This is a genomic window from Vibrio sp. 070316B, from assembly GCF_013114115.1.
Classification (GTDB): Bacteria; Pseudomonadota; Gammaproteobacteria; order Enterobacterales; family Vibrionaceae; genus Vibrio; species Vibrio chagasii_B.
In genome coordinates, this window is record NZ_VTYC01000005.1 from 115,343 (window position 1) to 229,081 (window position 113,739).

General features: G+C 43.7%; 109 protein-coding genes, 2 tRNA genes and 1 pseudogene (1 of these 112 running past the window's edge). 75 read left to right on the forward strand and 37 right to left on the reverse strand.

Annotated features, from left to right (window positions below; translation table 11 throughout):
- Nucleotides 1–1,205, reverse strand: the 5' portion of a protein-coding gene (locus F0251_RS06520) for a sphingomyelin phosphodiesterase (protein ID WP_105057005.1). 130 nt of this gene lie to the left of the window's left edge; only the first 1,205 of its 1,335 coding nucleotides appear in the window; its start codon is at nt 1,203–1,205; its stop codon lies beyond the left edge, outside the window.
- A 345-nt stretch (nt 1,206–1,550) separates the two neighbouring features.
- Here F0251_RS06520 and F0251_RS06525 point away from each other — a divergent pair, with 345 nt between their 5' ends.
- Nucleotides 1,551–2,072, forward strand: coding sequence for a DUF2058 domain-containing protein (locus tag F0251_RS06525; RefSeq protein WP_008217508.1), 522 nt, complete (start codon nt 1,551–1,553; stop codon nt 2,070–2,072).
- Nucleotides 2,073–2,233: 161 nt separating this feature from the next.
- Here F0251_RS06525 and F0251_RS06530 read toward each other — a convergent pair whose 3' ends face one another.
- From F0251_RS06530 to F0251_RS06555, 6 genes are all read right to left on the reverse strand, one after another.
- Nucleotides 2,234–2,416 (reverse strand): hypothetical protein, encoded by a 183-nt coding sequence (locus F0251_RS06530; protein ID WP_061031499.1) that lies wholly within the window; start codon nt 2,414–2,416, stop codon nt 2,234–2,236.
- A gap of 196 nt (nt 2,417–2,612) precedes the next feature.
- Nucleotides 2,613–4,232 carry a M91 family zinc metallopeptidase gene (locus F0251_RS06535; protein ID WP_171730615.1) on the reverse strand — a complete coding sequence of 540 codons (1,620 nt, stop codon included), beginning with the start codon at nt 4,230–4,232 and terminating at the stop codon, nt 2,613–2,615.
- Nucleotides 4,233–4,236: 4 nt separating this feature from the next.
- Nucleotides 4,237–6,516, reverse strand: coding sequence for a hypothetical protein (locus F0251_RS06540; protein WP_171730616.1), 2,280 nt, complete (start codon nt 6,514–6,516; stop codon nt 4,237–4,239).
- Between the two features lie 185 nt (nt 6,517–6,701).
- On the reverse strand, nt 6,702–8,174 hold the full coding sequence (locus F0251_RS06545) for an aerolysin family beta-barrel pore-forming toxin (RefSeq protein ID WP_061031496.1): 1,473 nt from the start codon (nt 8,172–8,174) through the stop codon (nt 6,702–6,704).
- 461 nt (nt 8,175–8,635) lie between these two features.
- Nucleotides 8,636–9,397 carry a YdcF family protein gene (locus F0251_RS06550; RefSeq protein WP_061031495.1) on the reverse strand — a complete coding sequence of 254 codons (762 nt, stop codon included), beginning with the start codon at nt 9,395–9,397 and terminating at the stop codon, nt 8,636–8,638.
- Between the two features lie 328 nt (nt 9,398–9,725).
- Complete coding sequence (locus F0251_RS06555; protein WP_171730617.1) at nt 9,726–10,610, reverse strand: LysR family transcriptional regulator; 885 nt, start codon at nt 10,608–10,610, stop codon at nt 9,726–9,728.
- A gap of 142 nt (nt 10,611–10,752) precedes the next feature.
- On the opposite strand from F0251_RS06555, the gene F0251_RS06560 reads away from it, so the two are divergent.
- Together F0251_RS06560 and F0251_RS06565 are read left to right on the forward strand one after the other, a co-directional pair.
- Nucleotides 10,753–11,763: an aldo/keto reductase family oxidoreductase gene (locus F0251_RS06560; RefSeq protein ID WP_171730618.1), complete on the forward strand. Its 1,011-nt coding sequence runs from the start codon at nt 10,753–10,755 to the stop codon at nt 11,761–11,763.
- A gap of 9 nt (nt 11,764–11,772) precedes the next feature.
- Nucleotides 11,773–12,164 (forward strand): annotated as a pseudogene (locus F0251_RS06565) (heme-binding protein).
- Between the two features lie 97 nt (nt 12,165–12,261).
- Here the strand turns inward: F0251_RS06565 and F0251_RS06570 are convergent.
- From F0251_RS06570 to F0251_RS06585, 4 genes are all read right to left on the reverse strand, one after another.
- Nucleotides 12,262–13,635, reverse strand: coding sequence for an L-cystine transporter (locus F0251_RS06570; protein WP_061031491.1), 1,374 nt, complete (start codon nt 13,633–13,635; stop codon nt 12,262–12,264).
- 185 nt (nt 13,636–13,820) lie between these two features.
- A complete protein-coding gene (locus F0251_RS06575; protein WP_061031490.1) occupies nt 13,821–14,516 on the reverse strand; it encodes an NAD-dependent epimerase/dehydratase family protein in 696 nt (231 codons plus the stop codon).
- A 220-nt stretch (nt 14,517–14,736) separates the two neighbouring features.
- Nucleotides 14,737–15,222 carry a type II secretion system protein gene (locus tag F0251_RS06580; protein ID WP_061031489.1) on the reverse strand — a complete coding sequence of 162 codons (486 nt, stop codon included), beginning with the start codon at nt 15,220–15,222 and terminating at the stop codon, nt 14,737–14,739.
- A 279-nt stretch (nt 15,223–15,501) separates the two neighbouring features.
- Complete coding sequence (locus F0251_RS06585; RefSeq protein WP_155647289.1) at nt 15,502–15,657, reverse strand: hypothetical protein; 156 nt, start codon at nt 15,655–15,657, stop codon at nt 15,502–15,504.
- Nucleotides 15,658–15,944: 287 nt separating this feature from the next.
- On the opposite strand from F0251_RS06585, the gene F0251_RS06590 reads away from it, so the two are divergent.
- From F0251_RS06590 to F0251_RS06640, 11 genes are all read left to right on the forward strand, one after another.
- Nucleotides 15,945–16,556 (forward strand): flavin reductase family protein, encoded by a 612-nt coding sequence (locus F0251_RS06590; protein ID WP_105057011.1) that lies wholly within the window; start codon nt 15,945–15,947, stop codon nt 16,554–16,556.
- 71 nt (nt 16,557–16,627) lie between these two features.
- Nucleotides 16,628–17,656, forward strand: a complete 1,029-nt coding sequence (gene cobT / locus F0251_RS06595; protein ID WP_171730619.1) for a nicotinate-nucleotide--dimethylbenzimidazole phosphoribosyltransferase — start codon at nt 16,628–16,630, stop codon at nt 17,654–17,656.
- Nucleotides 17,656–18,462 (forward strand): adenosylcobinamide-GDP ribazoletransferase, encoded by an 807-nt coding sequence (locus tag F0251_RS06600; RefSeq protein WP_171730620.1) that lies wholly within the window; start codon nt 17,656–17,658, stop codon nt 18,460–18,462. The genes cobT and F0251_RS06600 overlap by 1 nt, the downstream gene beginning before the upstream one ends.
- 26 nt (nt 18,463–18,488) lie before the next feature.
- The gene (gene cobU, locus F0251_RS06605) at nt 18,489–19,082 is read left to right on the forward strand and encodes a bifunctional adenosylcobinamide kinase/adenosylcobinamide-phosphate guanylyltransferase (RefSeq protein WP_105057014.1); all 594 of its coding nucleotides are present in this window, start codon (nt 18,489–18,491) and stop codon (nt 19,080–19,082) included.
- A 9-nt stretch (nt 19,083–19,091) separates the two neighbouring features.
- Nucleotides 19,092–19,709, forward strand: a complete 618-nt coding sequence (cobC, locus tag F0251_RS06610) for an alpha-ribazole phosphatase family protein (RefSeq protein WP_105057015.1) — start codon at nt 19,092–19,094, stop codon at nt 19,707–19,709.
- A gap of 125 nt (nt 19,710–19,834) precedes the next feature.
- Nucleotides 19,835–21,631: a M3 family oligoendopeptidase gene (locus F0251_RS06615; protein WP_171730621.1), complete on the forward strand. Its 1,797-nt coding sequence runs from the start codon at nt 19,835–19,837 to the stop codon at nt 21,629–21,631.
- A gap of 266 nt (nt 21,632–21,897) precedes the next feature.
- Nucleotides 21,898–22,926, forward strand: coding sequence for a succinylglutamate desuccinylase (locus tag F0251_RS06620; RefSeq protein WP_105057017.1), 1,029 nt, complete (start codon nt 21,898–21,900; stop codon nt 22,924–22,926).
- Nucleotides 22,927–23,060: 134 nt separating this feature from the next.
- Nucleotides 23,061–24,056 carry a vitamin B12 ABC transporter permease BtuC gene (gene btuC, locus F0251_RS06625; RefSeq protein ID WP_171730622.1) on the forward strand — a complete coding sequence of 332 codons (996 nt, stop codon included), beginning with the start codon at nt 23,061–23,063 and terminating at the stop codon, nt 24,054–24,056.
- Complete coding sequence (btuD, locus tag F0251_RS06630) at nt 24,043–24,801, forward strand: vitamin B12 ABC transporter ATP-binding protein BtuD (RefSeq protein ID WP_171730623.1); 759 nt, start codon at nt 24,043–24,045, stop codon at nt 24,799–24,801. The genes btuC and btuD overlap by 14 nt, the downstream gene beginning before the upstream one ends.
- Nucleotides 24,802–24,859: 58 nt before the next feature.
- Nucleotides 24,860–25,219 carry a DUF6559 family protein gene (locus tag F0251_RS06635; RefSeq protein ID WP_050650046.1) on the forward strand — a complete coding sequence of 120 codons (360 nt, stop codon included), beginning with the start codon at nt 24,860–24,862 and terminating at the stop codon, nt 25,217–25,219.
- A gap of 375 nt (nt 25,220–25,594) precedes the next feature.
- A complete protein-coding gene (locus F0251_RS06640) occupies nt 25,595–27,049 on the forward strand; it encodes a lytic polysaccharide monooxygenase (protein ID WP_171730669.1) in 1,455 nt (484 codons plus the stop codon).
- A gap of 289 nt (nt 27,050–27,338) precedes the next feature.
- Here F0251_RS06640 and F0251_RS06645 read toward each other — a convergent pair whose 3' ends face one another.
- The 3 genes from F0251_RS06645 to F0251_RS06660 all read right to left on the reverse strand — a co-directional run bounded on the left by F0251_RS06645 (nt 27,339) and on the right by F0251_RS06660 (nt 29,289).
- On the reverse strand, nt 27,339–27,572 hold the full coding sequence (locus F0251_RS06645; protein ID WP_171730624.1) for a hypothetical protein: 234 nt from the start codon (nt 27,570–27,572) through the stop codon (nt 27,339–27,341).
- A gap of 59 nt (nt 27,573–27,631) precedes the next feature.
- On the reverse strand, nt 27,632–28,351 hold the full coding sequence (locus F0251_RS06655) for a hypothetical protein (RefSeq protein ID WP_171730625.1): 720 nt from the start codon (nt 28,349–28,351) through the stop codon (nt 27,632–27,634).
- 98 nt (nt 28,352–28,449) lie between these two features.
- Nucleotides 28,450–29,289 (reverse strand): LysR family transcriptional regulator, encoded by an 840-nt coding sequence (locus F0251_RS06660; protein WP_017078016.1) that lies wholly within the window; start codon nt 29,287–29,289, stop codon nt 28,450–28,452.
- Nucleotides 29,290–29,482: 193 nt separating this feature from the next.
- Here F0251_RS06660 and gntH point away from each other — a divergent pair, with 193 nt between their 5' ends.
- From gntH to F0251_RS06680, 4 genes are all read left to right on the forward strand, one after another.
- The gene (gene gntH, locus F0251_RS06665; RefSeq protein WP_171730626.1) at nt 29,483–31,108 is read left to right on the forward strand and encodes a guanitoxin biosynthesis MBL fold metallo-hydrolase GntH; all 1,626 of its coding nucleotides are present in this window, start codon (nt 29,483–29,485) and stop codon (nt 31,106–31,108) included.
- A gap of 125 nt (nt 31,109–31,233) precedes the next feature.
- Nucleotides 31,234–31,749 carry a hypothetical protein gene (locus tag F0251_RS06670; protein WP_048611397.1) on the forward strand — a complete coding sequence of 172 codons (516 nt, stop codon included), beginning with the start codon at nt 31,234–31,236 and terminating at the stop codon, nt 31,747–31,749.
- A 178-nt stretch (nt 31,750–31,927) separates the two neighbouring features.
- The gene (locus F0251_RS06675; RefSeq protein ID WP_171730627.1) at nt 31,928–32,437 is read left to right on the forward strand and encodes a hypothetical protein; all 510 of its coding nucleotides are present in this window, start codon (nt 31,928–31,930) and stop codon (nt 32,435–32,437) included.
- Nucleotides 32,438–32,551: 114 nt separating this feature from the next.
- Nucleotides 32,552–33,040 (forward strand): GNAT family N-acetyltransferase, encoded by a 489-nt coding sequence (locus F0251_RS06680; protein WP_061031465.1) that lies wholly within the window; start codon nt 32,552–32,554, stop codon nt 33,038–33,040.
- 135 nt (nt 33,041–33,175) lie between these two features.
- Here the strand turns inward: F0251_RS06680 and F0251_RS06685 are convergent, their stop codons facing one another.
- A complete protein-coding gene (locus F0251_RS06685; RefSeq protein WP_171730628.1) occupies nt 33,176–33,751 on the reverse strand; it encodes a nucleoside triphosphate pyrophosphohydrolase family protein in 576 nt (191 codons plus the stop codon).
- 212 nt (nt 33,752–33,963) lie between these two features.
- On the opposite strand from F0251_RS06685, the gene F0251_RS06690 reads away from it, so the two are divergent.
- Entirely contained in the window at nt 33,964–35,031 is a 1,068-nt protein-coding gene (locus tag F0251_RS06690; protein WP_061031464.1) for a sensor domain-containing diguanylate cyclase, read from the forward strand.
- Between the two features lie 27 nt (nt 35,032–35,058).
- Here the strand turns inward: F0251_RS06690 and F0251_RS06695 are convergent, their stop codons facing one another.
- Nucleotides 35,059–35,625, reverse strand: coding sequence for a DUF1415 domain-containing protein (locus F0251_RS06695; RefSeq protein WP_061031463.1), 567 nt, complete (start codon nt 35,623–35,625; stop codon nt 35,059–35,061).
- 85 nt (nt 35,626–35,710) lie between these two features.
- Nucleotides 35,711–36,910: an MFS transporter gene (locus F0251_RS06700; RefSeq protein WP_061031462.1), complete on the reverse strand. Its 1,200-nt coding sequence runs from the start codon at nt 36,908–36,910 to the stop codon at nt 35,711–35,713.
- Nucleotides 36,911–37,021: 111 nt separating this feature from the next.
- Between F0251_RS06700 and F0251_RS06705 the strand changes: the two genes are divergently transcribed.
- On the forward strand, nt 37,022–37,894 hold the full coding sequence (locus F0251_RS06705; protein WP_116870454.1) for a LysR family transcriptional regulator: 873 nt from the start codon (nt 37,022–37,024) through the stop codon (nt 37,892–37,894).
- Nucleotides 37,895–38,576: 682 nt separating this feature from the next.
- Here F0251_RS06705 and F0251_RS06710 read toward each other — a convergent pair.
- Nucleotides 38,577–38,813, reverse strand: a complete 237-nt coding sequence (locus F0251_RS06710) for a glutaredoxin family protein (RefSeq protein WP_004741645.1) — start codon at nt 38,811–38,813, stop codon at nt 38,577–38,579.
- 153 nt (nt 38,814–38,966) lie between these two features.
- Between F0251_RS06710 and F0251_RS06715 the strand changes: the two genes are divergently transcribed.
- Both F0251_RS06715 and rlmF read left to right on the forward strand, forming a co-directional pair.
- Entirely contained in the window at nt 38,967–39,464 is a 498-nt protein-coding gene (locus tag F0251_RS06715; protein ID WP_105057025.1) for a M48 family metallopeptidase, read from the forward strand.
- A gap of 4 nt (nt 39,465–39,468) precedes the next feature.
- Nucleotides 39,469–40,716, forward strand: a complete 1,248-nt coding sequence (gene rlmF / locus F0251_RS06720) for a 23S rRNA (adenine(1618)-N(6))-methyltransferase RlmF (RefSeq protein ID WP_105057026.1) — start codon at nt 39,469–39,471, stop codon at nt 40,714–40,716.
- A 96-nt stretch (nt 40,717–40,812) separates the two neighbouring features.
- Here rlmF and pilW read toward each other — a convergent pair whose 3' ends face one another.
- Together pilW and metA are read right to left on the reverse strand one after the other, a co-directional pair.
- Nucleotides 40,813–41,553, reverse strand: coding sequence for a type IV pilus biogenesis/stability protein PilW (gene pilW / locus F0251_RS06725; protein ID WP_061031458.1), 741 nt, complete (start codon nt 41,551–41,553; stop codon nt 40,813–40,815).
- A gap of 181 nt (nt 41,554–41,734) precedes the next feature.
- Nucleotides 41,735–42,676, reverse strand: a complete 942-nt coding sequence (gene metA / locus F0251_RS06730; RefSeq protein WP_061031457.1) for a homoserine O-succinyltransferase — start codon at nt 42,674–42,676, stop codon at nt 41,735–41,737.
- A 265-nt stretch (nt 42,677–42,941) separates the two neighbouring features.
- Here metA and F0251_RS06735 point away from each other — a divergent pair, with 265 nt between their 5' ends.
- Nucleotides 42,942–43,310: an AAA family ATPase gene (locus tag F0251_RS06735; protein WP_171730629.1), complete on the forward strand. Its 369-nt coding sequence runs from the start codon at nt 42,942–42,944 to the stop codon at nt 43,308–43,310.
- Nucleotides 43,311–43,388: 78 nt separating this feature from the next.
- Nucleotides 43,389–43,811 (forward strand): DUF3859 domain-containing protein, encoded by a 423-nt coding sequence (locus F0251_RS06740; protein WP_105057028.1) that lies wholly within the window; start codon nt 43,389–43,391, stop codon nt 43,809–43,811.
- A gap of 105 nt (nt 43,812–43,916) precedes the next feature.
- Here F0251_RS06740 and F0251_RS06745 read toward each other — a convergent pair whose 3' ends face one another.
- On the reverse strand, nt 43,917–45,023 hold the full coding sequence (locus F0251_RS06745) for a M20/M25/M40 family metallo-hydrolase (protein WP_116870455.1): 1,107 nt from the start codon (nt 45,021–45,023) through the stop codon (nt 43,917–43,919).
- Nucleotides 45,024–45,303: 280 nt separating this feature from the next.
- On the opposite strand from F0251_RS06745, the gene F0251_RS06750 reads away from it, so the two are divergent.
- Nucleotides 45,304–47,274 carry a GGDEF domain-containing protein gene (locus F0251_RS06750; RefSeq protein WP_171730630.1) on the forward strand — a complete coding sequence of 657 codons (1,971 nt, stop codon included), beginning with the start codon at nt 45,304–45,306 and terminating at the stop codon, nt 47,272–47,274.
- An 11-nt stretch (nt 47,275–47,285) separates the two neighbouring features.
- On the opposite strand, the gene F0251_RS06755 is transcribed toward F0251_RS06750, so the two are convergent.
- Together F0251_RS06755 and F0251_RS06760 are read right to left on the reverse strand one after the other, a co-directional pair.
- Nucleotides 47,286–47,759, reverse strand: a complete 474-nt coding sequence (locus F0251_RS06755; protein ID WP_116870457.1) for a TetR family transcriptional regulator — start codon at nt 47,757–47,759, stop codon at nt 47,286–47,288.
- A gap of 331 nt (nt 47,760–48,090) precedes the next feature.
- Nucleotides 48,091–48,276, reverse strand: a complete 186-nt coding sequence (locus tag F0251_RS06760) for a hypothetical protein (RefSeq protein ID WP_171730631.1) — start codon at nt 48,274–48,276, stop codon at nt 48,091–48,093.
- A gap of 283 nt (nt 48,277–48,559) precedes the next feature.
- Here F0251_RS06760 and F0251_RS06765 point away from each other — a divergent pair, with 283 nt between their 5' ends.
- The 3 genes from F0251_RS06765 (at nt 48,560) to F0251_RS06775 (ending at nt 49,620) form a co-directional block, all read left to right on the forward strand.
- Entirely contained in the window at nt 48,560–49,222 is a 663-nt protein-coding gene (locus tag F0251_RS06765) for a DUF2726 domain-containing protein (protein WP_061031453.1), read from the forward strand.
- 167 nt (nt 49,223–49,389) lie between these two features.
- Nucleotides 49,390–49,466: transfer RNA gene (locus F0251_RS06770), tRNA-Val, on the forward strand.
- Between the two features lie 77 nt (nt 49,467–49,543).
- Nucleotides 49,544–49,620: transfer RNA gene (locus tag F0251_RS06775), tRNA-Val, on the forward strand.
- Between the two features lie 597 nt (nt 49,621–50,217).
- Here the strand turns inward: F0251_RS06775 and F0251_RS06780 are convergent.
- A complete protein-coding gene (locus tag F0251_RS06780) occupies nt 50,218–51,111 on the reverse strand; it encodes a LysR family transcriptional regulator (RefSeq protein WP_116870458.1) in 894 nt (297 codons plus the stop codon).
- 416 nt (nt 51,112–51,527) lie between these two features.
- Between F0251_RS06780 and F0251_RS06785 the strand changes: the two genes are divergently transcribed.
- From F0251_RS06785 to F0251_RS06855, 15 genes are all read left to right on the forward strand, one after another.
- On the forward strand, nt 51,528–51,734 hold the full coding sequence (locus tag F0251_RS06785) for a Flp family type IVb pilin (protein WP_061031451.1): 207 nt from the start codon (nt 51,528–51,530) through the stop codon (nt 51,732–51,734).
- Between the two features lie 149 nt (nt 51,735–51,883).
- Nucleotides 51,884–52,309, forward strand: a complete 426-nt coding sequence (locus tag F0251_RS06790; protein ID WP_171730632.1) for a prepilin peptidase — start codon at nt 51,884–51,886, stop codon at nt 52,307–52,309.
- Nucleotides 52,310–52,330: 21 nt separating this feature from the next.
- Nucleotides 52,331–53,155, forward strand: a complete 825-nt coding sequence (locus tag F0251_RS06795; protein ID WP_008217605.1) for a Flp pilus assembly protein CpaB — start codon at nt 52,331–52,333, stop codon at nt 53,153–53,155.
- The gene (locus F0251_RS06800; RefSeq protein WP_061031450.1) at nt 53,155–54,525 is read left to right on the forward strand and encodes a type II and III secretion system protein family protein; all 1,371 of its coding nucleotides are present in this window, start codon (nt 53,155–53,157) and stop codon (nt 54,523–54,525) included. Before F0251_RS06795 ends, F0251_RS06800 begins: the two co-directional genes overlap by 1 nt.
- On the forward strand, nt 54,522–55,001 hold the full coding sequence (locus tag F0251_RS06805; protein ID WP_116870460.1) for a hypothetical protein: 480 nt from the start codon (nt 54,522–54,524) through the stop codon (nt 54,999–55,001). Before F0251_RS06800 ends, F0251_RS06805 begins: the two co-directional genes overlap by 4 nt.
- Nucleotides 55,001–56,242: a chromosome partitioning protein ParA gene (locus tag F0251_RS06810; protein ID WP_171730633.1), complete on the forward strand. Its 1,242-nt coding sequence runs from the start codon at nt 55,001–55,003 to the stop codon at nt 56,240–56,242. The genes F0251_RS06805 and F0251_RS06810 overlap by 1 nt, the downstream gene beginning before the upstream one ends.
- Nucleotides 56,239–57,510, forward strand: a complete 1,272-nt coding sequence (locus F0251_RS06815; protein ID WP_061031447.1) for a CpaF family protein — start codon at nt 56,239–56,241, stop codon at nt 57,508–57,510. Before F0251_RS06810 ends, F0251_RS06815 begins: the two co-directional genes overlap by 4 nt.
- Before the next feature lies 1 nt (nt 57,511).
- Complete coding sequence (locus tag F0251_RS06820) at nt 57,512–58,414, forward strand: type II secretion system F family protein (protein ID WP_116870463.1); 903 nt, start codon at nt 57,512–57,514, stop codon at nt 58,412–58,414.
- Nucleotides 58,411–59,253, forward strand: a complete 843-nt coding sequence (locus F0251_RS06825; protein ID WP_116870464.1) for a type II secretion system F family protein — start codon at nt 58,411–58,413, stop codon at nt 59,251–59,253. Before F0251_RS06820 ends, F0251_RS06825 begins: the two co-directional genes overlap by 4 nt.
- An 11-nt stretch (nt 59,254–59,264) precedes the next feature.
- Entirely contained in the window at nt 59,265–60,002 is a 738-nt protein-coding gene (locus tag F0251_RS06830) for a lipopolysaccharide assembly protein LapB (RefSeq protein ID WP_171730634.1), read from the forward strand.
- Nucleotides 59,989–60,471, forward strand: coding sequence for a TadE/TadG family type IV pilus assembly protein (locus F0251_RS06835; RefSeq protein ID WP_171730635.1), 483 nt, complete (start codon nt 59,989–59,991; stop codon nt 60,469–60,471). The genes F0251_RS06830 and F0251_RS06835 overlap by 14 nt, the downstream gene beginning before the upstream one ends.
- Nucleotides 60,461–61,018, forward strand: coding sequence for a tight adherence pilus pseudopilin TadF (gene tadF / locus F0251_RS06840; RefSeq protein WP_171730670.1), 558 nt, complete (start codon nt 60,461–60,463; stop codon nt 61,016–61,018). Before F0251_RS06835 ends, tadF begins: the two co-directional genes overlap by 11 nt.
- A 4-nt stretch (nt 61,019–61,022) precedes the next feature.
- Nucleotides 61,023–62,585, forward strand: coding sequence for a TadE/TadG family type IV pilus assembly protein (locus F0251_RS06845; protein ID WP_171730636.1), 1,563 nt, complete (start codon nt 61,023–61,025; stop codon nt 62,583–62,585).
- Nucleotides 62,586–62,593: 8 nt separating this feature from the next.
- Entirely contained in the window at nt 62,594–63,229 is a 636-nt protein-coding gene (locus F0251_RS06850) for an OmpA family protein (protein WP_171730637.1), read from the forward strand.
- Nucleotides 63,230–63,435: 206 nt separating this feature from the next.
- The gene (locus F0251_RS06855; RefSeq protein WP_171730638.1) at nt 63,436–64,377 is read left to right on the forward strand and encodes a sensor domain-containing diguanylate cyclase; all 942 of its coding nucleotides are present in this window, start codon (nt 63,436–63,438) and stop codon (nt 64,375–64,377) included.
- A 75-nt stretch (nt 64,378–64,452) separates the two neighbouring features.
- Here the strand turns inward: F0251_RS06855 and F0251_RS06860 are convergent, their stop codons facing one another.
- Nucleotides 64,453–65,712: an adenylosuccinate synthase gene (locus F0251_RS06860; RefSeq protein ID WP_061031439.1), complete on the reverse strand. Its 1,260-nt coding sequence runs from the start codon at nt 65,710–65,712 to the stop codon at nt 64,453–64,455.
- A 592-nt stretch (nt 65,713–66,304) separates the two neighbouring features.
- Between F0251_RS06860 and F0251_RS06865 the strand changes: the two genes are divergently transcribed.
- The 4 genes from F0251_RS06865 to F0251_RS06880 all read left to right on the forward strand — a co-directional run bounded on the left by F0251_RS06865 (nt 66,305) and on the right by F0251_RS06880 (nt 71,087).
- Nucleotides 66,305–67,222: a LysR family transcriptional regulator gene (locus F0251_RS06865; RefSeq protein ID WP_116870470.1), complete on the forward strand. Its 918-nt coding sequence runs from the start codon at nt 66,305–66,307 to the stop codon at nt 67,220–67,222.
- A 222-nt stretch (nt 67,223–67,444) separates the two neighbouring features.
- The gene (gene dmeF / locus F0251_RS06870) at nt 67,445–68,419 is read left to right on the forward strand and encodes a CDF family Co(II)/Ni(II) efflux transporter DmeF (RefSeq protein WP_171730639.1); all 975 of its coding nucleotides are present in this window, start codon (nt 67,445–67,447) and stop codon (nt 68,417–68,419) included.
- Nucleotides 68,397–68,813: a MarR family winged helix-turn-helix transcriptional regulator gene (locus F0251_RS06875; protein ID WP_061031436.1), complete on the forward strand. Its 417-nt coding sequence runs from the start codon at nt 68,397–68,399 to the stop codon at nt 68,811–68,813. Before dmeF ends, F0251_RS06875 begins: the two co-directional genes overlap by 23 nt.
- 564 nt (nt 68,814–69,377) lie before the next feature.
- Nucleotides 69,378–71,087 carry a methyl-accepting chemotaxis protein gene (locus F0251_RS06880; RefSeq protein WP_171730671.1) on the forward strand — a complete coding sequence of 570 codons (1,710 nt, stop codon included), beginning with the start codon at nt 69,378–69,380 and terminating at the stop codon, nt 71,085–71,087.
- A gap of 224 nt (nt 71,088–71,311) precedes the next feature.
- On the opposite strand, the gene F0251_RS06885 is transcribed toward F0251_RS06880, so the two are convergent.
- A complete protein-coding gene (locus F0251_RS06885) occupies nt 71,312–71,551 on the reverse strand; it encodes a PAS factor family protein (protein WP_008217643.1) in 240 nt (79 codons plus the stop codon).
- Between the two features lie 278 nt (nt 71,552–71,829).
- Here F0251_RS06885 and F0251_RS06890 point away from each other — a divergent pair, with 278 nt between their 5' ends.
- From F0251_RS06890 to F0251_RS06905, 4 genes are all read left to right on the forward strand, one after another.
- Complete coding sequence (locus F0251_RS06890) at nt 71,830–72,825, forward strand: hypothetical protein (RefSeq protein ID WP_061031435.1); 996 nt, start codon at nt 71,830–71,832, stop codon at nt 72,823–72,825.
- Between the two features lie 467 nt (nt 72,826–73,292).
- Nucleotides 73,293–75,482 (forward strand): immunoglobulin-like domain-containing protein, encoded by a 2,190-nt coding sequence (locus tag F0251_RS06895; protein ID WP_171730640.1) that lies wholly within the window; start codon nt 73,293–73,295, stop codon nt 75,480–75,482.
- A 262-nt stretch (nt 75,483–75,744) separates the two neighbouring features.
- Nucleotides 75,745–76,665 (forward strand): LysR family transcriptional regulator, encoded by a 921-nt coding sequence (locus F0251_RS06900; protein ID WP_061031433.1) that lies wholly within the window; start codon nt 75,745–75,747, stop codon nt 76,663–76,665.
- Between the two features lie 181 nt (nt 76,666–76,846).
- Complete coding sequence (locus F0251_RS06905) at nt 76,847–78,874, forward strand: TonB-dependent receptor (RefSeq protein WP_171730641.1); 2,028 nt, start codon at nt 76,847–76,849, stop codon at nt 78,872–78,874.
- A 121-nt stretch (nt 78,875–78,995) separates the two neighbouring features.
- On the opposite strand, the gene F0251_RS06910 is transcribed toward F0251_RS06905, so the two are convergent.
- Nucleotides 78,996–79,739 carry a class I SAM-dependent methyltransferase gene (locus tag F0251_RS06910; protein WP_171730642.1) on the reverse strand — a complete coding sequence of 248 codons (744 nt, stop codon included), beginning with the start codon at nt 79,737–79,739 and terminating at the stop codon, nt 78,996–78,998.
- Nucleotides 79,740–79,864: 125 nt separating this feature from the next.
- Complete coding sequence (locus F0251_RS06915; RefSeq protein ID WP_171730643.1) at nt 79,865–81,190, reverse strand: sensor domain-containing diguanylate cyclase; 1,326 nt, start codon at nt 81,188–81,190, stop codon at nt 79,865–79,867.
- Between the two features lie 187 nt (nt 81,191–81,377).
- On the opposite strand from F0251_RS06915, the gene F0251_RS06920 reads away from it, so the two are divergent.
- Complete coding sequence (locus tag F0251_RS06920; RefSeq protein ID WP_171730644.1) at nt 81,378–81,836, forward strand: GNAT family N-acetyltransferase; 459 nt, start codon at nt 81,378–81,380, stop codon at nt 81,834–81,836.
- A gap of 800 nt (nt 81,837–82,636) precedes the next feature.
- On the opposite strand, the gene F0251_RS06925 is transcribed toward F0251_RS06920, so the two are convergent.
- Nucleotides 82,637–84,355: a S8 family peptidase gene (locus F0251_RS06925; protein WP_171730645.1), complete on the reverse strand. Its 1,719-nt coding sequence runs from the start codon at nt 84,353–84,355 to the stop codon at nt 82,637–82,639.
- Nucleotides 84,356–84,774: 419 nt separating this feature from the next.
- Nucleotides 84,775–86,127, reverse strand: a complete 1,353-nt coding sequence (locus F0251_RS06930) for a sphingomyelin phosphodiesterase (protein ID WP_171730646.1) — start codon at nt 86,125–86,127, stop codon at nt 84,775–84,777.
- Nucleotides 86,128–86,313: 186 nt separating this feature from the next.
- Here F0251_RS06930 and F0251_RS06935 point away from each other — a divergent pair, with 186 nt between their 5' ends.
- From F0251_RS06935 to F0251_RS06960, 6 genes are all read left to right on the forward strand, one after another.
- Nucleotides 86,314–86,910, forward strand: a complete 597-nt coding sequence (locus tag F0251_RS06935; RefSeq protein ID WP_061031425.1) for a LysE/ArgO family amino acid transporter — start codon at nt 86,314–86,316, stop codon at nt 86,908–86,910.
- A gap of 110 nt (nt 86,911–87,020) precedes the next feature.
- Nucleotides 87,021–87,677, forward strand: coding sequence for a glutathione S-transferase family protein (locus F0251_RS06940; RefSeq protein WP_171730647.1), 657 nt, complete (start codon nt 87,021–87,023; stop codon nt 87,675–87,677).
- 485 nt (nt 87,678–88,162) lie between these two features.
- Complete coding sequence (locus tag F0251_RS06945) at nt 88,163–88,741, forward strand: porin family protein (protein WP_171730648.1); 579 nt, start codon at nt 88,163–88,165, stop codon at nt 88,739–88,741.
- A gap of 187 nt (nt 88,742–88,928) precedes the next feature.
- The gene (sbcD, locus tag F0251_RS06950; RefSeq protein WP_171730649.1) at nt 88,929–90,182 is read left to right on the forward strand and encodes an exonuclease subunit SbcD; all 1,254 of its coding nucleotides are present in this window, start codon (nt 88,929–88,931) and stop codon (nt 90,180–90,182) included.
- 5 nt (nt 90,183–90,187) lie between these two features.
- Nucleotides 90,188–93,904 carry an SbcC/MukB-like Walker B domain-containing protein gene (locus tag F0251_RS06955; protein ID WP_171730650.1) on the forward strand — a complete coding sequence of 1,239 codons (3,717 nt, stop codon included), beginning with the start codon at nt 90,188–90,190 and terminating at the stop codon, nt 93,902–93,904.
- 245 nt (nt 93,905–94,149) lie between these two features.
- Entirely contained in the window at nt 94,150–94,293 is a 144-nt protein-coding gene (locus F0251_RS06960) for a DUF2256 domain-containing protein (RefSeq protein ID WP_171730651.1), read from the forward strand.
- 632 nt (nt 94,294–94,925) lie between these two features.
- Here F0251_RS06960 and F0251_RS06965 read toward each other — a convergent pair.
- The 4 genes from F0251_RS06965 to F0251_RS06980 form a co-directional block, all read right to left on the reverse strand.
- Nucleotides 94,926–95,666, reverse strand: coding sequence for an SDR family oxidoreductase (locus tag F0251_RS06965; RefSeq protein WP_171730652.1), 741 nt, complete (start codon nt 95,664–95,666; stop codon nt 94,926–94,928).
- The gene (locus tag F0251_RS06970) at nt 95,666–97,225 is read right to left on the reverse strand and encodes a cryptochrome/photolyase family protein (protein ID WP_171730653.1); all 1,560 of its coding nucleotides are present in this window, start codon (nt 97,223–97,225) and stop codon (nt 95,666–95,668) included. Before F0251_RS06970 ends, F0251_RS06965 begins: the two co-directional genes overlap by 1 nt.
- The gene (locus F0251_RS06975) at nt 97,222–98,580 is read right to left on the reverse strand and encodes a DASH family cryptochrome (RefSeq protein ID WP_171730654.1); all 1,359 of its coding nucleotides are present in this window, start codon (nt 98,578–98,580) and stop codon (nt 97,222–97,224) included. The genes F0251_RS06970 and F0251_RS06975 overlap by 4 nt, the downstream gene beginning before the upstream one ends.
- A gap of 203 nt (nt 98,581–98,783) precedes the next feature.
- Nucleotides 98,784–99,206, reverse strand: a complete 423-nt coding sequence (locus F0251_RS06980; RefSeq protein ID WP_061031418.1) for a universal stress protein — start codon at nt 99,204–99,206, stop codon at nt 98,784–98,786.
- Between the two features lie 234 nt (nt 99,207–99,440).
- Between F0251_RS06980 and F0251_RS06985 the strand changes: the two genes are divergently transcribed.
- The 4 genes from F0251_RS06985 to F0251_RS07000 all read left to right on the forward strand — a co-directional run bounded on the left by F0251_RS06985 (nt 99,441) and on the right by F0251_RS07000 (nt 101,739).
- Nucleotides 99,441–100,583: a PcfJ domain-containing protein gene (locus F0251_RS06985; protein ID WP_171730655.1), complete on the forward strand. Its 1,143-nt coding sequence runs from the start codon at nt 99,441–99,443 to the stop codon at nt 100,581–100,583.
- Nucleotides 100,584–100,609: 26 nt separating this feature from the next.
- A complete protein-coding gene (locus F0251_RS06990) occupies nt 100,610–100,747 on the forward strand; it encodes a hypothetical protein (RefSeq protein WP_171730656.1) in 138 nt (45 codons plus the stop codon).
- A gap of 76 nt (nt 100,748–100,823) precedes the next feature.
- Entirely contained in the window at nt 100,824–101,291 is a 468-nt protein-coding gene (locus F0251_RS06995) for a GNAT family N-acetyltransferase (RefSeq protein WP_171730657.1), read from the forward strand.
- A 193-nt stretch (nt 101,292–101,484) separates the two neighbouring features.
- Nucleotides 101,485–101,739, forward strand: a complete 255-nt coding sequence (locus F0251_RS07000) for a DUF3297 family protein (protein ID WP_004739610.1) — start codon at nt 101,485–101,487, stop codon at nt 101,737–101,739.
- A gap of 97 nt (nt 101,740–101,836) precedes the next feature.
- Here F0251_RS07000 and F0251_RS07005 read toward each other — a convergent pair whose 3' ends face one another.
- Together F0251_RS07005 and F0251_RS07010 are read right to left on the reverse strand one after the other, a co-directional pair.
- The gene (locus F0251_RS07005) at nt 101,837–102,337 is read right to left on the reverse strand and encodes a hypothetical protein (protein ID WP_171730658.1); all 501 of its coding nucleotides are present in this window, start codon (nt 102,335–102,337) and stop codon (nt 101,837–101,839) included.
- Nucleotides 102,338–102,533: 196 nt separating this feature from the next.
- A complete protein-coding gene (locus F0251_RS07010; protein WP_171730659.1) occupies nt 102,534–103,244 on the reverse strand; it encodes a membrane lipoprotein lipid attachment site-containing protein in 711 nt (236 codons plus the stop codon).
- Between the two features lie 572 nt (nt 103,245–103,816).
- Between F0251_RS07010 and glpT the strand changes: the two genes are divergently transcribed.
- The 9 genes from glpT to F0251_RS07055 all read left to right on the forward strand — a co-directional run bounded on the left by glpT (nt 103,817) and on the right by F0251_RS07055 (nt 110,845).
- A complete protein-coding gene (glpT, locus tag F0251_RS07015) occupies nt 103,817–105,187 on the forward strand; it encodes a glycerol-3-phosphate transporter (RefSeq protein ID WP_171730660.1) in 1,371 nt (456 codons plus the stop codon).
- 82 nt (nt 105,188–105,269) lie between these two features.
- Nucleotides 105,270–106,325 carry a glycerophosphodiester phosphodiesterase gene (gene glpQ / locus F0251_RS07020; RefSeq protein ID WP_004739607.1) on the forward strand — a complete coding sequence of 352 codons (1,056 nt, stop codon included), beginning with the start codon at nt 105,270–105,272 and terminating at the stop codon, nt 106,323–106,325.
- Between the two features lie 223 nt (nt 106,326–106,548).
- Nucleotides 106,549–107,013, forward strand: coding sequence for an ASCH domain-containing protein (locus F0251_RS07025; protein WP_061031892.1), 465 nt, complete (start codon nt 106,549–106,551; stop codon nt 107,011–107,013).
- Nucleotides 107,014–107,110: 97 nt separating this feature from the next.
- Nucleotides 107,111–108,061, forward strand: coding sequence for a D-2-hydroxyacid dehydrogenase family protein (locus F0251_RS07030; RefSeq protein WP_171730661.1), 951 nt, complete (start codon nt 107,111–107,113; stop codon nt 108,059–108,061).
- A gap of 32 nt (nt 108,062–108,093) precedes the next feature.
- The gene (locus F0251_RS07035; RefSeq protein ID WP_171730662.1) at nt 108,094–108,594 is read left to right on the forward strand and encodes a GNAT family N-acetyltransferase; all 501 of its coding nucleotides are present in this window, start codon (nt 108,094–108,096) and stop codon (nt 108,592–108,594) included.
- Nucleotides 108,595–108,636: 42 nt separating this feature from the next.
- Entirely contained in the window at nt 108,637–109,158 is a 522-nt protein-coding gene (locus tag F0251_RS07040; protein WP_171730672.1) for an HAD family hydrolase, read from the forward strand.
- Nucleotides 109,151–109,753: a class I SAM-dependent methyltransferase gene (locus tag F0251_RS07045; RefSeq protein WP_171730663.1), complete on the forward strand. Its 603-nt coding sequence runs from the start codon at nt 109,151–109,153 to the stop codon at nt 109,751–109,753. The genes F0251_RS07040 and F0251_RS07045 overlap by 8 nt, the downstream gene beginning before the upstream one ends.
- Before the next feature lie 107 nt (nt 109,754–109,860).
- Nucleotides 109,861–110,241: an STAS/SEC14 domain-containing protein gene (locus tag F0251_RS07050; protein ID WP_171730664.1), complete on the forward strand. Its 381-nt coding sequence runs from the start codon at nt 109,861–109,863 to the stop codon at nt 110,239–110,241.
- Between the two features lie 202 nt (nt 110,242–110,443).
- The gene (locus tag F0251_RS07055) at nt 110,444–110,845 is read left to right on the forward strand and encodes an NUDIX domain-containing protein (RefSeq protein ID WP_061031406.1); all 402 of its coding nucleotides are present in this window, start codon (nt 110,444–110,446) and stop codon (nt 110,843–110,845) included.
- Between the two features lie 30 nt (nt 110,846–110,875).
- On the opposite strand, the gene F0251_RS07060 is transcribed toward F0251_RS07055, so the two are convergent.
- A complete protein-coding gene (locus F0251_RS07060) occupies nt 110,876–111,277 on the reverse strand; it encodes a YkgJ family cysteine cluster protein (RefSeq protein ID WP_171730665.1) in 402 nt (133 codons plus the stop codon).
- Between the two features lie 182 nt (nt 111,278–111,459).
- Between F0251_RS07060 and F0251_RS07065 the strand changes: the two genes are divergently transcribed.
- The 4 genes from F0251_RS07065 to F0251_RS07080 all read left to right on the forward strand — a co-directional run bounded on the left by F0251_RS07065 (nt 111,460) and on the right by F0251_RS07080 (nt 113,463).
- A complete protein-coding gene (locus tag F0251_RS07065) occupies nt 111,460–111,621 on the forward strand; it encodes a hypothetical protein (RefSeq protein ID WP_008224207.1) in 162 nt (53 codons plus the stop codon).
- Nucleotides 111,603–112,310, forward strand: coding sequence for a pseudouridine synthase (locus tag F0251_RS07070; RefSeq protein ID WP_239962421.1), 708 nt, complete (start codon nt 111,603–111,605; stop codon nt 112,308–112,310). The genes F0251_RS07065 and F0251_RS07070 overlap by 19 nt, the downstream gene beginning before the upstream one ends.
- Nucleotides 112,311–112,385: 75 nt before the next feature.
- Nucleotides 112,386–112,766: a VOC family protein gene (locus F0251_RS07075; RefSeq protein WP_116870495.1), complete on the forward strand. Its 381-nt coding sequence runs from the start codon at nt 112,386–112,388 to the stop codon at nt 112,764–112,766.
- An 88-nt stretch (nt 112,767–112,854) separates the two neighbouring features.
- Nucleotides 112,855–113,463: a sugar O-acetyltransferase gene (locus F0251_RS07080; RefSeq protein ID WP_116870496.1), complete on the forward strand. Its 609-nt coding sequence runs from the start codon at nt 112,855–112,857 to the stop codon at nt 113,461–113,463.
- The last annotated feature ends 276 nt before the right edge of the window (nt 113,464–113,739 follow it).

Genomic DNA, 113,739 nt, shown 5'->3' on the forward strand with positions numbered 1-113,739 from the left:
ACGACATAGTCTAGGTATTCGACGTTTTCCCCACCGGACATTGGCTCGCCAGCGAAGTTATTAATACGTGGGTCGAATGTCGACGCCGTATAGCCTGAATACTCGGGTTCAATCGCTTGAAGGTTAGCAAACATCTCTTGGTAATCACTTGGGAACTTAAGCTTATTAACGTTGAAGTCGCCGCTATAAATCACAGTTTCTGATGCAGGGATATCGAGCGATACGGCTAACTCACGCATTTGTCTGAATTGACGTTGTCGGTAGTTACGTGCCGTTGTGGTGTCGAACGATGCGGTGTGAGTACCAAACACGTGATATGCCTGTCCATTTTTGATGATCTCTGCGTAGTTCACGCCCTTGTCAGCAAAACAGTCAGTACCAGTGCAGTCGGGAAACACATACTGAGCTTCGTTAACAATAGGATAGCGGCTGACAATGATGACGCCGCCGTCGTAGATGTTGATGCCATCTTTATCGAGCATTTTAGTTTGGTAAGGGTATTCTTTGGCCAGCTCACGTAAGAATTCATCTCGACCGTTGGCAAACACCTCTTGAAGTGCGAGTACGTCGTAGCCTTCGACATACTGAGGGATCAGGTCGTAGCGGTCGCCAATGTGGGAGGCGATCGCAGGAAGAGCCCAAATGTTATACGTCATGACCTTCAACGTATTCGCATCAGGGTTCGGTTGCTCGTCTACTTTTTCTGGAGTGATGGTGTAGTGAATGTCATCGTAACGTGCTGTGTTATCAGCTTTGAGTGCGAGCTCGGTATTCAGGTCAAAGGCATCGGTCGTACTGCGATGAATATTACGGTCATCGTAGAGTCTCAAATTAACATCAGCAGCACTTAAGCCATGTTGTAGAGTAGAGTTGTACCAGTGTCCATTCATGGTTTGATTAAGAGTGATACTTTCACCCACAGTATTCGAAACCACAGTATTGAATTGATAAGTTTCCCCTGATTTGACACCCGTCCAACGATTAAAGCTGATCAGTTTTTTGGTTTCCCAAGGGCCAATTTGTTCAACGTGTTGTTGCCATTCGTCTCCATATTTAAGGAGGTCAGTACCACTGTGACTGGCTTGAATCGTCATTACTTGATTGGTGTTATTGGTCAGATACACGTCGGTATCGGCGATAGCCGGGGTAGATAAGAATGAAGCTGATGCGAGTAATGCACTTAAGCTAGTCCATTGATTTTTCATTGGTTACGTTATCCTTACTAATGGGTGTAATGAATAACGTAGTCAATAGATATTGCGCTTGAGTTATAACTCTATAAGCAATATTAAATTATGAGATATATGCCAAGGTTTTATAAATTTGACCATCTATTGAAGATGAAAATATTGTTCTGATGGAATGAGAAGTGTTACGCGCGCGCAATAAAGTTGGAAGGTGAATTGGTATCGGTTAAGAGAATGAACAATAAGTCGTTTTCAGAGGATGTGTTAATTTTGGAATTGTTGAGTAATTTACTCTTGTCTGGTAAACAGAAACTCGAAAAACAGGTATGATAGTGCCGTTTTTAATCCTGAACTGGGAAAGTCATGGCAAAGTTAACACTCCAAGAGCAGATGCTTAAAGCTGGCTTGGTAAATGAGAAAAAATTAAAGAAGGCGAAGAAAGGCTCTAAAAAGTCTCGCGTTCAAGCTCGTGAAGCAAAAGCAGCGGCAGAAGAAAACAAACTGGCGCAGCAAGCAAAAGACAAAGAATTAAACCAGCAGCTGAAAGAGAAACAGTTGAGCAAAGAGATCAAAGCTCAAGTGAAACAGCTGATTGATATGAATAAGATTGACCAGAAAAATGGTGAGATCAAATATAACTTCACCGACGGTACTTTGGTTAAATACCTATACGTAGAAGAGCTGACTCAAAAGCAATTGAGTAAAGGCATCTTGAGTATTGCGCGTCAGGGCGAAAGCTATGTGGTTATTCCAACTGCGGTAGCAAACAAAATCGCTATGCGTGATGAAGAATCAATCGTTGATACTCAAACGGCAAGCAGCGATGAAGTTGATGAAGATGACCCGTACAAAGACTTCGTTATCCCAGATGATCTTATGTGGTAATGGTTAGCTAATTACTTCTAGATTCGCTGTATGTTTATGGCGCTGAAAGACAAAAAAGCCCTGATGATATTAACATCAGGGCTTTTTAATTTTGGTGAATATAAACGTAAGCCGAAACGATTTGCTAGCGAGACAAACTCCGTTTTTCAACTCTATTAGAGCTAGTCAGCGATGCCCTCTGCGATATCGAACGCTGAATCTTGTGGGTAGTCTTTGAGCTGATGATATTCAATATGAGATTGCTCATACCCGTCAAAATAGCAGTCACCGATTTCGTTACGTGGACAAATGTGTACATCATCTCGTGAGATGAGCTCTGTTGAGCAACATGGACAGTATTTCATAGCTCCTCCTGTTAGGGATCTCTGTCTTTAGCCGGCTTCATTAACTCAAACTTTTGTGTCGTTGTGATTGCATTTTTAAGTCACGCAACGAGTTTATTTGTCATAAACCGGCCCTTTGCTATTGCGGTTAATCACTAATAAAGGGCTGGTTGTATATGACGTTTTACTGATGGCAAACTGTCTTTTTGAGCCTCATTTATTGGATGCTACATATATTGAAGCGAGAGCGGCTGCCACCTCCAAGCATTCTTACATTGTCTTTCCTTCTTAGCGATTTCCAGGCTGTGCTCTCTTCTGCACTGAGGTTTGATGGTTGGTAATCCAAGTTAGCGTATCGCGATACCACTACTTGTTTTTGCATGTTCTCTGAAAGGTTGTCGATAATATTGGTTGTCACTTTGCCGTCAGAGTAGGCCATCACTAACACTTCGTCGTTGTCTTCCAGTGCTGAGGTTAGGGCTGTTTGGTTACCTTCGTTGTACTGAACATCCCGGTAACCTTGAGTCTCTTCTGTTTTTTGACCGGAAATCGCTCGGTATAGCAGGTTCTTTTTCCTTTTTTTAAGCGAGCTCAGTGGCGTTTCGTTCGCGGCACTGTATAGGTTGACCACTTTGATGTCGTTCTGTGCTGCGTATTTCAAAATGGAACTTTGGTTACTAAGGCCTCTTCGTGTAAGTGCTGGCGAGTTTTGCAGGCTTTGAGAAAGACGCTGTTCGGTAGCGTCAACGATAACAATCGCTGGCTTGTTCCCTTCACTTAATGACTTTTGGAGTGCTTGTTTAACTTCTATATGAGCTTGCTTTCCTTCTACGGTATCCCATTTAGGGGCATGCTGAGGTGTTGCAGATGGTCTAGTTTCAAGGGGGTAGGGTTGATAGTCGTAATGCTCTTTTGGCCAATAAGTATTGCGCTTCTCTTTTCCTAGATCATCAGCTAAATGAAACTCGCTCACCACTTTTTCATTTTTTAAATACGCCTTGGCCTTTTCTTGTCCGAGTGCTTTCCAATGGAAATACATCTCTTCGCGAAGGTTGATCATTGATTGTCTTGCACTACTGATTTCCGTTACAGGATCCCGCCCATTTTCAGCATTGTTGTAGTGTGTAATTCCTGTCGCTTGGTACTCATAATTCGGAATGACATATTCGGTGATTTGGTTGGTGTCGGGATGTCGATGAGACAGAGGTGTACTGCCTTGTGGAACAGCGCCAGAAGAAAAATCTCGAGCGTGGATGAGCTCATGTCCTAAAGCGACGGTTTGATCAAATGGTGTGTTCTTTCCTGGAATGTTAACCATCTCTGTGGTGGAGAAGAGAATCGTATTCGATACACCTTTGCCATTGAATTGTCGTTGCCATGCCAGTGAAGCCTTTTGCTGGTCTTCGAACAACGAAGGTACTGTCTCGAATAGTCGGCCTGGGCCTTCAGGTTCCCTGATCACCGTGACAACAGTGGCCTTTGATTGATCGACTCCGATCGTATGTTCTATTAGTGGTTCAACAGCATCATCGGGTGCATTTACTGGTTCGTAGGTCGCGATTTGTCGCAAAATCTCACGTCCTGTTGGCGATAGTTGCAGGTTGCGAATCAATACGCTCATGTCTGCAAGGTAGGCGTCACTCTTGGTTTGCACGTATAGATTTTTGGACATGCGATAAAGGTTTCCATAAGCCCCGGAATTGTATCCTTCGATGACTCTTACGCCGTCTGGATCATCATAAAAGAGTCCAAATTCAGATCCTTTTCCAGCAAATGTATGGCTTGAATTGATGAGCAGCATCAAGGTCAAAAGGGTTAGTGTAATTTTATGTTTCATAGACTTATTCCTCTAATGCCAATTGAATTTCAATCCAATCTTCTAGCTCTCTAAGCAGCATATGGTTGATGTGTGGAAGCATGGTAAAGTCATCCTCTTTAACGATGGCTCCTAATTGTGTTACTGCCGTTTGAATATCCCCTTGGCTTAACGCGCTCTTGATATCAACTAGGTCCGACCAAAGCTGGTGGGTAGAGATTTCCCCAATTTGAAACGCAATGGTGTCTTGATGGTCTTGTGATAGGTAGCTCAGATGAAGAGGTGATAGCGTGCTGTTGAACAGTTGATGTTTACTGTTGGTTGATATATTTGATTCTGACTGTTGATGCTGTGCGATTTGAAGATAGAGAGAAAGATCGCCCAATAAATAATGAAGTTGGTTGGCACTTGTCGCTTTCATCGCCTTTTCCGTTATGCTGTCAATGGCGTTTTGAAAGTTTCGCTCAAAGTGAGCGCCAGGTTGCGACATCACGTTATCGAGTATGTCTGCCATTTGAGGGGCATAAAACCTAAGGTTTGCTGCAGAGTATACGCTTGGGTAGGGTACTGAGTAATTGAGAGAGCGTATGTAAGAAAGGGTAATAGCGATCTTGAATTGAGGCTGAATAAAGTGTTTAAAAATTTCATATTGTTTGATTAGATCTAATACCCCACCACTTGGTTGTTCTGTTAGCAGCAGCTCGTACCAACGGCTAACCTGATACCAACTGTTGCGATTATTGGGGTCTGAGCTGTCAACTCCTTTGCTCTCCAAGTAATCATTGAAAGACGTTTGGTAGGGGAGAGCTTCTATGTTTGCTAACTTGGACAGGAGATCTTCAAATAGTTTGTTCGACGACTGGCCAGATATATAGGCGTTAGCAGTACTGATTAATTGAGTTTTAAATAAGCCAACTGGCCAACCAGCAATAACTCTCGATGCAACATGCTCTTCGACATTAAGTTCAACCTTTTTTAGCAACACTTCTGATAACTCTGGGTCCTTTATAGGGTGGTAAGTATCGTATAATGCACCAGAATCTTTACATGCATCGACAGAGGATTGAATGCCTCCGGGTACAATGGCAGGAACTCCCCAACACTCTCTGGCTGGGCGTATCAGTAAGGTAGCCGTTTTAAGTTGCTCTTCACTGAGATAATCAAGCCCCCAAACTTCGTTTGCATACTCTCTCAATCCACTTTGCCTGACTTGAAATTCCAATGTACTTCGGTTGATTTTGCTGTGTGTTATGATCGATGCGACGTGAGGTTTTGCCCTTTCTATTAGCCTTTTAACTATGTTCATTCTGTGCGTGGATAGTCGGCGTAAAGCGATTTCAACGAGCTCTCTTTTCTTGCTATGTAATTTTAAAGCGAGCGCGTGGTAGTCATCTTTGCTTAGGTTATTAACTAAATTGTCAATGCGTGAGGCCCCTTCAGTGCGAATACAGCGTTCTAGTTCTGTTAAAGAAGAGTGAACGTTGTGGCATAGCGGCTGGTGCAGATTTGATTCAGGCGATACATGCGCGATAGATTTCAACATTTCTAAATCAATGCGTGCCATTTGTTTAGAAAGTTGCCTATCGTATGCAGCGGTCAGTCGGCGATATTCTGTGTCAGCTTCAAGAAGTAAGTGGTCGACATACATTTCGGCACTCTGTAATACGTGATTGTCGTATTTGTTAAGTAGAGCAATTGCGTCCTTTTTTTTGTGATGGAAGCGATAAAAATCTGGCGAGTGGTCACTAAACACGTAATGTGATTGGTTTTCAAACTCTTCAATTTTTTCTTTCGCTGCGAAGTACTTAATATCATTCGACAATAGGTTTAACTCATCACCAACGAGAGGAACGATGGAAAAAACAGAAGCGGCTTCATCAAGACGAGTAGAGGATTCCTGAGAGAATGTACTTACCACGTTGTCTAGCCAAAAGCCCACGGCGACCGCATCTCCAACTGGCCCTAAAACTTCGAGCGTAGAAGAGCCCGCTTTACCGAGGCGGTTGAATAGACTTTGTTCGCTTAGTGTACTTTCAAAAGTTTGCGGGACGCTCGCCAGTGCTTGCTCTGTCTGTGGCCAAGCTGCCGAGAAAGAGTTTGTATGAGCATCGTGCTCAAGTTCGCCTAGTGCAATGCCAAACTGTGGCTCTGAATAAACTTCGTTTCGAGCCCAGGACGTAATACGATTCTGGGTAATCGCATCTAATGATTGAGTATCTTGGACGTCGTCACTAAGACAAAATGCGACGGATAAGGGGCTATAGACAATGGCTGCGAACCGCCATAAATGGATTTTCTTGGTCATATTTAGATAGTGCCTTTCTTTGGTGGTTGGGAGGAAAAGCACTTCTCAAACAGTGTTTACTGACGACAGAGGGAACCTGCCCAGAACAGTTGTTGAATAAGTGCTTTGGTTTACTTTTGGATACGGAGGTAACAAAAAGCTCACCACCGGAGTGATGAGCTTAGTGTTTGAGTACAGGCGTGTTTTTAGTGTTGTATTGGAGTAATCATTAGCTGAGCATCGTGATAACCGAGTCGATTTAGTGCTTCAGGATCGAAATCGGTCACAACAGTTATATCGCCCGCATAGTAGGTTTTGTTGTTGGTTAATATGTTCACGGCATCAAATGAATCGACAGAGTGCTCAGCACCGATATCGATCATCCCAGAATATTGTGACTCGGCATTAAACTGACCAGAAACATAAGAGTAGAAGGGGCGAACACTCGCGCCAGCGGCGTATTGCATGCTGCTCAGACCATATTCGTTGATTGCCCAACTCCAGTCCCACCATTCCATCTCACCGGGAATATAACGGTGGTCCCATTGGTAGCGGATATTCGCTTGCTCTTCGCTGTTGGTGCCCATGGTAAATGTGTGAGAGAGAGTAGGGCGGTTAGTCGGGTGTGAAACTAACGCATTACCACTGTAACGAAGAAAGCCTGTGAAGTTTACGTCGTAACTCATATTAGCTTTGATGCGATAAGGGTAAGAGATGGTAGAGCGCAAGAACTCAACTCTAAATGGTAATACTGAACGAGCAGGTACCGTTAAGATGGCTTGAAGGTCACTCGCCTTAGAGCGCTGCCCACTATTGGTATCAGCGAAATGCTGGCCTTTTTCTAACACTACTCGAACATCGGTTTTTCCAGCTTGAGGCCAGTTAAAGTCTTCGTTCATCAAGACAACATCTGCAAGGTCAAAACGATTGGTCTTATTCCACTGCGTTGATTGTAAGAAATGAAGATCGACGATGATCTGTTTAGGCTGCTCGGTCTTATTGATGGCGTAAGCTGAAAGGGTGTTAATTAGCTCTTGGTCTGTTTCTTCAACGGTACCGTATGAGAAGCCTTTCGTATCGAGCGTGTAAGCGAAGTTATCGACGGTGATTGTCGTTTTCTCATTACAACGGTCGCCTGTACAACTGCCATTACTCTTTCCCTTGATTTCCCAGCCATCGTTAAGCTGATTTATCGCCATGTCTTGACCAACATAGCGTCCGTCATCGCCACCTACCCATGCATAACCAAGGTTGTGTGCGAGATATGCTAATGGCCTGATGAAGTATGCATTGTCATTGACCAAGCTTCTCTGAACCCCAAGGTTACTGCTTTCTTGGATTGCTTGCGCTGGGTAGTATGGTAAACCCGCTTCTGGTTTATTGGGGTAACACCAGGTTTTGTCACTTAACTCTCCATGCTTAATAAGCCCGTGGTAACCAGAGCCCATGATCACCCAATCATCTTTAAGACCAAAGATATCCCAAACGTTCATGCGAGAAACAAGCGCAGCTTTGTGTTCCTGCGCTTCAGTATGAGTCAGTGGGCGATAGTCGGAGCGACAAACATCCTCACCGAGGTTATCCAACACGACTTGGTCTGAATAGATTTTGGCATTAACAGAATAAGACGTTAATGATGTGGCAGCGATAAAGAGCACAGTTTTACTGACGTTGAACATTAATGAGTTCCTAATTGCCATTGTTTGGCTTTTTTATTAGATATTATTTATATGTGTTATTTGAAGCCGAGGGCTCCTAGCGGCGTGTACTCTGTCATATAAAACGATCGCAAAAATACTGAATTGAATTGAAAAGAAATTCTCTTTAATTTCAGGTGCTTTTAGTGATTGAAGTGTTATTTGATAAAGATTTTTCTCTTTATTCTCTGTCTTTTTTATTGAGCGGTGCGTACTCAGGTACGGGATACCTTTTGAGGTGTGTGTAAGGCTTTCGATGAAATGATGAAAGGTGGCGAGTTCAACAAACAGGTTGATACTGATTGTCTTGCATAGATGGTAAAGAACATAGACAAAACAGATACAAAAATGCAGCGATAACCCAAGGGTTGTCGCTGCATTTTCATTTATAGTGATTTGACTACCTTACTCAGAGCAGCCTTCGGTAATCGGCGAGTGTCTTATTACGCGTCGCCTGGTTTTTCGCGTTTGCTGTTCCAACCCATAAAGTTGTAGATGTTGTATCGCGCAAACCCGATTTGTTCATGCAGAGCAAAGTCTGTTACCGCAAAGTTATACCATAATGGCAGCCATGAAGTTTGAGCTGCCATGTAGTCAGCTCTCACTGGAATCACGTTCAATCCAAAGTGGTTGAAGTAGAGTTCACTACGGCGAATGTGCAGGCCAGATGAAACCAGCACAATGTTGTCGAATTGGTGATGTTTCATCAGATCGCTGGTCAGCTGCGCATTTTTCCAAGTGTTGACGCTGTTCGGCTCCTGGATAAGGTCGGCGATTGGAACACCCAGTCTAAGCAGTTGTTGCTCGTAAATTTCAGCCTCTGTGACACCGTTATTCTGAGCATCACCACCACTGATGATTACTTTGCATGAAGTTTGCGTTTTAGCACACTCTTTGTATTGGCTTGCCGTTTCACTAATTCGGCCATAAGAGAAAAAGGCGGGCTCGAACTCTTGTGTGCTTTTAATTAGCTGCGTGCCTGCACCAAGAAGAACAATCGCATTATTATCCGACCATTGGATCTCAGGCTTGCTTTCGTAATTCGCTTGCAGGTCGTCTAGTAAATAACGAGGAATTAAACCCGTACCAATCAGCACAAATGACGATATAAGAACAAGAGATAAAAAAGTGGAAGTTGCTCGCCATTGAAGTAAGCGAGTTATGAAAACCAATAGTAGAAGAAGTAAAAGTATAATAAAGCTCATGGTGATCCCGTTATCGAACTGGTGTCAATTTAATGCAGCATATTGAGGTGTTGAATCATATATCAATCACGGTGATACTTCATAGCTAACTCATTGTATTATTGAACAAATGCACGATTTCCTGTAATTAAATAAGATATCTAATAGGAGGACGAGTAAAAGTGCTTTATTATTGTTCAATAACCCCGAACAAAATATAGGTATATAAACGAAGGGATCATTTAAACCCTATTTCGTGTTATTTAAACTCTGTTTCGTGTTATTTAAACCCTATTTCGTGTTATCTAAATCAGTTACTTTCGCTTGCCTTAAATCACTAGCCCATCATTTATCGACTCAAACTTTCAAAGTAATTCTGAACAAACTTAATAAACACTTGGTGCTTTTTAGCAGGGTAGATGACTTGCGGATAGAACAGGTAAATACTGTTCCCTTGTTGTAAGCACTCGCCGGGTAATACTCGCTCTAACTCGCCACGTTCAACTTCTTTGTCAACGTAATAACTCGCGATACGAATAATCCCGTTTCCTATCATGGCTTGTTGCTTGAGTAAGTGATTGTCATTGCTTGAAAGCCAACCTGACACATCGATATTTGCCGATTTTAAAGGCCACTCAGTTTGATGAAGCGTTGCTAAGCATTGGTGATTGCTTAAATCGCTCACGTTGGTGGGGCGACCAAATTGGTTAAGATAGCTGGGCGTTGCAACCAAATCGTGTTGATAGGTAATCAATTGTTTCGCGATCATGTTATCTGGCGGGGTATTGGTGGCACGAAAGGCGATATCGATATCATCGTGGTTGAGATTAAAGTTGGTGTAACTGCTGTTAATCTCAAAGCGAATCTCGGGGTATTGCTGTCTAAACTGCTGGCAGATATCGAACAGGAACACCTCTGTAAACATCTTTGGTGCCGTAAGGCGTAACGTGCCTTTTACGATGTCGTGTTGCTCGGAAACGCTGCGCTCGAGCTGCAACACTTGAGAGCGTATCGTTAAACCTTGTTGCAGTGCGCGTTCGCCTTCTTGGGTTAGTCGTACACTGCGCGTGGTTCTTACAAGCAATGGACACTGTAAGTCCCTTTCTAGTCGTTTGATTTGCTCTGAAAGGTAGCTCTTGGATATACCAAGCTTTTCCGCTGCCTTGGTAAAGTTAAGTTGCTGAGCAAGTTCTACAAATAGGATCAGACGTTCTATTCTTTTGTGCTCGTTCATTCGCGTATTCCTTCAAAGCTACCCATCTTTATTGTTCGCTATACCAAACAATCATTTCGTTACTAGCATATTCTGTTCTTTAAAAAGAACAATATGATAGAGGCATATTTATTGGCATCAAACCTTCTAAGCGAGATCAAGTATGACGAACAGCATTGATTCAACGAACAAAAATGATAATCAAAAGAACATCCCACTATCAAAACATCTAGACGGTGTTGGGCAAATCGCCTACGGATGCATGGGGCTTGGAGGTGGCTGGAACGACAACCCGGTAACGAGTGCTGATGTAGCTCAAACACGTAGCGTAATTGACACAGCACTAGAGTCGGGAATTAACTTGTTTGACCATGCTGATATTTATACTTTCAGTAAGGCAGAGCAAGCCTTTGGTCAAGCGTTACAACAAGCCCCTGAACTGCGTGATCAGATGTTCATTCAATCCAAGTGTGGTATTCGATTTGAAGGTGAAGGCAACGTTGGTCGTTATGATTTCTCGGCAGATTGGGTAAGCCAATCGGTAGAAGGTATTTTGAAGCGATTGAATACTGAAAAGCTAGATGTGCTGCTTTTGCATCGCCCTGATCCGTTGATGGATTTGGATGAACTGGCAAGAACGCTGGAGAATCTGAAAGTACAGGGCAAGGTAGATTTCTTTGGTGTGTCTAACATGAACAGTCACCAAATCCAGTACCTGCAATCTGCGCTCGGGCAACCTATCGTCGCGAATCAAGTTGAGATGAGCTTAGCCAAATTGGATTGGTTGAATGATGGGGTGATGATTAACTCGCAAGGGCACCATCAATCAGACTTCGCTGCAGGTACTCTTGAACATTGCCAGATGAATAATATCCAATTGCAAGCTTGGGGCTGTTTGGCACAAGGTCGATTTGCTGAGCAAGGCTTATATTCAGAACATGAGAATGTGAAGAAGACCGCGCACTATGTCACCCAGTTAGCCAATCAATATGGCGTAGAAAGCGAAGCGATTGTGTTGGCGTTTTTACTTCGTCACCCTGCTGGTATTCAGCCTGTCATCGGTACCACCAATCTAGAGCGAATCAAGGCGTCTGCGGTTGCGACTCAGATTAATCTCACTCGTGAAGAGTGGTACAACTTATACGTGTACTCACGTGGTCAAGCATTGCCATAGGGGATGAACATGTTGAATCAAAAAATAGTACAGCAACTTGTGTACAGTGCACTCGACATTGCAGGGCACAACAACCAATCCATCGCTGTGAGTGTATGTGATACACATGGTGAACTGCTGGCGTTCTCCCGAATGGACAATGTTAGCGTGCAAGCAGGCTTGTTGGCTCAAAACAAAGCTTATACCTCGGCTAGAGATAGACAACCGAGTGGTAATTTAGGCGCTTGGGCGAGAGAAACTGGCAAAGATCTTAGCTATTGGACGGACTCAAAAATCCCGGATTCAAAGGTGGGGTTCCGATTAAGTATCAAGGGCAGGTGATTGGTGCTATTGGTATTAGCGGATTAAGTGAAGATGACGATGAAGCATTAGCTGAGAATGTGATTCGATTAGTGCTTTAAGTTCTAACGTTTACAACGCAGTTCTGACATAAGACAGATAATAAAAAACCGATGCATGGGCATCGGTTTTTTGTTGATCGAGCTGTTTGATTCAGAATTAAGCGTTCGCCTGTTCCAGATCTTGTTGCTTGTCTTTCTTACCTAATAGGCGACTTGTAATCGTACCGGCTGTCATCGCACCAGATACGTTAAGCGCTGTACGAGCCATATCGATAAGTGGCTCGATAGAGATAAGCAGTGCTGCAATCGTTACAGGAAGGCCCATAGCTGGAAGTACGATAAGTGCTGCGAACGTTGCACCGCCACCCACACCAGCGATACCGAAAGAGCTCACCGTGATGATTGCAATCAGAGACAGAATGAAGTTGATGTCCATTGGGTCAATACCAACTGTAGGTGCAACCATAACTGCAAGCATTGCAGGGTAGATACCCGCACAACCGTTCTGACCAATTGTTGCGCCGAAAGAGGCCGAAAGGTTAGCAATTGCTGGTGGCACGTTTAGCTTGGTGATCTGAGCTTCAACATTCAGTGGAATCGTTGCAGCAGAGCTACGCGAAGTAAAAGCGAACGTTAGAACAGGCCAGATTTTTTGGAAGTATTCTTTCGGGTTTACGCCAACAAAAGAAACCAACACACCGTGAACTACAAACATCAATAGAATTGCAACGTAAGACGCTACGATGAAACCTAGTAGGCTTAAGATGTCAGAAGCACTTGATGTTGCTACTACTTTCGCCATTAACGCTGCGATGCCGTATGGCGTTAATGCCATGATCATCTTAACTAAGCGCATCACGATAGATTGAGCTGCTTCAACGAACGTACGAATTGGTGATTCTAGCTCTTCTTTCTCTGCCATTACTTTACGAGCAGCAATACCCGTTAGCACACCAAAGATAACAACTGCGATGATAGATGTTGAGCGAGCGCCCGTTAGGTCTGCAAATGGGTTGGTTGGAATGAAGCTAACCAGCATTTGTGGAATTGTTAGGTCTGAAACGCTGCCAATGCGGCTTTCTAGCGTTGCGATACGTGCTGTTTCACGTGCACCTTCTGTCAAACCTTCAGCAGATAGACCAAATGCCTGAGTTACTACAATACCAACAATCGCAGAAATCGCTGTGGTGGCTAACAACACAGAGATCGTGATGCCAGAGATTTTGCCCAGTGAACCGCCTTTCTCAAGCTTAACTACCGCCGCAATCATCGAAACTAGTACTAATGGCATGATGACCATTTTCAGTAAGCCAACGTAACCACGACCAACAATGTTTACCCAGTCTAGCGTTTCGTTAATAACAAGGTTGCCTTCACCAAATAGCAGCTGAAGACCAAGGCCGAAAGCACTACCAAAAACTAAACCTAACAGAACTAAGCGCGATAACGTGTTTTCTTTTTTCTGCTGTCCGTAGAGAAAGAAGAGGATACCAGTGAATACCGCTAAGGCAGCGATAGCTGAAAGTGACATTTGTTTTCCTTATGAATTTCTTTAAATCGATAGGGCGCTTAGATATATGGGCGCAAATACTGTTAGCTACAGTAGCGACCTGTAACAAAACGTAAAATAAGGAAAAGTAATTAAATAGAACGATAGGTAATATCCACCGAATGGTATGAGTGGATATACAACATTATGGTGAATAGATGAGCTTTTTAGCGATATTTTGCCAATAAATTGAGCATGTCATTGGATGAGTAAATTTCGATATTTTGGAAATTATTTTCGAACAATCGGAACAACATGGCCTGAGCGACATCTTTTGATTGGATAGGGCGTAGGTTTTTGAATTTCCCAAACATAAAAGGCGACAGAAGAGGAAATACGCTTTGTAGCAGCTTTTCATCGGCTCTTGGTTCTTCTCGCTCGCCAACCAATGGCCCAGGGCGTGCAATGAACAGTTGCTTGAAGCCGATACGCTTTAAGTTCTGCTCCATTTGCCCTTTACACTTGAGGTAGTGCGAATAGGAATCAGCGGACGCGCCATAACTGGACACAACCGCAAGGCGTTGAACTCCAAGAAACTTCATCGACTGAGCTACGTGGCTGACCAACTCTACATCGACTTTACGCAATGCTTCTTTCGAACCTGCCTTTTTCTTGGTGGTGCCTAAGCAGATGATCCCAAGGTTGGGTGTGGTTTTGGTATCGTCCCAACTGGTGACTTGCAGATCACTATGAATCAGCGTGTGGAGTTTTTCTGAGTGGAACTGTGAATCGAGTGCCCTTCGGGACAAAGCGTAAATGTGCTGTATCGCAGGCTCGTTGATGAGCAGGTTCATCACATGATGACCAATCAGTCCGGTAGCACCAGCCACTATGATTGATGTCTTATCTCCAGAAATACTCATAACTATCCCTAACGTTTACGTAAGTCACTGTTTCAATTTAAACCTTCTTGTTCAATGACGAAAACTTGTTCGCTTTTAATGTGAAGGCACGTGCAAATTAAAGACGAGCCATCGGCATTAGCTACAAGAAAATAGTGTTGTGGAAACAAGAAAGCCCGCGTATACGGGCTTAAAGAGATCAGGCAACATAATGAACGTAATAGATTTTTAAGTTAAGAGGTTAACACCCATCATAGAATTTATTGATTGTTAGATCGCCAATATTGATGAGTTGAGTTTGATCTAATGTGTAAGATCGCGTGAATTGAACAAAACAGTTATAGCCCTTTAATTCTCTAAATTGCCTTTCTCTGCCCGTGTAGACTATAAGGGTTGGGTTGAATTTCGGTCCATAGCTGAGCAACTGATAGTCATCAGTTTGCATCGCGTTTTTAATATTGTCTGAATCTAATGCAATAGCGCCCCATCTAATCCATACATCTTGGTCTGGCAATTGAATGAGTTTTTCTTTCTCTAAGCCTTCGATGGCTGCTTTGCCCATGACTATTTCATTGGTTGCGTTAAAAGCGCCGATGAAGCCATCGAGCGTTGCTTTTGTTGCATCCGATTTGATGTTTAAAAATCGAGGTGCAGCCGTGACAGCGACAATACCTAAAATAGCGATAACCGAAACCAACTCAATTAACGTAAAGCCTTTGTTTTTCATAAATACCCTTAACTATTGATGGGGTAAGTCTATCAATAAGGGGGAGGGAGTAAATAAATGAAAGTTTGTTATAACTTTATGAAATGTAAGGGTAAGTTTACGAAGTTTAACAAGTGAACTAATGCTTGAAATCTAATTGGTTTATTGGTTTTAAAGTGTACGGATTGTCTAACTTATGAGATCTGATGATGGCGCGATGAAGTGATGCATTAATCTATTTTTAGCCTCAAAAATAACAAAGCCCGTTGGGCGACGGGCTTGTTACTTTCTTCGCAAAATTTAGGTGAAGGACAGTGGGATTTTCCTTACCTTTTTGCTTGCTTTCTTACCTGATTTATTTGGTTTTCTTTTGCTTGAGTTTGGAATCATCGCACCTCCTAAATCATTTTTCTGAGCTTTACTTTTTTCAACCGGTTGTGTTGCTTGGTGTTGCATTTTGTAGCTAACAGCGTGGGTGTTCACTGTATGGGTACTTATCAATGGAGAGATTAACAAGTACATTACATAAAGCATAAAGGGTGCCAAAACGTAAGTTATTGATTTTTCGTTGTGATGGCAAACGAAGCACAATCTGTTAGTCTTTTTGATTCTCAATTTGAGAAAAAGTGGTTTTGAATTGCTTAAATTAAGAACACTCTCTGCGGTTTCTGTTACTTAGGCATAGATACAGCTTTGCTTAACACGTAAACTGGGTCGTAATTCACATAGACCAAGGATGTGCTATGAACCTCAAGCTTGATACTCTCGCTCCTACTCAGATTTACCACCTGATGACGCAAACCGTTGTGCCTCGTCCTATCGCGTGGGCATTAACGGAATCTGCTGCCCAAGAATACAATTTAGCGCCTTTCTCTTATTTCACGCCTGTTTCAAGTAACCCGCCGCTACTGATGTTATCGGTCGGGAAGAAGCCATCGGGCGAAATCAAAGACACCACTCGTAATGCCCTTGAAACGGGTCAGTTGGTTATTCACATCGCGTCAGCCAGTTCTGCCGAGGTGATGACAGCGACAGCAGCCTCGCTCGATCATGGTGACTCTGAAGTCACCGCGAATAATATCGAGTTGGTTGAGTTTGAAGGTTTTTCTTTACCTAGAGTGAAGGAGTGCGCTGTGGCTTTTGGCTGCACCTTGTATGAAGTTAAAGAAGTCGGTGAAGTACCGCAAAGCCTTATCTTTGCGCAAATTGAGCAGGTGTATATAGCTGAAGAGGTGATCGATAAAGAGAGCGACCGCCTGAAGATAGATGCGCTCGCACTGGATCCTTTATCTCGACTAGGTGGAGGCGAATACGCCACGCTATCCAATGTGTTCTCGGTGGCTCGTCCTAAGTAAGCGTTAACTATTTAGCTTTAGCGAATAAGATCGTTAAACCCCGTTCCTCAATGTAAGTGCCACATAATTTTATGTTAGATACAAAATACTCGCAGTACATCCAACATCGCATTGACCAAAAAACTAAGCCGCTAGGCGCGCTTGGTTTACTGGAAAAAGTTGCTCATCAATTGGCTCTGATTCAAAGCCAAGGAAAAGAAGCTGCGGTTGAACATATTGAATTAAATAAACCGCGCATCATCATTTTTGCAGGTGATCATGGTGTTGCTGATGAAGGCGTGAGTATTGCCCCGAGTGCCGTCACACAGCAGATGGTATTGAACTTCTTAAACGGCGGCGCAGCGATTAACTGTTTTTGTGCGGTGAATAACATCGATATTACGGTGGTCGACACAGGAATATTGTTACCAATCGAATCTGATAACCCAATGCTGATCTCCCAGCGTTTGGGTACACGAACCAATAACTTTGCCAATGAAGCCGCGATGAGTTTAGAAACGGTAGAACGTGGGATTGAATTGGGCGCAGATCTTGTATCTAGAACCATTTCGAATGGCACCAATATCATCATGTTTGGTGAGATGGGTATCGGCAATACCAGCAGCGCGTCAGCGATTTTAAGCGCACTAGCAAAGCGAACTGCGGCAGAGTGTGTTGGTTTAGGTACAGGCATCAATAACGAACAACTAGCTCATAAAGTGGCTGTGGTTGAACAAGGTGTTGCACGCTGCAAAGGACTCGATCCTAAATCGATTCTAGCTCAAGTTGGTGGTTACGAAATAGTGCAAATGGTGGGTGCCTTCCTTGGTGCATACCACAACAGAACACCAGTATTGGTCGATGGTTTTATTGTGTCAGTTGCGGCGTATGTTGCGACCTTGATTGAGCCGAACTGTCGCGATTACATGATCTTTGCGCATCGCTCTGAAGAGTCAGGGCACAAAATCCTACTAGAACTTTTAGACGCGGAACCGTTGCTTGACCTTGGCTTGAGATTAGGCGAGGGCACGGGCGCAGCTTTGGCTATGCCAATCACCCGAGCGGCAGCGGAGTTCTATAACAGCATGGCGAGCTTCGAGAGCGCTGGAGTCACAGTTTAATGAGTGATACGCCACAAAGATCTTTGAAAGATCGCGCAGCTTATCAGTGGGAGCTGTTTTCGTTGGCAATGGGCTTTTTTTCTCGCTTGCCGATGCCGAAGAGTACGCCTTATTCAGACGAGCGTATGAACCGTTCTGGTCGCTACTTTTCAACAGTTGGTTTGTTGCTGGGTGTCTTGTGCGGCGGTTTGTTTCTGTTGCTTGATACTGTGTTACCAAGCTCGATTGCCATCTTTTTGATGATGAGTTTTAGCTTAATGCTCACTGGCGCTTTCCATGAGGATGGTTTGACCGACATGGCGGATGGCATCGGTGGTGGTATGACATTGGAACGTCGTTTGACCATCATGAAAGACAGCCGCATCGGTACATACGGTGCGTCTGCGCTGATCATGGCTTTGCTTGGTAAGTGGGTTCTGCTCAATGAACTCGTCAGCATGGCTGAATTGTTTATGGTCATCGTGACGAGCTACACCTTTAGCCGAGCGATTGCGGCCTCCCTTATTTATGACATGCCTTATGTTAGCGACTTGGATACGAGCAAGAGTAAGCCTTTAGCCAACAAACAAACCAAGGGGGAGCTTCTCTTCCTTATGTTGGTTGGTCTGTTGCCAAGCTTGTGGTTTGGGTTAGCGTTTACGTGTGTTTTAGCTGTGATTGCTTATCTGTTTAGAGTGGGCTTCAAAAAGTGGTTAATTGCACGCATTGGTGGCTTTACTGGTGACTGTTTGGGCGCGGTTCAACAGTTGATGGAACTGCTGATTTACGTTGTGTTTACCGCTGCGTTTTATAACGGCTTTATGTAACTCATTCAGGATTTTAGAGGCAACACATGACAACCAATAATCAAGCGTATCAGAGTTATCGCCATCTTGTTTTAGGTGGTGCGCGCTCAGGTAAGTCGAGTTTTGCAGAACAACAAGCATTATGTGCAATTGAAGCATGTTCAAATGGGCGTCTACATTACATAGCGACAGCTACCTATTTAGACGATGAAATGCGCGAGCGAATCGCTCATCACAAAGATCGTCGTGGTGAAGAGTGGATTGAGCATGAAGTACCCGTCGAATTAGCCGAAAAATTGCAGTCTTTTGAGAAAGAAGATGTGGTGCTGATTGACTGCCTAACATTGTGGTTGAACAACATCATCTTTGAACTGGGTGACGACGCAACCAATGAACAGGTTGAAGCCGTGGTTGAAGTATTGGTCAAAAGCGTCGAGCAAAGCCAAGCGCAAATTATCATGGTCTCTAACGAAGTGGGTTTAGGTGTTGTTCCTCTGGGTAAAGTGTCGCGCTTATTTGTAGACAATGCTGGGCGAATGAACCAAGCGCTCGCAAGCGTTGTCGAACGAGTCACGTTGATCGCCGCAGGATTACCGTTGAATTTAAAACCCTCAAATCATTCGTTTGATGCTCAAGGCTAGGTCTCATACATGGTCAATGGAACAACCAAAAATATCTATTTGCTAAGACACGGCAAGGTTGAAGGAAAAGCTGCACTAAACGGTGTATCTGACGTGCTGGTTAACCCTGAGCTTCAACAGCAAATATGTGAAGCCTTGGTGCAACACGGTGTGGCTCTTGATGGTGTTATTACCTCGCCATTAAGGCGCTGCAGCGACCTAGCAAATTTATATGCAGAGCGCATGTCGGTGCCTTTGTCGATTGCACCAGAATTTCAAGAAATGAACTTTGGTGAGGTGGACGGCATCGCGTTTGATGAGCTTGAAGATAAGTGGGCGATGCTAGACACCTTTTGGCAAGACCCGGCAAATCATCAACTGACTGGAGCGGAAAGTTTACAGAGCTTCCACGACAGAGTAACTCAAGCTTGGTCGCAACTTTTGAATAACTCAAGTGACAATCTATTGATGGTTACTCATGGTGGCGTAATTCGAATGCTATTGGCGCATTGCCTTGATATTGATTGGAAAAATCCGAGCTTGTACTCGAAGCTATTGATTGAGAATGCCTCGATAACCCATATTCAAGTCACTCAGTTTGCGCAGAGCTTTATCAGCGTCAAAGCGATAGGCCTGCCTGTTCTCTGAGTGTCCAAAAACACAGTTTAAGAATTAACAATCTTAGAAGTATTAAAAGTAATTAGAAGTATAAAGTGGCGTTAACAGTCGCTATACCAGATTGGTATTACTACCTACGTGAAAGGAATTTAGTCATGACAACACCGAGTTGGGATCTAAGCATTGCTTATCGCGATCTTGATGATGCAAAAATTGAACAGGATATTGAACTCATTCAACAGTGTATCGAACTCTTGTACCTGCATGTTGAAAAGCGTCACATCATTCTGGCAATGCAAAACGCAATCCAGACCTCAGAAGCAGCAGGCACGCTACTAAGCACAATTAACACCTTTGCTAACTGTCACGCTTCAGTGGATGCGACTCATACAGAAGCCAAAGCGCTGCTTGGCCGTGTAGCAAAGCTGAACTCTGAAATGTCACAAGCGTTTAGCCCTTATGAAGATACGCTGATTCACGCAGAACCAGAGTTTATTGATGCCGTTTTAGAACACGAGAGTGCAGATGTTGCAGGCCAACGCTTTGCGATTGAAAGCTCACGTAAGCTATCAAGCAGCCGTCTCAGTGTGGCTGAAGAACAGCTTTTAGCAGCCATGAAAGTCGATGGCCGTGATGCATGGGGTCGTTTATACGATAACCTTACCGGCTCTTTGAAACTGTCTTTGAAACTTGATGGTGAAGAAGAAGCACTTGGTTTCTCGCAAGCGGCGAGCTTGTTATACGGTAGCGAATTCGACAAACAAGAGCCAGCATGGCGCGCGGTTCAAGGTGCAATGAAGACTCACCAAGAGTCATTTGCTTCGATCCTAAATGCGCTTGCAGGTTGGCGTCTGACTGAAAACAAAAAGCGCTCGAAAATCGCAGATGTGCATTTCTTAGATCCAAGCTTGCACGGCAGCCGAATTGTGCATGAAACGCTAGACACAATGATGTCTGTGGCGAAAGCTAATCGCGCAGTAGGTCAGAAAGCGGGTCTATTGATGGCAAGAGTTCACGGCTTAGATGAAATGAAGCCATGGAATCACTTAGCTGCAATGCCGCCACTTGGTGATGCGGAATCTAAGGTTTACCCATTTGATGAAGCGATCGAAGTGATCAAAACCGCTTTCGCAGAAGTAAATCCAGAGATGGCTGATTTTGTCGCTTTAATGGTTGAGAATGGTTGGATTGATGCCGCACCAGCAGCCAACAAACGTTTAGGTGCTTACTGCACTAAGTTTGCCGCGACACGCACACCGCTTGTGTTCATGACTTGGAGTGGCAGCCGCTCTGACTTAATGACATTGGCACACGAGCTAGGCCACGCGTTCCACAACTGGGTAATGAAAGACATGCCGTTGTGCAAGACACGCTACCCAATGACGCTCGCAGAAACAGCTTCTATCTTTGCTGAAAACATCGTTCGTGACCACTTGTTAACGCAAGCCCAAACACGAAACGAGAAACTTGAAATGCTGTGGGAAGAGTTGTCTTCTTCATTGGCTTTAATGGTCAACATTCCAGTGCGCTTCGAATTCGAAAAAGCATTTTACGAGCAGCGTGAAAAAGGCGAGCTGACGGCGCAACAATTGTGTGACCTGATGGAAAGCACTTGGAAAGAGTGGTACGGCGATGCAATGACCGAAGCAGACCCTTACTTTTGGGCGAGCAAGTTACACTTCAGCATCTCTCAAGTGAGTTTCTACAACTATCCATACCTATTCGGTTATCTGTTCAGTAAAGGTGTTTACGCTCAGCGTGACGCGAAAGGTGAGCAGTTCTACGATGATTATGTCTCATTGCTTCGTGACACGGGTAGCATGATGGCGGAAGAAGTGGTTCAAAAACACTTAGGAATGGACCTGACTCAAGCCGATTTCTGGCAACAAAGCATCGACATGGTCAAAGTTCAGATCGATGAATTTGAAAGATTGCTCGATCAGGAAGATTAATTGATCTCAATCTGTTCATAGCAGGTAAGAGCTGTGTTAGCTTACGTGGCTCTTATCTTGCTGAAAGAACTTGATATAACCAAAAGTTGCTTTAAATAGAGAAAGTTATTTAGCACAGGCCTCGGTTTGTTGATAAGCAGGAAATATAAAATTTATGGGTAGTATTTGTGAGTGATAACGGAGTTTCTGTTGATAAGTGCGATCCTAGCAACACAATTTCTATGTACAATTTATTAACATACGGCCGTGCAATTAAGGAGTAACGCATGACGAAGACCCTCTTTCGCCAATCATTTCTTTTTGACAGCCTAGATCTTGAGCAAGAAGTGTTTGCAGGACAGACCGTACTGAGTAACGGTGTTCAAATTAAGCTTCATCAACGTGGCGTGTTGGAAGTGATTCCCGCTGATTACAGTTCTGAAACCAAGAACATTATCTTTTCAAGCGGTGTACACGGCGACGAAACCTCACCAATGGAGCTGATTGATAAGCTCGTTGAGGATATTGAAACAGGCTTTCAGGCAGTGAACGCTAGATGCTTGTTTATCATAGCTCACCCAGAAGCAACCAACGCGCATACCCGTTTTCTTGATGTGAATATGAACCGTCTGTTTGATGAAAAGCAGTACGAGAGCAATCGAGAAGTGGATATCGCCCAGAACTTAAAGTATCTGGTGACAGAGTTTTATAAAGAAACCAAGCCAGAAACGCGCTGGCACTTAGATCTGCACTGTGCAATCCGTTTATCTAAGCATTATTCATTTGCTGTGAGCCCTAAGGTTCGCCACGAAGTACGTAGCAAAGAGTTATTCGACTTCATCAACAGTGCTCACGTTGAAGCCGTGTTGCTGTCGAATGCACCTACCAGCACGTTCAGCTGGTACAGCGCTGAAAACTTCGGAGCGCAGGCTCTGACAATGGAACTCGGGCAGGTCGCGAGAATTGGTCAGAACCAACTTGATAGACTAACGGCTTTTGATCTCGCCATGCGTAACTTAATCGCGGAAGCTGAGCCAGAGCATCTGCCTAAGCGAACCATTACTTATCGTGTGAGCCGCACCATTGTTCGTTTACATGATGATTTCGATTTCATGTTCTCAGATTCTGTAGAGAACTTTACTGCATTCAAGCACGGTGAAGTCTTTGGCCATGATGGTGATAAACCATTAATGGCGAAGAATGAAAACGAAGCAGTGGTGTTCCCAAACCGTAATGTTGCTATCGGTCAACGAGCAGCCTTAATGGTGTGTGAAGTGGAAACACGATTTGACCACGGGCAGTTGGTTTACGATTAATCTGTAGCAGCGACGACGGTTCGTTGAATAACCGCTCAACTGGTTGAAATATCAAGGTTCACATTACGGTGTGAACCTTGAGTTTATTTGGGTATACAGGTAAGGTTACGCGAACAATCTCAAAGTAGCTTGATATGGATTTCCAACAACTTCTTCACCAAAAACAGCGCAAATGGACGCGAGCCATTTATCTGATGGCATCACTGCTTATCGCGCTGAGTGCTATTTACCTAATGGTTGGCGATCTCTTCATTTCCCCTCTGGGCACCTTGTCCACATTAGAACAAAAACTACTGATTGATTTACGCTTACCTCGATTATTAGCAGCTATTGCCATCGGGGCAGGGCTAGCGGTTTCTGGCGCAAGCTTACAAGTGTTATTAGGCAACGTATTAGCAGAACCAGGTGTGCTCGGCATTTCTGGTGGTGCAAGCCTCGCCATGGTGATTGTGCTGTTCTTCTTGCCGTTTGCGCCGACTCCAGAACTCTTTATGATTGCAGCCGTATTAGGGTCACTCTGTTTCACCGTGATTCTGGTAAGCATGGTAAAAGCGATGCGACTGACCACAGCTAAACTGCTGTTGGTGGGTGTTGCGTTAGGCATTCTTTCTGGCGCGATGGTGACATGGGCGTTCTATTTTAGTGACGACCTTAGCCTTCGCTTATTGATGTACTGGCTAATGGGCAGCCTAGGTGGTGTGACTTGGTATCAGCATTCGCTAACGTTAGTGATGATCCCTGTGATTATTTGGTTGTGTTTACAAGGCAGTAAGCTAGACAAAATGATGATAGGGGAGACACACGCTGCGCAACTGGGTGTGAATGTACCCAAGTTACGTTGGCGCTTAATCTTCGCTGTGTCTATTTTGGTCGGCTGTGCAGTGGCATTAGGCGGCGTAATCAGCTTTGTGGGCTTGGTTGTGCCACACTTACTTCGTTTAGCGATTGGTACTGACAACAAATACCTGCTTCCTTTGTCTGCTGTTGCGGGGGCTGCATTGTTGGTGTTTGCTGATATTTGCGCGCGTACCTTATTGGATTCTGCAGAATTACCTTTGGGTGTGATGACCACAAGTATCGGTGCGCCTATCTTCATTTGGATGTTAATTAAAAATCATGATTCAAATTAAGAGCCTGAGCGTCGGCGCTCGTTTATTACCGCTATCATTCGAGCTTAACCAAGGGCAGGTGACTCACGTTATCGGCCCCAATGGCAGTGGTAAAAGTACCTTACTTGAGGCCATTTCGGGTATCGGTGATGGTTACAAGGGCAATATCAAGCTCGATGAACAAGACTTATCAAAGTTGTCGCTGCAAGACTTGTCACTGCATCGCGCTTATTTGTGTCAAAGCGCAAGACCTGCTTTCAACTTAGAAGTGTTCCAATACCTTGCGTTGTCTCTGCCAAGCTCTTCACAAGGATTTGATACTAAAATCAATGCTGCTTTGGAAGAGATAACCCAGATGCTCGATATTGCAGACAAGCTTCATCGCTCTATTCAAGCTTTGTCTGGTGGTGAGTGGCAACGCGTTCGCTTGGCGGGCATGTGTTTGCAAATTTGGCCGACACTTAACCCATACGCGAAGTTGTTGATTCTCGATGAGCCTGCTGCGCCATTGGATATTGCTCAAGAAGCCTTACTCTACAAGCTCATTGAACGAGTGGCAGAGAAGGGCATTGCGGTGATCGTGGCAAACCACGATTTAAATCGTACCCTAAGACACGCTGACCAGGTGTTGTTGCTTGATAAAGGTGTACTTCAAGCATCAGGTAGTGCAGAACAAGTTCTTACGCCAGAACAACTAGAGTCTGTGTTCAACACTGAAGTCAAAAGTATCTCAGTCGATAATCAAACCTATCTGTTGTTTGGTTAAAAAACTAATTGGTTAAGCCGGTTACTGAGTTCAAGGCGAGTTAGTAAAGGAAGCAAACATGTTTAGATACATCCAAAGAAGAAGAATCAAAAAGGTGATTAAGTCATTGTCTGCAAAGATGGTGAAGAGCTACGGAAGCCGTGATTTCTTCTCTATTGGGCAGGTTGAAACAAGTTCTCGTGAGTTGAGTAAACGCCAACAACAGATTGCTTTAGCCTTGTTTGCGGATCCACAAGATCTTGCTGTTGAATTAGCTCCAACTATTCAGTTGCTGCGTAATTATGTGTCTAATGACTTCTTTGACGGAGAAGACTACACCGCGCGAGATGTACTTAATCTATTGGGTGGCGGCGGTTGGAAGGGCGGTCGTATGGACGACGACATGTCACATCGCATGGGCATGCATAGCCGCTATTAAATCTTTTCTCACCATTTAACATCCTGTATATCCCCTAAGCGGCTTAATCATCAAGCCGCTTTTTTATTCACTTTGAATAATGTTGCGCCAATCAAGACGGAATACTGAGATCCAATAATTAGAAGCAACATCATCTATCGACAACGCATTTCTATGAGTTGTGTGACTCTGATTCCTATCAATATAAAACCCGCTGTTATTGATAAAATTGACGTATATATTTTTCGTTGTTCTTTAAACAAAAACTATAAACCCTCGAACTGCAATATTGATTGGTTGTTGACCAATTGGTCTTGTGTGCAGGGTAAAATAATAGAGAGTGGGAAAGTGACAACAATAAATAATAATCTTCTAAAAGTAGCAGTAGGTATGGCTATGCTATCGAGTGTGCCGTCAGTGGCAAACGCTCATGGATGGTCTGAATTTCCAAGCGCACGTCAGAACACGTGTTACGAGCAAGGCGGGATTTGGTCGGGTACACCACCGAATGCGGCATGTGCTCAAGCGAAAGATATTTCTGGCTCGTACCCGTTTGTTCAACGTAACGAATACGCAAAAAACATTCAGGATTTCAACAACATCAACGCAGTGAAAGCAGCGATTCCTGATGGCACGCTCTGTTATGCCAACGATTCGCAAAAGCGCGGTATGGGGGCGCCTCATACTGGTTGGACTCGTACCGAGCTAAGTACAGGCACGTTTGAATATGTATTCAACGCGACTGCACCACACAATCCTTCATTTTGGGAGTTCTACCTAACGAAACCTAATGCAGACTTGAGCAAAGGCCTAGCGTGGGGTGACTTAGATCTTATCCAAGAAGTGGGCAATGTTCCTGTAAGTGGAGGCAAATACCGTATCAACGTGACGATTCCATCTGACCGTTCTGGTGACGCGATCCTATATGTACGCTGGCAGCGTAACGATGCAGCGGGTGAAGGCTTCTACAACTGTTCAGACATCACTATTACAGGTGGTACAACACCTCCGCCTGAGCCTACACCACAACCTGATCTAGTACGTGGCGGCTTGTTTGTATCTGACCAGTTTGGTACACCAGAAATTGGCGACACCGTTAAGTACGACATCATCAACAAGTATGGTGAAATCGCACGTAGCTTCGATATCGTGATTGATGCGAGCAACGTGAACGATTGGGCTCGCTTGTTAGCGTCGGAAATTAATGGTTGGCACGAAGAGTTTAAAGACGGTGCGATCTTCATTGGTGACTGGCACGCTGAAATGCAGCACTACATGTACTTCCAAAACGATCCGTCACGTAACTTCTTTAACTCAAAAGATAGCCGTGCTTCTGGTCAGTTAACGCTGATTGAAGGTGGCGACGGCGGTGTTGAGCCATTAAAAGGCGACATCTACGAACTAGTGAAGAGTGACAATGTCGTTAATGCTGGCGACAAAGTTGTAATTGCGACGAGCGAAGCAGCAAACCTAACTCAGACTCAAGGTTCTGCCGTTAGCATTCAAAACAACGGAACGGCTTCAATTGTTGTCGATACGACTGCGATTACAGCGAACGAAACTTTGTCGTTCATTGCTAGCTCAATTGAAAGCGAAAGTGTAGAAACCTTCACGTTCGAAGTGATTGCTGAAGATGGTGGTGTAACTCCTGACCCAGATCCAACGCCGGATCCAGATCCGACACCTGACCCAGATCTAGGCACGTGGGACTCGTCTAAGGTTTACCTTGGTGGTGAAATCGTGACTTACTCGAACCAGTCATGGAAAGCACAATGGTGGATTCAAGGTGGTACAAACCCTCAAGCAACCTACGAAAATGATAAATGGGGCGTTTGGCGTCCAGCTAACTAGTCTTTGTTTTAAAGATACTAATTAGCTTAGTCAAAACTACACAGTAACATCAGCACCATGCTTTATAAGTGTGGTGCTTTTTTGTGGGGTATAAGTAAAGCATGATGCGATATCGCCATGAAAATAATAGTACTGGGTCGACTGTGAAGTGAATTGTGTTTATCTTTATTAGTTCAAGTCTGACTAAAGAGTACATTGGGTTAACGGCTGGATTTTTCGATGTTCCCATTTACTACTCCATCGAGTGTATCCAAGCCTCAGCTTTTGCGTTTTGTAATGTGTTAGCGAATTATTCCAGAATAAGGTTTTCTTTAATCTCATCGTTAAGATACCCCTGACCAAAATCTGGTGTCATGAATTCGAAGAAGGAGGAGTCTAGAAATCTGGTTTCTAGATAACTCGATTCTAGATAATGGACATCTAAGTGATCAGCACTCGCGTAGGTGGGAATCGCGGAAAACAAAACGATACTGATCGCTGCAGCGATATTAATGACTTTGTTACGTTGAGGAGTCATTTTCATAGTAGTGCCCTCGAAAGGTGGGCAAATCCATCTGCCTATGAGAATTGAATCTGAGATGTTTAGAAGTCGTAAGACAAACCAAGTGTGATGATGCTGTCGTTGTCGATCGGGCCCATCGATTGGCCGTTCAAGTAAAGGTCACCTTCGTTGGTGTTGAAATAGGTGTATTTCACGTAGGGTGTCCAGTCGTCGATGCTCTTAGAGAGAACGACTTCGTGTTCATTGGTACGGTAGTCACCTTGATGAAAATAGACATTGTCACCGTCATGGGTAAATCCGCCGTTGGAGCCATCACTGTTTGCGTGAGTGTATTGGTAAGCTAAATCCCAACCGGCGAGTGAGTACCCCGCACCGGCGATGAACTTATTGGTATTAATCGTGGTGTCGCTTACATTCTCGAGTACTTGGCCTGACTGGTTATATCCCAATCCACTGAATACATTGAAATTATCGTTCACTTGGTAATCGATAATACCTTCGATTAATAACTCTTCACCTTTGTCCCATTTACCAAGCTCACCGTATAGGTTGAACGTGAAGGATTCGCTGATGTGAAAGTCGTGGCCGTAACCCGCTGCCAACCAACCCTGGTCATCAAAACCTATATAGACTTGTCCATTTTCTGAGGTGTCGATTAATGCGCCAGCTTCCGTGGTATAGACACCGTTATCAGCAGCATTAGAGGCAACGTTTTGTTCGATGTAAACTTGAGTCGAAGTCGCAAACGATGCACTGCTGAGTAATGTAAGTGGTAGTGCAATAAGGTTAAGTTTGTTCATGTATTCTCCAGTGTTGTTCTATTGAATTAACTTGCTGGAGAGTATGTGATGAAACCAAATTTATATTAATAGGGTTAACTTTAGTTAAAACCTCAGTTTCATTTATGTTTTCTTAATGCCGATTTGATTGCTTCACGGGTTTTGATGTGCTGTTCGTCGTTAGCATAACGGCGGTGATAGAGCATTCGAAACGTGAGCGGTTTTAATTTGATGGGGATAGGGTGAACGCGTAAGCCAAGCGCTGGTGCGAGCATTTCTGCAAAAGAACGAGTAGAAGCGGCGATGTAATCTGTCGTGCTTGCCAAAATCAGCATGCTTGAAATTGAGCTGGTTTCAATTCTGACTTTTCTCGGCTCGATATCGCTCTCTGATAAAAACTCGACCGTGTTCATGTTGGCGCGTTTGATCTTGAGTGCAATATGTTCCTCTTGGAAATACTCCTCTTTACTCAGTGTCTCACCAATTCGAGGGTGGTTGATTCGAGTCAGACACACGGGCTCCTCATCGACGATGGTTTCTTCAATCAATGAGTGTTTCTTACTCGAAAGTACATCAATGACGATATCCACTTTTTGTGCAGTAAGCGCATCAAACAGTTCTTCCTCTTCGAGCGGCGCTTCCGTAAAGCTTACGCCTTCAACCTGGCTAACGAAATGAAGCAAGCTCTCTGTGCAATAGACTTTAAGGTCATTCTTTTGCTGCTCAACCGTTCCAATGATGTTCAATGGGTCTTCTATCTTGTTAGCGAGTGATACCGCAGCTCCAGTGGGCGCGATACCTCGTCCTTCTCTCACAAATAAAGCTTTGCCCACGACCCCTTCGAGTCTCTTAATAGCCGCGCTTACCGCGGGTTGAGAAATATCGAGCTGCTCTGATGCCACGGTGATAGAGCTGTGTTTGTAAACGGCCAAAAATGTCGTCAGTAGATTAAGGTCCAAATTCAGTTCCCTCTATTCTTATTGCCACTCATCCAAATCATGGTGGAATCGTTATTAACTCATAAATGAAATGGAGGTTTTAAGTAAAGTTTACACTATATATCAAGGTTATGTTTATTAATAAACTTGTTTGCATCGGAGTGAGGAAGGAACTTCATTCATTTACTAAATACTCAGACCGATAGGTGAAACTATGAGAACTTTCGCAAAATTATCAATCATCTCGACAGCAATGATCATCACGACAACCGCTTTTGCTGCTGACCCAATGATGCAATACAACACCAAGCAGACCAACTCTGATATTCAAAAACTCGAGAAATTTGAATATCACGAGGGTGAAACCCTTGAAGAGTATCTGAGCAACCAACCTAAGGGGAACTTGTACTCTTCAGAAGAAGAGGTGCTTTCTGTGTTAATGGGCGGTGTAAATAATGGTGACTATCGCAAAGAAACCAATTCAGGTTGGAAAGAAGGCCTAATGTTTGAGGGCATTGCACCTTATGGCGATCACATGGTGTCGGGCGCAAACTGGTTCCCACGCACTGAAGAAGTTCAACCGGATGAAATGCGTGTCACGTTCATGGGAACATCACCAATGATTCGCCCGGGGCAGGCAAACACCTCGATATACGTAGAATTGGGTAACGGCGCTAACTTTGTCTTTGATTTAGGTGAAGGCTCTATTGCGAACTACGTAGCGGCGGGTGTCGCGATGAATGAGCTCGACCATATCTTCATTACTCACTTACACGTAGACCATTACGGCTCGCTACCTTACCTGTATCAATTTGGCGGCTGGAATGGTCGCTGGGAAAAACCGCTTAACATTTATGGCCCGAGTGGTGCGACTCCAGAGTATGGCACTCGTCATATGATTGAAGGCATGCAGCAAATGTTGAACTGGCACACCGATGCATTTGATGTGTTTCCATCAGGCAACGACATTGTGGTTCACGAGTTTGATTTCCGTGATGACGGAGGCGTCATCTATGACCAAGACAATGTGGAAGTGATTCACTGGCGACGCAGCCACGCAAAAGACGGCGCGTCTGGTTACCGCTTGAATTGGACTCAAGATGACGGTCGAGTGCTTTCATTTGTTTGGACAGGAGACGGTCGCCCAACAGAGTTGGATTTGAAATACGCAAAAGGCGCAGACTTGTTCATTACTGAGCTGCAAACTGAAACGTTTGGTGTGTCTTCGATTATTCAAGGTGTGCCGCCATTCTTAGCACGTTACACCGTTGATACTCACCACACGCCAGCGTACGCGGCGGGCTATGTGGCGAATGAAGTACAACCGCGCTTGTTCATGACAACGCACATGACATTCGACCCATATCTTAATGAGGAAACCGTTGCAGAGGTTCGCCACCATTGGCAAGGACCTTACCACTTCGGTGCGCCAGATGGCATTGTCGTTAACATGACTAAAGATAATGCGTGGGTTCGTGAAGGTATTTTACCTGATTTCCCGAATGCGCGAGCGCCACAATTTGATATGGCAGATGGGTCTGACTTTAGAATTCCGTTGCCGAAAAACAGCCGTGAAGACATACAAGAACAAGAGATTCGTGATTTAGAGTTGGATCCGAAACTGTACTACCCAGAAGGCTATCATCCAGAGCTGTTAACTGAGTGGCCAGTCGACCGTGACATCGTGATCCCAGCTGAACAAGTACCAGAAGCAATGAAGCAAGGTATGAACACCAAGCAAGAATACATGGATAGAGTGCGTGCTCACCACAATCTTGAGCGCAAGTCGGTAAGTCGTCCAACTGAGCCTGGTGAAGGAGCAGGAACCGACAACAAATAGGGTATTTGTAGTGAGGGCTGATGTGCCCTCACATCCTAAAAACTTAGGTAAACAAACCCATTCTATTACTCAACCATAAAAATCATTGCTAGCAACATCTTTGCTTAGAATATCTGGAGTTCATTATGAAAAAATCAATTTTAGCGGTCGTCATTCTATCTTTAGTGGCCGGGTCTGTTTTCGCGAACGGACAATCAAATGCGCACAACTATCAACCTGGTGCGACGAATAACTCAGAACGTTTAGCGGATATTGATCCTAACTACGAACTGACCTTACCTTCAGAAAAAGAAGGCTACACCATGTATGACAACCAATACATGTCAGATGGCGGCACCTACACAACGTATGTCAAACCGAACCCTTCCGATGCAATGCATGTTGCCGATGAAGGCTCGCTAAAAATAACGCACGGTGAAGGTGGAGGCATTATGACGGAATACACAATAAAGGATGGCCAACACGCTTTTTCTGTTATGTGTGGATACACCTCGGGTCCTTCATTCTGGGCTGATGGAAAACCAGCGAAGGTATGTGAAGAGGCGCAAGCATTAGCGGTTGCCTTAGAAGCAAAAGGGCAATGGGAAATGAAGCAGATGGCTTACACCATCGCTCCAGCAAGAATCGTGGTTGATAAGTGATTTTTGTTTTCAGAATGCTCGTTATATCGAGCCTCGTTATCTAATCATATTGATTATTTGTCGTGAGATGAAGAGGCGCTCAGGCTGAAATATTCCTGATGTTCCCATCCGCTCATCTCACCAGAAGTTAAGCCAAGCAACTAATCAAATTGTTCTCTCAAATTTAGAAGGTCTATCCATGAATAACACTATTAAACTACTGGCTATTGCATGTGTTTTACTTACTCCAATGCTTGTAGCCGCTGCTGAACATAATCACAGTCACAATCATTTCAACCCTGCACTAGAACAACTTGGTGATGACATTATTGGTCTAACTGTGTGTTACAAAAATGGTCATCTCTCTGATGAAAACCAAGAACCTGCTTTCATGAACCTTATCAACCACGCCAATGTGGAAGGAGAGGAGTTAGGGATGTTCTACATGGACAAGTTGGGCCCTAAAGCCGAGCAAATCATGAGTGATGATGAGGCTCGCCGTTTATGGACCGAAGATTATTGTGCTGATTTGACTGATACCTATTTGGACTCAGACAAGTTAGCTCAGAGAGTAAATGAACATCAAGGTCATTCCCAAGGCCACGATCATGGGCATCACCATAATCATGACCACCATGGACATGGCGATTTGACACCAGAGGTGCTTGAGCAAGATATTGAAAGAGGGCGTTTACTCAGTATCAACTAAGCCCAATAAAATAAGTCCATCTAATCTATTGTTAAATATTTACTATTTGTTAGTGTGTTTAGGTGCACATTGATGATGTGTTTCATATTTAGCGAAGAAATATTAGGAGTTGCGATGAGTATTATAGTGAGACGGTCTGAGCCGTCAGATGCAAAGGGAATCAAAGAAATTTACGAATGCACTAATGCTTATACCGGTACGCTGCAACTCCCAAACCCATCTCTGGAAAGCTGGCAAAAACGAATCTCTAATATGCCTGACAACGTGTACTCGTATGTCGCGATGATCGACGATGAGATTGTTGGCAACTTGGGAATGGAAGTGTGTGTGAATCCAAGAAGACGACATGTGGCTTCATTTGGTATGGGTGTTAAAGACGATGTGCTAGGCAAAGGCGTTGGTAGTCAACTGCTCGCAACAGCAATCGACTTGTGTGATAACTGGATTAACATCAAACGACTGGAACTGACCGTTTATACCGATAACGAACGAGCGATCAGCCTGTATAAGAAGTTTGGCTTCGTGATTGAGGGGGAGTCTGCAGGGTTCGCTTTTAGAAATGGCGAATATGTGGCGGCTTATCACATGGCTCGACTAGTATAGCGCTCGGCTTCTAACCACGGCTACAGTTAAAACAGCCAGAGTTATCCAATAGATAATAAAACGCCACGTTACAATAACGTGGCGTTTTCTATTTCAGTCAACTGATGCTTTGAAGCGCTTCAGTTTTAACTTTACTTAAGCTGTAAGAGGCTCAAGGTTCGCAGGACGGTAGTGTACCGATTTTAGTACTTTGCCTTGGCGAACCGTTTTACCTTCCGATACAAAATCTTCAGCGCATTTAGCAATGATGTATTCACCTTTTTGAACCGCCATTAGCTTAATGTTCTGCTCAGCATAGAATGCTTCTGTTTCTGCGTATTCTGTTTCATTACGGCATACTTTGCTCATGTTGCTTGAGTGTACTTCGTCCCAGCAAGGTAAGAAGTCAATTGAACGGTTTTTGGCAACGTTCAACAGTAAGTCGATTAAGTAGCTGATCGCTAGGTTGTCTTCTACTTTGGATTGGCCAAGGTGAACCAAACGTCCCATCAAAACATAAACGCTGTCTACAATAGCGTCCGCTTGTTCGATTTTTGAGTCCGCTTCTGCAAGTTCTGTTAGCTCTTCGATCGCTAGAGATGTATGTAGCGTATCGCCTTTTTCGTCCATTGTTTCAGGAGCAGCAACCGGCAGATCAAAAGTACTGCGGAACTCTTTAATGTCGCGGTAAAGGTGATCGTAGATTTCTTGGTTTAGTTGAGAAAGGTTCATATTCCTATCCATTCTGTTTCGTTAATGGACCATTTTAACAAAGGTAGGAATGGGGTGCTAACGCAAAGTGGAAGAACGCGACTTTTATTCATTGGACCAATGAGGTATTTTGCACACAAATCAATTGATTATTATGTTTTTCTACTCTTTACTCTTGTTTATATTAGAAATATTAATGTTGTCACTCACTTAGGCAGCAGTGGGATATCGTTATGCACCAAGCTAGTGAAAGCGAAATTGTTATACGCCGCTTGTATCAAATTACCAATGAATATCGAAAAGGCTTCGATAGTCAGATCGCTCAGCTGCTCGCTATGGGGCTCGAACGTTTTGATTTGGATATTGGTATCTTGTCAAAAGTGGACGGTAATACTTACTTGGTCGAGCACTGTGTCACACCTGAAGGCGTTGACCTGAAAAGTGGAGATATGTTCGATTACCGTTCGACTTACTGCGAAATTACATGCAGATCAAACGGTCCGATTTGCATTGAGCATTGTGGCGAACACAACACCTATGCGAGACACCCTGCTTATCAATCCTTCGGCTTAGAGTCATATATTGGTATCCCTATTTTCGTTGATGAAGAACTCTACGGCACGCTTAACTTTTCGAGTGGTAACCCTTACTACCGCGAGTTTAAAGAGTTTGATATCGATGTGATGAAGCTCATGGCCTCATGGATTGAAGTAGAGCTTGTTCGCAGGCAGCAAGAGAGAAAACTACAAGAGTTAAACGAAAAACTCGAGTATCAGGCGCTTTATGACCCATTGACGCATTTACCCAACAGACGCTTTTTATTTAAAACGTTAAACGCAGAAGTAAAGCAACTTAAGGGCTCTTTAGGCAAAGGAACGTTAGCGGTGGTTGATATTGATTTCTTTAAGTCAGTAAACGACGGCTATGGTCACCAAATGGGTGATGTTGTCCTGAAGAAAGTGGCCAATGTATTAAGTAGTAATGCTCAGGAAGGGGAGTTTGTCGCACGCTTTGGCGGTGAAGAGTTTGTGATTTGGTATCCCAATATTGCTTCAAACTGTGTCGAGGATAAACTCGCTACTTTGCTAGAAGAAGTCAAAAAAATCACTCTAGATCGAACGCCTATCACTATCTCTATTGGCGCTTGCCATTTCGAATTAAGTGCTGGTGAAACACGCAATGAACGAATGTCAGCGTTGGATTCACTGATTAAAGTAGCTGATGAGTGTTTGTATGTTGCCAAAGACAATGGACGAGATCAGTTTGTGTCTCGTCCATATCATCAGCAAAAAGGCACTTAGTTACTGCTGCAGGGGAATACTAAGTGATTAACTAAACAAGTACGGGAACAATTTACGACGCTCTTCTGGTGTTAACGATTCAACTCGAGCGATGTTGGTATCTGGAATCGCTTCAGGATTCGGGTAATGCTTCAACACCTTTTCCATGCTCGCTTCACGAATCAAATGGTAAACCGGGTATGGAGAACGGTTCGTTAAGTTTTCATCGTCTTCTGGATCCGCTCCACCAAAGCAGTAATCTGGGTGGAAGGTCGCCACTTGATAAACCCCTTCCCAATCTTGCTGTTTGATCAAAGCTTCAATCCAATCAATGAACATGTTGTAGTCGAAGAAGTCCTGCAGCATGTTAGGGACAACCACCAGAGTCGTCTCTAATTCAGCGACTGGCGTGTTATCGAGTTCAACAAAATGCGTCATGATGTCTTCCAGCAACGCTTCTTCGGTTTCCGCTTCACTCACAAAGATCTTAATCTGCTTATTACGTTGTGGCTTTGCTGCAAATGGGCACAGGTTTAGACCAATAACAACATCGTCTAACCACTGTTTTACTTGGTCATGGATGGTTTGAAGATCAGTGTTTTGAGTGTTCGACATAACAGGTTCCGAAATGAAATTTTGCGTAGGATATCAGAACGGTTGTTAATCAAAAGCACTAATTGTCTCGAAAATGCTGTTGTTTCTATGCCTCTGCGAGTTTAGATGTCGCTACTTGACGTTGTTTCAGCTGGTAGACCCAAGCAAATATCGCGACATAGAAGACAGAACCTCCCGCAATCACGCCATTCCAACCAAATAACTGCCAGCAGTATAAGAGTAAAAACCCGCCCAAGCTGCCACCAATATAATAGTGTACGAGGTAGAGCGCGGTTGCTGTTGCTTTGGCGCTTGGCGCTTTTTGACTGACCCAAGAGTAGGCTAGGGTGTGCGAGAAGAAAGCTCCGCCACTTATCAGCAATAACCCTGCAAGCATGAACGGAATGTCATCAATTGCGGAGACCAGCATTCCTAGCAAGCTGATACATACACCTAATAGAATTCCGTTTAACGGGTCGAAACGTAGCGTCCATTTGTTAGACAGCTTAGAGCTGACGGTACCTGCCAGGTAGCAGAGAAAGATCAGTGATGCTAAGCCAACAGGGACGGAGTGAGGCTCGGATACCAATCTAAAGCCCATTACTGAATACAGGTTCACAAACAGAGCGAAGTTGGCTCCACCAATCAACATAGCAAGCCATAAGGTACGGTTTCTTAAATGCATCACAACTGAGCGATTATGATGAAAGAACAGCCCTTTTTGCGGTTTGAAGTTTTGCTGGTCGGGTAGTCGATAGGCAATGAATAAAGCGCCTAATAGCGAGCCCACCACAAAGATCAGCACGGTAGCGTGCCAATCGAAATAATCTGTCAGCAAGCCGCCTAACACACGGCCAAAGATACCCCCTAATGAGTTGGCAGCAATATAGCCACCAATCGCGACTGCAAAGGCTTTGGGTGTTAACTCTTCGACCATATAGGCGACAGCGACACCAGCAAAAGCGGCGACCGCAATTCCCATCAATGCTCTAGCAATAACGAGTTGTAACAGCGTCGTGGTGAATGCCATGCCTAAACCAATTACTGGAATCGCAAAAAGGCTAAATAGGATGATAGGCTTTCGACCAAATGACTCTGAAGCGATAGCCCACGGTACTAAGCTAATTGATAACCCAAGTGTGGTTGCAGCAAATAGCCAGTTGATTTGGGTTTCAGACACTTGGAAGTGCTGAGCCATGTGCGGCAAGATAGGTTGAAACACATAAAGATTACAGAAAATGATAAATGAACCAATCGCTAATGATTGAGTGATCCGTTTGTATTGAGTACTGCCTTTATCGAACATTTATCTTGTGCCTATGCGGAATAATTAAGCTGTTTGTGAACAAGTTATCAGCACAAGTTGGATTAAAGAAATATATTAAAAATATCACCTCTATATATTTAATGTATTGATATGCTTGAATCAAAACCGCTTCGCCATTTTCTCGCCGTTGCACAGTTTGGGAATTTTACCCAAGCGGCCAAAGCCTTACATATCGCTCAACCTGCCTTGAGCATATCCATTAAAAAACTCGAGCAAACACTTGATTTGATTTTGTTCCGGCGCGGAGATAAATCGGTCACTTTGACGGAGGAAGGAAAGGTACTGTTTGAGCATGCCAAGCGAATCGCCCAACAGTTTGATGATGCAGAGCTGGCGATGAACGAATTGAAAGGTTTAGAAAAAGGCGAAGTGCGTTTGGGAGCCCCAAGCATGATGGGGAGCTACTTCTTTCCACAAGTCGTGATGGCGTTCAAAAGCCAGTACCCTAACCTGAAGTTGACGTTGATTGATGCGGGCACTGCATCGATTCGTGAAATGCTATTGAACGGTGAACTCGACATTGGTGTTATCAATCATGAAAATGTACCGGATGACCTAGAAACTGACCACTTGCTTAGTTCTGAAATGTTAGCCGTTGTCGGCAAAGAACATCCGTTAGCATTACAGCCATCTATTACCTTTGAAGAGTTTTTTGGACAAGAGCTGATCATGTTCAAATCAGGGTATTTCCATCGTGACTTTATTGATGCGACTTGTAAAAAATACGATTTAGATATGACTATCGCCTTTGAGACTAACTTACTGCCCATGATTCTATCCATCGTAAAGCGTGAGTTCGCCATTACCGCTTTGCTTAGCTTAGTAACAGAGTATGAAGACGACGTTGTTGGTGTGTCATTTAAAGACCCAGTAAAACTTAATCTATCTTTGGCGTGGCGAAAAGAGGGCTATCTGTCTAAGGCTGACAGAACCTTTATCGACTTCGTTAAACAATATGTGTGATTAGTAACATATTAACCCCACAAATACTTGGGACTAACATCACATTTTTCATGGCATTATGCGACGCAAATCACCATGTGTGACGCGGATATTAACAGTTTCTAATTTACTTGGTATGCATGCCCGTTAAATAATACTAGTACTTTTTGAGTAGGTAGTGAGGGACTATGAAATGTGGGTGTAAGGAGCAAACGTTAATACGAATTCGTAGAACGTTTCTCGACCGAGTGTTAGGAATCAAGGGTCGATATAAATGCAGCAAGTGCGATACTGTCTTTAAAATAAAGGGCTAGGTATTGAGATAAGAGTAATGAGCCCGTTTGAAAATTAATTCGTCGATTATATTATTCTGTGAAAAATGTGTGCCCTACAATATGGTTAACAAGTGGTGACTGGGAGATATTATCTGCCTTTAAATTAATCAATTAGGCAACCCTAGCTCCATGAAATGTAAGTGTAAAGAACGAAGGCTCATTAGAGTTCGCAGAACATCAGTCGACAAAGTTCTCGGTATAAAAGAGAAATACAGATGCGCGTCTTGTAGTGGCGTTCTGAAGGTAAAAGGATAGTGGCGAAAAGGGAAAGGTAGACCTTGGTTTCCGATACTGATAACACAAAGCCCGAATATCTTAGGTGAGATATTCGGGCTTTGTTGTAAAGAGGTATAGCAACTTAAATAGTGTTAAGTGTTTTTTGAGTTATACATCTTATCGAAGTTCTTTTGGTTCCATCCGACCATAATTTGGTCACCGATTTTAAGCACTGGGATAGAGCGAGCGCCCATCGCTTGTAATTCTTTACGGCCGCGTTGCATCTTCGCATTCGTTAAGCGGTAAACAATCTTCTTAGAGTCCAAATATCTTTGGGCATCTTTACAGTGCGGGCATTTGTCTGCCACGTACAATACAACACGTTTCATCTTTACAGTCTCTTTTTGAGTCTAGCTCTTGGTGAATCTCGTTAAAGTGTAACGAATCCTAGGTGATTAGAAAAGTGTGATCAGTTACACTATGCGGCTCAATTTTCGACGTCACAACGTTTTGATGTGACGCAACTTGTACGGTCTTTCAGCATGCATCCTTCATTACGCTACATTCAAGGCTATCCTAAACACATTATCGATCCTGTTACTCAGCTTGTTGAGTCAGGTAAATTGGTGCCGTGGTTTGAAGCTCGTTACCCCAAGAATCATGAAATAAAAAGCGAGAAAGCCCTGTTTGATTATGCGATTGAGATTAAAAATCGCTATATGAAGAAAACACCACCCATTAGTAAAGTGATTTATGATGGCAAGATTCACCTAATCAACAATGCATTAGGTTTGCACTCTTATGTCGCCAAGAACCACGGTGGCAAGATCAAATCGAAGAATGAGATTCGTATCGCCAGTATATTTCGTAATGCCCCTGAGCCTTTGTTGAGAATGCTGGTGGTACATGAACTGGCGCACATCAAAGAGAAAGACCACGACAAAGCCTTTTACCAACTATGCTGTCACATGGAACCGGAATATCATCAATTAGAGTTGGATGCCCGTTTGTTCATGATTTATTTAGATTTAAAGAAGTAGCCCAATGAGCCAATCACAAAAAAGAACCACGCTAAGCCTATCAAAAAACAGTGCTTCTGATAAAAACCGTAACAGTGCGGATTCAAAAGCGACTGGACAGAACAAAGCTAAGCGAGCTTCTGCGAAACCAAGCAACAATAAAGGCGGGAAGGGCAAAGCTCCTTTTAAAAAAGGCACTTCTAATAAGAACGCACCCAAAAGATCGAGCGGCTCTCAAAAGCCAGCTGGATCGAAGCGCACTGGTGGTGCATCACGCAATAAGAATACCGTAAAGCCAGCTGCGGGTTTACACCCAAGAAACCAACATTCAGGACGTTACGACTTTGATTTATTGGTCGCTGCTTTACCAGAGCTAAAATCACACTTAGTTAAGAATCCAGTAGGCGAAGACACGATCAATTTCTCTGATCCACTAGCGGTTAAACTACTCAATAAGGCGCTACTGGCGCATCACTATGGTGTTAAGCACTGGGATATTCCTGCTGGTTATTTATGTCCGCCAATTCCTGGTCGAGCAGATTACATCCACAGAGTGGCAGACATCCTTAATAGCGATGGTCAAGGTGAAGCTTACAACCATCAGTCAGTGAAAGCGCTAGACATCGGTGTTGGTGCTAACTGCATCTACCCAATTATCGGTACCACGGAATACAAATGGCGTTGCACGGGTAGCGATGTTGACCCTGTGTCAGTGAAAGCTGCGAATTTCATTGCTGAAAGTAACGTTAATTTAAAAGGTAAGATCAAAGCACGTTTGCAAGCGGACTCTGAATCTATCTTTAAGGGTGTGATCAAGGATAATGAGCGTTACGATGTCACTATTTGTAACCCTCCATTCCATAGCTCTCTAGAAGAAGCTGAAAAGGGATCACAGCGTAAATTAGACAACCTAGCGGCAAATCGAGCTAAGAAAGCAGGCCAAACGTTCAAACCTGAATCGAAAAAAGCTAAGCAAAATAAGCCAACCTTAAATTTTGGTGGCCAAAAAGCAGAGTTATGGTGTCCAGGTGGTGAAGCGGCATTCATCATGAAAATGGCAAGAGAGAGCCAATTGTTTGCAACGCAAGTGCTGTGGTTCACAACGCTGATTTCGAAGAAAGACAACGTCGATATGATTCGTTCTGAGCTAGGCAAGCTGAGAGCGAAACAAGTGAAAGTGGTTGAGATGTCTCAAGGCCAGAAAGTGAGCCGCTTTGTAGCATGGACCTTTATGGACGACGCGCAAAGACAAGAGTGGATCGCGCTTAAATAACGGTTCACACTTCAAAGTTAGAGAGTCACGTTAACTTTCTTAAATAAAAACGGGCTTGTTGTTCATTCAACAAGCCCGTTTTATATTTTTGAGTGCCTAAGCAGAGAGCAATTCATCCAATTTACTTTGGTACTTCTTCTCAAGCGCGTGGTTTCCTGCTTTCTGCTCGAGGTCGATTAATATTTGAAGCGATGGAACTTGATAGCCATATCGTTGGTGGAACTTGAACAGGCGAAGCCTAGCGTCGTTGTAATCGGCTTCACTCACTTCGATCTTGGATAGCTGCAATATCGACTTTACCCGGTTCGGGTCATGGTCAATGGCGCGGGTAAAGTAGTACTTGGCTTGTTCTGTATTACCTGCCTTAAAAGCACAAAACCCCGCATTCTCATAGCTGGCAGATACTAGATAATAATAGGGCTGATCGATGGCACGGTTAAAGTACTTATCTGCCTGCTCATACTCGCCTTGTTTACACAAAAACGTACCGTAGTTATTCAATACATTCCCGTTTCTCGAATCGAGGCTCAGCGCTTTTCGGTAGGTTGATCTTGCTTCGTCTACTTCGCCCACTTGTTCATAATAATGTGCCATAGAGAGTCGAGCGCGGTAGTAGCTTGGCGCGTGTTTGATAGCAAGCTCTAGGTTTTCACGAGCCCTGACCATATTGCCTTGACCCATGTAACCCAAACCTAATTCAATGCGAGATTCCGACATCGCAATCGGGTCGCTTTCTATTTTCGGTGGTCCCTCTGTTACAGAGACACAGCCAACCAATGAGAGAGATGCAATCAGAGCTGAGAATAGGGGATTTGAAAACAATGACTTGGCAGGCATGTGAAGCTCCTTATGAACACCAGACAATCATATGAGATTGATAAACATAAGGTGGTAAATCTATGGTGGAATGCGACCCACTCTCCATAAAAAAACTGCGTACAACTGGCTTGTTTTCATCGTTAAACGAATCAACAGTTTATTGTACGCAGCTTTCTTTTACTGACTAAATAGCGAATAGTTAATCGTCTTTGGTGAAGTTCTCTTCGCTGAAGTGATCCAAATCGTAAGGCGTTTGTTGGTAAACGCAGTAGTTTAGCCAGTTTGAGAACAGTAAGTGACCGTGGCTGCGCCAGCTCGCGACCGGTTTGTTGTCTGGGTTATTGTTCGGGTAGTAGTTGATAGGGATGACTGGCTCCATGCCTTCACCTAAATCACGGATGTATTCATTGTGAAGTGTATGTGCATCGTATTCAGGGTGACCAGTCACAAATACGTTTCGCTTGTCTTTGGTTGATGCTAGATACACACCAGCGACATCTGAAGTTGCAAGTACATCAAGGTCGGTATGCTCTGCTAGATACTCTGGCGAGAAATCCGCATAACGAGAGTGTGGCGCTAAGAAGGTGTCATCAAAACCACGAAGAATAGGGTGGTAAGGGTTGTGAATCTCGTGGTTGTAAACGCCAGACAGCTTCTCTTTACGAGTACGCTTCGGTAAGTCATACAGCAGTTTCAGGCCCGCTTGAGCAGCCCAGCACACATAGAGAGTCGAGGTAACGTGCTTGTTAGCCCACTCCATGATGGTTTTTAGGTGGTCCCAGTAGATAACATCTTCAAACTGAACCAAGCCCAGTGGCGCACCAGTGATGATCAGTCCATCAAAGTTACGGTTTTTGACCATCTCAAATTGACGGTAAAAGTTATCCAAGTGCTCGGTCGGTGTATTTTTACTTGGACGATCATCGATTCGAAGCAGCTCAACATCCACTTGCAACGGGCTATTGGATAGTAGGCGTAAGAATTGAGTCTCGGTTTCAATCTTCTTCGGCATTAGGTTGAGGATCAAGACTCGAAGTGGACGGATTTCCTGTGTCGATGCTCTTGATAGCGGCATAACAAAGATGTTTTCTTCACGAAGAACATCGCTCGCTGGCAATTGGTCTGGAATGCGAATAGGCACAGCTTTCTCCCTAAGCTAGATATGTAGACGTCTATACTTCTAAATCTATAATAGTTTGATGCGCTTGTCGATATACAAAATGGATAGTTGTAAATTATTTGTGTTTTTATCAAGAGAGCACTTAGTCGCCTTATGGTTATTGCCTCTGTTTAACAATGCATAGACAATGTACAAGTGTGATTGATTGCTGATATCGGCAGTAATAAGAGCAACACTCTACTATTTACGATAAACTCATGTTTTTGATTTAAGCCGAAAAACATCAATGAAGTTAATACTCATTCGAGGGCTGCCAGGTTCGGGTAAGTCAACAAAAGCAAAAACTTATGACGCCTTGCATGTCGAAGCTGATATGTATTTTGTTAATGAGCAAGGTGAGTACTGTTTTGACCCCAAACAGCTACAACAGGCCCATGAGTGGTGCCAAAACACCGCTGAAAATAGCCTTAAGAAAGGGAAAGATGTCGTTGTATCGAATACCTTCATCAAGCACTGGGAAATGAAGGCTTATCGCCAACTCGCGCTTAAATACAAGGCGGATTTAGTGATTGAAGTTTGCCGAGAGAACTACGGCACTATTCACGACATTGAACCATCAGTGCTCAAGCGCATGGCGAGAGATTGGCAAGAGTAGCTCTACTCTGATGTCACTCTATAGACTGGGTAACCCCTCGTATTAAACTAACAAAACAATTCCAAGGTAACGATTGAAATGGCAAAACGCTCTGTCGTCGTAGAGATGACTTCTTACGGTATTTACACCACGTGGGATTCTAAGTCTAAAGACCTACCTAAAATACAAGAGTTTACCACCACCGTTGACGCTGAAATCGACGTCGAGTTTGGCTATATCTTGAATATCAAAAAAGCCAAAGGCGAAAAAATCCGTTACTGCATTTATCACCCGGATATCACAACTGACAAAGGCGAAGTGCTTGAGCCGTTCGATGGTGAAGAGTACGTCGGCAATAACGATTGGGATTTCTACCTAGGCGACACCATTTGGGCGCCAGTCTCAAACAAGATTGGTAAATGGCGCATGACGGTCGAACTCAAAGGCAACATCATCGCAGACAAGACATTCGACCTAGTAGCAAAAGACGAAGGCCAGTTCTGGAAGCGCAGGGGGTTCTAGCCTCGAACTTCTAGACAAATTTGAACTACAAAAAAGCCGAGTCTTATAGAACTCGGCTTTTTGACATTAGCTAGGTGACATTCTTTATCTAGCTTAGAAGTAAGATTATTGTGTTACGTAAGCCACAACAAACTCAGTGATAGCAACCATGTCTTTCACTGCAATGTACTCTTCTGTGGTGTGTACTTTCGCCATACCAGTAGATAGGTTAACCGTAGTTAGACCTTTCGCATTGAAGTTGTTTGCATCGCTACCGCCGCCAGTGCGTTTAGTGTTTGCAGTTACACCTAGCTTCTCAAACGCTGATTTGATAGAAAGAATGTGCGGATGATCGTCTGCAATAACGAACGCATCGTAAGCACGAGTTGATTCGATTTCTACCTCAGCACCGAATTGCTTCGCGCTTTCTTCGAATGTCGAGATCATGTGTTCAACTTGAGCAGTTAGCTTTTCGCCGTTAAGAGAGCGCGCTTCCGCAACCACTTTTAGTTCTGGCATTACGATGTTAGTCGCTTGACCACCTTCAACAATGCCCACGTTCGCAGTTGTTTCTTCATCGATGCGAAGTAGGTTCATCTTAGTGATTGCGTCTGCTGCTACTTGAATTGCACTGATGCCTTCTTCTGGTGCTAGACCAGCGTGAGCAGGGCGACCTTTGATCGTAGCAACGATCTTTTGTTGGCCTGGTGCTGCGTTTACGATAGTGCCAATTGGGCCGCCTGTATCAAGAACGATAGCGTGCTCAGATTGAATGTAAGACATATCGAAGTTCAAAGAACCGAATAAACCGCCTTCTTCGAACACTGTGAATGCAATTTCAATTGTTTTGTGTGCCTGACCTTCAGCTTGAATGCAGCGAACGGCTTCCATGATAGCCGCAATGCCAGACTTGTCGTCTCCGCCAAGGATCGTGTTGCCCTTTGAACGGATGATGCCATCTTCTATGATTGGCTCAATGCCGATACCCGGTGTTACTGTGTCCATGTGGCAGCTGAATACCGTGCTACCCGGTAGGGTGCCGTCTAAACGCGCGTAAATGTTGAAGCCATTGGATACTTCTTCAGGAACTGCCAGTTTGTGAACGTCAAACCCTAGTTCGCCTAACTGCTCAGCGAGTGCTTCTGCAATTGCCTTTTCGTTGCGTGATTCACTATCGATTTTCACAAGATCACAGAAATGGTCGACTAGACGTTGTTCATTAATTTGGGTCATTGTTAATTCTCATTATGTTTCCGCTCTTTCCTTAGAAGTCACGGCTATAGGAACAGGAAAATCACTATAACGCCTTTTTGTAGGATGATTGCCTGAGTTAAATCAAGAAAACCGCCTGATTATTTCAGATTATGAGAAAAACAAGATCCAGTTCTATAAGTTGACAACATTTTAATCTGTATATTGCTCGGGTATACTGCGAACCGGAATTAACTATGCAGAAACTAAGAAAACTGCGCAAATAGTAAGAGAACTATGCGACTGATAATGGCACTTATAAATGAATAAAAACAATGTATTAGGGTCATTCCTGCTTGTTGTTACAATGAGTGCTGTTCTAGGCTTCTTTCTGCTGTATCCAATCAACGATGTGGATTTGAATAACACTCAAGTCAACGAACCCGCTGTTTACACCCCAGAAAAAGAACTTTCTAAAACAGAATATGGAAAAAAGCTAATTCATATTCTCGATTTGTCTCGAAGCGATCCCCTATTCGCTGATAAAGCGCTGGCTCAACTACCTCGGCTGCATCCAACAAGAGACTTGGCCATCTACAAAGCGTACCGTCTTATGATATTGACGAACGTGGCGCAACATCAGCAAGACACTAAAGCGGTGATGGGATATTTAGACGAGATCAACAACCTTGCTGAACAAGAAGGTATGTTGTGGTTGAAATCGCAGTCATTGGTTGAATCTGCAATTGAATATCTTAAAGAGGGCGACCTTGCAGCATCTGAAATTCAGATTCGTTCCGCTATCGGGATTGCAGAGTCGATTCGTTACGATGAGCTATTGGTCAAAGCTTACAACACGGCGGGTGCAATTAATAATGTGCGTAATGACCTTCAAGATGCGCAGTATTTCTTCCATAAAGGGTTACAACTAGGGAAGAAGTACCCAAAGCATATTTATAACAGCAAGCTCATGTCGAATATGGCTTTGCTTTACATCTACTTAGAAGATTGGCCGAAAGCACTAGGCATTCTAGAAAAAGCCAAAAAGCTCTATTTTGACAGTGGTCTATTTGAAGATGAAGCTATTGGCATCCTTTATATCAACGAATCGTTCAGTTACTTAAGTAGTGGTGATTTAATCAACGGTCGTATTGCTTATGAAAAGGCAGAAGCGCTCAACAGCGATAAAGTGAGCAATCGATATAAAATCCTCTTGCTAAGAGCGTACAGTGACGTGTTACTTGCGGAAGAAAACTTTAACGCAGCGTTATCGGTGACCAATCTGTGCCTTGATTCAACGGGCATCGAAAAATACACACTACAAAACGGACAGTGTTATCTGAATCGCGCCTTGGCGAAGATAGGTCTTAACCAAGATGAAGTGATACTGGGTGATCTAGAACGTGCTTTCGCCATGTTTGAGGTAGTCGGCAGTCGAAGTTGGAAAGTTCTTGCGCTTAAAACGCTTGGAGAATACTACGAATCCAAGGGCGATTTAGAAACTGCGTTGGATTACTTCAAACAGTATTACCACGGTAATAAAGCGCTGCTCTTTGACAAACGACAGAGTGACATTTTCCTTTTAGAACAAGATTATGCAACCACGTCGCTTGCTCAAGAGAATGAATTACTTAATACCGAGAAAGACCTCAACAAGCTATTGCTCGAAAAACAGCAATTAAGAAATCGTATTGTAGTGGCGCTAGGTATCATGGTGGGTATCAGTGCGGTTTTATTGATGGTGAGATTGAGAACAATCCAAAGAACAAACGATGCGCTGCTGGCTCAATCTACCACGTGTGAACTCACAGGTTTGTACAACAGACGCTATTTAGAAAAGCTGCTGACGAGCTCTACGCCATTTAACGGTAACTCATTTGGCACCAGCTTAGCTATCTTGGACTTAGACTATTTTAAGCAAGTGAACGACACTCATGGACATGATGTCGGTGACCAAGTGCTGGTGGAAGTGGCGAGACGCATCCAACAACACCTATTCTCAAATGATGTGGTTGCTCGTTGGGGAGGAGAAGAGTTTGTGTTGTTGCTTTCTGGCTCTCTGGCCCCACAGCAGCAGTTAGACATCATCCGCTTGGCGATTGCACAAACCCCGATCGATACGCCGTCGGGGCCTTTAGACATCACGACTTCAATTGGCGCTTCGGTGAGTATTGCGAATGATCAGCTCAATCGCGATACCTATAAAAAGCACCTTAAAGTCGCCGATGATGCGCTGTACCAAGCAAAAGAATCTGGTCGAAACAGAGTGGTTTGTGTAGCAAGTGCGAAGTAATGGGCTTTTCTCTATGTCCTATCATGTATGGCAATATGTACAAGGCTAACGCCCAATAAACGCTCGACTTGCTTGTTCGCTTGTGTTCCTACGTGAGAAGTAACCACCTTAACGAGGTTATCCATCAAGCGTTGAGAGAAAGAGCAATGTTCAGAACGGATAACCGAGTGGTGAAATACCAATTTGAGAATCGCGGTAAACTCACTGTTCAGAAGTGCTCTCTGCCATGAACGTTCCAATGCTTCGCTTCCTTCATTTATCACTAAACGATCAATCAAGAGTTTTAAGAATCGTCCTTCCAGGGCGATCAGAAAGTCAGTCTTCTTGGGGAAGTGGTGGCTAATCCCTGTTCTGGATATCTGCGTCGCTTGGCTGAGCGTGGTATAAGACATATTTTGATATCCGACTGTGAGTAATTGGTGACAGCTGGTATCGAGGATGAGTTGGATAGTTCGACAGGTGTCGACCTTACTGCGCTTAGCCATTCTATGAGAGCCTTTAACTGGAAATCAGAGTAAAGCATACCTATATATGAAATATCATTCTATATATTGAACTGCTCAATAGTGGAAAACTTAGATTTAAATTTTGCACTTATCTCGTAATTTTATATTTATAGCCTTCAGGGCGATTAAGTTTGGTATAACCTGTTGGCTTTTACAAAATGGCCGGGTAGTCAGTAAACGCAAGATAAACAAAAGCCACTCTGATCTTGATTAGATAGAATGGCTTTAAGTGTTGCTATCGCTGATACAAAAATGTGAAAGAGAGGTGTGGGGCGATTAGCGTCTTTAGCTATGTAACTGGGTGGGTGGATTACTTCGCTATACCTTGTAGCATCTCAACCAGCTCGCCTTCAGTGCTTGGCTCTTTAGCAAGTTCGATTACTGCTGAAGATCCACCTTTGAGCATATAGGCTTGAGTCCCACAGTGATCATAGTGGAACCATTTACCATCTACACATACGTCGGTATAACATCTTGGGTCTTGTTTGAGTTCCATATCAATTTCCTTATTAACATTTGGCTAACGTTTTTTAGGCTAATTGATCACAAAACGCTGGGAATTGATCTAGATCAATTCAGGGCTTGAATCGTAGAAGAATATTCAAATTGTTGAGCTGTGTCGAGCCACTAAAATTTACAATCAAGCACTTAGCTAGCTGAGATCATTAAAAGCACGTGATTACCATTAACAACTGATTCTGTTTTTCTTGCCTGTTTGTTGTTTTCTACTTACGCTACAAACTCTCTATATCTCCGTATTCCCTTAACTGTACTTAGAAATGACCAATATATTTATCGTTGTAGTAGTGCTTGTTGTCTTCTTTTACTTCATCCAGAAGTACGTATTTAAACATGACGACACCAAAGACCACGCGTATCAAAAGAGAGGGGCGTTGCTCAACATGCAACAAGCCGCGTTTTATAATGCGCTGACCACGGCGGTTGGCACTCACGGTGTCGTGTTTGCCAAAGTGAACATGTCGAATGTGTTGGCGCCTGCGAAAACGAACACCAAGAAGAATTGGTTTATCGCGAATAACAAGATCTCTCGTAGCTATTTTGATTTTGTGGTCTGTGACCCACGAACGCTAGAACCACGCGTGATCATCGAGCTTGATAATGGTAAAGAGCTAAATAAAGGCAAAGTGGACCGAGAGAAGCTGCTTATCCATGTGTGTAAGTCTGCTGGTTTGCCACTCATTGGCGCTTCAGTAAAACACAGTTACCAAGTGAGCCGTTTGAAGAGACTGCTCGCGACACATATCGATCTTATCGAACCTGCCAAGGAGGTTCGATTCTGTAAGAAGTGTGGCAGCCCGATGATCATAAAGCTGGCTAGCCAAGGTGACTACAAAGGACGACGTTTCTTCACTTGTAGCCGTCAACCGAACTGTACTTATACCGAAAACTACAATGTTGTGTTCGATGTAGAAGAGGAATAACAAAGAGTAGGGCACAGGCTCAGTGTGACCTAACTCAAGTTTATTTCTGTTTCACGTCTAAAAAATCAACGTATTGATGCGAATAAGAGCAAACGGTTGATTCAAGTGCAATTTCCACTTGCGCCACAATACATCAGTCGTTAATATCTTCCTCGTTCTTAAGGAATGGGTCCGTAGCTCAGTTGGTTAGAGTACTACCTTGACATGGTAGGGGTCGGCGATTCGAGTTCGCCCGGACCCACCATTCCTTCTGTTACTTTTTGTCAAAGTAGCGGCTTTTGATTTAGTCACAATCGTCATAAAGAAGATTAAGAACATTGTGCGTCCGTAGCTCAGTTGGTTAGAGTACCGCCTTGACATGGCGGGGGTCGGTGATTCGAGTTCACTCGGACGCACCATTATTCGTTCTTAGGAACAAGCAAAAAAGCCCACCTAGTGTGGGCTTTTTTGTGTCTGAAATTCGCCAATTTACCCAGGCCTAGTTCTACTTAACGCTCGTCTTACCTACATCAACAGTTCTTAGATTTGCTTTAATGCCACATCTGTTGCTTCAAGTCTGTAAGTCACACCCTCAAGTGCCAGCGGGCGTCAACGTGGCGAGAACGCTTCTCTGTGGTTTAGCATCGCTAAGCGCCTCAACTTAGTTTTAACCTGCTAACTTCTCGCATAAATAAGCCATAGTGAGCTCATTACCTACGTGTTGAATACGTGTTATCTAACGCTATCCACGTTTTAATACCCCAAAAATTACTTATAAACATTGGAGATTATTAAACGTGATTAAGCTGTTTATATCGATCAAGCCGAAGCAATGAAAGGTAATAAACAAAGTTAGTTTATACGTAATGAGCTATACAATAAAAAAATGTGGGATTTCAATTTATATTTATTTTCTATGGTTTATTTCGGTTCTATATCAAGAACTATGCGAATGTTAAGTATTTCGCCAAGGGCGCTCTACTCACCAGATATGACTATCAGTATTTAAGAGAGCGTTATTGAGCTAAATCCGCAATAAATGTTTGTTGGTAGTGAGTGCTGGATTTGAGCTCTTTTTTGATCCATTGGTTAAACAAGCTAAAGTCAGAATGTATTTGCCAGAAAAGGGAAGCAATAACTCGTTTACCAAAAAAATCAGGGTGGTCGGTAATAACCTTAAGTTTGTCATCTTTTACATGACTATCGATTAAAAAACTGGGTAAAAAAGCAATGCCTTTTTGAGCCTTACATAAATCGATGATGGTATCTAAATCATCTAGCCGCCAAAGGTTATATGCTGCAATAGTCGATAAGTTAAGCAGTTCTTCACATCCATCCATTAATAGCACTCGCTGAGATGGAGCGTGAGACTTTATAGGCCCCAAATCTTTATGAGCCACCCACCAGCAGTTAACGTGAAATAACTCCTCTACGTTGAAGTCATAACTTGTCTTGTGGTAGGGGTTACCTAGCGCTAAATCTATCTTACCTTCATTGATATAGTTACCTAAAACGAAACTGGGTTTGGTGACGACCAATAAGTCCACGTTTGGGAATGCTTCTGAAAATGCCAGTAATGTCCTCTTTACATTTTTATCAAACACCAATGGATCGATACCTACTCGGTAAACGATTTGGTCTGAAATATTCATTTGTTGAGCAACGGTCACCAAGTCCCGATATTTCGACACCACAGGTAAAGATAATTGGAAGAGGCGTTCTCCTTTTTCTGTTAACCAAACTTTAGAGTGTTCTCTATTAAATACATTGAAACCTAAATCTGACTCTAGATTTTGTACAGCTGTACTAACTGTCGATTGTGATTTTCCAAGTTTGCGAGCAGCAGAGCTAAATGAACCTTCTTCAACTACTGCTATGAACGAAACAATATTTTCGAAATGTAGTTTCATGATTCCACTAACCTTTTGACACAAAGAAATTATAATTTTTATGGTTTTCTGATTCGAAGAACAATAGCGTGATGATCTTCGTATTTCAACAATTTTTATAATGAATAATAATGCCTGATAAATTATTAAGTTGTTTATATCTAAGGGTTATATAAGACCGATATAACTAAAAATATTGAGCTGAGTCTTACTTTTTCAAGTTTATAAAATAAATTAAATATTGATCTTTGGAACTGATTTCATATGTAACTTGTTGTTACATATGGATTTGTTTTCATAGTTGGTGTAGTAGAGTATTTTATTTTGATCATTTTTTGTTCTTCTTATTGATAAAGTCGATAGGGGTTATTTTCCTTACCTTTGACCTGCTAATTATAATGGCGACGAATTTTCAACAGCCCTTATAGGAATAAATAATGATTACTAAGCTATACGTGAAAACAACCATGTTTTTATCTCAATTCAAGAACGATGAGCGCGGCGTAACTGCGATTGAATATGGTCTAATTGCTGTGGCAATGGCTGTATTAGTAACGACAGCAGTGGGTGCAGACGGTTTCATTGGCAAGCTTGAAGGTGCATTCGAGCAAGTTGCTACCGCTATTGATACTGCGAGCAGCTAACATTAAGCCTTATTGGCTAGTGTAGATGATATCGAAAGATATTTGTGCCAGACCTATGTTTTGCATCGGTCTGGCTTAGTTAATTTATGATGTTAAATAAGATTAATTCTCACCAAGTTTAGGCGGTATTCCCTATTTTTAGTCATGAATTGTATTTAGTGACTTTGGCAGTATTGAGTTTATACGTGTCGGCCACTGATTTTCTCTATCGTAAGATACAAAATTACGCCTTGTGCCTATTACTCTTCTTGCAGTGTTTTTTATTTCCGCTAGATATTCAAATTATGAGTTTTTTACTGATGTTAGGTATCGGACTTATTCTTTATAAACTGATTTGGATTGGGGCGGGTGATATTAAATACGTCGTTATTTTGTCGCTTACCATCCCTGTTAATGACTTATTATTGGCGTTTATTCTGACGGCTTTTTCTGGTGGTATTTTAGCTATCTCTTATCTAGTGGGTAAAAGGTTAATAAGAAATAAAGTTGGTTTTCAAGAGGGTATTCCATATGGGATCGCTATTAGCATCGGCTTTTACTTAGCAATTTTAACTCAATCTACGCCATATATATAATCCTCAAAATATGAGCACATTATGAGATCACGACTGGTATTACTTGTCGCCATTGCTGCCTTAATCATCGGCGCATTAGGCGTTATCGATCTGTTCAAAAGTGAACCTAAACCAACAACAACTGATGAAGTGGTCGCTGAAAAAAGCGAAAAGCATGTTGGGGTTTGGATTAGCACCGAAAGCTTTGAAAAAGGGCATGCAATCAATGCACAAGGTGTCGTTAAACAGCAATTGCCTCTCAGTGAAGCATTGACGCTTGGTGTTAGAGAAGATGCTCAGATCAGCTTTTCACCTTCCATTCTATTAAATCGAAATCTTAAAGCAGGCGATGTTGTATTGCCTGAATATCAAGTGAGCCCGGGCAAGCCTGGCTACATTGACCTTCTAGTTACAGAAGGCATGACGTTATACCCACTCAAGGTCAGCGATAAAAATCTGATTAATGATTACATCCGACCGGGTTCGTTTATCGATGTACTTACGGTGAGCTCACCTAACGCCAATTTGGCTGGCAACATCGATAAGCCAAAGCGTTTTAGGGGAGTAAAGGCGTCGATGTTTTTGAAACACGTCAAGGTACTCAATATCGGAAATGATGACACGGGTGACAGTTCTATTACCGCTCGCTCTCCGAGTAAAGAAGATGGACTGACAACCGTTGTTATTGAAGTGAGCCCGGATGAACTACCAAAACTCGCGCTTGCGCAACGAACCATGCATATCGAAATCTATCGCAGTCAACACTATTTGCAGCCGGAGTTCGCCGAGGTACGCAATATCATCGATAACTATACAGGCATTGTTGAGTTACGTGGTAACGAGAACAACCCAAGAGAGGCTTTGTGATGATAATTACCCATCGAGTTAAACGAGCACTGTTTGGTTCTATTCTAGTAACGCTTGTTGGCTTACTTTCTACAACAAACACTTTTGCTGCTGATCGTTCTATCACGCTCAATGATGGTCAGCACATCCAATTTAAAAGCCCAATCGGTCAAGTGTTCATTAACAACCCAAGTATCGTTGACTACAAGATAATCAATGACAATACCCTTGTAGTATTTGCCAATAGCGTGGGTCAATCGCGTTTGATTGTCTACGGCGTTGATGACGATGTACTGCTATCAGACCGTATTATTGTTGACCTGAACTTAACGGACATCAGGCGACAACTCAAATTCCATTTCCCTGATGCCAAAGTCAAGGTTCAGTCAGTGGGAGAGCAAGTCGCAGTGAGTGGCGTTGTTGACTCAGAAGCAACGCGTGACGACATCTACCGCTTGGTCGCGACGCTGCTAGGTCGAGAAAAAACGGAGAAATGGGACAAAACGCAAAAGCTAGAGTTTAAATCTGATAGTTCAGACTATGAAGAACCGGAAAGCATGGTGTTTGCCCGCAATATGACGTGGGAAGGGATCATTGAACGGATTGAAGTCGCGACGACTCAGCAGGTGAATGTCAAGATATCGGTCGCTCAAGTAACCGAATCGTTTGGGCAAACCGTTGGTGTTGATTGGAGCACTGTTGGCTCAAGCGTGGGTGAGTTTGTTTTCGACCAATTTGATGCGGCTAACCTCAGTACCTTAATCACGGCGTTAGGTAACGACCAAATCGCAGAGGTTCTCGCAGAGCCAAACTTGACGGTCTTGTCTGGCGAGTCTGCAAGCTTTCTCGTTGGCGGTGAAGTACCAGTTATCGTCTCTACAAGCAGTAACGTAAACATTTCATTTAAAGAGTTCGGTATCAAGCTGGACCTGACGGCCAAAGTGTTGAGCCAAGACAAAATCCGTATGCAACTAGCACCGGAAGTGAGTGAGGTTGAGGGTTACGTAGAAGCCGCCGGTATAAAAGTACCGCAATTGGCCTCTCGACGTGCCATGACAACTGTGGAGCTAGCCGATGGAGATAGCTTTGTTCTCGGTGGTTTGATGAGCAGTGCTGACTTGGAAAAAATGCAGAAGATCCCTTTTGTGGGCGATATTCCAGTTCTTGGTGCCGCATTTAGAAAAGCAACCACTGAAAGAAAACGCACCGAATTGATCATCGTAGCCACCGTAAACCTCGTGGAGCCGATGAAGCCGAAAGATATTCAACTGCCATATATCAAGAAAACATCGACATTGGCACGTTGGCTGAACATCAAATGGGACGGTAAAGAGGTGACGTCTTCTGATGCAACGATTCGTCTGCTGTCGCAAGGAGGATTTATCCAATGAAGAAACTAGTATTGATGGCGTTGTTTGCGATTTCACTATTCGGCTGTGCTTCTGAACAATATTTTGTCGGTCATGGTTCTGAAGCCCTGGTATACAAAGAGCATCACAGCTTTAAGTTCGAGATTAAAAGCCGTGCAGAAACCACCAAGCAACTCGACGTTTTAATACATAAGATTGAGTCGATGGATAAAGAAGCGACCTACTTGGTGGATTATAAGTCGGCCGTTAACAAGAAGATGTTGCAGGGGATCTTTGCACAGTACCCATCGCACATCATCGCCCCACAGAGAGTGGTTTATCGACATGCCCAGTTATTACCAACCGATCTAAATATCCAAGTGACGTTAACGGGATTGAAGAGCCAAGAATGTACACCAGCACAGATTCATGTTCGTGCAAGGCAGTCCGATTGTTTTGTTGAATCGATGAGATTGAAGCAAGTCGCGTACAAGTCGAGATTGGTAGGAGAACAATAATGTTTGATCTAACGAAAGCATTAACAACGAAGGCCAAGCCAGTTCAGGCAACCTCGACAGGTGTCTCTGGATGTACGTTGTTTTACCAATCACAAGAGTGTTTAAACCTGGTTCAGGAAGTGTTTCGCTTTGAAGGTTGGAATGATCCTGCGTGTGTGAAAGCGACAGCGGGCATAACCAAAATCACCGAGCAACAAAGTAGTCATATCGTGATTCTAGAGCTTAATGAGTCGAGTAATGTGGTGGAAGATGCGAAAGCTTTTGCCAGCAAACTGCCGACTCATAAAGGCGTGGTCGTGATTGGCAAAGAAGATGCCATTTCAACGCTTCGTTCTCTCAAAGACATGGGTTTCTATTATGTGTTCTGGCCTGTGAATAAGCAGGAGTTCGCAGATTTCTTAACGCACGTAAGTAAGAACCTAAAAACCTTCTCTGGTGTCAGTCAGAAACGTAAAGCAAAGCGTGTTGCCATCGTTGGCGCAAAAGGCGGCGTGGGCACGTCGTTTATCTCTACCGAGCTTGGGTCACTGTTGTCGACGCAAGGCTCAGACACCATTCTTGTCGATCATCAATATGCTGACACCAACATTGATGTGTTGCTGGGTTTAAAAGACTTTAAGCCACGAACCATTGATGAGTTTACCGCGCCACTGCATGAAATGGATGAAGAAGGGGCATTGAGTTACCTCACTAACGCTCGTAAGAACCTGCGTTTGCTCGCCATTGACGGTGATATGAGTCAAAACGACGTGCTTAATTACAACCAAACCTTGTGTGAGTTGTTGGCAAGAAACACTAACTTCATCATCGAAGACTTTTCTGGCGCGGTGGACTTCAAAGTTGAACCACAACTCTTGGTAGAAAACTTTGATGTGGTCGTGTTGGTGTTCGACGCATCGGTGTCATCAGTGAGAAGTGCGAAGCGACTGTTTGAAAAGATAGCGAGCTTACAGCTCACGTTATCATCGCGTACGCGCGTCATTATGGTTGCCAACTACCATCGCCCGCATGGCGCTTATGTGTTGCAGAAACCCGATCTCGCGAAGTATCTCGGAGCAAATGTTGATCTAGAGGTCGACTATTGTAAGTCGTTGGCGCACATCATTATCGATGGAAAGCGAGCCCATAAACACGACCGTCATGTGAGCCGTTCTATGGAACAGTTGGTCAAGCTGATTAATGGACAGCCGATTGACCAAAAAGCGATGAATTCTTGGTTAAAGAAGGTGCGTGTTAAATGAGTTCAAACAAAGACTTATATCTCGCTTTTCGTGGTCAAATCTTTGAGGCATTAGATGCAGAAGCGGTTCAGAAAATGAGCCGCAAAGACCTAGAATCACAGATCCAAGCCGCGGTTGATTTGCTGGCAAACAGTTACCAAAGACCCATCACATCGATGATGAAGTCTGGTTTGGTGAAAAGTTTAATCGATGAGCTGTTTGGTCTTGGTCCACTTCAGCCTTTGGTCGAAGATCAGTCTATCTCCGATATTATGGTGAACGGGCCAAATAACATCTTTTTCGAACGACATGGCAAGGTCAAAAAATCTGAAGTCTCGTTTGTGAATGAAGAGCAGCTATTGGCGATTGCTAAGCGTATTGCCTCGCGTGTTGGACGACGTGTCGATGAGCTTTCTCCTACGGTCGATGCAAGGCTAGAAGATGGCAGCCGTGTGAACATTGTGATCCCACCGATTGCATTAGACGGTACCTCAATCTCCATTCGTAAGTTCAGAGAGCAGAACATCGGATTTGAAGACCTGATCGGCTTCGGTTCGATGTCTCCAGACATGGCGAGAGTACTGATGATTGCTTCTCGCTGCCGTATCAATGTTTTGATCTCTGGCGGTACGGGTTCAGGTAAAACGACGCTACTCAACGCGCTCTCTCAATACATTGCAGAAGATGAACGTATCGTCACGATTGAAGATGCCGCTGAATTACGTCTACAACAACCCAACTTGGTTCGACTTGAAACGCGCACCTCCAGTGTTGAACAAACCGGAGCGGTCACCCAGCGAGACTTGGTGATTAACGCACTGCGTATGCGTCCTGATCGAATCATCCTTGGTGAGTGTCGTGGCTCTGAAGCATTTGAAATGTTGCAAGCAATGAACACCGGACACGATGGCTCTATGTCTACGCTCCACGCGAACACCCCAAGAGATGCGATTGCCCGTGTTGAGTCTATGGTGATGATGGCGAATTTGAATCAGCCTCTAGATGCGATTCGTAGAACGATCGTCAGTGCCGTGCAGATGATTGTTCAAGTTAATAGACTGCGTGATGGGTCTCGTAAAATTACTAGCATCTCAGAAATCGTCGGGCTTGAGGGCGATAGCGTGGTGATGGAAGAGATCTATCGCTTCCGTTACGACGATGCTCATTTCGGTGAAAACGTGAAAGGGGATTTTGTCACCAACGGCATTATGCAGCGATCTGAGCTTGTGAAAAAAGCGCAATTCTTTGGGCTCTATGAAGAGCTTATCGCATCCTTTAAGGGGGCATAACATGTTGTGGATTTCGTTGATCCTATTCGCTTTTGTGCTGCTTTTGATTCGGGACTCAAAGGTAAAAAAGGTCAATCAATTCTTCAATATTGAAGAAGCGGAAGCTGAAAACTTTAACGCTATTAACGTGAAATCATTGGTTCGTAAACAGAGCTGGTACACGTTCAAAGAGTCCATTTCACCAACCTTGATGGTGTTGGGGCCGCGTTCTACCTTGTACATCGCGTTATACATTACGGGCAGTTTAATTGCCTCGTGGTACATCGTGATTGACTTGCTTTCGATGACAAACTCCTGGTGGGTACCTGTGTTGGCTGCGATTTTTTCCTTTTTCGGTTACCGCTTCTTGGTGACCAGAAGGCGTCGAGATTTCGAGAATACATTCCCAGATGCGTTGAACATTCTGATGAGTGCCGTGACGGCGGGTGACAGTTTGATGCAAGCCATTAGTTATGTTGGTGAAGTGATGGACAACCCTATCGGGCGTGAATTTAAGCTGATGGGCGACCGATTGAAATTAGGTGAATCGCCAGAAGTGGTGCTTAAGCGATCGTGCAAAAACTACCCGTATCCAGAGTTTTTGTTCTTCACCGTGACGCTTAGAGCCAATATTGCGCGCGGCGGGCAACTCAAAGGTGTGTTAGCTCGATTGATTCGCGTACTAGTGGATTCCAGAACGTTAGAAAAAAAGAAGATGGCGATGACTTCAGAAGCGAGGATCTCCGCCAAGATTGTTGCCGCTATACCTTTGGTTTTTATGATCATTCTGAATTATGTAAACCCCGACAATGTCAATTATGTCCTGTATGACGAATCAGGTCGTGTGGTGTTGTTTTACGTACTTGGCAGTGAGCTTTTCGGCTTGTTCATCGTTTGGCTATTAGTAAGAGGTGTACGAGCATGATGATACTAGCTTCGCTTATCGTTCTGTTTTTTTCGCTGCTCTTTTTGATTATTGAGTCGGTGCGTGCCGATCAAAGGCAAAAGAAGGTTGCTGCGTATATTGGGGGGGATGCCATTAAACCACCTTCGCGCATGAACCGCTTCTTTGTTCGATTTGGTAAGGAGCATAGACATGAACTTGAACAGAAATTAATAGAAGCAGGTTATTACAACACCGAATGGGCCAAGTTTTACTTTCCAGCCAAGGTGTTGGTGTTAGGCCTTGTTTCAGGTTTGGTTCTGTTAGGGGACATGACATCGACCAACAAATTGCTGGTGGTGATTGTCTCTCTAATTGCGGTGATTGTTGTTCCGGATACCTTGCTACAAATGCGACGCAAGATGTTGATCAGCAAAACCTCAGCACAGCTCCCTTATTTACTCGACATGATGTCGGTATGTGTACAAACCGGCATGACCATAGAGGCATCTTTAGTGTACTTGGGTAAAGAGCTGGCCGAGTTTGATTCCGACCTTTGTTACCAAATTAAGCGTACCTCTGACTCTGCCAAGATACATGGTGTAGAGAAGGCATTGAACGATTTGACTGAGCGTATTCCAACTCCCGCCGTTCGAAGCTTTGTTCTGACGATTATTCAGAACTTGCAATACGGTACTTCTGTTGCGCAAACACTCAGTGACCTTGCTGAGGATATGCGAAAAGTTCAAATCCTCACGGTTGAAGAAAAGGTAGGTAAGCTCTCAGCAAAGATGAGTGTGCCGTTGATTCTTTTCATCATGTTTCCAATCGTAATATTGATTCTCGCACCGAGCATCATGCAAATGACATTGAGTATCTAGGGGCGTGAAGCATGAATAAAAAAACGATGTACCTGATGCTGCTAACGCTAAGCCTGTTAGCCGGGTGCCAATCGACACCTTCCGAGCAAGAACACCAGCTTGCCGAGGTGACAAGTATGGAGAAGGTCAAAAACTACGACGGTCTCATTAACCATTACAAATCTCAGCTTGAGCAAGGCTCCCAAGATCCAGTGGTGAAACAGAAACTAGCATGGGCGTACTTCTATAAAGGCGACATCGAATCCGCAGATTTTTACGCTCAACACCTGAAAAAAGAGGGCATCGAAAACCCAGACCTTTATCAGTTAGAAGGGCAAGTATTCGATGCCAAAAATGACACGGATAGTGCGATAGCTGCTTATATCGCATCTGTCGAGGCTGGCAACAGAGCTGGTCAAATTCACGTATTACTCGGCGTGTCATACACAAAAACTGGCCAATATGAGAAAGCATATCAAGAGCTGAATCTGGCACGCTTACGTGGTTATAACGATGTAGTGGTTAAGAACAACATCGCGATGATCCAGATGGCTAATGGTGAGTTCCAGCAGGCGATTGAAACATTAGCGCCAGTGTTGGAAGAAGAACCAACCAATCAGATTGTAAAAGCGAACTTGGCGATAGCATTGATGAAAACTCAGCAGATTGATTCGGCCCAAAAGCTACTTAAAGGCGACTTTTCGGCGAAAGAAATTCAAGTGATTGCTGCTGAATTGACTCAACTGGGAGTGAGCGATGAAGCGTCTTAATAAGCAGAAAGGGGTGACAGCGATTGAGTTTGTTTTAGGGGCTCTGGTGCTGTTCTTCGCAACGTTTGCGATCTTTGAGTCGAGCTACCAAATCTACGTTGTAAACATGACCGAATACTCGCTCAGAGAAACCATCAGAAATACCAAGATCTATGAAGGTAAAGGGATCAATGAACAATACGAGAACAAATTCCGAAGCTTGATTGAAGATGACGATAATCTATGGAGCTTTTTGATTGATGGCTCACGCTTCTCGATAAAGGGTCAGTATTTCAAAACCTACGACGATTTTGTTGAGAACAGAGGGCATTCGGACCAAGGTTTGAACTTCAATTACGATCTGGCCGAAATTACCGTGACTTATCACTACACACCAATCATTAAATTGGCTGGTGCAGCAGATAGAGATATTTCACGCACAATGGTTTTGAACTTAGAACACGAGGGGTGGAACGATGATGCGCCGTAACCCAGGAGCGTTTTATGGAAATCGCCAACAAGGCTCTTTTACCGTTGAGTTGCTGTTCATCCTTGTCGCGTTGTGGGGCGTTTATCTTTTTGGCGCCGATTTAAGCCATCAACTGCTCGCACGCGCAAAGCTCGATAGGTCCAGCTTTGCTTTGGTGAACGTGGTTAAAGAACGCACGCGTTATTTTGAAGCGGATGTATTGGCGGGGCAGAACCTGTCTGTGACTAACTCAGAATTACAAGACATGACGAAGGTAGCAAGTCGAATGCTCAATACACCCGTAGACAATGTGGCAATCAAGATCGAGTCGTTAACGAACAACAGTAATGTCGCTGAGTTTAGTAGCAGTAAGTTCAGAAGCTTAAATTGCCAGACGGATTCAATTATTGACCATGCGGATTTAGCGCCGGTAGATAAGGGCGTTGTTTACCCCTTGTATCGCGTTAGCCTTTGCGAAGAGGAAAACTCTTGGTTCAAGCCGTTCTTTAATGATGGCACGAGTACCACGGTTAAGATTGCCTCTTCTTCTATCATGCCTGGGAGATAATGAAATGAAAATTCAGCATGAACGTCATATCAATCGTCAGTATCTCAGTCTACAAAGACAGCAAGGTGTCGCCGCAGTATGGATGGGCTTATTGCTTGTTCCTATCATGGGAATGACCTTTTGGGCAGTCGAAGGTACACGCTACGTGCAAGAGACCAGTCGACTTAGAGATTCCGCAGAGGCTGCGGCAATAGCGGTGACTATTGAAGATCAGCCTGATCTTGCGCGTGGATTAGCAACTCAATATGTCGAGAATTACGTGAGGGACATTAAGTCTACCAATCTTTCTGCACAGAGATTTCATCAAGCGGAAGATGAGGGGGCAGGGATTCTTGAATATATCCAATACACGGTTAATGCAAAGACCACTCATGACTCTTGGTTTGCGAGCAGTTTTATCCCTTCGTTTGATGAGCAGCAAGATCTTGCTGGGCGCTCATTAGCGCGAAAGTACCCCGTTTACCTTGGTGATAACAACATCGACATTGTGTTCGTATCAGACTTTTCCGGCTCGATGGATGATAGGTGGGGGTCAAGTCGTCATAAAAAAATTGATGATTTGAAAACGGCCATCGATCAGATATCTAGCAAGATCCTGTGCACATCGACTGACTTAGAGTACGTCGATGGTGAGTGGAAAGAGGTGTGTGATGAACCTGGAGAAGACACCACCGGAGATAAGCTACTTAACCGAGTGGGCTTTGTGCCTTTTAACGTGAGAACGAGGGAAATCGTCTCAGGTGGTCGAGCGAACGCGACCAGTCAGTTGAGTTATAAACCCAATTATAAACCCAACGTGTCCCCTTATTCTTACAATGATGTTAATTGGGATTATTGGCGTGCGTATTCGCAGAATGAGGTACTTAATTGCGCGAATTGGCAGTCCTACTGCCCAAGCCCAAAATCGGACAATCAAAAGTACGCTAAGCGCATCAAGGATGTGATCTATTTAGATAACTATCACGTTGCTGACGTATACAACTATGTTGATTTATCGACGTCTGTAGCCACGATGTTTACGGACAAGTCGGGCTTAAGACCCAACTTCTATGGTGTGAATGGAACGGATCTTTTTAACGCTCATGGTTCTTCAAGTTCAACGCAGTTTAAAAACCTTCGATTATCGAACAAATTGTCCGATTTAAACCCGATTAGTTCTATGTGGGCAGACGGTGGTACCGCCGCTTTTCAAGGGATTTTAAGAGGCTCTCAAATTCTTAAGGATGGCGATCCCAATAGCTCGGATGACGAAGAACAGCAAGCATACAACAAGAAAATCAAGATGTTGCTTATTTTGAGTGATGGTCAGGAAAGCCCTAATAACGGCATTCTTAAAGGGCTTGTTGATAGAGGCATGTGTGACAAAGCAAGAGAGGAGATACCTGGCTTATATATTGGTGTCATCGGTATCGATTTCCGTGCTTCTCAGCAAAGCGGTTTTCAAGACTGTGTTATCGACCCAAATGAGGACATCATCGACGTATCTAACCTTGATGAATTGATTGAAAAGATAGAAGAACTCATCCGTAAAGGCTCAAAAACAAGCGGCATCACTAAGTTGTATTAGAGGAAAATATGAAAAAGTTAATGATCGGTTCCATTGTACTGTCGACATTGCAATTTAGCCTTCACGCCAATGCGGAGGACGGCATAAGCGTTTATTGCGACACGGCATTCAGTGAATATCAACACAGTGTGAGAGTTGATGATGTTGTTGGTGTCGCGCAGCACAGGTTGGGGGCGCTACAAATAGAACAGCAATCCGATAGCAACGAGTTGAAACAGGCATTAGCCAGCCAATCGAGTCTAGGTATCAATAAAACCGGATGTAAGACTTGGATCAGCAGCCAAGAGCGCCACGGATTGTTGGCTCGAATCCACTTTGGTTTTGACCAACACAGTCTAACACCAATGGGCAGCAAAGCACTGAGCCAGCTCGCTAGTGAATTACAAACCAGTGGCAGTTCGGTCACGGTGGATGGGCACACAGACAGCACTGGTGATGAAGGCTACAACCAAGCTCTTGGTATGCAAAGGGCGTTGACGACTTCGGATGCGCTCATCGTAGATGGTGTAGACAAGCATCGCTTGGTCATTCGCTCATTCGGAGAAAGCAAGCCCATCGCCTCTAATGAAACCGTAGAGGGAAGAGCAAACAACAGACGTGCGGAAATATGGGCCTCAAAGGACGCTGTTGAATTAACAAACTAGGAGTATTAATGCCTCTTAGCTTTTTAACTAGCGCGGTATAGAGAGTCAAGCAGGGGATTAGCGGCCGGGTGTCGCTAATTACTGTCGTCCTTGGCCACAGTAAGCCTGCTCAAATTCAGAGCCCTTAGAATTTTTGTTATAACGGACGCTAATGAATATTCAACAACATTTAATCGTTTGAAACTTTTGAAACTAAAGAAATATTAATGCTTTTTGATAAGTTCTCTCCCGAAGGGATGGAAAACAATATCGATGTAGATACTTGGATATCTATATTGGACAACATATGCGACATCATGGACGCATCGAATGCGGGGATCATCACGGTCTCCGATTTTACTTGTTTGGGCTTTGAGAGCGTTTTGTGCTCTTCAACCAAGTTATGCGAGTTACATAAGAGTCGAATTAGTTGCTTTTGTGAATATGTATATAAAGAGAATCGCACGGTTTATTTGAGTGGTTGTGCTTGTGGCGAATCAAACTCTGACAGGGAAACTGACAACTACAAGTCCTTTTGTGGCATCCCCGTAAGTGTTATAGACGGCGAAGTGTTTGCTATTTTATTTGTGTTCGACTTAAGCCCGACCCAGTACACGGACAGCCAAGTAAGCCTGATTGAGAACATTTCAACCTTGCTATGGTCTGAAATCCTCTTGAAAGAAGAAAGCCGGATTTTATATAAAAACAGCCACTTCGACATCATGACGATGTTGCTCAATCGAAGAGGGTTCTTTCATGAGTTCAACAAAGCAAACATTGATGATGGAGAGATCGTTTGTCTCTATTTTGACTTGGATAATTTAAAGTACATCAATGATACTTACGGGCATTTTAAAGGTGACGACTATATTTCTGGCTTTGCTTCGTGCATAAGAAACCACATCAAATACAACACGATACCGGCGAGAGTGGGTGGTGATGAGTTCATTGTTGTTATTCACTCAGAAGATACCGGATACGCTTGTGAATTGGTTCGAAAAATTCGTGCAGATTTTCATGAGTTCATTGAAGGGTTTCGCGGTGATGATGATGTTCCATTAGGGTTTTCCTACGGGTGCGGAACCTCTGATTCTGAAAGCTTGAACATCATAAACTTGATTAAGTCATCAGACGCAAACATGTATCGCAACAAGAAAAACAAGTTGTAAGTTATACAACTTTTATATGCCGATGACAGGTACGAAAAAGCCCACCAGTGTGGGCTTTTTGCTTATTTGACTTGTCTAAGCTCGAATGATCATTTGGTCGCGCTCAGGACCAACCGATACCATTACAACTGGTACACCCATCAACTCTTCGATACGAGTTACGTAATCTTGCGCAGCTTGAGGGAGGCTTTCAAAGGTGCGGCAACCCGTGATGTCTTCGTCCCAGCCAGCCATATCTTCATATACAGGTTTTAGCTCAGCCGTTTGTGGCCAAATTGGGTTCTCTGTGTGCTCACCTGAGTAAGCCGTACAGATCTTAAGTTCAGCCAAGCCAGATAGGCAATCGATCTTAGTGAGAGCGATTTCTGTCGCCGCTTGAAGCTCAACGCCGTTACGCGTCGCAACGGCATCAAAGTAACCCATATCACGTGGACGACCGGTTGTAGCACCGTATTCATTTGAGCTTTCACGGAAGCTGTCTTGTTCTTCCATCGCAGTAACCAGAGTACCTGTACCTACAGAAGAACTGAATGCTTTAGCAACCGCAATAATACGTTCTGGGCGAAGGGCTGGTAAGCCACTACCGATACCTGCGTATGCTGCAGTTACATTTGATGAGGTTGTCCAAGGGTATTCGCCGTAAACCAAATCACGACCCGCTCCGAGCTGAGCTTCAAACAGTAGGTTTGCGTCTTGTGCTTGGAGGGCTTTAAGAGGCTCAGTCACATTACAAATGAACGGACGCCACGCTTTAGTCACTTCAAGTAGCCACTCCGTCATCTCAGAAGCAGTCTGAGTGAAGTCACATTTAGGGTAAAGCGCCTTGAGTTGAGGCATCTTCCAATCAAGCATGAATTGAATGCGCTGCTCTAGAACCTCTGGTTGATTTAGCCAACCCACAAGGATGCCTTTTTTCATCACACGGTCGCCGTATGCTGGCGCAATGCCTTGACGAGTCGAACCGTAAGCAGCATCACCTAAGCGTTCTTCTTCAAGCGTATCTTCTAGTGCATGTAATGGTAGGCAGAGTGTTGCGCGATCAGAGATAGCAAGTTTCACGTCAATGTTTGCCGCTTTAACTTCTTCAATCTCTTGGCTCAGTGCCGCAGGGCTAATCACCATACCTGGGCCTAGAACTGCGGTACAGTCAGGGTTAAAAATACCACTAGGAAGTTGGTGCAGTTTGAATGTACCGAAGTCGTTAACCACGGTATGACCAGCATTGTTTCCGCCTTGGAAACGGATGCTCGCAGATGCTTCAGCTGCTAAAAAATCGACGATGCGGCCTTTGCCTTCGTCCCCCCAGTTTGCACCCACAACAACGATAGATGGCATAAGTTTATCTCCTGACTGATTGAGAAATCATGTTAGTGCTGCGACGTGGATAAGAGAAATTAATTATCTTTATTATCTTGATAAGGATTCCATATAGCTCTAAAGTCTTAACCACAAGCGAGATTCCCCATCACGTTCGTTCCTCACTGTAGGGAATGGCGGAACTGGTGGATTGTGAATATAGAGAGTGACGCGTTTTTGGTTCTTTGCTTTGGAAGTGATGAACCGAACGTTCACTCGATTTGTTAGCGTCATTCCAGAACCGAGGAACGAGGTATCAGGAATCTCAAACCACAAGCGAGATTCTCTATCACGTTCGTTCCTCACTGTAGGTAATGACGGAGCAGGTGGATTGTGAAAAGAGAGTCACGCGTTTGTAGTTCTTTGCTTTGGAAGTGATGAACCGAACGTTCACTCGATTTGTTAGCGTCATTCCAGAACCGAGGAACGAGGTATCAGGAATCTCACACCACAAGCGAGATTCTCTATCACGTTCGTTCCTCACTGTAGGGAATGACGGAGCAGTGGGACTGTGAAATAGAGAGTGACGCATTTTTAGTGCCGAACAATTGGAAGTAACACAAGAGAGAAGATGATGCTTGATATCAATTTGATGAACACGTTTGTGACGTTAGCCGAACACAAACATTTCGGTAAGGCGGCCAACGCTCTACATATGACACAGCCAAACGTAAGCTTGCATTTAAAACAACTTGAACAACTGACACGCATCAAGCTGATAGAAAGAAGCCCGTTTCAGCTAACTCAAGCGGGCGAAAGGCTCTTAGAAACCAGCCAAAGAACCTTGCTTGAGTTGCAGGTATGTCAGGCTGATCTCAATGCGATTAATGACCTCAAAATTGGCACGCTAACCATTGCGGTTAGTGACATTATCTCTCGATTTTTATTGATTCGTCCTTTCCAGAAATTTAAAGCGCAATACCCGGGCATCGACCTCACATTGCTCAATACCACCTCATCTCAAGCATCGAGTTTGGTGAAGAACGCTAAGGCTGACCTTGGCTTTGTGATTGCGAAAGAGCAGCATAACGAGTCGCTCTATTTTACCAAGCTTCAAGAGTTATCATGGTGTGCACTAGGAGATGGTTTGGATCCTCAAAATTCTGACAATTCAAAGGATAATGATACTCAGAATGATGAAGTCGATTCTGAACTGACCTTGATCCTACTAGGTCATGATACGAGAACGCGTGACTTCATCGATGAAGGTTTACCCAGTTTGAATCTACCCAATCACAGAGTCATGGAAGTAGGGAGCGTCGACGCACAAATTGACTGGGCGGAGGCGGGGTTTGGTGTCGCTATCATTCCTGAGTTTGCGATCTCAACTAAGCAACACCTTAAGTCCAAGGTCACGCCATTAATCAACTTTTCTAGCACCAGCCTTGGTTATATCGTAAGGCAGAACCAAGTCTTATCGAAAGCCACAAAGCAACTTTTGGGATGGGTGAATGATGAGATTACATTGCTACAAACAAACGTTGATTAGCTTATCAAGATAGCTCGCATACCTTTCTATAGAAGAATCCAAGCCCACTCCATGTGGGCTTTTTTGTCGCTGCCGTTTACGTCACAGGAAATACCGCATTGACAATGTTTAATTATCAAACTAAATTTAGCGATATTGATTTGATAGTCAAACTACTTGTTCGTCAAAGTAGTTTGACTGTTCAGTGACATCAACTTTGAGCATAAGACTAAGGACACCATTTTGAGCTTTACAACCCATCACCACCACAACTTCTCCTCACATAACAGCCAAGGTGAAAAGCGCACTTTTTATGTCCTGCTACTGACAGTCACGACTATGTTTATCGAAATCATTGCAGGTACGGTTTATGGTTCGATGGCATTGCTTGCAGATGGTTGGCACATGGGCACACACGCAGCAGCGTTTGGCATCACTTTGTTTGCTTATCGTTACGCAAGAAAACATGCCGATAGTGCTCGTTTCTCTTTTGGTACAGGTAAAGCGAGTGTGTTAGGGGGCTACACCAGTGCGATTGCTTTGGGTATTGTGGCTCTTTTGATGCTGGTGGAATCGATACATCGCTTGTTCAACCCTCAAACCATTCAATTTAATGAAGCGATTATTGTGGCTTGTATTGGTCTTGTGGTGAATGTTGTCAGCATGTTTTTGCTGGGGGACCACCATCACGACCATGATCATGGACACGCTCACGGGCATTCACATGGTCACTCACATAACCAGGAAGATACGCATCATCATAGTCACAACGGCCATCATCATGACCACAATCTGCGTGCTGCGTATATGCACGTTCTAGCGGATACGTTAACGTCGTTACTCGCAATTGTCGCGCTGCTGTTTGGTAAGTTTTATGGTTGGAACTGGTTAGATGCAGTGATGGGGATGGTCGGCGCGCTGGTCATTGCCAAGTGGACCATGAACCTCATGAAGCAGACTAGCCCAATCTTATTGGATGAAAACATTCATCAGGAATATCGTGATTCGGTGATCGAGACGCTATCACCTTATGCTTCTGTGACAGACTTTCACATGTGGAAGGTGAGCGGGCATCATTATTCAGCGGCGATTACTCTTGAATCAATCAGTGACAAATCCGTTTCTGAATATAAACAAATGCTCGCCAAGTTTGATAAGATTAATCATCTTACTCTTGAAGTGCACTCAAACGGCCATGCAAAACATAGAACAGCTTAACCAAATATTGACTGAGTTCTACGACAAAATGTCTTCGTGGGAGCAATCCGTTGTTAAAGAAACGGGTTACTCGCTCGCACAGGTCCATACGATTGAAGTATTGGGCATGCATGGCGCGTTGCGAATGAAAGAGCTTGCTGAAAAGCTTGGTATCACAACAGGCACACTCACTGTTCAAATTGAGAAGCTGGTAAAAGCAGAGTTGATTGAACGTCATGAGCACCCAACTGATCGACGAGCAATTGTGGTTGCTTTGACTGGTGAAGGGCAAAAGATCCACGTTCACCATAACCAACTTCACCTAAATCTCGTCAATGAGCTAACCCAAGGCATAGAAGAACAAGACAAAGCGGTGCTATTGAAGTGCTTAACTCAAATGGTGAAAGCTTTTTAACGTGTTCCAGGTTATTCGCTCGCATCCAAGGGTGTGCGAATTTGTGTGTCACAAGATGAACTTACAAAGCCGACAGTTGATGTCGGCTTTTTGCTATTTGGTTAATGGGTATGGTGAACTTTGATCAGTTACTTGTTTTTTAAAATTAAGTACTTATCACTTGGAAGTGATCTAAACAAAAGGGGCGGTGAGAAAATCTCCAAATCCCTTTATTTAAAAGGTGTCAGAGATGTTTTTAACGTTTGTATCAAACATGAGAAACCTTTGTATCCCAATTTTATAATCTTGCTAATGTACATCGCACCAATTTGTGTTATTGATATTTTTAACTTTAGTGGGTGTTGTTATTTGCATTTTCAATGAATGTGCAATGGCGAGATATAGAGGCAAAACAGCCCCTGTAAAGCGCCCATTATTGGTAAAAAGATAAAAATAACGAAATAGCATGGGCGAGATAAAACAGTCAGACGCCCAGCCTTAGATACCTAAATTTAGTAAAGACGAGTCACATCTATGGATATAAAGAAAAAGCTCTATTCATTGGGAATGTTTTCCATTTTCGGCATGGTTTCATTGCTGTTCACCACTTCACAATTCGCAGATACGACTGCTCAAATGAGCGAAGCTAAACAAATCACCAAAGAACTCGAAGTTCGCCTGCTTAACCTGCGCCGTAACGAGAAAGACTTCTTGTTGCGAAATGATATGAAATACCTAGATAAGTTCGACGTGAACTACAACAAGTTTTTGGCTTCAGAGTCACAGCTCAATGTGGTTCTGAATGATCTAGGTTTGGTAAACAGCACACACTTACGTGAAGACATCGAGACGTACCATACGAGTTTCGTTGAACTGGTAAAAGCAACGGAAGTCTATGGACTCACGAGAGACAAAGGTCTTTTGGGACAGTTTCATGAAGTGCTAGATAGCATGAGTGCAACAGCGAGCGCTGAGCAAAAAGTAGAGCTTTACCTTTTTAATGAACTGATTGAAAAGGGTACCTTTGATCCGAGCATGCTTTCTTTAAGCTCGAGTGCCTTGTTAGAGACAGCAAAGCAAGTGGTTGAACAGAAGAAAGTTATTGGACTTAAGCACAATGAGGGCCTTCTTGGGGAAGCACGCTCTGGTTCACATGTGATTGAGACTCAGTTTAAAGAGTTTTCAGCAGTGCTCGACCAAGAAACTCAAAAGGAGATGGACAAACTATCGCTGATCAACAACATCCTTTGCGTCACATTGCTTGTGTCGATCATTTTGTTCAGCTGGTTAATCGTTCGCTCTATTATTGGTAAAATTGAGTCATTGCTTTCGGTGATCCGCAATATTGTCGATTCCAACGATGTGTCAATACGTTCACACCTTGATGGTAAAGATGAGTTGAGCACCTTAGGTCAATACTTCAACCAATTGCTTGATCAGCTTGAAGGCTTGATTTCTGCCTCTCAATCTAAGTCTCTACAACTTACTCAAAGTACCTCTAATATGCATGATGAGCTAGAGTCAGTAATCAAACAGTTTGAAGTTCAAGCCAACCACACCTCAACCATGACAACATCCGTTCAAGAGATGGTATTAACGATTGGTGAAATTTCAGAAAGTACTTCAGTTGCTGCAGAAGGCGTGCATCAAGCGAAAGTGAACGCAGACAAGGGGCGTGAAGTGGTGGTCGATACCATCAACAACATTACTCAGTTGTCTGAACGTCTATCAAGCAGCCAAGATTCAATCAGCTCACTGAACCATCATGTCGATCAAATCGGTGATGCAGTCAACATTATCCAAGGCATTGCTGAACAAACTAACCTACTAGCGTTGAACGCTGCAATTGAAGCAGCACGTGCCGGTGAGCAAGGGCGTGGCTTCGCAGTGGTAGCAGATGAAGTACGCGCACTAGCAAGCAGAACACATCAGTCGACGACAGAGATAACCTCGGTGGTAAGTGCGATTCAAAGCCAGATGCAGGCATCGATGACTGAAATTGGCGAGTGTAACCAGCAAGGCCAGCTAACGCTTAAAGATTCAGAAGAGCTGGATGCTAGCCTGCAGCTTATCTTAAGTGACATGCAGAGCATTCAAGGTAACTCTGAACGTATCGCGTCAGCAATTGAAGAGCAGGGTGCTGTAATGGCACAAGTGAGTGATTCCATTACAGAGCTGAACACCATCTCTAATGACAATAATGCATCAGCTCAACACTGTTTGATTGAAGTCGATAAAGTCGCAGAGCAAGCGAATGATATGGACCAAGCTGTAGCGCAGTTCAAGACGTCGTAAGTACCTCAGGATAAACCAATACCAAAGGCGCGGATCATCTGCGCTTTTTTTGTGTCTGGCGTTTAATGGATGATGCTTCTAACTGACTATGTGAGTGATGTGTATGAATTATACTGTGAATTAGTATGACCATTAGAGATCATTACAGGGTGAAGAAACGACCCGTGGGGAGAGGAGCTGGGTCGTTTGAGCTTAATGATTGATAATACGGGATTCCGTGGAGGTTATTTGCTTCGACCTTCTAGCACGTCAAGTGCAAGTTCAACCGCTTTATCAATGTTGTCGCATCCGGCTAATTTCCCTGAACTGATAGGCCCAAGCACATTAGCGTACAACGAGAGCTGCTTATTAAATGGCAGGCTCAACTGCTCATATAAACGCTGGCGAATCTCGGCATGCTGCTCAGGAGCGTGGGCAGCAAGGCTTTTTAAAGTGTCATAAACAAGAGTGGTAGTAGTGTTCATTCGTCTCTATATCATCAAGTGGGAGATGCTTATTTTATAATCTTTTACTCACAACTTGCTGTGATATATGTCATACAATAAGTCAAATGATCGATGGTTTACGTTAACTTTTGTTTCGCTAGAAGTTTATCAGAATAAGGCATTCCAAAATGGACTTAAGTATCTATGAAATAAGGTTAAAATATTTGTTATCTATTAAGCTTACTCATACCTTCACGATACAGTCCGAACAAATATCGTTATTGTGAATGGTTGAATCTCACTGGAAGAGGAACAAAATGCACTACGACGTATTCAATGGGGATGCAGATGGCATTATCGCATTATTGCAATTGCGCTTGCATGAGCCAAAAGAGAGCACACTTGTCACCGGTGTTAAGCGTGATATTAAGCTAGTCTCGCAAGTGCTTGTTCAACTCGCGGAGCAGGATCCCCAAAGCGATATTACATCGGTGACTATTTTAGATGTTTCAATGGAGAAGAACTTAAGCGAGTTACGTTCGCTGCTTGATAGTGAGATCAACGTCTTCTACTGCGATCATCATCGTACGGGAGAAATACCGAAGTCTCATTACCTCGAAACCTTAATAAACACTGCACCGGAATGTTGTACCAGCTTGTTAATAAACCAAAAGCTAAAGGGTGCGTATGTGGCATGGGCAATAGCGGCGGCATTTGGTGACAACTTAAAAGCAGTGGCGACTCGACTTGCGTTAGCAACTGGTTTTGACCAACCACAAATCGACTTTTTAGAGGAGCTCGGAACTTTGGTAAATTACAACGGATATGGTGCGTCATTGAGCGATTTGCATTTTACACCTGTTGAACTTTATCAACGCCTTTACCAATACCCAAATCCGTTTGCTCTGTTATCTGATGTAAGTTCCGTGTTTTATGAACTTCGCGATGCCTATAAGAGTGACTACCTACAGCTATCTGGCTTAAACCCAATATACGAGAGTAACGTTGCAAGAGTGTTTGAACTGCCAGCCGAGACTTGGGCAAGACGAATTAGTGGTGTATTTGGCAATGAAATCGTTAACCAAGATCCTGATCGCGCTCAAGCCGTATTAACGAAAAATCCTGATGGCTTGTCTTATACAGTGAGTTTACGAGCACCTTTATCAAATAGGACTGGAGCCGATGAAGTTTGTTCTAGTTTCGATACGGGAGGTGGAAGAAAGGCAGCTGCTGGAATTAATCAGCTTAAGGAAGTGGACAAGATGAATTTTATTGCGCTTATGGAGCGATATTATTCATCTTCTGGTGATTAGCTTGGTGAGTAATGTTTGATTTTTTATCTCAGAATAAAGAATTAAGTCTAGTGTTCCAATCCGATGTGTACTTTTTAAATACACGAAATCTGAACGATTTTGATTTTTTAGTGATATCACTCGCAAAATTAAATGTCTTTAATATCAGTGCTTTTAGAGCCTTTATTCGAATTGGCTCATTAAATTAACTTTACCTAATATAGCTTAATTTTGATTGTGAATTAACTGTGTTTTATATATTCATAATATCAATTAATTCCATTGAAAAACCTCTAATTTAGCATTTTAAATCGAATGAAAAGTCAAAATCATATTGATTCTAATATTCAATCTGTGACTTAAAATCACAAGTTAAATCAAAGGTCGTTTTTTCCTATAAATTCCATTACTTCTCTATAAATATTCATGATTAAAATGAATTGGTTCGGTTGTGATTGGCACAGCTGTTAAGTAAGGAAGTGGGACTAATGTTAAAACGTAAAGCTCTACAATTAGCAGTATCAGTCGGTATGGCGGCCATGTCGGGCGCGGTTTATGCAAATGGATCTGACATGACGAATCCAGATTCAGGTGTCGTCGTTGGTTATTGGCATAACTGGTGTGATGGTGGGGGTTACCAAGGTGGTAATGCGCCATGTGTAACGCTGGATGAAGTGAACCCTATGTACAATATTGTGAATGTATCATTCATGAAAGTGTATGACGTGGCGGATGGTCGAATTCCAACTTTTAAACTGGACCCTACTGTTGGGCTTTCAGAAGAACAATTTATTGACCAAATTTCAGAACTCAACAAACAAGGTCGCTCTGTGCTAATAGCTTTAGGTGGTGCAGATGCACACGTAGAGCTTGAAACAGGTGATGAAAGAGCCTTTGCTGATGAGATTATCCGTCTTACGGAGCGCTATGGTTTTGATGGTCTAGATATCGACCTAGAACAAGCAGCAGTAACCGCAGCAAACAACCAAACCGTGATTCCAGATGCCCTTAAGCTAGTGAAAGATCACTACCGTGCTGAAGGCAAAAACTTCCTTATTACTATGGCGCCAGAGTTCCCGTATCTAACGACGGGTGGCAAATATGTCCCTTACATCGATAACTTGGAAGGTTACTACGATTGGATCAACCCGCAGTTTTACAACCAAGGCGGTGACGGTATCTGGGTTGAAGGCGTAGGTTGGATCGCACAAAACAACGATGCATTAAAAGAAGAATTCATCTACTACATCTCTGACTCACTAATCAACGGTACACGCGGTTTCCATAAGATCCCGCACGACAAGTTAGTGTTTGGTATCCCTTCAAGTATCGATGCTGCAGCTACTGGTTTTGTGCAAGAGCCACAAGATTTGTACGACGCATTCGATAGCCTAACGGCGCAAGGTCAGCCTTTACGTGGCGTGATGACTTGGTCTATCAACTGGGATATGGGTACCAACAAAGCCGGTCAAGCGTACAACGAACAATTCATCAAAGACTACGGTCCTTTTGTTCACGGTCAAGTGACACCACCACCGGTAGAAGGTGAGCCTGTATTGAAAGGTGTTGAGAATACACGTGTTCTTCACGGCACTGTTTTTGACCCGATGGAAGGCGTGACAGCAACAGATAAAGAAGATGGTGATTTAACTTCATCAATTGATGTTGAAGGTTACGTTGAAACCAGTGTTATCGGTACTTATGTTCTAACCTACCGCGTGAAAGACAGCGATAACAATGAAACAACCAAAGCAAGAACGGTCGAAGTTTACAGCCAAAAACCTGTATTCGATGGCGTGTCTGATACTACTGTCATGTTAGGTAGCGCATTTGATCCGATGGCTGGTGTGACTGCAAACGATGCTGAAGATGGTGACCTAACAAGTTCGATTACACACACTGGTAGTGTCGATGTGAATGAAATGGGCAACTACACGCTTGTATACAGTGTGACAGACAGTGCTCATCAAACCATCACTGCTGAGCGTAAAGTGTCAGTGACTGATGGTTCTAACTGTGCTGCTGCATGGGATGCCGACACTGTTTATGTTGAAGGTGGCCAAGTATCACACGACGGCGCGACTTGGGGAGCTGGCTGGTATACCCGTGGTGAAGAGCCAGGAACGACAGGTGAGTGGGGCGTTTGGAGAAAGGTTTCAGACAGCTCATGTGGTGGAAATCCTGATCCAGGTGGTGACCCAGAACTGAACGTATCTGGCCTTCAGTCGGAATACGTACTAGATAACGGCAATGTACGTTTACAATTCACACTGACATCAAACGAAGCGTTAGATGTAACAGCTATGGTGATTAACAGCGCAGGTACTGTAGTAGAGCAGACCAAAGTTAACCTAACTGACAGTCGTGCAATAACAATGGATCTGTACGATGTTGCCGAAGGCCAATACAAGCTTGAAGTCGTTGGTAAAGCAACAGACGGCGAAATGGTGATGGTCGATAACTCATTCGTTATCAAAGAAGAGGGCGGTACAACGCCACCTCCAGGTGATTACCCTCCGTATGAAGCCGGAACGAACTACGAAGCGGGCGATATTGTAGTCGGCAGTGACAATGGCTTATACGAATGTAAGCCTTGGCCATACACAGCGTGGTGTGCAAGCGCATCTTATGCTCCAGGAGATAGCCAATACTGGCAAGACGCTTGGACAAAGCTTTAATCTGCTAGCTCTGTAGATTTAACACCATAAAGTAAAAGACCAAAGAGAGGCCATCGTGCCTCTCTTTTTTTATTAGTTAATCCAAATCGAATCATGACCTCGGTCTTATTAATGTCATAACTTTTGTCGACGCTATACCTAGCGGCTAGGGTGGCAAAAGACTTTGCTTTAGATCAAAATAAGAGTGATTATCAATTGTATTGCATGTCTGAAAACTGCACTATGCGCTCACTGAATTTTCAAGTTTGTTAATATTTAAATAATGAATCTAGCGCAAGTCGACCTTAACCTCTTAGTTATCCTTAAACACCTTCTTGAAGAAAAGCATGTATCCAATACTGCTTTAGCACTTGATATGAGCCAGCCTACCGTGAGTCGTTCGCTGCAAAAGCTACGTACAGTGTTTAACGATGACCTGTTAGTAAGAGCGGCTTACGGCTATGAGCTAACACCAAAAGCAGAAGCCATTAAGCAAGATCTCAATTCTGTGCTGACACGTTTAGAGAAGTTGGTTCATGGCGATGTGTTCGAACCACAAACGAGTGACAGTACTGTTCGTTTCTTCGGTTTGGTTCCTCAGGTTTCTCATCTGTTGCCTAAGGTCGTTTCCGAGATTCGCAAGCAAGCACCAAATATGGTTGTCGATGTCGATTCTATTCCGAAACGTCATTTCGAACCTTTGTTGTCGGGGGATGCACATTTTGTATTGTCGACCCATGAGCCTTTAAGTTCAGAGCAAAACTTGTATCGAATGTTCGTGATAAGCCGTGACTACCGCTTGTTGATGAGCAAAGACCATCCATTGGCTGACAAAGAGATCACGGTCGATGACTTGCTTAACAGCCAGCTAGGTCAGATCTCGCTACAAGGTGATAAGAAGCTCTCTATTGAAAATCGATTCAAAGATCTTGGGCTGATTGATAAGCAGCGCCAACTTTCAATCCCAGTGCAGCTGTCTAACTTCAATATCGCTGCAGATATTGCAGAGACGACCGACATCATCTTTCACCTACCAACCCCTTTTGCCACGCAAGCTGCCAAACAACGTGACTTAATTTGTAAACGCGTGCCGAAAGCGATCAGAAGTCCGTCAGAAGATGTTTACTTATATTGGCATAAACGCTTCCACAATGACCCTATGTGCCGTTGGGTACGCCAGCTATTCAAAGACTTATACGCCTAAAACATCATAATCATGAATGGGATTTTAAGTATTAGATTGAAATGAATATGGTTCTTTTCTCTTATTTGAAATGTGAATAACGAGAATGAATTTTTGGTATGAAACTTTCGTTGATAACAATGGTAACTGATTGTTTAATGCAAACCATTATCATTACCAATCACATATAAGAATAAATATCATGTCTGAGAGATCCCTTTTTACTCGTAAGCCTTTATCGATCGCAGTCGCTGTTATTTGTACTTCACTTTCGCCAAACCTATTGGCGCAAGAGGAAGTGAAGGATACAGATGAGCAAATGGTAGTTACCGCTACTCGTACAGAGATGGCGTTGAAACAAGCACCAGCTTCTATGTCTGTAATTACTGCTCAAGATATCGAAGATAGCCCAGGTATTACCTTGGCAGACATCGTTGCTGAATCAACGAGTGTTGAGTCTGATTTTGATAGCACGCGTGCTGGCCGCCAGATGATCTCTATTCGTGGTATGGATTCTGATTACACGCTTATCATGGTAAACGGAAGACGTTTAAGTTCAGCAAGTGCCATTATCCGTGGCAACGATTTCGATCTTTCTACAATTCCTACTGAATCTATCGAACGTGTTGAAATCATCCGTGGCCCAATGTCGGCACTATACGGCTCTGACGGTATGGGCGGTACCATCAACATTATTACTAAAGCCCCTGTCAATGAGTGGAGTTCGACATTAAGTATGGATACCTCGTCACCAATGGATGGTAATGGTGGGCAGGAGCAGTCTGTAGGTCTAACGACCTCTGGTGCTTTGATTGAAGATGAGTTGTTTGCTCGTTTCTCTATTAACCAAACGAGCCGTGATGCATGGCAGCCATATTCTGGTATTCACTCTTCGGGTCATGATAGAGAAGATGTGACTGCACTAGAAGGCCGCGATACGTTAAGCCTATTAGGTACGTTAACTTGGCATGCAACTGATAATCAAACCATCGATTTAGACTTAGGTTACAGCGCCGACCAACGTGAGGGTTTGGCTGAATATGCTACAGGTGCAAATCCAATTGACAGTAAAGTTGTACGTAACAGCCAAGCGATAACACACAGCGGTTTTTGGAGCTGGGGTGATACACAAGTGCGTTACTCGCGTGAAAACGTAACTGATAGTGACGCAGCTGATTTAGGAAATAACTACAGCAGTGATGTTGAAGAATTGACGCAAATTGTAGAAGCTTCAGCAACAACCTATCTAGGTGATAGTCATACCGTTACGTTTGGTATGGATTACCAGTTAAGTGAGTTAACAAACAAAGAAAACCTAGTTAACGGGACATCCGAGGCTTACCAAGGTGCATTGTTTATTCAAGACCAATGGTTAATGACGGAGCAACTAACAGCAACAATCGGTGGTCGTCTAGATAAACACGAGCTATACGGTGAAGAATTTAGCCCGCGAGTGTACTTGGTTCACCAAACAACGAATGACTTAATCATCAAAGGTGGTGTTGGTAAAGCATTTAAGGCGCCATCTTTAACACAAAACCAAGCGGATTACACAGTGAACAGTTGTAAGGGTGTTTGTGATTTACATGGTAACGAAGACCTTAAGCCTGAAACCAGTTTGAACTACGAGATCGCTGCTATCTATAGCCAACCGCGTTGGAATGTCGAAGGTGCATTGTTCCGAAATGAAATCAATGACCTAATTGATCGTGATGATACCTACTGTGAGAACGGTGGAGTATTTGAAGCGGGTAAAGGGTGTGCAGATAGTTCAAGCTCAACAGGTTATGTAAACGGTAAACGTACTTATACTAATGTTTCAGAAGCAGTAGTCCAAGGTGCAGAGCTTACGGGTCAATTCCAAATCACGGACGAGTGGGGTATTTCTGGTAACTACACTTTCCTAGACACAGAAGATAAATCAACGGGTGAAGAGCTGTTAGAGCGTTACAAGCATTCTGGTTTGGTTAAGCTAAACTGGAGCCCTACTTACGATCTAAACACCTTTATTAGCGCGCGCTACCGTGGCGAACGTAATATCGAAACGGATCTAACTCAGGATGCTTACACAACATTGAATATTGGTACGGTTTACAACGTGAATGATTCTGTTCGTATTCGTGCGGGTATCACTAACTTGACGGACGAAGCGGTATCTCAAGAGCTTGAAAACATGGGTTATGTCGAAGAACCACGTACTTACTACGTAGGTATGACGGCTGACTTCTAATCAATCACCGTTTGATCCGATAAGTTAATACACATGAAAAAGACCCCACATGACTTAACGTTGTGTGGGGTCTTTTGATTTAGGCGCTTTTCGTGAGGGCTAACGCTTTACGAGAAGTAAACTAGCTTTTCACACACGCAATGAGTGCATTACCTGAAAGCGTGTCCCAAGGTAAAAGCTTGTCATAGTCATGCTCGAAGATGTGAACCTCAAAGTAGGGCTTCAAAATTTCGATTAACTCTTTAAATGAGAACGCAACCATTGGGTGTTCATCGTTCCATATCTGAGTCTCACCAGCAGTGGTTTTCTCGATGCTAAGCTTCAAAGCCTGCTTGTCGCCCTCGCCAGAGTAATACCAACCCGATCGGAAGGTAAAATCATCCTGTTCTTGGTTTGTCGTATGGCGAACAAACAGATCATTACAGATCTTATTTTTGTCGACCACATTGAAGCAGAACACGCCGCCTTGTTTTAGCGCTTTATGAACGCTGGCAATGCACTCTTTTAACTTCTCGATGCCATCGTTGTAGTGGATCGAATACAAGAAACAAGTAATAAGGTCGAACGGCTCAGACACTTCAAAATTACTCATGTTCTGTACTGAAAAGTTAGCCTCAGGGCAGCGTATTTGAGCGATATCTAACATGGGCTGGTTTAGGTCAAGTCCATTGCTTTGATAGCCATAATCAATAAAGTGACGAACGTGTGGGCCAGTGCCACAACCAAGGTCTAGGTGAGTTCTTCCTTCATTTCCAAAAATCTGATGTAGCCTACGAACGCAGTGACTTTGCGCTTGGTAGTCAATATCAACACACATTAAATCATAGTAACTGGATAGGTCGGTATAGAGCGCGTTGGCGGACATGTTTGCCTGCAGCATTTGCTGAAAAAATTGGGGTGGCGCATAGTAAACTAGAACTTGAAAATAACAAGAAAATCTTTGATTGATTTATCGAGTTAATAAACCTTTATTGATGCTTAGCAATTCTTTCATAACTCACATCCTGCGCATTCACATTCCGTGTTGACCGACACTCTATTTTTATCATTCGATTTAGCCTGATAGAGGGCATCATCTGTTACACGAATCAAGTTATTGAGCGAGTTACTCGTTCGTATTATACAACTGTCGGTGACACCGATACTGACACTTGTGTTAAATGATTTTCGGTTAAAACCGATGAATTGATGGCTTCGAAACTCTTCACAAATACGCTCGCCGACAATTGTTGCCTGGGATTCTGTCGTGGACAATGCAGTGGCATGGTTTGTCTGAGACTTCGGACAGAAGACAATAAATTCTTCGCCGCCCCAACGTCCAACGACGCCGTTTAATATTTTCACATGCTTTTTGATGATGCTTGCAAGGGTTCGAATAACAGTGTCACCCACGCTATGCCCAAATTGGTCATTCACTTTTTTGAAATCATCAATATCGAGTAACAAACAGGACATATCAGCTTGATTAGTGATTGGTTTCTTTAGCCAGTCGTAGACGGCCTGACGATTTAGCACTTGTGTTAGGTCATCATACAGAGCGCGCTGGATTAACTCTTCCTCTAGTGCAACTTTGCTTGTCAGGTCTTCGACGACCACTTGAATCGCTTTTTCACCTTCCCAAAAGATGATGTTGTCGTAGATATTGAAGTACTTCTTACTTCCATCAAGACAACGGTTTTCGACTACAGAACTAAAGCTAGGTGTGTGACCGGCCATAATATTCTGGTTGCGCTTTAGAGCGTTGATACGATTGTCGTGTGGAATAATAGAGATGACCGAATCCATAGCAAGTACTTGCTCAATAGATTTAGCACCCTGCATTTCAACCCATGCCTGATTGACCATCAAAGGTTTGAAGTTTTGATGAATGAGCACACCTTGTTTCGAGCTTTTCAGTAGCGTCCGGTACATGTGGTCTTTTTCTTGGAGCTTACGCTCAGATTCGACAACTGCCGTAATATCGACAAGCATGACGCGGAGAGCAGGGCGGTTGTTGAGTTTAATCATGTGCGCAAGGCTAAACAAAGAGAGTCGGCGTCCATTAATAGGGATATCTTTATAGACTTTACCTTTTTGAAGCTGACCTTTGATTGCAGAAACGTAGCGTTCACGCACTGTGCCATGGTAGCTATCGGGTATTAAGGCATAGACGAAATCGACATTCTTTAATAGCGATTCTCGGTCATCGTAACCAAATAGGGTCGCGATATTATCGTCGACATCAATGACCTGATGATCCTGGAGGGTAATGTAGCCTTGGGCAGAATCGAAGTTCTGGCAAGGTAAGGCTGTCGTTAAGTCTAGTTGGATACTCATATCGGTCTGATCAATTAATCTCTACCGCAAAAAGGTGCTTTGCATTAACTTGGGTATATCGCTGATAGACAGGGTAAATGCAGCGAGACTCTACATGCAAAGTATGATATTCATCATTTAACTACACTAGCGTGATTTTACTGAATGGAAAACGGATTAAAATTTTATTAAGGATAATTAAAGCGTTATGAAAATAAAAATTGATGATTTGTCAGGCGGAGAGGTTATTCGGCTATTAGAAGAGCATTTAGCTGACATGTATGCGACGTCGCCACCAGAAAGCGTTCATGCACTCGATCTTGATGCTTTGAGATCAACAGAGATTACTTTTTTCAGTGCATGGAAAGACAGTCAATTATTGGGTTGTGTTGCTATTAAAGAGTTGGATTCCCAACATGCCGAGCTTAAATCGATGCGAACCTCTCAGTTTGCTCGCAATACAGGAGTGGCGAGCAAACTCTTGCAGCATGTTCTAGACACAGCTTCTTCGCGCCAATATCAAAGAATCAGCTTGGAAACGGGTTCTGAGGAATACTTCAAGCCTGCGCGTAACTTATACGAGAAGTTTGGCTTTGGTTACTGTGAACCCTTTGCGGATTACGAATTAGACCCTTACAGCCAGTTCATGAGTATCGAATTACGCTAAATATGGTCTATTAGAATTATACCGTATAAAGAGATTCCCTATCACGTTCGTCCCTCACTGTAGGGAATGACGAATGAAGCGTTCACGCTTTTCTCTCGTGTCATTCCGGAACCGAGGAACGAGGTATCGGAATCTCTTACGGCAAAGCGAGACTCCTTGTTGCGCTCGCTCTTGACTGTAGGGAATTATGAATAAAGCGTTCACGTTTTTCTCTCGTGTCATTCCGGAACCGAGAAACGAGGTATCGGAATCTCTTACGGCAGAGCGAGACTCCCTATCACGTTCGTTTTACACTAGGGAATGACGAACAAAGCGTTCACGTTTTTCTCTCGTGTCATTCCAGAACTGAGGAACGAAGTGTCTGGAATCTCTTACGGCAGAGCGAGGCTCCTTGTTGCGCTCGTTCTTCACTGTAGGGAATGACGAACAAAGCGTTCACGTTTTTCTCTCGTGTCATTCCAGAACCGAGGGACGAGGTCTCTGGAATCTCTTACGGCACAGCAAGACTTCTTGTTGCGTTCCCCCTTCACTGTAGGGAATGATGAACAAAGCGTTCACGTTTTTTTCTCGTGTCATTCCAGAACCGAGGGACGAGGTGTCTGGAATCTCGTACCGCAGAGCGAGATTCCCTATCATGTTCGTTCCTCACTGTAGGGAATGACGAATAAAACATTCACGTTATTTCTCTTGTCATTCCAGAACTGAGGGACGAGGTGTCTGGAATCTCTGTTGTTGTTGTGAAAAGCAAAAAGGTTGCCTCGGGCAACCTTTTTCATAATTAATCAATAGATAATAAGGTGTTAGCGTGTTTCCAACTCTGTGAATATAGCCTCAGCATCTACCACACTGCCAGAAATCGATAGAGTGTTAAAAGACACTAAATCTGTCGGGCTAGAAGGCTTTTTAACAAGCAATTCTGGATAGACTTTTGATTCGTTCATTAATAGCGACTTCAGCTCTTTCACTGATAGGTCAGGGTAGCGAGACCACACTAAAGCAGCGACACCTGAAACCACAGGTGCTGCCATGCTGGTACCACTTTTCGAACCGTAAGTGTTGCCTGGTGTAGTTGAAAGAATTCGATACCCAGGAGCAAATACATCAACCGATTTTTGTCCGAAGTTACTGAAGCTTGCCACCAAGCTTTGGTCTGCGTATTTTGCTGATGCGCCCACATCTAACCATGTTGAGATAGGCTTTGAGCGGTAGTGCTTAGCGTAGCGGTTTGGAAAGCTTGGTTTAATGTCATTGTCGTTACGGCTGTTACCCGCGGAGTGAACAATCAGTACGCCTTTACGAGCGGCATAACGGAATGCATGGTCAACAATGTACTTGCGAGGTGAGTAGCTTTTACCGAAACTCATGTTAATGATCTTTGCACCATTATCGACGGCATAGCGCACCGCATTGGCAATGTCTTTATCTCGCTCATCACCATTTGGCACCATACGTACCGCCATAATTTGTGCATGGTCTGCAACCCCATCGATACCGATAAAGTTTCCGCGTTCAGCGGCGATGATACCCGCAACGTGAGTGCCGTGTGAGCCAACTGGCCCCTTTACATCGTTGTTACCGTAACCCTTTTCCCATGGGTTATTGATGTCATCTAACACGATGTCGCGACGAGTATCGAGCTCTAGATTTAGATGGAAGTCTAAAGAGTCTTGATAGCGGCTACGGCGAGATTCCAAATATTCAAATGAGTACCAAGATTCAAATAGGCTAAGTAGGCCTTGCGCCGCTGCAACGACGCTAGCGTTTTCGTTATCTAATAGCGTTTTTAAACCATTAGTCGAAAAGTCTTTCTGATCAACGTATTGAAGAATCTCTTCTTTGTATTCGTTGGCTTGGTCAATCGCGGTAGTGACACGATTTAACGCATCTTGGTCGTCTTTTAAAGAGGAGAGGTAGTCGGACTCAACGCCTTCATAGTACTCACGCTTTTTGCGTGGAATCCAATGTCCATTTTCTTTCAGTTTCAGGTACTTCTTGTATTCTCGTGTGACCTCTAATGTATCTTGGTCAACGTTAATCCCTAAGGAGTTTCCGAGAAAGTTCCATCCGTGAATATCATCGATGTAACCATTGCCATCATCATCGATACCGTTATCTGGGATCTCGCCCTTGTTCATCCAAAGCTTGTTTTTTAGGTCTTCATGTTCCACATCAACGCCCGAATCAAGAACAGCCACGATCACTGGCTCTGGCTTTAGTGGTGGCATAAGGTAGTCATATACCACGTCAGAACCTACTCCTTGAAGCCTTGTGTAGCTCGCAGATAGATTGAACCAATCGCCGCGCTGTGAATCAGCAGAGCTCATCATTCTCATTGAGAAGAAGGATGGTTGGATGGGAGCTTTAGAGTAGTCCTCAACAATCGTACCTTTTACATCTTGTATGAATGGCGAATTGGAGATGTGTGGCGTAACACTCTCTTCATTGACAGTTGTAGCGGTGGCGTGTGCTGAAGCGATGATAGCTAAAGTAAGAGTTGTAAGTCTGTATCCGTATTTCATCTGTGTAGCGTCCTTATAGTTATGCGGCTAAAACTGTTTTTAAACGCAATGCGTAAACACGCGTTTAGCCAGTTTAGTGAACGGGAAAAGCCCGTTCAAAAAGCAGTCAAAAGGTAATATGCAATTAGATTTCTATCATTCGCTTGGTCAATGAAATGGTATTGAGATCTCACTGTGTTCGATTTTTAAGCTTTAAAGTTTGAGCTAAATTCTATTAATAAATTCAACATTTATAAAATGCACGCTGAAGGTTAAACTGCTTAAAAATCAATTGATTAATTTGTTATTTAGCAGGCGGGAAGGTTTTCATTGAGCCAGTGAAAAGGAGGGGGATAAGGAGCTCGATCTTCTTATTGGAGGAACAGAACGAGCATCCCAAGTGTGTTTGGTTGGTTCAACCTTATGGTTATTTTAGAACGCTACTCATTTGGACTAAACACAAAGTTAGCATCAATAGCAAAATGGTCGGATAAGTGCCAACTTCCCCAAGTCTCAGAGTTTAGTCTTTGGTTGAGTTTCACCGTATTTGTATTACTTACTGCTCGTCTGTGCACTCTACTTACAAAAACGTAATCCAGATACTCTACATCAGCACCACCTGAATACTTATAAGCAGCGTAAGGGTTAATCGTCGGATCAAAGGTTGCACGGGTGTAGCCTCTGAACTCTGGAGGATCAACATCTAACGTAGCAAGCATCAAAAGGTATTCCAAGAAGTCACTATTTTTGTCGATGTTGAAGTCTCCAGCATAGATCACCGCTTCGTTAGCAGGAATGTCTTTGGTCAACATAAAGGTTCGCATTAGACCGAGTTGTAGGCGTCTTAGACGCTTAGCTGAAGGTGTGTTGAAAGAGGCAAGGTGTGTATTGAAAATGTGGTATATCTCGCCATCCTTGTTTATCTTGGTATATACAACGCCTTTGTCTGCGTAGCAGTCAGTGCCTGTACAGTGTTCGAAGACGATACTATCGGTGTCGATGATTGGATGTCGGCTAAATGTCACCACACCGCCATCGTACAGCGCATTACTGTTACCACCAACCACCTCTGTTCTGTATGGATATTCGTCCGCTAACTTATTGAATAGAATGTCTCTATCGGTAGAAAATGCTTCTTGCAAAGTGAGTACATCAAACCCAGAAAGGCTATGGCTCATGATGCTTGCTCGGCCTGCAATATTGGAAGACACAGAAGGAAGCAACCATAAGTTATATGATGCAACGTTTAGGATGTTTGGTTCATATTCTGTGTCATTGATTGTATGTTCAGACACAACAAATTCAACGTCGTCAAAACCCGATGTGTATACCGCTTTAACGCCGAACTCAGAGTGATATCCATCTTGATTATATCGATGAAGAATGTATGGGTTGTAGTCAGTCATCATACCTTGACCTTTATAGCCATAAGACAACGTCGAGCCTGAACCATGACCAACCAACTTAAGTTGAGCGACTGGTTCTTGCGGTTTGACTTCCCATGTTCCCTCATCAGTCAATCGTGATATTGTCAGAAAGTAATCATATGTAGCACCATTCACAATTCCATAATATCGATTAAAATCAGCCACTTTAGCTTTTTGATAGGGCCAAATTACTAAGTCATTTTCTGATAGCTTGTATTGGTAACCATTGCTCACGGGAGCACTGGTGTCTAATGAAAAGTTTATCAATATGGGTTTATCAGTGCGGTTTATATAGTAAAGTGATGTAGCATATGCCTGGCTCGTTATTACCCAAAATATCAGTGTTAAACACAGGTTTTTAATCATGTTTCTTCCTTTGATTACATTCCTAAAATCGAAGTCAGAAAGTAGCTCTCATATGCACTTGGTTGCAATTTGGTTGTGTTGGTTTTGTGCTGTGTAACGGATATGTGATCATATTGTAAATTTTGTGAAAAAATACACCAATTTATAGTAACTTATGATTATTCAACCTATTTCGAAGTGCATTTAATGACGACTTATTTTGCTGGTTTCTCCCTCGGACTTTCGCTGATCCTTGCGATAGGTTCTCAAAATGCTTTTGTACTCAAGCAAGGCCTAAAGAACCAACATGTTTTGGTCATTTGTACTGTGTGTGCTGTCTCTGATGCGTTACTGATTAGTTTTGGCGTCACAGGCTTTGGAGCTATTGTTCAGCAGTTTCCTCAAATCGAACTGATTGCTCGTTATGGTGGAGCAATGTTTTTGGGTGTGTATTCATTTTTAAGTTTCCGCTCTGCATTTACTGAAAATCATGCGCTAGAAGCAAGTGCTGAAACCAAAGACTCGTTAACCAAAGCGATAGCCATGTGCGTTGCGTTTACTTGGCTAAACCCACACGTCTATCTTGATACCGTTGTGCTGTTAGGTTCTATTTCAACTCAATATCAACCAAATCAAATGTTATTTGGGGCGGGGGCGGTGTCGGCTTCTTTCGTGTTCTTTTTTTCGCTCGGTTATGGTGCTCGATTCTTGGCGCCTCTGTTTAAGAACCCTAGAGCCTGGAAGGTGTTGGAATTTCTCGTGGGTGTGATAATGGCATCTATTGCAATATCATTAATTGTTTAACTGGCCTTATTTCATTATTTCTAAAAAAATAGAATTTTCTTTCGTCTTTTGTTGTTGATGTTCGTCTTAGGGATGTAACTACAAATTAATGACCTGATACGGAGTCAACGATGATTAAACTGATTAGCTTTAAAAACTGCCCATTTGTTCAACGTGTAATGGGGGCTCTAGTCATGAAGAAAGTGCCATTTGAAATCGAATACATTGAGCTTAACAACAAGCCGCAGTGGTTTTTGGATATTTCCCCAAATGGACAAGTGCCTGTGCTAGTGACTGAAAACGACACGGTATTGTTTGAATCTGATGCGATTGTTGAATACCTTGATGATAAATACGCCCCTATTGAAGAGGTAACAGCCGAGCAAAAAGCATTGGACCGTGCTTGGTCTTATCAAGCAAGTAAACATTACATGCCACAATGCGGAACGATGGGAAGCAAAGACAAAGAAACTTTTGAAACACGTTTGGCTAATCTTCAAAAAGCGTTTCTAAAAGCTGAAAATAAATTAGGCGATACTCAATTCTTCAAAGGGGATTACATCTCGAATGTCGACATAGCTTGGCTGCCACTATTACACCGCGCATCGGTGATAAAAGATCGTTCAGGTTTTGATATGTTAGAAGGCTTCCCTAAAGTGCAAGCGTGGCAGACCGCTTTGATTAAGTCGGGCTTAACGGAGAAAACGGTACCTCAAGACTTTGTGGAGAAGTTTAGTGGTTTCTATTTAACGAATACTTATTTGGCAAGCCTTGCGGAAGCTCATTAATATTGCATTCACTATTTTAAATATATTTTAATAGTGTTTCGTTCTGAATAATTTGAAAGGATAAATTAAAGCTCACTCTATTAAAAAATAGCGTGAGCTTTTTTGTTTTCCAGAAAGGGGAGTATTAAGTAATAACTAGAATATACCAACCACTCTATATGATTGGCTTTTCTGTAAGTAACTGATTTATATTTGTTTTGTGATGGTTTGTACAATGCTGATACTGTGATTCTTACTCATCTTTAAGCTTTTGCTCTATTTTGTCTCATAAATAAGACTCTATAAAACTTATGAATTATTCGCTTGGTGAATGGAAATTGTCGTGATAATTTCCCAATCACTTCGCAAATGAACAGTGTTTTATTGTTTGTTAGAAGTCGCTTGAATAATTTATTTTAAACAGTATCGCAACCGTTGGAATAGTGTCGGAAACCTATTAATAGTTGATGAACGGTGCTGTGGGACAAACTAAAAAGGGTATTTTCATGCTTAAATCAACATTTCTATTAGGCCTAGTTGGCTTGGTTTCACTTCCTACATTTGCTGCTGGTATTGAGGGCGGTCCATACATTGGTGCTGGCCTTGGTGTACATCAAGATTCAGACACGGACGGTGGCGCTAATTTAGATTCTGACGGCATGGGTTACAACCTTTATGGCGGTTATCAGTTCAACCGTATTGTCGGTATCGAACTAGGCTACACGGACTACGCTGATTATGAATTATTAGGCCAAAAGAAGCTTTCACCAACGTCTCTCTCAGTAGCTGCGAATGTTGGTTACACTTTCGATAACTCAATCCGTCCATTTGTACTAGCAGGTTTAAGCTACGTAGATTTGAACTCGAGCAACAGTGCTTTCTATGGCGATGACTCTGGTGCAGGCTTCCACTTCGGTGTGGGTGTTGAATACACGCCAGTAGAGAACCTAACACTTCGTCTGATCTCACAAGCTGATGCCGTGAACGTTGAAAACTTCGCTTATATTAACGGTAATAAAGTTCGTCTAAGCAGCCGAGACGTAGCATTTAGCACAGTAACACTGGGTGCTTCTTACAATTTCTAACGCATGTTGAGACTTGAAATTGTTTATAGTTGATACGAAAGCCGCTCTGATTATGAGCGGCTTTTTTGTAGCTATAATCTATGATGCGTTCATGCGTAAAATTAGTTGCTTTTCACAAGCTTATAAAAGGGAATTGTATGGGCGATTTTGGTAGATTATAGGTATTACCGACTTCCAGTGAGCAGCAATGAAGATTCTTCACACGTCCGATTGGCACCTTGGCCAAAACTTTTACAACAAAAGCCGTAAGAATGAACATGAACGTTTCTTACAATGGTTACTTGAGCAAGTTACTGAGCATGACATCGATGCGATCATCGTTGCTGGTGACATTTTCGATACCAGTACGCCACCAAGTTACGCTCGTGAGATGTATAACAAGTTTGTCGTCGACTCGAATAAGATTGGCTGTCAATTGGTACTACTAGGCGGAAACCACGATTCCGTTTCGGTTTTGAAAGAGACCCAACAACTGCTCAAATACATGGGTGCTGATGTCATCCCAAATACCAACGAAGATCATGCGACTCAGGTTGTTGAACTCAAGGGTAAAAAGGGCGATGTAGAAGCGCTTGTGTGTGCTATTCCTTTTATCCGCCCACGTGATGTGCTTACCAGTCAAGCTGGTGTATCTGGCGTAGAGCGTCAAAAACAGCTTGGCGATGCAATCAAGCAGCACTACCAAAGTGTTTATGAAGCAGCGGTCGCTAAGCGCTCTACCTATGAAAACCATGAGAACATGCCAATCATCGCTACGGGACACCTTACTGCGATGGGCGTTCAACAGTCAGATTCTGTACGTGATATTTACGTTGGTAACCTAGATGGCTTTGCTGCGGACGGTTTCCCTGATGCCGACTACATTGCTCTTGGTCATATTCACCGCCCACAAGTAGTGGCTAAACGTGAATACATTCGTTATTCCGGCTCTCCAATCCCACTTAGCTTTGATGAGCTTAAATCTCAAAAGCAGGTGTGCGTGGTTGAGTTTTCTGAAGGCGAACGAACCATTTCTCAATTGGCTGTCCCGACATTCCAACCGCTTGCTGAAATTAAAGGCGATTTGAGCGAGATAGAGTCTCAACTAAATCAATATATTGGTTTGGATGGTGAACAAAGTCTCTGGTTGTCGATAGAGGTTCAAGCTCAAGATTACCTATCTGATCTACAAGAGCGTATGCGTGCATTGACTGAAGGCTTGAATGTGGAAGTACTGCAGCTGCGCCGCGCAAGAGAGCGTCGTAACCAAGCGTTGGAGCAAGAATCAGCAGAAACCCTGTCGGAACTGAGCCCGATGGACGTGTTTACCAAGCGTATTGCCTTAGAAGAGTTCGAAACTGAATCTGAAAAAGCCCGCTTAGAGCGAATGACGGTGAAGTTTAAGCAGGTCATGGTCGAAGTGTCTGAAAGCGCTCAAGCAACAAACAAAGTAGAAGAGTAACGAGTATGAAGATTTTAAGCCTAGAATTTGAAAACCTAAACTCTTTGAAAGGGCGTTGGAAGCTCGATTTTACTCAATCACCGTTCGCAGAAAACGGCCTGTTTGTTATTACGGGTCCAACCGGTGCGGGTAAAACTACTATTCTGGATGCGATTTGCTTGGCGCTATTTCACCGCACACCTCGTTTGAAAAGTATCGCGAAGGGCAACAACGAGCTGATGACTCGCGGTACGGGTGAGTGTTTCGCTGAACTTGAATTTGAAGTGCAGGGCAAAACTTACCGTTCTAACTTCCACCAAAAGCGAGCTCGCGGCAAGCACGATGGTGCACTGCAGACGCCAACATGTGAATTTGCAGATGCAGACACTGATAAAGTCTTAGAAACCATGCTAACCAAGAAGACCAAGTTGGTTGAGCAGGTGACAGGTCTCGATTTCTCTCGCTTTACTAAGTCGATCATGCTTTCTCAAGGCGAATTTGCTGCCTTCTTAAATGCTAACGCGAATGATCGTGCCGAATTGTTGGAAGAACTTACTGGTACTGAAGTCTATAGCCTGATTTCAGAACGTATTTACGATCATTTCAAATCGAGTGAAGAGTCGCTTAATCACCTAAAGGCAAAAGCTGAGGGTGTGAGTTTACTGTCTGATGAGCAGATTCAAGAGCTGACAACAGAGCGTGGCACGTTAGAAATTGAACAGAAACGTTTAGCTGAACAGTTAAAAGAGTGGCAAGCTCACCTTAGCTGGTGGAAAGACGTGACCAAAGCGCAGCATACTATTGCGACCAGTGAACAGGATTTAAAAACAGCGCAAGGTGACTTAGAGCAAAACCAATCATCCTTGGTTCGTTTGGCAAACAGCGAACCCGCTGAGAAATTGCGACCGTTGCACAAAGACCTAAAACGCTGCGAACATGAGCTCAATCTTACGCAGATTAACCTAGATAACAGTACCAAGCTGCTCGCAGTGCGTGAGACCGAGAAGCTAGATGCCCAAACTAAGCTGGCTCAAAGTAGCGAAGCGGTTGAAAAAGTTAAAGCGGAGCAACAAGAGCAAGAGAAGATCATTGAGCAAGTCCGCCCACTCGACAACCAAATATCAGTACTCAAAGACAAGCATACCTCGGCAGTTAATGCCGCGAATACGCTGAACGAACAACACGCGCAGCAACGCAATCAACAGCTTGTGTTGGCGCAACAGATTGACGAGTTGAAACAGCAAGAAAAGCTGAGCGCCGAGTACCTAGAGGCACATAAGGCGGACCAACACCTCGAAAAGCACCTAGGTCAGTGGCAAGCTAAGGTTGAGCAAGTACGTACGTTAGAGTCTCAGCATTCACAGCAACTCAATTTGGCCAAACAAACCTATACGGCGCTAGAAGCTCAGCAAGCAGTGATTAAAAACGCACAGCAAACCAAAGCATCGCAAGATCAAGCTCTGGCTGAATTGGTGCTGGCCGAGAACAATACCAAGCAGCAATGGGAAGCGTTACACGCGAACACCAGTGAAACAGCGTTACTCGCCCAAAAAGAGTTGTTGGAGCTTTGGAATCGCAACACTCACTCGTTGTTTGAAATCAATCGTGGCTTTTTAAACGCACAGCAACAGCTCGCTGTTAAGACACAAACACATCAAACTAACGTTCAACAGGCTGACAAGTTATCGAAAGAGCGTGAAGTTCTGGTAGAACGATACAAAGAGAAAGAGACATCGCTTGAGCGTTTAACCTTGTTAATAGACCAAGAAGGAGAGTTAGCTAAGTATCGTGCGAAATTGGAGTTTGGCTCTGAATGTCCGCTGTGTGGTTCTACTGAACATACCATTGAGCAGTCACAAGACATGGCGAACTTGGTTGCTCAGCAAGAGCGTGAAAAACATGGGTTGGCGGTCATTAAGAAAGATGGTCAAGAGCATCGCCAACAGTTGGATTCTCTTGCTCCTATGATCACAGCACTAAGCGATGATATTCAACGAGCACAAGCGGATATCCAGCAAGCTCAACTTAATTGGCAATCTGTAATAGGTAAGCTTCAACAGAGTTTGTCTGACTTTCCTAATGTGACGCTGGAGTTAACACTGCTTTCTGTGACTGACTTGGGGAATGAGATGGCGGTGACGGCTTTCGTCGAGCAATGCGAGCTTCACGTAAATCAAACCCAGCAGCAGCTGAAAGTCTTAGTGGATGCTAAAAACAGCTATGCCGAGGCGGAAAAACAACGTTTATCAGCGAGTGTTACGGCTGATAAAGCGCAAGCCAATCTTGTGTTAGCGGAGGAGCGCCTCAACGACCTTAATAAGCAAAACCAAGTCGCGAATGAGCAAGCAGCTCTAACCACGCAAGCCAAAGACCAACAATGGCACTCACTCAAAGAGAGCATTGTGGAAACCTCAATTGAGTCACCTGAACTCGAACACATTGATGCTTGGTTTGCTGAAAAACTGCAAGCTTCAAACACATGGCTGCAAACCAAACAGCAACAGGCTGAACTAGAGAAGCGTTTGATTACCCAATGTGCTGAGCAAAAAACACTGGATGACAAGCTAAGCAGTGCGCAGAAAGAGCTGGATACGTTAAGCAAAGAAAGCGAATTGCTAACTTCGGAACTGGTTCATGTTGGTGCTGAAAGAGCACAGTTGTTTGGTGAGCAAGACATCCAAGTCGCAAGCCAAGCGATGAAGCAAAAGGTAACAGATTCAGTCACAACATTTGACGTGGCTCAGCTGGTACTTAATCGCTGTGAATTGGAACATCGAACTGAACAAACCAAACATACAGGTTTTTCTGATGAGTTAACCGCGAAGCAAACAAGCCTCACGCAAGCGAAGAATGTTTGGGTTGAAGCTTTGCATGCGAGCCCGTTTGAAGAGGAAGTTGATTTTGAAGCGGCACTGCTTGATGAGGAGTTGCGAACTCAATTACAAAACCTTAAGAAGTCTCTGGATGAAGCAATTGTCGGTGCACAAGCAAGGCTGAATACGGCAAAAGCCGCGCAAGTGGAGCTACAAAACCACGAAAATGCGCAAACATGGCAAGAACAAGATCAACAGCTAGTGGAGCAGGCAACGGCTGAGTGCCAAGAAGCTCAGCAAAGTCATGCGAGCAAAATTGGCGCAATTTCTGCGAACCTTGAAACTGATCGTCAGAACCGAAGTAACCAGCAAGATCTGTTTAAGCAGATCTCTGAACAACAAGTCGAGTTTGATGATATTTCTCGTTTGAATTCGCTGATTGGCTCTAAGAACGGAGACAAGTTCCGCAAATTTGCCCAAGGCTTAACACTGGAAAACTTAGTGTATTTAGCAAACAAGCAATTACAGCGTTTGCATGGTCGCTATGAGCTAAAACGTAAAGCTGACGACGGCTTAGAGTTACAGGTACTCGATACCTGGCAGGGAGATGTAATGCGCGACACCAAAACTCTGTCTGGTGGTGAAAGCTTCTTGGTGAGTTTGGCGTTGGCATTGGCGTTATCTGATCTTGTGAGTTACAAAACCAGTATTGATTCACTGTTCTTGGATGAAGGCTTTGGCACGCTTGATAGTGACACGCTAGACATCGCATTGAACGCACTCGATAACTTGAATGCCTCAGGCAAAATGATTGGCGTTATTAGCCACGTTGAAGCTTTGAAAGAGCGTGTACCTGTGCAATTGAAAGTGACGAAACACGCAGGCCTTGGCGTTAGCGAGATGGAAAAGCAATACAAAGTGGTTGCTTAATATCTTTGAGATTGGTCGGTTGGCATTCAAAGCCAGCCTGTTTAGTTGAAATGGTTCCAACCTCAGTAAAGCAGATCCCCAACTCAGTCGTTCCTCCTTCTCGGGGATGACTGAGTGGGGGCTTTTAGTTGAGGCAAGCGAGCTTGGATGTGACAACGAACCTCATTCCCTATAGCGAGGTGCTAGCGCAATCGGTAGTGTTGTTGTGAGCTCTTCAACGAACTAGACCTAAATAAGGAACCGACATGCACAAAAAACCGCACCTCCCAACAAAGACATGTCCTGTGTGTCAAAAGCCATTCACATGGCGCAAGAAGTGGGAGCGCTGCTGGGAGGAAGTGGTGTACTGCTCTGAGCGTTGTCGACGTAATAAACCTAAACAGGGTTAGATTTTGTTAGCACAGCCTTCGTCATTCCCTAAAGCGAGGGACGAGCGCAGTAGGGAATCTCACCCACGTTTAGCCAAAGTCTTAAGGAGATTCCCGACTCAGTCGTTTCCCCTTCTCGGGAATGACGGTGAAAGGTTATGGAGTGGACTATTGCGTATACTTCCTACTTGCACAGTACTTAGTCATCGTCATGTCCATGTGTTCGGATGTCCCGCGTGAGTGTAATAGACTTTGGATGCTTAATTGCCTCTTGGGCATTTATAAAAGGGTTCGACATACTTAACGTCGTCATTCCCTAAAGCGAGGGACGAGCGTGATAGGGAATCTCACCAACGTTTAGCCAAAGTCTTAAGGAGATTCCCGACTCAGTCGTTTGTCCTTCTCGGGAATGACGGTGAAAGGTTATGGAGTGGACTATTGCGTATACTTCCTACTTGCACAGTACTTAGTCATCGTCATGTCCATGTGTTCAGATGTCCCGCGTGAGTGTAATAGACTTTGGATGCTTAATTGCCTATTGGGCATTTATAAAAGGGTTCGACATACTTAATGTCGTCATTCCCTAAAGCGAGGGCCGAGCGTGATAGGGAATCTCAGTGAGGTTCCGAAACTCCCAACCTTTTACTTCTAATTTACCAAGATAATTGTTCACCGTTATACGCGTAGAAATGACCGCTTTGCTCTGGTGTGGCGGTGCGAATAATGTCGACGAGCTGATGTGCCACGTAAGCTGAATCAAATAGCTTGCCTTCCGGTACATTTGCTTGAAAGGGTTTTGACAACGCAGTATCAGTCGTCCCTGGGTGCAGCGCTAATATGGTGCCTTTCTTAATGGTTCGACCCCATTCAATTGACATGGTTTTAATGAACATGTTGAGTGCTGCTTTTGATGAACGATAGCTATACCAACCACCTAATCTGTTATCTGAAATGCTACCAACCTTGGCGGAAACCACCGCAAACTTGGGGTTGTCGCTTGCTTTGAGAAGTGGAGTGAAATGCTTAGCGAGCAACAAGCTTGGTAGGGTATTCACAGACATGTTTTTGAGGAAGAACTTTGGGTCGATGGACGAAAGGTTCTTTTCAGGTCCTAGTTCTGGCGTATGTAACATCCCAACGCAGTTAATCAGCCAATCGAGTTGATCAAATTGAGATCGTAATGCGGCTATATCGGATTCTTGAGTCACGTCAACCTGGTGCCAAGTCAGGCGTTTGTCATCAATCTCAGGCTTTTTAGAATGGTAAGTCGCAGCAACACGAATATCGAGAAAATCAAAGCGAGACAGCTCAGAGAGTAGGTGTTTAACTACGGCGAGACCAATGCCGCCACTACCACCAATAACCAATATATGTAGTCTGAGTTGCTCCACCATTATAAGTTCTCCAAATTAGTTAGTCGTTGTTCTGCGGTATCTAGTATCGCTTGCTGTTCTTGTTCATCCATGTTGTCCCAAGAACGATAAAGCATTCCCATGCGAGGGTTTCGGTTTAAGGCATCGCGGTGTTGATTCATAAAGCGCCAATACAAACTGTTGAACGGGCATGAGCTTTCACCAGTGCGCTCTTTAATCTTGTAATGACAGCCTTTGCAGTAGTCACTCATGCGATTAATGTACGAACCGCTGGCAGAGTATGGTTTGGTTCCGACGATCCCGCCATCCGCAAATAGTGCCATACCTCGCGTATTTGGCATTTCAACCCATTCAATCGCATCTACGTAAATGCCGAGGTACCAACTGTCGACTTGGTCTGGTGCAATGCCTGTGATTAAGCAGAAGTTGCCTGTAACCATGAGCCTTTGGATATGGTGGGCATAAGCAAACTCTAGAGACTGATCAATTGCGTGTTTCATGCAATTCATCTTTGTGTGACCATCCCAAAAATAATGGGGCAATGCTCGGTCTGCTGAGTAGTGGTTCTTGCTGGCGTAAGCTGGCATGTTCGCCCAATACACCGCGCGTATGTACTCACGCCAACCCAAAATCTGACGAATGAACCCTTCAACCTGTGCAATATCGATAGTGGGTGCTCCTTGCTTAGAAGAAGCGTGATAAGCCGAAAGAGCTGCATCAATAACTTCGCTAGGGCTAAGAAGCTTACTATTTAACGAGAATGAGAGGCGGCTGTGGTACAAGCTCCACTTTGAATCGTGTTCCACCGTCATTGCATCTTGAAAGTGACCAAACAGTGGCAGGCAAACTTGGCAGAAGTGAGCGAGTAAAGACAAACTTTGTGCACGATTCACAGGCCAAAGTAGTTGGTCACCGACTTGTCCTATGGTCGCTACTTGGTGGCGTTCAATACGCTCTAATATGGATGAGATATCGTTGGCAAACATCAAGGGTTGTGGCAGGTTTTCGATGTCTTGTTTCTTGAGCTTTTTACGGTTGTTTGCATCATAGTTCCATTTGCCGCCGACTGGTTTTCCATCGTTTAAGAGAATATCGAAACGCTTTCTCATTCGGCGATAGAAATGCTCCATCATGATGTGTTTATCTTTCGGAAACTGTTCTTCGATTTCGGAAAAAGGAAACATGAAGTGCTCGGAGTCGTAGCACCCTTTGATAGTGTTAGGCAGTTTGAGTTTGTTGAGCTGTTCTAATAGACGATATTCGTCTGGTCTTTGGTATTCAAATTTCTCGGCGTCAAACTCGTTTGTGTAGTGCTTAAGCACGGCGTCGAGATCTTTAAACTGTGCCGTATCATCCAAGGTTAGATGCAATACTTGGTGCCCACGTTGTGTTAGCTCTTCAGCGAAATAACCCATAGCAGAGAAGAACGCCGCCACTTTTTGGATGTGCGAGGCAACATAGTCGGTTTCCTGCTTAAGTTCGGCGATTATGTAGATTACGTCATCACTAACATGATCAAACCAAGAGTGCTCTATATTGAGCTGGTCACCTAAAACTAGGCGTACAGTTTTGTATTTCATATTACGTCCTGATATCGAGTTGACGTTGAAGCTTCGTGTTCCCGGTGCCACTTGCTGATAAAGGCGTGCTCTGGGTCATACATCTCTGTCTGCTTAACAAGATCGAAATGACGGGATTTAGATTGTGATTGATTGGCTGCACTTTGTTTGTTGGCGTGCTGGGGAGCCTGTGGATTCAACGCCCCAGCGATATACGCCCAGTTCCCCCAATTCGACGCCACATCGTAGTCGATGAGTTGGCTTTCGAAATAGGCGGCACCGTGACGCCAATCAAGACCGAGCTCGTGAATCAAGCAGCTCGCCACCAGCTGTCTGCCTCTGTTAGACATATAACCCGTTGCGTTAAGCTGACGCATGCAGGCATCGACAATAGGATAATTGGTGTTGCCGCTTTTCCATTTGGAGAAGCTTGATCCCGAAGTGGTATCGAGCAATTGTTCATTGGACAGGTCACTAGATTCTCGACCAAACAATGATGTCCCCAGCGTTAAACACTTCCAGTAGAAATATTCACGCCACAACAACTCAAAATAAATCCAGTAGGTAGAATCGTTCGCGCCACGATGCGCTTCGAATTGCTTTAAGTGGCGGTAAATAGTTTTTGGCGAAACACACCCTAGTGCTAGCCATGGCGAAAACTTAGTTGAGTTCTCGATGCCATCTAATGCATTTCGAGTCTGTTTGTAGTTTCCGGCGTAGTCATGTGAAAAGTAGTTTTCTAAGTGGATTAACCCTGCCGTTTCACCGCCTACGTAGTCGCCTGTTTTTGAGTCATCTAATCTAAGTGTCGGCTCTCTGTAAGAGCCAGTAGCCGTGTGTGGTGTAGGTGGAAGGTAAGTTATCACGCGCTCTTCTGTCTCAATCTCTAAATGTTCAACTTGAAGACGGAACTTGGTGAACGAACGAGGCAACTTGGACAGTTCGAAGGGGAACGCATCACTCTCAAACAGAGTAGTGTGATGCTGCTGAGAGATGAACAAATCAGGACACTGCGTTAACGTATCGATTATTAACTGTCGCTCGTCATAGGCACAATGCGAATTGGCAAAAAAGTGTGTCACATGCTGAGATTTGATGAGTTGAACTAAGTTCTCGTTAGTATTTTGGTCTAACACAAAAAGGCGTTGTCCAAGGTGTGACAAGCTCGAGGCTAAATCATCAATAGACTGTTTAATGAAAAGGTGACGATGCGGCCCGTTTTCCTGTTCTTGTGAAAGTCGGACTGAATAGGTAGAAAGCTTTGGTTCAATTGCAACACACAGTAGCTCATCGACGATCTGCGACGCCTGATAAAGTAGTGTGTTATCGTTGATTCTTAAGTCATTTGTAAAAAGATAGAGACCAATCTTTTTCATGCTTACACTCGTGAATTGTTAATTATTAGACGCTTACGAGTTGATACGCTAACAAGATCACAAATGATGTAGGGAAATCGGTAGTGCTTAGCCAGAGAAAAAGGGACGAGCACAGAGGGTATTCAGCCAACCGAAATATGCCAACCAATAATACCGATAGAGGTTGGCAATTCTGAACGTTTTAACCGTTTAACAGGTAGGCGCTATTCCATTGGAACAACCAAGATATCGATCGGAGAAGTATCGATTATCTGTTTAGAATGGGAAATGAGCTTGTGCCAAAAATCATGGTGATGGCCGCACATCAATAGGTCAACGTTATTTTGTGAGATAGTATTCTTGAGCTTATCGTTGAGATCGCCCGTACCTACAAAAATATGCTTAATAGGGTGCTTTGCGTAAGCCTCGAACTCTTTCAAGTGGTTAACGGCATCTTGATTGATGGGTAGATCCCCGTCGTTTGCTTGAATATCAACCAGCTCAGGGTAGATTTCTCCATGAGTACCATCGATGTAGACAAACGAAATACCCGCATCGAGTTTATCCGCAAAGAAAGTCGCTCTATCAATCAATATCTTGGTGTCGTCAGACAGCTCAACGGCGACTAGAATATGTCGGTATTCCATAATTTAAGCCTTTTGTTGTGGGTTATGTAACAAGCATAGTTTTTGTTAGCGCAAATGATATCGAAGAGGTCTCATATTAAGGAAAATCATCATTCAAAGATCTTATAAAGGCTTTCTTGTATATAGCGCTTTGATTGATAAGAAATTTACAAAAGGTTGATATAGTGGATGAAGCGCTAGCTTATGCTGTAGATAGGCTTGAAAGTTCAATGCGCCACCAATGAAGAGGCATCAATGACAGCATTACTCACCATTCCCACCCGAACACTTGGATTTGATTACGATATCGAGATTCGTGATTGGTCACAAAAATTGGTTGGCTTCCATGTGTTTGAAGACGGACGACGTCCACTCGATGGTGGTATTGGGCTAAGCCTTAATCTCATAGAGCAATTTGATGTTAACGGGCGATGGTTAGAAACTCTGCCAGCACGCTACCGTGAAATCACAGATAACTTTCCAGAATATCAGTACCAAATGTTATGGTTGGCGGCTAACACCTATGAAGCCGCGCAACTGTTGGAACTGCGACCTGTGATCTTGGCGCTGATTTGCATGAAGTACAGTGTTGATAATCAGAAGGCTTTGGAACTGAGCCGTTTAGGGCAAAAGAAGATCCTGACTAAGCTTGGTCTAGACAGCAGTAAAGCGACGCTAAAGTTTATTGATAAGCTTGAGCTGCATTATAACGTTGGCGATGAACTCGACCATATCGTGCGAATTTTAGAGCCGCTGCAAAGACGTGTTCTGAAGTTTAAGCACTACTCGAAGGTTGGCTACACGGCACTACGCTTAGATCAGGTACATCCATTTTTAACCGGCAGTCGATTGGGTATTGCAATGGTTGAAGAGGGTAGACTCAATTCTCCGTCGAAGATGGCGATGTTCCAAGATGCAATATTGTTGGGACAGGATTTAGAGATTGATGATCCTTTACGTTCAATAACCAGTCAGAACTCGTTCGCAATGTTCGAACAACTCCACGACCGTTGGAGTGAGCAACGTCAAATGCGACGTTTAGAAGGCAATCGCCCTATGGACATGGATATCCCGTATCCGGTTCCTTTGCTAGGTAATGATAACATTCATCCCATTATGGATTACTTTGATCTTGAGAAAGAGGGCATCGAGCAAAAGCACTGCATTGGCGTGTATCATAATCGCATAATGAGTGATCGCTATGTGGTGTTTCGAATGATGAAACCTCAGCGCTTAACCATAGGTTTACGTCGTGTTCCAAGTAAAGCGTTTCCTTTCGAGATTGACCAAATCTGCGGTAAAAGAAACGCGCCACCGACTGAGGCAGCTCGCCAAGTGATTCACGATTGGTTAGAAGCGAGCAAGCAAATGTACCCTAATCAAAAATGGGTAAAGTAGACTGGGTAAAGTAGAAGGGAAGCTATATGTATCAACAAGGCGATTTATGCCCACATTGTGGTTTGATTATTGCGATGCCAACAGACTTACAAGCGGAATGCTTAGGTTGTGGAGAAGAGATTGATCAAGACGCAGACTATGATCATTATGAGGAAGAAGAGTAGCGTAATACTGCTTTTAGTGATTTGCTTAACTCACTGGTTCTCATTTCTATCGTTCGTATTTAAAAAGGAAGTTTAAATGCAAAAAGTCGTTTTTAGACAATGTGTCCAGCATTCTCCACACTGGCAAGAGCTCGAACGCCTTTTTCAAAGTGAATGGGCGGACTTTGAGTTTAAATCGGCCTATCCAGAACTCTCGGACCCAACCAACACTCATCTACCGCCAGTTATCGTGGTTATTCGCGAAAATGTTGTCATCGGTGGTTTAGCGTACTCCCATTTTCAAGAACCTCATCAAGTAAGGGATGTCGTCTGGATTAATGCTGTTTATGTTGATGAGAAATGGCGAGGCCAAGGCATTGCGAGTGAATTGATTAAGCGAGCGGTTGAACAAATGCCAGCCTTCTACCAATCTAAAACCGCAGAACACTCTGCGTCTGACCTTTATGCTTATACCAACATACCGTCTTTGTACCTTTCTCTCGGTTGGTCGATCGTTAACATCAATACCGACCCAGACCATCATGTGGTGTGTGTTTCTTTTTGAGCAAACGTATCGGCTTACGATGTTAAAAGTGTTTAGTTTTATGTAAGAAACAGAGCAAATATCGCCAATAAATCAAACAACTAGACGCTGATTAAAGCTATCAATACGATTTATTACAGCAGTTGTTGAGCACGAAGCCTATATTGACTAGAATGACGCACTTTTTTTATTTACGTACATACAGGTAATGAACATGAGCGATACTAATTCAAGACCAGCTTTACCAGATCATCTTGCAGGCAACCCACGCAGCCCACACCACGTGGCTGAGTGTTTCGAATACCCAATCGGTATCCGTCTAAATGGTAAAGAGCGTACTGATGTTGAAGAATACTGCATCAGCGAAGGTTGGGTTAAGATTCCTTCTCCTAAAGCACTTGATCGTTTCGGTCAGCCAATGCTTATTACTCTTAAAGGCACTGTAGAAGCTTACTACATCGAAGAATAATAGATGGTTGTAGCTGACTCAGCTGCCGACTTCTGTTTATAGAAGGGTCTAGAGAAATCTAGGCCCTTTTTGTATGCATCGTTTGGATTAGTAGTGTTTACCAAGCAATACCTGCACCGATGGAAAACTCTAAATCTTCTCCTTCGGCTTTATCAAAACCTGCGGTCACAACGAAGCCTGTGTCCGTAATATAGGTTGCATCTAAGCCACCAACTTGTTTTGTCGCGCTATCAGAAAGCTCGTGTCCTTCGAAAGTAATATCCGTGTGTGTTCGTTTGATCCCGTATCCGGGTGTGATGTAAAAGTTATCAGTGATACCGATCGGTGCATGGAACTGATATTCGTTGTCGCGTTGTTTGTATTCGTAAGCCCCGTCATCCTCATTATATGCCGAGCGTGTAAACTCAACACCATAACCAACGGTTCCCGGACCACGGTATTTCACATAAGAAGCAGACCAATCTCTCCAGCCTCTTTCAGCAGATAGGCCAAACGTAACGGCTGTTTCTTCTTGAGTCTGTTCGAAAGCGTTTACTTGAGATGTAGAGAACAAAAGAAGAGAAGCTAACACTGTAAAGGGAAGGGCTTTGATAATCATTGGATAGCTCGCTTATGTGTACTTAATAGAGACGCATATCGGTGATATGGAACGCCAGTAAATGAGTAACCTAGTCGGGATCGTCCTTGAGTTGTTTTTGTTATCTGTTTCCGTTGTTCTTGTTTTGAACAGGCACTCTCCAATTGAAAGAGTGCCTGCTCTATAGGGTGTTATTATCGTGAGGAGTGAAAGTCCACTATTTTAAAGTGCGTAGTTTGTTTACCTGCATCTTGGTACGTACTTTTGTCACTTCAGCATGAGTAGGCAGTTTGTCTTTAATTTTGTTCTTGATGTCGGCAACCGGGATAAAGTTCCACTTACCATCATGATATTTAACAACAAATGTTTCACGGTCTATTTCTTCACGGAAAATCCAAACACCATCGTCTAAACGTTTAAAGTCGCCAATCACGTTACCGTTGGTGTCTCTCACTGTCCAAAACGTGTATTCAGTGTCTTGGTAATTCTCTCTAGTACCATTAATTTCTTTATCGCCAACCGAGACTGTAACTTCGTCACCTTTAACCAAGATTTCTCCGACAAAGCGGTCATTCACATGAATACCATATAAGGTTTCATTTTCATCTGACCTGAGCTTTGTAGCGGAAATATGCGCGTTTCCGTTGTCACGATTGAAGAAAGGAATATCACCTAGCTCTGGGATGTGTATAAAACCAAGGTCAGCTTGAGCGATTTTGTCTTTCAGTGTTGGTGCGTCAACGCCATATTTCGGGTCTGCGTTCTCATAACCACCATCGTTATCTGTATCGTCATATCCAAATCCAGGGTCGATATTTTCATAGCCATGATCCCCATCGAATTGTGGTTGCGCCGGGTCTGAGGTTCCGCCAGATGAGCAACCCGCAAGAACGGCAGTAAGGACAAGCGCGATAAGTGATTTGTTCATGATGTTTCCTATCGTTGGGTTTGTTCTAAACAGTTGATGCGCAGAAAGTGTGTCTCGAATGCCAATAAGTTTGACTTAGTTATTCTGCTACATCGCTTGAAGTGAACGATACGCAAACATGAGTGTTCAATAAATAAACTGAATCATAGTTGTCACATCACGATTGGTTATGTTTTATGTGGCTAAAAGAACGCTAGTGGGGATGAGTTGTATATGGAGGGTAGGAGACTGCGGTCTGTTGTTCGCGGTAATAACCCACAAAACTCAGCACTCAATATGAAGCCAGAACAATAATACGACGTGTTGCGGTTGTTTTGTGCTCGATTGCTCAAGTTTGGCTAGTCATAGTTCGGTTAACTATTGGTTGAATAGTAAACGAATCGTCAAAAATATGAAGCGTGGTCTAATTAAATGAAACTAATTTGCTGTATTTAAACAATTTTATTGTTAATAGCTATATGCATCACAGAAATTATCCCTGAAGCACATACAATCCCTCCTGTTTTCGAATGAGCGTATATTTTTTCGTTCGAGCATTTTATATTTCCTTCGCCCAATAATATGAGGTTCCTATGTTTGGAATATTCAAACCTATGGCGCATATCGATCGCTTGTCATCAGATAAGATCGATAGCACTTACACACGATTACGATGGCAACTGTTCATCGGTATTTTTGTTGGCTATGCGGGTTACTACCTAGTCCGTAAAAACTTCAGTTTGGCAATGCCTTACTTGATTGAACAGGGTTTCAGCCGTGGTGAGCTAGGGGTGGCATTAGCAGCCGTGTCTATTGCTTACGGTTTATCTAAATTCTTAATGGGTAGCGTTTCTGACCGTTCTAACCCTCGTTATTTCCTCAGTGGTGGCTTGTTAATGTCGGCACTGGTTATGTTCTGCTTTGGTTTCATGCCTTGGGCAACGGGCAGCATCACAGCCATGTTTATTCTTCTATTCTTGAACGGTTGGTTCCAAGGTATGGGCTGGCCAGCGTGTGGACGAACCATGGTGCACTGGTGGTCACGTAAAGAGCGTGGCGAGATAGTGTCGGTATGGAACGTTGCTCACAACGTGGGTGGTGGATTGATTGGTCCAATGTTCCTATTGGGTCTGTGGGCTTTCAACGATGATTGGCGAACCGCTTTTTATGTTCCTGCATTTTTTGCCACTCTCGTTGCTATTTTCATTTGGTTTACGGTAAGAGATACGCCTCAGTCTTGTGGTCTACCGCCGATTGAAGAGCACAAGAACGACTACCCAGATGATTACGACAAATCTCACGAAACAGAGATGACTGCGAAAGAGATCTTCTTTAAGTACGTATTCAATAACAAACTGTTGTGGTCAATTGCCATCGCGAACGCGTTCGTATACTTGATTCGTTATGGGGTATTGGACTGGGCTCCTGTTTACCTAAAAGAAGCGAAAGACTTCTCTGTAGATAAATCTTCTTGGGCTTACTTCTTGTATGAGTGGGCAGGTATCCCTGGTACGTTATTGTGTGGTTGGATCTCAGATAAGCTATTCAAAGGTCGCCGTGCTCCAGCTGGTATCTTGTTCATGGTATTGGTTACTATCGCGGTGCTAGTTTACTGGTTTAACCCAGCGGGTAATCCAACCATTGATATGTTGGCTCTTATCGCGATTGGCTTCCTAATCTACGGTCCGGTAATGCTAATTGGTCTATACGCACTTGAACTTGCACCTAAGAAAGCTGCGGGTACAGCAGCAGGTCTAACAGGTCTATTCGGTTACTTAGGTGGCGCAGTTGCAGCAAACGCAGTACTTGGCTTCATGGTTGACCATTACGGATGGGATGGTGGTTTTACTATCTTGGTGGGTGCTTGTGTTGCTTCAATCATCTGTCTTCTATACGCGTTTGTCGGTGAGCGTAAGCACCATAAAGAGAAAAGCCTTGAGCAAGACAAAGAAGCAATAGCTTAATCATTCTTTAACTCATTAGCATCATACTAATAATTAAACGAGGCAGGGATAACCTGCCTCTATTTTATCAAGGAATAGAACAATGAAAACAACGTCACTGTCCCTTACTCTATTGGCTCTAAGCTTATCGGCTAACGCATTTGCCGACCCTTTGGTTATTGCTCATCGAGGCGCGTCGGGTTACTTACCTGAGCACACTCTGCCTGCTAAGGCTCTTGCTTATGCAATGAAACCCGATTACATCGAACAAGATGTTGTGATGACCAAAGACGACCAGCTCGTCGTACTTCACGATCATTATCTAGATCGCGTTACCGATGTTGCAGAGCGCTTTCCTGACCGTGCGCGTGAAGATGGGCGCTACTACGCGATAGATTTTACGCTCGCTGAGATTAAGTCATTAAGAGTGACAGAAGGCTTTAAGCTTGATGAGCAAGGGAATAAAGTCGCAGGGTATCCAACACGCTTCCCAATGTGGCAGTCTGATTTCCGAGTACCAACGTTTGCAGAAGAAATCGAAATGATCCAAGGCTTGAATAAGACCCTTGGTTATGACGTTGGTATCTACCCAGAAATCAAAGCACCTTGGTTCCACCGACATGAAGGCAAAGACATTTCTAAAGCGGTACTGGCTACCTTGCATCAATATGGTTACCTATCTAAAGACGATAAGGTCTACTTGCAGTGTTTCGATGCAAACGAACTAAAGCGTATTAACGACGAACTCATGCCAGCGATGGAAATGGACCTCAAGCTTGTTCAGCTAATGGCTTACACCGACTGGAATGAAACTATGACTTACAAAGGCGATGTAGCGACGCCTTATAGTTACGATTGGATGTTCGAGAAAGGCGGTATGGCAAAAGTGGCGACTTATGCTGACGGTATTGGCCCTTGGAAACCTATGCTGGTGGACGATGCATCAACCAAAGACAACATCATCATAAAGCCGTTGATGAAATCAGCGAAAGACGCAGGCTTAGATGTTCACCCATACACATTCCGAGCTGATCCAGGCCGAATTCCAGGTTATGTCGATAACTTCGATGGGATGTTGGATGTGTTTTATAACCAAGTGAAAGTCGACGGTGTGTTTACCGACTTCCCAGATAAAGCGGTAGACTTCTTAAACCGTTAATTGGTTAATCCAAAACAAAATACAAAGAGTTAAAAGCACTGCCTGAAGGTGTTTTTAGCTCTTTTTTTGATCTAACAATCTTGCATTAAATCTACTCTCTTAACACACTTTCATTGTTACTTGGTTTACACCGTTTGTACTCCTTGATAGGTTACGCGCAATGCAGTCAGTTGCTCAATATGTAGCGCTTCTGGCTGAAGCGAATATTGAAAATGGACACATCATGGAAGAAAGAAGCAAAGCCTATCTAGATAGCTATCTCAATTCACTGCCGGCTGAAGTTGCCAAACAATACACCTCATTCAGTGCCGACTATTACTGTGCGGATGAATACAACGCCAATCTATGCGCGCAGCTGATACTGAAAGGTGAAAAGAAAGCCTCGTGCAGCTTGGAGTATTGGTACAGCCATGAAGGCGAAATCATGCCCGTTGTTGGACACTTGCAGGTGGTCACTGATTGGAACGGTGTACCTGTCTGTATTGTTGAACTTACCTCGGTGTCACTATGCCCATATAACCAGGTGACGGCTGAGTTTGCTGCCGCTGAAGGCGAGGGTGATAAAACGTTGGCATGGTGGCGAGAAGCCCATTGGAACTTTTTCTCTCGTGAGTGTGAAGAATTAAAGATCACGCCAAGTGAAGACATGATGTTGGTGCTTGAGCGTTTCAAAGTCGTCTATCAATAATTGGTTTGATCTATACAGAGTGTTACAAGTTAAATGAATCTTAACCCGTGGCACTTAGCGCTCAAAAATAGTAAAGCAATAGAACAAGGAGTGTGTAGTGAAGATTGCGATATTGGATGATTATCAAAACGTAGTAAAAAGCCTAGAGTGTTACCGTAAGTTAGAACAACATGACGTCACCGTATTCACCGAGACCTATCCAGAAAATGAACTAGCGTTGAAGCTATACGATTTTGAGGTACTTGTGCTCATCCGCGAGCGTACCGAAATCACGGAGTCGCTGCTATCTAAACTGCCAAACCTAAAAGTGATCAGCCAAACCGGAAAAGTCAGCAACCACATCGATTCACAACTGTGTGAACGTTTCGGTGTCACAGTACTGGAAGGGCGCGGTTCACCTGTCGCGCCCTCTGAGCTCTGTTGGGCATTGATTATGGCAGCATCTCGTCACATTCCTACTTACGCTTCAAACCTTAAACATAACCAATGGCAAGATTCAGGCGTACTTGGTTTAGGCAGAACGCTAAGGGGCCTAAAGCTTGGCATTTGGGGCTATGGAAAAATCGGGCGCTGCATCGCGCAATACGCCAAAGCGTTCGGGATGGATGTCATGGTGTGGGGTAGCCAGAACTCGCGAGACCAAGCACAAGCCGATGGTTTTGAGGCGGCAGCAACCAAGCAGGCATTTTTCGAGAGTGTTGACGTACTCTCATTACACCTTCGTTTAAACAGTGTCACTAAAGGCTGTGTTACTGCCAGTGACCTCAGCGTAATGAAGCCTGATTCATTATTCGTAAATATCAGCCGAGCGGAGTTAGTCGAACCAGAAGCCTTGCTTAACGAACTCACTAAGGTACCAAGCAAAAGAGCAGCAATAGATGTGTTTGATATTGAACCTGCGACACCAGATAACGAACCGCTGTTGTCTCTACCAAACGTGACAGCAACGCCGCATTTAGGCTACGTTGAACAAAATAGCTACGAACTCTACTTTGATATCGCTTTCGATAACATTCTGTCCTATCAAAGGGGTGGCATATCGAGCTAGAATCTGCCCAAGGAAAAAAAGGTAGAGAAAGTATGAGCTTAACAATCAGACAAGTTACAGTAGATGATGCTCAGGGTATTATCGATGTATTAAACCCAATCATCATCGAAGGGCGTTATACCATCTTAGATCAGACGTTTACGTTGGATGAAGAGAAAGATTTTATTGAGTCGTTTCCCGAACGTGGCGTGTTCAGTGTTGCTGTTAATCAAACGACTAATCAATTGCTTGGTTTTCAAAACGTAGAACCGTTTGCCTCTTATACGAAAGCCTTTGATCATGTCGGTATTATTGGGACGTATGTAGACGCAAACAGCCGGGGGCAAGGCGTTGCAAAGCAGCTATTTGATCACACATTCGAAGTCGCAAAAGCCAAAGGCTACGAAAAGCTTTTTGCTTATGTTCTAGCCGATAACGAGCGCGCATTAGCGGCTTATCTTAAACAGGGCTTTGAAACTGTCGGAATAGCAAAGAAACACGCTAAGATTGGCGGCCAGTACTATGATGAGATTCTTATCGAGAAGTTCTTATAAGTACGGTGATACATTCGAAACATCATCGATGCAGGAGGCATGATGAACAAAGCTACAACATCAACGGCTCAAATCAAGCTAACTAAAACCGTCTTATTTGATTGGGGCAACACCTTAATGATCGACTTCCCAGGTCCACAAGGGAAAATGTGTGACTGGGAAACTGTACAAGAAGTGAGTGGGGCACAAGCTTTACTCGCTGAATTGTCCAAGCATCACAACATCTACATCGCTACTAATGCGGCCGATTCTAGTAAAACTGACATCATCCGCGCGTTTGAGCGAGTTGGCTTGTCGAAATACATTGCTGGTTACTTCTGTAAGGCGAGTATTGGCTTATCTAAATACGAACCGGGCTTTTATCCTGCGATCATCTCGCAACTCGGGATAAAGCCACAAGAGATCACCATGATTGGCGATACCCTAGAAAAAGATATTTACCCTGCGCTTGAAGCTGGCCTACAGGCTGTTTGGCTGAACACCGAAGGCGCGATTACAGATACAAACTTACCTATCGTTGAGGTTCAAAACCTGACCGAACTACTGGAGTTATGCAATGGATGATCATTCCGAGATTTGGCGTCAGTATTATCAAAAAGCCTTAGATAAGCCTCATTCAAAAAGAACAGAATTCGGTATGAAGCTGAACGAGTCACGCTTAAATGTCGCGATCGACTGTGGTTGTGGTACAGGAAGTGACATTGCTTTTTTAGAGCAGCAAGGCAACCAAGTTTATGGTTTCGACGTAAATCCTGACTCAATATCGATATGTAGAGACAGGTTCGGTCAAAAAGCTTTGGTCGAGATATCTCAGAGCGCATTTGAAGATTATGATTATCCCAAAGCCGGGCTAGTGATTGCTAACTCCAGTCTATTTTTTGCAGAGCCGAATCAGTTCGATCAGACGTGGCAACGAATCATCGATAGCATTGAAATCGGTGGTGTATTTGCGGGCGATTTCATGGGGGTAGACGATAGTTGGGCTTATGGTTATCGAACCTCTACGACGCCTCTCACAAAGGCAAAAGTACTGAGTCTATTTGATGCGTTCGAAGTTATCCGTTTTCACGAGCGAGACGAACAAGCGCTTACATCATTAGGCAAGATGAAGCATTGGCATACTTATTCTGTTGTGGCGATTAAGCGACGTTCAACCTAGTAACGTTAAGCTAAAACTTTCTGTGCGTTCATTTTGAAAGCAACCTCTCATTTGTTGTCTAATTAATACTCTAAGCTAAGCCTATATTTTAATAGAGGGGCTAGGTTATGAGTATCGAACGTCATGGAATATCGGTTGGAATTGAGCGTGTTAGCGGCGAAACCATCATCGTGTTCAAAGCGAAAGGGAAATTATCGCACGACGACTATCAAGCGATGATACCCATCTTAAAAACCACCATAAAAGAGATCGATTCGTCCGCACTGAAGATGCTTGTTGATATCTCCACATTAACGGGCTGGGAACTGCGCGCCGCGTGGGATGATTTCAAACTCGGGCTAGAACTCAACTCCAAGATAGACAAAATCGCTATTTGTGGTGATAAAAGCTGGCAAGAACTGGCATCTAAAGTGGGAAGCTGGTTTGTGTCTGGGGACATTAAGTCATTCGAAGAACACGACCCTGCCATAGAGTGGCTTGTTGATTAGATTCATCACATCTTATTTCAAGTGACAGCTGGTGGTAAGTGTTTACCTTTAACGAACTGCATTGATGGCTGTCATTCATCGACTCCCAATACCATTTTTTATGTAATTCAATAGAATATGCTGACTGCTGTAGGTAACATGCCGCCCATGCGATATCGTCGCTTTAATTAGAATAAGAAGCACAATAACAAGGTCTATTAACATGAATAAGGTAATTGATAAGCTCGCTTGGGTATTCATTCAAGATGGCAAGCTGCTGATGGTGAGATCAAAAGGAAAAGAACGGTTTTACTTACCGGGCGGAAAACGCGAAGAGGGTGAAACTGACGAGCAAGCATTGCTTCGTGAAATCAAAGAAGAGATTTCAGTCGATTTAGTACCTGATTCACTCAAATACGTTGAGACGTTTACTGGCCAAGCTGATGGCAAAGCGGAAGGCGTTTCTGTGCAATTGACTTGTTACGCTGCTGATTACACGGGCGAATTATCGCCAGACGCTGAAATCGAAGAGCTTAAGTTTGTCGATAGCAATGACAGAGAAGTATGTTCATTGGCGGCACTGGTTGCGCTAGATTGGTTAGAAGAGAATCAATACTTGTCGTAATAACAAGATAAGCTCTACAAAAGTTCACAATTATGAAAAGCTTGAAGGGCGACTTCCTTTCATTAAAAGGTCGAGTCTTCTTTGAGCCTTTTTCGTATCTTGTAGATCCACCACTTCAATCATCTCACACTCATCCCTGACCATTTCATTGATTAGGCTAGGGTAGTGTCGGCAATCCTCTGGGCGGTCTAAGTAAATACTGCAGGTGTATTTGGCTTGAGCGTTCGTGTTTTTGTTCGGGACGAGTTCTAGAAACGGGCAACGAGTTAAACGCTCACCAGATTCAGGATCAAACCAAATCTCACCACCACGAACATATTCAAAGATGTCTGGGTTGAACAGTTCCCACAAGTCAATCTCTTCTTGAGTCGCGGCGAGGTCGCCATCTCCATATTTGATGCAGCATTTTCCGCATTGATTACAATCTTTCATTCTTGGCTTCTTAGTTAGCTAACTCTTGTAATGTTACCACTGATACTCGTGGCACGTTGATTTTGTTGTCCAGAGCTTAGAAATAGCGCGAGGCGCAAACAAGCATTGGCAAAGTGAACCGACGCACTGCCATAAACAGTGATACAATTTGGCTTCATAAGTGATTAATACAAAGGCTCCAAATGAGAACGATCTACACCACTGAAGGCGACATTAACGCAAAGAAACAGAAAGACGCTTATCCAAAACTGGCGTTATGTGAAAACTGTGTGCGTGACTATGTGGTGATTGAACAAGGTGAGCGCACTTACAAGCCTTGTGCTAAATGTGGTGCCGACGATTAATGCGCCTCGATAAATTCCTTTGTAAAAGCACAGACCTCACTAAGTCAGAAGCGATTGAAAGAATTCATCATGGTGAGGTTAGTGTAAACAGTGAAGTGGTGCTCGATGAATCCACTCAAGTACACGAAAGTAATACCATCTTGCTGAATGGCGACGCATTAACGCTACGCGCGTTTCGTTATATCTTGATGCACAAGCCAGCAGGCACCATCTGTTCCAATATCGACGAAGTGTATCCATCTCTTTTCAATTATTTAGAGTTAGATAAAGCGTCTGAACTGCACATCGCAGGGCGTTTAGATGCTGATACCACAGGATTAGTGTTAATCACCGATGATGGTCGTTGGTCTTTCAATATCACATTGCCCACGAAGTCGTGTAAAAAGGTGTACCGCGTGACATTGTCACGAGATATTAAAGACGATGTCGCTGATAAGTTCAAAGCAGGGGTTCCGCTGCAAGGTGAGAAGAACCTTACGCGCCCGGCAGAACTAGAAGTAATTAGCCCCAAAGAAGTGCTCTTAACCATCACCGAGGGTAAGTTTCATCAAGTTAAGCGAATGTTTGCTGCTGTTGGTAACCGAGTGGTTGGGCTACATAGAGAACAAATAGGCGACGTCCGTTTAGATGTTGAAGAAGGCCACTGGCGTTACCTCACTGAAGATGAAGTTAACTCCTTCGGCCAGTAACCTAAAATAAATTTAAGCATAATGCACAAAGCTCAGCGATACTTCTGGGCTTCAAAACAGAAGGAATTGTTTATCATGGAAAACCTCAAAGTCACTGAAATAAAATCGTTTGTGCCCGCAAAAGAGTTCGACTTATCTAAGCGGTTTTACCAAGCTCTGGGGTTTGAACTCATGTCTGAGTTCCATGATATCGCCTATTTTCGTCACGGTGATTATGCATTCCTTTTACAAGATTTTTACGAACCTGCGCACTGTCACAATTACATGATGCACTTGCTCGTTGAGGACGTAAAAAGTTGGTATCAGCACGTACAAAACTCTAATGTAATGGCGGAATTTGAAGTAACCGTTACCGAGGTTGTTGAGCAGCCTTGGGGAATGCTTGAGTTTTGTATCACTGACCCAAGTGGCGTGCTATGGCGTGTTGCCGAGAACATAAGGCCGCGTAACTCGTAACTTGTTTTGAGACCAATGAAACGCTTCAAATTATCCATATGTCGCTTTATGTATGCCGTTCTTCGGTAATTATCAAATAGGTTCAAACATGGATATAAAGGCAAAAATGCACAGCCAAGACGTTTATTACTGTGATGACGTCGATCTGGTCGCCGAGCAAACGCAATCTTTAGAAGTGCTGTACGATTTCAATCACACTCGCCCGAGCGAGGGTAAAAAACGCCAACAAATCATGAAGCAACTGTTCGCAGAAGTCGGCGAGGGTTGTTACATAGAGCCACCACTGCACGCCAACTGGGGGCGTCACACTCACCTTGGCAACAACGTATACGTAAACTTCAACCTAACGCTTGTTGACGACACCGACGTATTCATCGGTGATAACGTGATGATTGCACCTAACGTCACCATCGCAACAGGCACACATCCCATCAGCCCGGAATTGAGACTCAAAGCTGCGCAGTTCAATGTTCCTGTCCGTATCTGCAACAACGTATGGCTTGGCGCGCACACGGTCGTGTTACCTGGCGTTACCATAGGTGAAAACTCGGTAATTGGTGCTGGCAGCATAGTCACCAAAGACATCCCAGCCAATGTGGTTGCCGTTGGTAACCCTTGCAAAGTAGTACGAGAAATCAGCGAACGCGACCGAGAGTACTACCACAAAGACCGGCGCATCCCAGACGAATTGAAGTAAGCCGTATTGACCAGATTCTTTATGTTGGGAGTTTGGCCATATTAGACAGAAATATTCCATACTTTCTCTCACGCCAACCCTAGCTGTGATATAAGTCGTTGTTGTATAATGACTAGATTGCATATGAGATGTGAGCGGTAGAAACTAGACAGAATTATTCTGCATTTAAATACAGAATTTTTCTGTCTAATAGCTGTTGAACTAAGCCGCTTCGCGGAGGGCTTTCCTCTCACTTACCCGATAGACCAAACTTATGATGTATCCATAGATTAAGGA

Bases quoted from the DNA above. Each gene is read 5' to 3' on its own strand.
- F0251_RS06525 (WP_008217508.1), top strand. From the start codon at position 1,551: ATGGCAAAGTTAACACTCCAAGAGCAGATGCTTAAAGCTGGCTTGGTA.
- F0251_RS06530 (WP_061031499.1), bottom strand. From the start codon at position 2,416: ATGAAATACTGTCCATGTTGCTCAACAGAGCTCATCTCACGAGATGAT.
- F0251_RS06535 (WP_171730615.1), bottom strand. From the start codon at position 4,232: ATGAAACATAAAATTACACTAACCCTTTTGACCTTGATGCTGCTCATC.
- F0251_RS06540 (WP_171730616.1), bottom strand. From the start codon at position 6,516: ATGACCAAGAAAATCCATTTATGGCGGTTCGCAGCCATTGTCTATAGC.
- F0251_RS06545 (WP_061031496.1), bottom strand. From the start codon at position 8,174: ATGTTCAACGTCAGTAAAACTGTGCTCTTTATCGCTGCCACATCATTA.
- F0251_RS06550 (WP_061031495.1), bottom strand. From the start codon at position 9,397: ATGAGCTTTATTATACTTTTACTTCTTCTACTATTGGTTTTCATAACT.
- F0251_RS06555 (WP_171730617.1), bottom strand. From the start codon at position 10,610: ATGAACGAGCACAAAAGAATAGAACGTCTGATCCTATTTGTAGAACTT.
- F0251_RS06560 (WP_171730618.1), top strand. From the start codon at position 10,753: ATGACGAACAGCATTGATTCAACGAACAAAAATGATAATCAAAAGAAC.
- F0251_RS06570 (WP_061031491.1), bottom strand. From the start codon at position 13,635: ATGTCACTTTCAGCTATCGCTGCCTTAGCGGTATTCACTGGTATCCTC.
- F0251_RS06575 (WP_061031490.1), bottom strand. From the start codon at position 14,516: ATGAGTATTTCTGGAGATAAGACATCAATCATAGTGGCTGGTGCTACC.
- F0251_RS06580 (WP_061031489.1), bottom strand. From the start codon at position 15,222: ATGAAAAACAAAGGCTTTACGTTAATTGAGTTGGTTTCGGTTATCGCT.
- F0251_RS06585 (WP_155647289.1), bottom strand. From the start codon at position 15,657: ATGCAACACCAAGCAACACAACCGGTTGAAAAAAGTAAAGCTCAGAAA.
- F0251_RS06590 (WP_105057011.1), top strand. From the start codon at position 15,945: ATGAACCTCAAGCTTGATACTCTCGCTCCTACTCAGATTTACCACCTG.
- cobT (WP_171730619.1), top strand. From the start codon at position 16,628: ATGTTAGATACAAAATACTCGCAGTACATCCAACATCGCATTGACCAA.
- F0251_RS06600 (WP_171730620.1), top strand. From the start codon at position 17,656: ATGAGTGATACGCCACAAAGATCTTTGAAAGATCGCGCAGCTTATCAG.
- cobU (WP_105057014.1), top strand. From the start codon at position 18,489: ATGACAACCAATAATCAAGCGTATCAGAGTTATCGCCATCTTGTTTTA.
- cobC (WP_105057015.1), top strand. From the start codon at position 19,092: ATGGTCAATGGAACAACCAAAAATATCTATTTGCTAAGACACGGCAAG.
- F0251_RS06615 (WP_171730621.1), top strand. From the start codon at position 19,835: ATGACAACACCGAGTTGGGATCTAAGCATTGCTTATCGCGATCTTGAT.
- F0251_RS06620 (WP_105057017.1), top strand. From the start codon at position 21,898: ATGACGAAGACCCTCTTTCGCCAATCATTTCTTTTTGACAGCCTAGAT.
- btuC (WP_171730622.1), top strand. From the start codon at position 23,061: ATGGATTTCCAACAACTTCTTCACCAAAAACAGCGCAAATGGACGCGA.
- btuD (WP_171730623.1), top strand. From the start codon at position 24,043: ATGATTCAAATTAAGAGCCTGAGCGTCGGCGCTCGTTTATTACCGCTA.
- F0251_RS06635 (WP_050650046.1), top strand. From the start codon at position 24,860: ATGTTTAGATACATCCAAAGAAGAAGAATCAAAAAGGTGATTAAGTCA.
- F0251_RS06640 (WP_171730669.1), top strand. From the start codon at position 25,595: ATGCTATCGAGTGTGCCGTCAGTGGCAAACGCTCATGGATGGTCTGAA.
- F0251_RS06645 (WP_171730624.1), bottom strand. From the start codon at position 27,572: ATGAAAATGACTCCTCAACGTAACAAAGTCATTAATATCGCTGCAGCG.
- F0251_RS06655 (WP_171730625.1), bottom strand. From the start codon at position 28,351: ATGAACAAACTTAACCTTATTGCACTACCACTTACATTACTCAGCAGT.
- gntH (WP_171730626.1), top strand. From the start codon at position 29,483: ATGAGAACTTTCGCAAAATTATCAATCATCTCGACAGCAATGATCATC.
- F0251_RS06670 (WP_048611397.1), top strand. From the start codon at position 31,234: ATGAAAAAATCAATTTTAGCGGTCGTCATTCTATCTTTAGTGGCCGGG.
- F0251_RS06675 (WP_171730627.1), top strand. From the start codon at position 31,928: ATGAATAACACTATTAAACTACTGGCTATTGCATGTGTTTTACTTACT.
- F0251_RS06680 (WP_061031465.1), top strand. From the start codon at position 32,552: ATGAGTATTATAGTGAGACGGTCTGAGCCGTCAGATGCAAAGGGAATC.
- F0251_RS06685 (WP_171730628.1), bottom strand. From the start codon at position 33,751: ATGAACCTTTCTCAACTAAACCAAGAAATCTACGATCACCTTTACCGC.
- F0251_RS06690 (WP_061031464.1), top strand. From the start codon at position 33,964: ATGCACCAAGCTAGTGAAAGCGAAATTGTTATACGCCGCTTGTATCAA.
- F0251_RS06695 (WP_061031463.1), bottom strand. From the start codon at position 35,625: ATGTCGAACACTCAAAACACTGATCTTCAAACCATCCATGACCAAGTA.
- F0251_RS06700 (WP_061031462.1), bottom strand. From the start codon at position 36,910: ATGTTCGATAAAGGCAGTACTCAATACAAACGGATCACTCAATCATTA.
- F0251_RS06705 (WP_116870454.1), top strand. From the start codon at position 37,022: ATGCTTGAATCAAAACCGCTTCGCCATTTTCTCGCCGTTGCACAGTTT.
- F0251_RS06710 (WP_004741645.1), bottom strand. From the start codon at position 38,813: ATGAAACGTGTTGTATTGTACGTGGCAGACAAATGCCCGCACTGTAAA.
- F0251_RS06715 (WP_105057025.1), top strand. From the start codon at position 38,967: ATGCATCCTTCATTACGCTACATTCAAGGCTATCCTAAACACATTATC.
- rlmF (WP_105057026.1), top strand. From the start codon at position 39,469: ATGAGCCAATCACAAAAAAGAACCACGCTAAGCCTATCAAAAAACAGT.
- pilW (WP_061031458.1), bottom strand. From the start codon at position 41,553: ATGCCTGCCAAGTCATTGTTTTCAAATCCCCTATTCTCAGCTCTGATT.
- F0251_RS06735 (WP_171730629.1), top strand. From the start codon at position 42,942: ATGAAGTTAATACTCATTCGAGGGCTGCCAGGTTCGGGTAAGTCAACA.
- F0251_RS06740 (WP_105057028.1), top strand. From the start codon at position 43,389: ATGGCAAAACGCTCTGTCGTCGTAGAGATGACTTCTTACGGTATTTAC.
- F0251_RS06745 (WP_116870455.1), bottom strand. From the start codon at position 45,023: ATGACCCAAATTAATGAACAACGTCTAGTCGACCATTTCTGTGATCTT.
- F0251_RS06750 (WP_171730630.1), top strand. From the start codon at position 45,304: ATGAATAAAAACAATGTATTAGGGTCATTCCTGCTTGTTGTTACAATG.
- F0251_RS06755 (WP_116870457.1), bottom strand. From the start codon at position 47,759: ATGGCTAAGCGCAGTAAGGTCGACACCTGTCGAACTATCCAACTCATC.
- F0251_RS06760 (WP_171730631.1), bottom strand. From the start codon at position 48,276: ATGGAACTCAAACAAGACCCAAGATGTTATACCGACGTATGTGTAGAT.
- F0251_RS06765 (WP_061031453.1), top strand. From the start codon at position 48,560: ATGACCAATATATTTATCGTTGTAGTAGTGCTTGTTGTCTTCTTTTAC.
- F0251_RS06780 (WP_116870458.1), bottom strand. From the start codon at position 51,111: ATGAAACTACATTTCGAAAATATTGTTTCGTTCATAGCAGTAGTTGAA.
- F0251_RS06785 (WP_061031451.1), top strand. From the start codon at position 51,528: ATGATTACTAAGCTATACGTGAAAACAACCATGTTTTTATCTCAATTC.
- F0251_RS06795 (WP_008217605.1), top strand. From the start codon at position 52,331: ATGAGATCACGACTGGTATTACTTGTCGCCATTGCTGCCTTAATCATC.
- F0251_RS06800 (WP_061031450.1), top strand. From the start codon at position 53,155: ATGATAATTACCCATCGAGTTAAACGAGCACTGTTTGGTTCTATTCTA.
- F0251_RS06805 (WP_116870460.1), top strand. From the start codon at position 54,522: ATGAAGAAACTAGTATTGATGGCGTTGTTTGCGATTTCACTATTCGGC.
- F0251_RS06810 (WP_171730633.1), top strand. From the start codon at position 55,001: ATGTTTGATCTAACGAAAGCATTAACAACGAAGGCCAAGCCAGTTCAG.
- F0251_RS06815 (WP_061031447.1), top strand. From the start codon at position 56,239: ATGAGTTCAAACAAAGACTTATATCTCGCTTTTCGTGGTCAAATCTTT.
- F0251_RS06820 (WP_116870463.1), top strand. From the start codon at position 57,512: ATGTTGTGGATTTCGTTGATCCTATTCGCTTTTGTGCTGCTTTTGATT.
- F0251_RS06825 (WP_116870464.1), top strand. From the start codon at position 58,411: ATGATGATACTAGCTTCGCTTATCGTTCTGTTTTTTTCGCTGCTCTTT.
- F0251_RS06830 (WP_171730634.1), top strand. From the start codon at position 59,265: ATGAATAAAAAAACGATGTACCTGATGCTGCTAACGCTAAGCCTGTTA.
- F0251_RS06835 (WP_171730635.1), top strand. From the start codon at position 59,989: ATGAAGCGTCTTAATAAGCAGAAAGGGGTGACAGCGATTGAGTTTGTT.
- tadF (WP_171730670.1), top strand. From the start codon at position 60,461: ATGCGCCGTAACCCAGGAGCGTTTTATGGAAATCGCCAACAAGGCTCT.
- F0251_RS06845 (WP_171730636.1), top strand. From the start codon at position 61,023: ATGAAAATTCAGCATGAACGTCATATCAATCGTCAGTATCTCAGTCTA.
- F0251_RS06850 (WP_171730637.1), top strand. From the start codon at position 62,594: ATGAAAAAGTTAATGATCGGTTCCATTGTACTGTCGACATTGCAATTT.
- F0251_RS06855 (WP_171730638.1), top strand. From the start codon at position 63,436: ATGCTTTTTGATAAGTTCTCTCCCGAAGGGATGGAAAACAATATCGAT.
- F0251_RS06860 (WP_061031439.1), bottom strand. From the start codon at position 65,712: ATGCCATCTATCGTTGTTGTGGGTGCAAACTGGGGGGACGAAGGCAAA.
- F0251_RS06865 (WP_116870470.1), top strand. From the start codon at position 66,305: ATGATGCTTGATATCAATTTGATGAACACGTTTGTGACGTTAGCCGAA.
- F0251_RS06875 (WP_061031436.1), top strand. From the start codon at position 68,397: ATGCAAAACATAGAACAGCTTAACCAAATATTGACTGAGTTCTACGAC.
- F0251_RS06880 (WP_171730671.1), top strand. From the start codon at position 69,378: ATGGTTTCATTGCTGTTCACCACTTCACAATTCGCAGATACGACTGCT.
- F0251_RS06885 (WP_008217643.1), bottom strand. From the start codon at position 71,551: ATGAACACTACTACCACTCTTGTTTATGACACTTTAAAAAGCCTTGCT.
- F0251_RS06890 (WP_061031435.1), top strand. From the start codon at position 71,830: ATGCACTACGACGTATTCAATGGGGATGCAGATGGCATTATCGCATTA.
- F0251_RS06895 (WP_171730640.1), top strand. From the start codon at position 73,293: ATGTTAAAACGTAAAGCTCTACAATTAGCAGTATCAGTCGGTATGGCG.
- F0251_RS06900 (WP_061031433.1), top strand. From the start codon at position 75,745: ATGAATCTAGCGCAAGTCGACCTTAACCTCTTAGTTATCCTTAAACAC.
- F0251_RS06905 (WP_171730641.1), top strand. From the start codon at position 76,847: ATGTCTGAGAGATCCCTTTTTACTCGTAAGCCTTTATCGATCGCAGTC.
- F0251_RS06910 (WP_171730642.1), bottom strand. From the start codon at position 79,739: ATGTCCGCCAACGCGCTCTATACCGACCTATCCAGTTACTATGATTTA.
- F0251_RS06915 (WP_171730643.1), bottom strand. From the start codon at position 81,190: ATGAGTATCCAACTAGACTTAACGACAGCCTTACCTTGCCAGAACTTC.
- F0251_RS06920 (WP_171730644.1), top strand. From the start codon at position 81,378: ATGAAAATAAAAATTGATGATTTGTCAGGCGGAGAGGTTATTCGGCTA.
- F0251_RS06925 (WP_171730645.1), bottom strand. From the start codon at position 84,355: ATGAAATACGGATACAGACTTACAACTCTTACTTTAGCTATCATCGCT.
- F0251_RS06930 (WP_171730646.1), bottom strand. From the start codon at position 86,127: ATGATTAAAAACCTGTGTTTAACACTGATATTTTGGGTAATAACGAGC.
- F0251_RS06935 (WP_061031425.1), top strand. From the start codon at position 86,314: ATGACGACTTATTTTGCTGGTTTCTCCCTCGGACTTTCGCTGATCCTT.
- F0251_RS06940 (WP_171730647.1), top strand. From the start codon at position 87,021: ATGATTAAACTGATTAGCTTTAAAAACTGCCCATTTGTTCAACGTGTA.
- F0251_RS06945 (WP_171730648.1), top strand. From the start codon at position 88,163: ATGCTTAAATCAACATTTCTATTAGGCCTAGTTGGCTTGGTTTCACTT.
- sbcD (WP_171730649.1), top strand. From the start codon at position 88,929: ATGAAGATTCTTCACACGTCCGATTGGCACCTTGGCCAAAACTTTTAC.
- F0251_RS06955 (WP_171730650.1), top strand. From the start codon at position 90,188: ATGAAGATTTTAAGCCTAGAATTTGAAAACCTAAACTCTTTGAAAGGG.
- F0251_RS06960 (WP_171730651.1), top strand. From the start codon at position 94,150: ATGCACAAAAAACCGCACCTCCCAACAAAGACATGTCCTGTGTGTCAA.
- F0251_RS06965 (WP_171730652.1), bottom strand. From the start codon at position 95,666: ATGGTGGAGCAACTCAGACTACATATATTGGTTATTGGTGGTAGTGGC.
- F0251_RS06970 (WP_171730653.1), bottom strand. From the start codon at position 97,225: ATGAAATACAAAACTGTACGCCTAGTTTTAGGTGACCAGCTCAATATA.
- F0251_RS06975 (WP_171730654.1), bottom strand. From the start codon at position 98,580: ATGAAAAAGATTGGTCTCTATCTTTTTACAAATGACTTAAGAATCAAC.
- F0251_RS06980 (WP_061031418.1), bottom strand. From the start codon at position 99,206: ATGGAATACCGACATATTCTAGTCGCCGTTGAGCTGTCTGACGACACC.
- F0251_RS06985 (WP_171730655.1), top strand. From the start codon at position 99,441: ATGACAGCATTACTCACCATTCCCACCCGAACACTTGGATTTGATTAC.
- F0251_RS06990 (WP_171730656.1), top strand. From the start codon at position 100,610: ATGTATCAACAAGGCGATTTATGCCCACATTGTGGTTTGATTATTGCG.
- F0251_RS06995 (WP_171730657.1), top strand. From the start codon at position 100,824: ATGCAAAAAGTCGTTTTTAGACAATGTGTCCAGCATTCTCCACACTGG.
- F0251_RS07000 (WP_004739610.1), top strand. From the start codon at position 101,485: ATGAGCGATACTAATTCAAGACCAGCTTTACCAGATCATCTTGCAGGC.
- F0251_RS07005 (WP_171730658.1), bottom strand. From the start codon at position 102,337: ATGATTATCAAAGCCCTTCCCTTTACAGTGTTAGCTTCTCTTCTTTTG.
- F0251_RS07010 (WP_171730659.1), bottom strand. From the start codon at position 103,244: ATGAACAAATCACTTATCGCGCTTGTCCTTACTGCCGTTCTTGCGGGT.
- glpT (WP_171730660.1), top strand. From the start codon at position 103,817: ATGTTTGGAATATTCAAACCTATGGCGCATATCGATCGCTTGTCATCA.
- glpQ (WP_004739607.1), top strand. From the start codon at position 105,270: ATGAAAACAACGTCACTGTCCCTTACTCTATTGGCTCTAAGCTTATCG.
- F0251_RS07025 (WP_061031892.1), top strand. From the start codon at position 106,549: ATGGAAGAAAGAAGCAAAGCCTATCTAGATAGCTATCTCAATTCACTG.
- F0251_RS07035 (WP_171730662.1), top strand. From the start codon at position 108,094: ATGAGCTTAACAATCAGACAAGTTACAGTAGATGATGCTCAGGGTATT.
- F0251_RS07040 (WP_171730672.1), top strand. From the start codon at position 108,637: ATGAACAAAGCTACAACATCAACGGCTCAAATCAAGCTAACTAAAACC.
- F0251_RS07045 (WP_171730663.1), top strand. From the start codon at position 109,151: ATGGATGATCATTCCGAGATTTGGCGTCAGTATTATCAAAAAGCCTTA.
- F0251_RS07050 (WP_171730664.1), top strand. From the start codon at position 109,861: ATGAGTATCGAACGTCATGGAATATCGGTTGGAATTGAGCGTGTTAGC.
- F0251_RS07055 (WP_061031406.1), top strand. From the start codon at position 110,444: ATGAATAAGGTAATTGATAAGCTCGCTTGGGTATTCATTCAAGATGGC.
- F0251_RS07060 (WP_171730665.1), bottom strand. From the start codon at position 111,277: ATGAAAGATTGTAATCAATGCGGAAAATGCTGCATCAAATATGGAGAT.
- F0251_RS07065 (WP_008224207.1), top strand. From the start codon at position 111,460: ATGAGAACGATCTACACCACTGAAGGCGACATTAACGCAAAGAAACAG.
- F0251_RS07070 (WP_239962421.1), top strand. From the start codon at position 111,603: ATGTGGTGCCGACGATTAATGCGCCTCGATAAATTCCTTTGTAAAAGC.
- F0251_RS07075 (WP_116870495.1), top strand. From the start codon at position 112,386: ATGGAAAACCTCAAAGTCACTGAAATAAAATCGTTTGTGCCCGCAAAA.
- F0251_RS07080 (WP_116870496.1), top strand. From the start codon at position 112,855: ATGGATATAAAGGCAAAAATGCACAGCCAAGACGTTTATTACTGTGAT.